General features: G+C 61.9%; 90 protein-coding genes, 1 tRNA gene, 3 pseudogenes and 1 other annotated feature (1 of these 95 running past the window's edge). Of the genes and pseudogenes, 43 read left to right on the forward strand and 51 right to left on the reverse strand.

Going from position 1 to position 97117, the window contains the following annotated elements:
• On the forward strand, positions 1-25 hold the 3' end of the coding sequence (locus Q1A91_RS04410; RefSeq protein ID WP_299873355.1) for an ACT domain-containing protein. 377 nt of this gene lie to the left of the window's left edge; only the last 25 of its 402 coding nucleotides appear in the window; its start codon lies off the left edge, out of view; the stop codon is at positions 23-25.
• A 55-nt stretch (positions 26-80) separates the two neighbouring features.
• Here the strand turns inward: Q1A91_RS04410 and clpB are convergent, their stop codons facing one another.
• Complete coding sequence (gene clpB / locus Q1A91_RS04415) at positions 81-2693, reverse strand: ATP-dependent chaperone ClpB (RefSeq protein WP_299873358.1); 2613 nt, start codon at positions 2691-2693, stop codon at positions 81-83.
• A 380-nt stretch (positions 2694-3073) separates the two neighbouring features.
• Here clpB and Q1A91_RS04420 point away from each other — a divergent pair, with 380 nt between their 5' ends.
• On the forward strand, positions 3074-3388 hold the full coding sequence (locus Q1A91_RS04420; RefSeq protein ID WP_299873361.1) for an orotidine 5-phosphate decarboxylase: 315 nt from the start codon (positions 3074-3076) through the stop codon (positions 3386-3388).
• Between the two features lie 455 nt (positions 3389-3843).
• Positions 3844-4539 (forward strand): orotidine-5'-phosphate decarboxylase, encoded by a 696-nt coding sequence (gene pyrF, locus Q1A91_RS04425; RefSeq protein WP_299873364.1) that lies wholly within the window; start codon positions 3844-3846, stop codon positions 4537-4539.
• A 217-nt stretch (positions 4540-4756) separates the two neighbouring features.
• On the opposite strand, the gene Q1A91_RS04430 is transcribed toward pyrF, so the two are convergent.
• On the reverse strand, positions 4757-5173 hold the full coding sequence (locus Q1A91_RS04430; RefSeq protein ID WP_299873367.1) for an NUDIX hydrolase: 417 nt from the start codon (positions 5171-5173) through the stop codon (positions 4757-4759).
• A 60-nt stretch (positions 5174-5233) separates the two neighbouring features.
• On the opposite strand from Q1A91_RS04430, the gene Q1A91_RS04435 reads away from it, so the two are divergent.
• Positions 5234-6487, forward strand: a complete 1254-nt coding sequence (locus tag Q1A91_RS04435; protein ID WP_299873370.1) for a DNA polymerase IV — start codon at positions 5234-5236, stop codon at positions 6485-6487.
• Here Q1A91_RS04435 and Q1A91_RS04440 read toward each other — a convergent pair.
• Positions 6484-7083, reverse strand: a complete 600-nt coding sequence (locus tag Q1A91_RS04440) for a TetR/AcrR family transcriptional regulator (RefSeq protein ID WP_299873373.1) — start codon at positions 7081-7083, stop codon at positions 6484-6486. The two genes, Q1A91_RS04435 and Q1A91_RS04440, sit on opposite strands and share 4 nt — an antisense overlap.
• A 93-nt stretch (positions 7084-7176) precedes the next feature.
• Here Q1A91_RS04440 and Q1A91_RS04445 point away from each other — a divergent pair, with 93 nt between their 5' ends.
• Positions 7177-7668, forward strand: coding sequence for a DUF1772 domain-containing protein (locus Q1A91_RS04445; protein WP_299873376.1), 492 nt, complete (start codon positions 7177-7179; stop codon positions 7666-7668).
• Position 7669: 1 nt separating this feature from the next.
• Here the strand turns inward: Q1A91_RS04445 and Q1A91_RS04450 are convergent, their stop codons facing one another.
• Positions 7670-8530: an N-formylglutamate amidohydrolase gene (locus Q1A91_RS04450; RefSeq protein WP_299873378.1), complete on the reverse strand. Its 861-nt coding sequence runs from the start codon at positions 8528-8530 to the stop codon at positions 7670-7672.
• A 146-nt stretch (positions 8531-8676) separates the two neighbouring features.
• Between Q1A91_RS04450 and Q1A91_RS04455 the strand changes: the two genes are divergently transcribed.
• Positions 8677-8751: transfer RNA gene (locus Q1A91_RS04455), tRNA-Val, on the forward strand.
• A 98-nt stretch (positions 8752-8849) separates the two neighbouring features.
• Positions 8850-8975 carry a type B 50S ribosomal protein L36 gene (gene ykgO, locus Q1A91_RS04460; protein WP_005850168.1) on the forward strand — a complete coding sequence of 42 codons (126 nt, stop codon included), beginning with the start codon at positions 8850-8852 and terminating at the stop codon, positions 8973-8975.
• A gap of 70 nt (positions 8976-9045) precedes the next feature.
• Here ykgO and Q1A91_RS04465 read toward each other — a convergent pair whose 3' ends face one another.
• Positions 9046-9780, reverse strand: coding sequence for a hypothetical protein (locus Q1A91_RS04465; RefSeq protein WP_299873381.1), 735 nt, complete (start codon positions 9778-9780; stop codon positions 9046-9048).
• Between the two features lie 168 nt (positions 9781-9948).
• Between Q1A91_RS04465 and yghU the strand changes: the two genes are divergently transcribed.
• Positions 9949-10812 carry a glutathione-dependent disulfide-bond oxidoreductase gene (gene yghU, locus Q1A91_RS04470; RefSeq protein WP_299873384.1) on the forward strand — a complete coding sequence of 288 codons (864 nt, stop codon included), beginning with the start codon at positions 9949-9951 and terminating at the stop codon, positions 10810-10812.
• 163 nt (positions 10813-10975) lie between these two features.
• Here the strand turns inward: yghU and Q1A91_RS04475 are convergent, their stop codons facing one another.
• Positions 10976-11440 carry a MarR family transcriptional regulator gene (locus Q1A91_RS04475; RefSeq protein ID WP_299873387.1) on the reverse strand — a complete coding sequence of 155 codons (465 nt, stop codon included), beginning with the start codon at positions 11438-11440 and terminating at the stop codon, positions 10976-10978.
• A 97-nt stretch (positions 11441-11537) separates the two neighbouring features.
• Between Q1A91_RS04475 and Q1A91_RS04480 the strand changes: the two genes are divergently transcribed.
• Positions 11538-11906: an antibiotic biosynthesis monooxygenase gene (locus Q1A91_RS04480; protein ID WP_299873389.1), complete on the forward strand. Its 369-nt coding sequence runs from the start codon at positions 11538-11540 to the stop codon at positions 11904-11906.
• A 19-nt stretch (positions 11907-11925) separates the two neighbouring features.
• Positions 11926-12369, forward strand: a complete 444-nt coding sequence (locus Q1A91_RS04485; protein WP_299873392.1) for a hypothetical protein — start codon at positions 11926-11928, stop codon at positions 12367-12369.
• A 114-nt stretch (positions 12370-12483) separates the two neighbouring features.
• On the opposite strand, the gene Q1A91_RS04490 is transcribed toward Q1A91_RS04485, so the two are convergent.
• From Q1A91_RS04490 to Q1A91_RS04525, 8 genes are all read right to left on the reverse strand, one after another.
• Positions 12484-14151, reverse strand: a complete 1668-nt coding sequence (locus Q1A91_RS04490; RefSeq protein ID WP_299873395.1) for an iron ABC transporter permease — start codon at positions 14149-14151, stop codon at positions 12484-12486.
• A 64-nt stretch (positions 14152-14215) separates the two neighbouring features.
• Positions 14216-15415, reverse strand: a complete 1200-nt coding sequence (locus tag Q1A91_RS04495; protein WP_299873398.1) for a phenylacetate--CoA ligase family protein — start codon at positions 15413-15415, stop codon at positions 14216-14218.
• A gap of 88 nt (positions 15416-15503) precedes the next feature.
• Positions 15504-16340: an ABC transporter ATP-binding protein gene (locus Q1A91_RS04500; protein WP_299873401.1), complete on the reverse strand. Its 837-nt coding sequence runs from the start codon at positions 16338-16340 to the stop codon at positions 15504-15506.
• 75 nt (positions 16341-16415) lie between these two features.
• Positions 16416-17699, reverse strand: a complete 1284-nt coding sequence (locus tag Q1A91_RS04505) for an ABC transporter substrate-binding protein (RefSeq protein WP_299873404.1) — start codon at positions 17697-17699, stop codon at positions 16416-16418.
• Between the two features lie 80 nt (positions 17700-17779).
• Positions 17780-18892 (reverse strand): branched-chain amino acid ABC transporter permease, encoded by a 1113-nt coding sequence (locus Q1A91_RS04510; RefSeq protein WP_299873423.1) that lies wholly within the window; start codon positions 18890-18892, stop codon positions 17780-17782.
• Positions 18893-18971: 79 nt separating this feature from the next.
• Complete coding sequence (locus Q1A91_RS04515; RefSeq protein ID WP_299873426.1) at positions 18972-19979, reverse strand: branched-chain amino acid ABC transporter permease; 1008 nt, start codon at positions 19977-19979, stop codon at positions 18972-18974.
• 96 nt (positions 19980-20075) lie between these two features.
• A complete protein-coding gene (locus tag Q1A91_RS04520) occupies positions 20076-20894 on the reverse strand; it encodes an ABC transporter ATP-binding protein (RefSeq protein ID WP_299873429.1) in 819 nt (272 codons plus the stop codon).
• Positions 20895-21126: 232 nt separating this feature from the next.
• The gene (locus tag Q1A91_RS04525) at positions 21127-23097 is read right to left on the reverse strand and encodes an AMP-binding protein (protein ID WP_299873431.1); all 1971 of its coding nucleotides are present in this window, start codon (positions 23095-23097) and stop codon (positions 21127-21129) included.
• A gap of 204 nt (positions 23098-23301) precedes the next feature.
• Here Q1A91_RS04525 and Q1A91_RS04530 point away from each other — a divergent pair, with 204 nt between their 5' ends.
• Both Q1A91_RS04530 and Q1A91_RS04535 read left to right on the forward strand, forming a co-directional pair.
• Entirely contained in the window at positions 23302-25212 is a 1911-nt protein-coding gene (locus Q1A91_RS04530) for a PAS-domain containing protein (RefSeq protein ID WP_299873433.1), read from the forward strand.
• Positions 25209-25910 (forward strand): response regulator transcription factor, encoded by a 702-nt coding sequence (locus tag Q1A91_RS04535; RefSeq protein ID WP_299873436.1) that lies wholly within the window; start codon positions 25209-25211, stop codon positions 25908-25910. Before Q1A91_RS04530 ends, Q1A91_RS04535 begins: the two co-directional genes overlap by 4 nt.
• Here Q1A91_RS04535 and Q1A91_RS04540 read toward each other — a convergent pair.
• Both Q1A91_RS04540 and fdhF read right to left on the reverse strand, forming a co-directional pair.
• Positions 25897-27084, reverse strand: a complete 1188-nt coding sequence (locus tag Q1A91_RS04540) for a hydantoinase/carbamoylase family amidase (RefSeq protein WP_299873439.1) — start codon at positions 27082-27084, stop codon at positions 25897-25899. The genes Q1A91_RS04535 and Q1A91_RS04540 overlap by 14 nt on opposite strands.
• Positions 27085-27214: 130 nt before the next feature.
• Positions 27215-29980 (reverse strand): formate dehydrogenase subunit alpha, encoded by a 2766-nt coding sequence (gene fdhF, locus Q1A91_RS04545; protein ID WP_299873442.1) that lies wholly within the window; start codon positions 29978-29980, stop codon positions 27215-27217.
• Between the two features lie 181 nt (positions 29981-30161).
• Here fdhF and Q1A91_RS04550 point away from each other — a divergent pair, with 181 nt between their 5' ends.
• The 3 genes from Q1A91_RS04550 (at position 30162) to Q1A91_RS04560 (ending at position 32702) form a co-directional block, all read left to right on the forward strand.
• A complete protein-coding gene (locus Q1A91_RS04550; protein WP_299873445.1) occupies positions 30162-30815 on the forward strand; it encodes a histidine phosphatase family protein in 654 nt (217 codons plus the stop codon).
• 10 nt (positions 30816-30825) lie between these two features.
• Positions 30826-31446, forward strand: a complete 621-nt coding sequence (locus Q1A91_RS04555; protein ID WP_299873450.1) for a glutathione S-transferase family protein — start codon at positions 30826-30828, stop codon at positions 31444-31446.
• A gap of 68 nt (positions 31447-31514) precedes the next feature.
• Positions 31515-32702: an adenylate/guanylate cyclase domain-containing protein gene (locus Q1A91_RS04560; protein ID WP_299873453.1), complete on the forward strand. Its 1188-nt coding sequence runs from the start codon at positions 31515-31517 to the stop codon at positions 32700-32702.
• Positions 32703-32780: 78 nt separating this feature from the next.
• On the opposite strand, the gene Q1A91_RS04565 is transcribed toward Q1A91_RS04560, so the two are convergent.
• From Q1A91_RS04565 to Q1A91_RS04585, 5 genes are read right to left on the reverse strand one after another with little or no spacing between them, the layout of a single operon-like run.
• Positions 32781-33512 (reverse strand): SDR family oxidoreductase, encoded by a 732-nt coding sequence (locus Q1A91_RS04565; RefSeq protein ID WP_299873708.1) that lies wholly within the window; start codon positions 33510-33512, stop codon positions 32781-32783.
• Positions 33512-34072, reverse strand: coding sequence for a DUF3833 family protein (locus Q1A91_RS04570; protein ID WP_299873455.1), 561 nt, complete (start codon positions 34070-34072; stop codon positions 33512-33514). The genes Q1A91_RS04565 and Q1A91_RS04570 overlap by 1 nt, the downstream gene beginning before the upstream one ends.
• Positions 34072-35310 (reverse strand): MFS transporter, encoded by a 1239-nt coding sequence (locus tag Q1A91_RS04575; protein ID WP_299873458.1) that lies wholly within the window; start codon positions 35308-35310, stop codon positions 34072-34074. The genes Q1A91_RS04570 and Q1A91_RS04575 overlap by 1 nt, the downstream gene beginning before the upstream one ends.
• Positions 35310-36068, reverse strand: coding sequence for a DUF1365 domain-containing protein (locus tag Q1A91_RS04580; protein ID WP_299873461.1), 759 nt, complete (start codon positions 36066-36068; stop codon positions 35310-35312). Before Q1A91_RS04580 ends, Q1A91_RS04575 begins: the two co-directional genes overlap by 1 nt.
• Positions 36065-37384, reverse strand: coding sequence for an FAD-dependent oxidoreductase (locus tag Q1A91_RS04585; RefSeq protein WP_299873464.1), 1320 nt, complete (start codon positions 37382-37384; stop codon positions 36065-36067). Before Q1A91_RS04585 ends, Q1A91_RS04580 begins: the two co-directional genes overlap by 4 nt.
• A 292-nt stretch (positions 37385-37676) precedes the next feature.
• Here Q1A91_RS04585 and Q1A91_RS04590 point away from each other — a divergent pair, with 292 nt between their 5' ends.
• Positions 37677-38186 carry a sigma-70 family RNA polymerase sigma factor gene (locus Q1A91_RS04590; RefSeq protein WP_299873711.1) on the forward strand — a complete coding sequence of 170 codons (510 nt, stop codon included), beginning with the start codon at positions 37677-37679 and terminating at the stop codon, positions 38184-38186.
• A 15-nt stretch (positions 38187-38201) separates the two neighbouring features.
• Positions 38202-38837, forward strand: a complete 636-nt coding sequence (locus Q1A91_RS04595) for a ChrR family anti-sigma-E factor (protein WP_299873467.1) — start codon at positions 38202-38204, stop codon at positions 38835-38837.
• A gap of 103 nt (positions 38838-38940) precedes the next feature.
• Here Q1A91_RS04595 and Q1A91_RS04600 read toward each other — a convergent pair whose 3' ends face one another.
• From Q1A91_RS04600 to Q1A91_RS04655, 12 genes are all read right to left on the reverse strand, one after another.
• The gene (locus Q1A91_RS04600; protein WP_299873470.1) at positions 38941-40182 is read right to left on the reverse strand and encodes a DNA recombination protein RmuC; all 1242 of its coding nucleotides are present in this window, start codon (positions 40180-40182) and stop codon (positions 38941-38943) included.
• The gene (mutL, locus tag Q1A91_RS04605) at positions 40179-42026 is read right to left on the reverse strand and encodes a DNA mismatch repair endonuclease MutL (protein ID WP_299873473.1); all 1848 of its coding nucleotides are present in this window, start codon (positions 42024-42026) and stop codon (positions 40179-40181) included. Before mutL ends, Q1A91_RS04600 begins: the two co-directional genes overlap by 4 nt.
• Before the next feature lie 408 nt (positions 42027-42434).
• On the reverse strand, positions 42435-43343 hold the full coding sequence (locus Q1A91_RS04610; RefSeq protein WP_299873476.1) for a HAMP domain-containing sensor histidine kinase: 909 nt from the start codon (positions 43341-43343) through the stop codon (positions 42435-42437).
• Between the two features lie 20 nt (positions 43344-43363).
• Positions 43364-44050: a response regulator transcription factor gene (locus tag Q1A91_RS04615; RefSeq protein ID WP_299873479.1), complete on the reverse strand. Its 687-nt coding sequence runs from the start codon at positions 44048-44050 to the stop codon at positions 43364-43366.
• The gene (locus Q1A91_RS04620; RefSeq protein ID WP_299873482.1) at positions 44050-45540 is read right to left on the reverse strand and encodes a DUF4173 domain-containing protein; all 1491 of its coding nucleotides are present in this window, start codon (positions 45538-45540) and stop codon (positions 44050-44052) included. The genes Q1A91_RS04615 and Q1A91_RS04620 overlap by 1 nt, the downstream gene beginning before the upstream one ends.
• Positions 45541-45684: 144 nt before the next feature.
• On the reverse strand, positions 45685-47001 hold the full coding sequence (locus Q1A91_RS04625) for a pitrilysin family protein (protein ID WP_299873485.1): 1317 nt from the start codon (positions 46999-47001) through the stop codon (positions 45685-45687).
• Positions 46998-48323 (reverse strand): pitrilysin family protein, encoded by a 1326-nt coding sequence (locus Q1A91_RS04630; RefSeq protein WP_299873714.1) that lies wholly within the window; start codon positions 48321-48323, stop codon positions 46998-47000. The genes Q1A91_RS04625 and Q1A91_RS04630 overlap by 4 nt, the downstream gene beginning before the upstream one ends.
• Positions 48324-48489: 166 nt before the next feature.
• Positions 48490-49008 (reverse strand): DUF3035 domain-containing protein, encoded by a 519-nt coding sequence (locus tag Q1A91_RS04635; RefSeq protein WP_299873488.1) that lies wholly within the window; start codon positions 49006-49008, stop codon positions 48490-48492.
• 50 nt (positions 49009-49058) lie between these two features.
• A complete protein-coding gene (gene lspA, locus Q1A91_RS04640; RefSeq protein ID WP_299873491.1) occupies positions 49059-49559 on the reverse strand; it encodes a signal peptidase II in 501 nt (166 codons plus the stop codon).
• Between the two features lies 1 nt (position 49560).
• Complete coding sequence (gene purH / locus Q1A91_RS04645) at positions 49561-51147, reverse strand: bifunctional phosphoribosylaminoimidazolecarboxamide formyltransferase/IMP cyclohydrolase (protein WP_299873494.1); 1587 nt, start codon at positions 51145-51147, stop codon at positions 49561-49563.
• A gap of 15 nt (positions 51148-51162) precedes the next feature.
• The gene (locus tag Q1A91_RS04650) at positions 51163-52911 is read right to left on the reverse strand and encodes a heparinase II/III family protein (protein WP_299873497.1); all 1749 of its coding nucleotides are present in this window, start codon (positions 52909-52911) and stop codon (positions 51163-51165) included.
• A gap of 103 nt (positions 52912-53014) precedes the next feature.
• Positions 53015-54283 (reverse strand): transcription antitermination factor NusB, encoded by a 1269-nt coding sequence (locus Q1A91_RS04655; protein ID WP_299873500.1) that lies wholly within the window; start codon positions 54281-54283, stop codon positions 53015-53017.
• Positions 54284-54356: 73 nt separating this feature from the next.
• On the opposite strand from Q1A91_RS04655, the gene Q1A91_RS04660 reads away from it, so the two are divergent.
• Complete coding sequence (locus Q1A91_RS04660; protein ID WP_299873503.1) at positions 54357-54548, forward strand: DUF1674 domain-containing protein; 192 nt, start codon at positions 54357-54359, stop codon at positions 54546-54548.
• 18 nt (positions 54549-54566) lie between these two features.
• On the opposite strand, the gene Q1A91_RS04665 is transcribed toward Q1A91_RS04660, so the two are convergent.
• Together Q1A91_RS04665 and dapB are read right to left on the reverse strand one after the other, a co-directional pair.
• Positions 54567-54920, reverse strand: coding sequence for a dihydrodipicolinate reductase (locus tag Q1A91_RS04665; RefSeq protein ID WP_299873506.1), 354 nt, complete (start codon positions 54918-54920; stop codon positions 54567-54569).
• Between the two features lie 100 nt (positions 54921-55020).
• A complete protein-coding gene (gene dapB, locus Q1A91_RS04670) occupies positions 55021-55839 on the reverse strand; it encodes a 4-hydroxy-tetrahydrodipicolinate reductase (protein ID WP_299873509.1) in 819 nt (272 codons plus the stop codon).
• 90 nt (positions 55840-55929) lie between these two features.
• On the opposite strand from dapB, the gene rbfA reads away from it, so the two are divergent.
• From rbfA to rpsO, 8 genes are all read left to right on the forward strand, one after another.
• Complete coding sequence (rbfA, locus tag Q1A91_RS04675) at positions 55930-56346, forward strand: 30S ribosome-binding factor RbfA (protein WP_299873512.1); 417 nt, start codon at positions 55930-55932, stop codon at positions 56344-56346.
• Complete coding sequence (locus Q1A91_RS04680) at positions 56343-57083, forward strand: phosphodiester glycosidase family protein (protein ID WP_299873515.1); 741 nt, start codon at positions 56343-56345, stop codon at positions 57081-57083. Before rbfA ends, Q1A91_RS04680 begins: the two co-directional genes overlap by 4 nt.
• A 199-nt stretch (positions 57084-57282) precedes the next feature.
• A complete protein-coding gene (locus tag Q1A91_RS04685; RefSeq protein ID WP_299873518.1) occupies positions 57283-58074 on the forward strand; it encodes a crotonase/enoyl-CoA hydratase family protein in 792 nt (263 codons plus the stop codon).
• 148 nt (positions 58075-58222) lie between these two features.
• Entirely contained in the window at positions 58223-59137 is a 915-nt protein-coding gene (gene truB, locus Q1A91_RS04690) for a tRNA pseudouridine(55) synthase TruB (protein WP_299873521.1), read from the forward strand.
• Positions 59138-59497: 360 nt separating this feature from the next.
• Positions 59498-59986: a hypothetical protein gene (locus Q1A91_RS04695; protein WP_299873523.1), complete on the forward strand. Its 489-nt coding sequence runs from the start codon at positions 59498-59500 to the stop codon at positions 59984-59986.
• Between the two features lie 86 nt (positions 59987-60072).
• Positions 60073-60591, forward strand: a complete 519-nt coding sequence (locus tag Q1A91_RS04700; RefSeq protein ID WP_299873525.1) for a DUF1643 domain-containing protein — start codon at positions 60073-60075, stop codon at positions 60589-60591.
• A 97-nt stretch (positions 60592-60688) separates the two neighbouring features.
• Positions 60689-61765 (forward strand): calcium-binding protein, encoded by a 1077-nt coding sequence (locus Q1A91_RS04705; RefSeq protein ID WP_299873528.1) that lies wholly within the window; start codon positions 60689-60691, stop codon positions 61763-61765.
• A 178-nt stretch (positions 61766-61943) separates the two neighbouring features.
• The gene (rpsO, locus tag Q1A91_RS04710) at positions 61944-62213 is read left to right on the forward strand and encodes a 30S ribosomal protein S15 (RefSeq protein ID WP_299873531.1); all 270 of its coding nucleotides are present in this window, start codon (positions 61944-61946) and stop codon (positions 62211-62213) included.
• A 359-nt stretch (positions 62214-62572) separates the two neighbouring features.
• On the opposite strand, the gene Q1A91_RS04715 is transcribed toward rpsO, so the two are convergent.
• The 3 genes from Q1A91_RS04715 to Q1A91_RS04725 all read right to left on the reverse strand — a co-directional run bounded on the left by Q1A91_RS04715 (position 62573) and on the right by Q1A91_RS04725 (position 64917).
• Positions 62573-63040, reverse strand: coding sequence for an SRPBCC family protein (locus Q1A91_RS04715; RefSeq protein ID WP_299873533.1), 468 nt, complete (start codon positions 63038-63040; stop codon positions 62573-62575).
• Positions 63037-63378 carry a helix-turn-helix transcriptional regulator gene (locus Q1A91_RS04720; protein ID WP_299873536.1) on the reverse strand — a complete coding sequence of 114 codons (342 nt, stop codon included), beginning with the start codon at positions 63376-63378 and terminating at the stop codon, positions 63037-63039. Before Q1A91_RS04720 ends, Q1A91_RS04715 begins: the two co-directional genes overlap by 4 nt.
• 144 nt (positions 63379-63522) lie before the next feature.
• The gene (locus Q1A91_RS04725) at positions 63523-64917 is read right to left on the reverse strand and encodes an amidase (protein WP_299873539.1); all 1395 of its coding nucleotides are present in this window, start codon (positions 64915-64917) and stop codon (positions 63523-63525) included.
• 109 nt (positions 64918-65026) lie between these two features.
• On the opposite strand from Q1A91_RS04725, the gene Q1A91_RS04730 reads away from it, so the two are divergent.
• Positions 65027-66142, forward strand: a complete 1116-nt coding sequence (locus Q1A91_RS04730) for a serine/threonine protein kinase (RefSeq protein WP_299873543.1) — start codon at positions 65027-65029, stop codon at positions 66140-66142.
• A gap of 64 nt (positions 66143-66206) precedes the next feature.
• Here Q1A91_RS04730 and Q1A91_RS04735 read toward each other — a convergent pair whose 3' ends face one another.
• On the reverse strand, positions 66207-66587 hold the full coding sequence (locus Q1A91_RS04735) for a DUF1304 domain-containing protein (protein ID WP_299873546.1): 381 nt from the start codon (positions 66585-66587) through the stop codon (positions 66207-66209).
• Between the two features lie 545 nt (positions 66588-67132).
• On the opposite strand from Q1A91_RS04735, the gene pnp reads away from it, so the two are divergent.
• The 7 genes from pnp (at position 67133) to Q1A91_RS04770 (ending at position 75681) form a co-directional block, all read left to right on the forward strand.
• Positions 67133-69268, forward strand: a complete 2136-nt coding sequence (gene pnp / locus Q1A91_RS04740) for a polyribonucleotide nucleotidyltransferase (protein WP_299873549.1) — start codon at positions 67133-67135, stop codon at positions 69266-69268.
• Between the two features lie 224 nt (positions 69269-69492).
• Positions 69493-69762 carry a hypothetical protein gene (locus tag Q1A91_RS04745; RefSeq protein WP_299873552.1) on the forward strand — a complete coding sequence of 90 codons (270 nt, stop codon included), beginning with the start codon at positions 69493-69495 and terminating at the stop codon, positions 69760-69762.
• Positions 69710-70381 (forward strand): SGNH/GDSL hydrolase family protein, encoded by a 672-nt coding sequence (locus tag Q1A91_RS04750; RefSeq protein ID WP_299873555.1) that lies wholly within the window; start codon positions 69710-69712, stop codon positions 70379-70381. The genes Q1A91_RS04745 and Q1A91_RS04750 overlap by 53 nt, the downstream gene beginning before the upstream one ends.
• A gap of 27 nt (positions 70382-70408) precedes the next feature.
• Complete coding sequence (locus tag Q1A91_RS04755) at positions 70409-70555, forward strand: PEP-CTERM sorting domain-containing protein (RefSeq protein ID WP_299873558.1); 147 nt, start codon at positions 70409-70411, stop codon at positions 70553-70555.
• A gap of 267 nt (positions 70556-70822) precedes the next feature.
• Complete coding sequence (locus Q1A91_RS04760; RefSeq protein WP_299873561.1) at positions 70823-72025, forward strand: M24 family metallopeptidase; 1203 nt, start codon at positions 70823-70825, stop codon at positions 72023-72025.
• 114 nt (positions 72026-72139) lie between these two features.
• Complete coding sequence (locus Q1A91_RS04765; RefSeq protein ID WP_299873564.1) at positions 72140-73108, forward strand: LysR family transcriptional regulator; 969 nt, start codon at positions 72140-72142, stop codon at positions 73106-73108.
• Between the two features lie 137 nt (positions 73109-73245).
• Positions 73246-75681, forward strand: coding sequence for an FAD-dependent oxidoreductase (locus Q1A91_RS04770; RefSeq protein WP_299873567.1), 2436 nt, complete (start codon positions 73246-73248; stop codon positions 75679-75681).
• A 6-nt stretch (positions 75682-75687) separates the two neighbouring features.
• Here Q1A91_RS04770 and Q1A91_RS04775 read toward each other — a convergent pair whose 3' ends face one another.
• From Q1A91_RS04775 to Q1A91_RS04810, 8 genes are all read right to left on the reverse strand, one after another.
• Positions 75688-77439 carry an AMP-binding protein gene (locus tag Q1A91_RS04775; protein ID WP_299873570.1) on the reverse strand — a complete coding sequence of 584 codons (1752 nt, stop codon included), beginning with the start codon at positions 77437-77439 and terminating at the stop codon, positions 75688-75690.
• A gap of 12 nt (positions 77440-77451) precedes the next feature.
• The gene (locus Q1A91_RS04780; protein WP_299873574.1) at positions 77452-79821 is read right to left on the reverse strand and encodes an amidase; all 2370 of its coding nucleotides are present in this window, start codon (positions 79819-79821) and stop codon (positions 77452-77454) included.
• Positions 79821-80537, reverse strand: coding sequence for an ABC transporter ATP-binding protein (locus Q1A91_RS04785; RefSeq protein WP_299873577.1), 717 nt, complete (start codon positions 80535-80537; stop codon positions 79821-79823). The genes Q1A91_RS04780 and Q1A91_RS04785 overlap by 1 nt, the downstream gene beginning before the upstream one ends.
• Positions 80530-81555 carry a branched-chain amino acid ABC transporter permease gene (locus Q1A91_RS04790; RefSeq protein ID WP_299873580.1) on the reverse strand — a complete coding sequence of 342 codons (1026 nt, stop codon included), beginning with the start codon at positions 81553-81555 and terminating at the stop codon, positions 80530-80532. Before Q1A91_RS04790 ends, Q1A91_RS04785 begins: the two co-directional genes overlap by 8 nt.
• Positions 81555-82421 (reverse strand): branched-chain amino acid ABC transporter permease, encoded by an 867-nt coding sequence (locus Q1A91_RS04795; RefSeq protein ID WP_299873583.1) that lies wholly within the window; start codon positions 82419-82421, stop codon positions 81555-81557. Before Q1A91_RS04795 ends, Q1A91_RS04790 begins: the two co-directional genes overlap by 1 nt.
• A 70-nt stretch (positions 82422-82491) precedes the next feature.
• Positions 82492-83712 carry an ABC transporter substrate-binding protein gene (locus tag Q1A91_RS04800; protein WP_299873586.1) on the reverse strand — a complete coding sequence of 407 codons (1221 nt, stop codon included), beginning with the start codon at positions 83710-83712 and terminating at the stop codon, positions 82492-82494.
• Between the two features lie 45 nt (positions 83713-83757).
• Complete coding sequence (locus tag Q1A91_RS04805; RefSeq protein WP_299873589.1) at positions 83758-85362, reverse strand: flotillin domain-containing protein; 1605 nt, start codon at positions 85360-85362, stop codon at positions 83758-83760.
• Positions 85363-85493: 131 nt separating this feature from the next.
• Positions 85494-86636 (reverse strand): substrate-binding domain-containing protein, encoded by a 1143-nt coding sequence (locus Q1A91_RS04810; protein ID WP_299873592.1) that lies wholly within the window; start codon positions 86634-86636, stop codon positions 85494-85496.
• 72 nt (positions 86637-86708) lie between these two features.
• Between Q1A91_RS04810 and Q1A91_RS04815 the strand changes: the two genes are divergently transcribed.
• From Q1A91_RS04815 to Q1A91_RS04825, 3 genes are all read left to right on the forward strand, one after another.
• Positions 86709-87128, forward strand: a complete 420-nt coding sequence (locus Q1A91_RS04815) for a MarR family transcriptional regulator (protein WP_299873594.1) — start codon at positions 86709-86711, stop codon at positions 87126-87128.
• A gap of 153 nt (positions 87129-87281) precedes the next feature.
• Positions 87282-87839: a L,D-transpeptidase gene (locus Q1A91_RS04820; protein WP_299873597.1), complete on the forward strand. Its 558-nt coding sequence runs from the start codon at positions 87282-87284 to the stop codon at positions 87837-87839.
• A 25-nt stretch (positions 87840-87864) separates the two neighbouring features.
• On the forward strand, positions 87865-88596 hold the full coding sequence (locus tag Q1A91_RS04825) for a glycosyltransferase family 25 protein (RefSeq protein ID WP_299873600.1): 732 nt from the start codon (positions 87865-87867) through the stop codon (positions 88594-88596).
• Here the strand turns inward: Q1A91_RS04825 and Q1A91_RS04830 are convergent.
• A complete protein-coding gene (locus Q1A91_RS04830; protein WP_299873603.1) occupies positions 88593-89246 on the reverse strand; it encodes a peroxiredoxin in 654 nt (217 codons plus the stop codon). The genes Q1A91_RS04825 and Q1A91_RS04830 overlap by 4 nt on opposite strands.
• A gap of 150 nt (positions 89247-89396) precedes the next feature.
• Between Q1A91_RS04830 and Q1A91_RS04835 the strand changes: the two genes are divergently transcribed.
• The gene (locus Q1A91_RS04835) at positions 89397-90824 is read left to right on the forward strand and encodes an aldehyde dehydrogenase family protein (protein WP_299873606.1); all 1428 of its coding nucleotides are present in this window, start codon (positions 89397-89399) and stop codon (positions 90822-90824) included.
• 280 nt (positions 90825-91104) lie between these two features.
• On the opposite strand, the gene Q1A91_RS04840 is transcribed toward Q1A91_RS04835, so the two are convergent.
• Positions 91105-91767 (reverse strand): FkbM family methyltransferase, encoded by a 663-nt coding sequence (locus Q1A91_RS04840; protein ID WP_299873609.1) that lies wholly within the window; start codon positions 91765-91767, stop codon positions 91105-91107.
• Between the two features lie 70 nt (positions 91768-91837).
• On the opposite strand from Q1A91_RS04840, the gene Q1A91_RS04845 reads away from it, so the two are divergent.
• Positions 91838-92692 (forward strand): alpha-1,2-fucosyltransferase, encoded by an 855-nt coding sequence (locus Q1A91_RS04845; protein ID WP_299873612.1) that lies wholly within the window; start codon positions 91838-91840, stop codon positions 92690-92692.
• Here Q1A91_RS04845 and Q1A91_RS04850 read toward each other — a convergent pair.
• Positions 92689-93336, reverse strand: a complete 648-nt coding sequence (locus Q1A91_RS04850) for an RluA family pseudouridine synthase (protein ID WP_299873615.1) — start codon at positions 93334-93336, stop codon at positions 92689-92691. The genes Q1A91_RS04845 and Q1A91_RS04850 overlap by 4 nt on opposite strands.
• Positions 93337-93411: 75 nt before the next feature.
• Between Q1A91_RS04850 and Q1A91_RS04855 the strand changes: the two genes are divergently transcribed.
• The gene (locus tag Q1A91_RS04855; RefSeq protein WP_299873618.1) at positions 93412-93822 is read left to right on the forward strand and encodes a nuclear transport factor 2 family protein; all 411 of its coding nucleotides are present in this window, start codon (positions 93412-93414) and stop codon (positions 93820-93822) included.
• A gap of 46 nt (positions 93823-93868) precedes the next feature.
• Here the strand turns inward: Q1A91_RS04855 and rarD are convergent, their stop codons facing one another.
• Complete coding sequence (gene rarD / locus Q1A91_RS04860; RefSeq protein ID WP_299873621.1) at positions 93869-94780, reverse strand: EamA family transporter RarD; 912 nt, start codon at positions 94778-94780, stop codon at positions 93869-93871.
• A 243-nt stretch (positions 94781-95023) separates the two neighbouring features.
• Here rarD and Q1A91_RS04865 point away from each other — a divergent pair.
• The 3 pseudogenes from Q1A91_RS04865 to Q1A91_RS04875 form a co-directional block, all read left to right on the forward strand.
• A pseudogene (locus Q1A91_RS04865) lies at positions 95024-95365 on the forward strand (helix-turn-helix domain-containing protein); the annotation flags it as partial.
• A 70-nt stretch (positions 95366-95435) separates the two neighbouring features.
• A pseudogene (locus tag Q1A91_RS04870) lies at positions 95436-96699 on the forward strand (IS3 family transposase).
• Positions 95748-95871, forward strand: a sequence feature (AL1L pseudoknot). Its footprint overlaps the pseudogene before it by 124 nt.
• Positions 96700-96742: 43 nt before the next feature.
• Positions 96743-97006, forward strand: a pseudogene (locus Q1A91_RS04875) (IS30 family transposase); the annotation flags it as partial.
• Between the last annotated feature and the right edge of the window lie 111 nt (positions 97007-97117).

Here is a 97117-nt window from a genome sequence, read left to right on the forward strand (position 1 = left end):
CGCGCTCGCCGCCGCGCCGCGCTAGCAGTCTACAATGCAATCGGGCGGCCAAAGCCGCCCGATACGTCTGATGTCACTCTTTAATGAACGGTTGCATCATCCGGCTTGGGCCGGTTGGTCCCGGCGATGCGGTCGCCGATGATCAACCCATCCGCCCCCGCATCCACCGTGACACTGCTGCCGTCCTTGACATCCCCGGCCAACAACATCTCTGCCAGCGGATCCTGCAAGGCCCGCTGTATCACCCGCTTCAAAGGCCGCGCGCCGAACACCGGGTCGTACCCTTCGTCGGCCAGCCAGACCTTCGCCGCATCTGACAGATCAAGCGTGATCTTCCGTCCCGCCAGCCGCTTCAAAAGCCGCGCAAGCTGGATATCCACGATCCCGGCCATGTCGTCCCGCGCCAGACGGTCAAAGATGATCGTCTCATCCAGACGGTTCAGGAACTCGGGCCGGAAATGCGCCCGTACCGCGTCCATCACATCCCGCCGCGCGCCTGCCATATCGCCACCATCGGGCAGTTGGCTCAGCGCCTGCGCACCCAGGTTGCTGGTCAGGATGATCAGCGTCTGTTTGAAATCGACCGTGCGGCCCTGGCCATCGGTCAGCACACCATCGTCCAGCACCTGCAACAGCACGTTGAACACATCCGGGTGCGCCTTCTCGACCTCGTCAAACAGCACCACCTGATAGGGACGCCTGCGCACCGCTTCGGTCAGCACACCCCCCTCGTCATAGCCAACATAGCCGGGAGGGGCGCCGATCAGACGCGCGACGGAATGCTTCTCCATGAACTCAGACATGTCGATCCGCACCATGGCGTTGTCATCATCAAACAGGAACTCCGCCACCGCTTTGGTCAACTCGGTCTTGCCAACGCCGGTTGGCCCCAGAAACAGGAACGACCCCAGTGGCCGGTTCTCATCATTCAGACCCGCACGCGCGCGGCGCACGGCATTGGCCACGGCGGTCACAGCAGCTTCCTGCCCGATCACCCGCGCATGCAACTGATCTTCCATGCGCAGCAGCTTGTCGCGCTCCCCTTCCAGCATCTTGCCAGCCGGAATGCCCGTCCACCGCTCCACCACGGAGGCAATCTGATCAGGGCGCACGGCCTCTTCGACCATCATCCCGTCTTCATGGCTTTCCGCAGCTTCCAGCGATTTCTCCAGTTCCGGGATCACGCCGTAAGACAGCTCCCCGGCCTTGGCCAGATTGCCTTCCCGCTTGGCGATCTCCAGATCGGCACGCGCCCGGTCCAGCTTTTCCTTGATGTCCCGCGCCCCCGCCAGCTTGTCGCGTTCGGCCTGCCAGGTCGCCGTCATCTCGGCGGAGCGTTCCTGAAGGTCTGCCAGATCCTTCTGCAACGTCTCCAGCCGATCCTTGGAGGCTGCATCATCTTCCAGCGTCAGCGCCTGTTCCTCGATCTGCAATTGCAGGATCTGCCGGTCCAGCGCATCCAACTCCTCAGGCTTGCTGTCCACTTCCATCCGCAACCGGCTGGCGGCTTCATCCACAAGGTCAATCGCCTTGTCCGGCAGGAATCGATCCGTGATGTAACGGTGCGACAGCGTCGCCGCCGCCACCAACGCGGAATCAGAGACACGCACACCATGGTGCAACTCATACTTCTCCTTGATGCCGCGCAGGATGCTGACGGTATCTTCCACCGTTGGCTCCTGCACCAACACAGGCTGGAACCGCCGCGCAAGCGCCGCGTCTTTCTCCACATACTTGCGGTATTCATCCAGCGTGGTGGCCCCAACGCAGTGCAACTCACCCCGTGCAAGCGCCGGTTTCAGCAGGTTGGACGCATCCATCGCCCCATCCGCCTTGCCCGCACCCACCAGCGTGTGCATCTCATCAATGAACAGAATGATCTCGCCTGCGGCCTCGGTCACTTCGGTCAGGACCGCTTTCAGCCGTTCCTCAAACTCCCCACGATACTTCGCGCCCGCAATCAACGCGCCCATGTCCAGTGACAACAGGCGTTTGTTGCGCAAACTCTCCGGTACGTCACCATCAATGATCCGCAAGGCAAGACCTTCGGCAATCGCCGTCTTACCCACGCCCGGTTCACCAATCAGCACCGGGTTGTTCTTTGTCCGGCGGCTCAGCACCTGCATCGTCCGGCGGATTTCCTCATCCCGGCCAATGATCGGGTCAATCCGGCCCTCTTCAGCGCGCGCCGTCAGGTCCGTGCTGTATTTCTTCAGCGCCTCGTATCCGTCCTCCGCACTCGCGGTGTCAGCGGTCCGGCCCTTGCGCACATCATTGATGGCTGAATTCAGCCCCTGCGCTGTCACATTTCCCGCTTCAAGCGCGGTCTTCGCACCCGACTTGACCATGCACAACGCCATCAACACGCGCTCCACAGGGACAAAACTGTCGCCTGCTTTCTTCGCAATGGCTTCCGCCTCACCCAGCACCTTGACGGTTGTGCTGTCCAGATACACCTGCGCGTCGCCGCTGACCTTGGGCTGCTTGCCCATCGCCAGATCAAGCGCATCGACCACTTTGGCCGTATCCCCGCCAGAAGCGTTGATCAGATTTGCCGCAAGGCCCTGATCATCGTCCAGCAATGCTTTCAAGATATGTTCGGGAACCATCCGCTGATGGTCTTCCCGTGTCGCGATGGTCTGGGCTGCCTGCACAAAGCCACGCGCGCGTTCCGTGAACTTGCTCAAGTCCATGGGTCTCTCCTTTTCTGTTAAGCGCTCTGGTCTGACCCCGCCCGCCCGGCGGCACAGGATCTGTTGAGCCTCACCGTCAATTTGGGAAACCACCCCATGCTGTTCAAGGGCCTGCACCAGATGAATTTCAAGCCGTTTACAACATCTTGTGACTGACGCTCACTTTCACACCAGAATTGCGACATCCCTTTGCAAACGCGCAGAAGAAACCCCACCTCTGAGAAAATGCAGAAAACTTATACAGAGTTAACCCTACCAACATCAGGCAGAAAGCAGCCTTATCCACAAACCCTGCGAAAAAATTGAAACCCTTTCGTAACATCAGGCGTTTCTAGTCCAAACAATATGAAGCCAATGCGCAAGACCAGAGGTAGAAACCGATGCAGACCTATCAGACACAAATCACGGATGTGATCTACAACGCCAGCACCCAGTGCTTTGAAGCCTTGGTAACACTGCATGACGCCGGCAAAGCACGCAAATATGCCTGTGCCATCAGCGCTCCGATCACCATGTCGTTTGAGGATGCCGCCAAGGGCCTGACCCAACAGGCAGAACGGCGCCACGCAACCCGGCTGGGCCTCAGCTCTCACTTCACCGCATCGCGCGCGCGGCCCCGTGCCGGACGTATGGGTTTCGACCCGGTCCATTGGCTTGAAAGCCTGATCAGCAAAGAAGACCGCAGCGCGGCCTGACCCAATCAGACGACCCCATGCTTGCGGATCCCCCCGCTGCGCGACTTCTGTCCCCGTGCAGCTTTCCGCAGGTGACAGAGACGCGATGCCTGCCTGCACTGTCTCTGTACACTGCCGGATATCGCACCCCAGCGATATCCGGCCTTTTTTTGCATCACGCCAGCGCTGCCAACCTGCGTTCACGCAAGCGTGCACAACTTGTGAACCCCGCGCAGGTGACAGGGCTCACGACCGCCCCCATATCAAGGTCATGGAAAGGGGCATCCCCCGGAACCGGACCTGTGCATGCACAAGACCCCCACCGGTTTCATATGCCCCCCGACAGGGCCTGATATCAGTGGCTCTGCCCAGCCCGGCCTGCACCCCCCCTCGCAGTGCCGGGCTTTTTCGTCTGTGGACTTGCCCCGGCCACCCGCGTAAAGACAGGCCGTTTGCCATTTTTGCAGGAGCCCCCCATGACAGATGACCGGTTGATCGTTGCACTTGATGTCCCCAACGCCGTTGCAGGCCTTAACCTGGCGGAGCGGATCGGCGCAGACGTCGGATTCTACAAAATCGGGCTGGGCATGTTGACAGGCGGCGGACTGGCCCTGGCCAATGAGCTCAAGCAAGAGCACGGCAAACGCATCTTTCTGGACATGAAGCTCTTTGACATCGGTGCCACGGTTGAAGCCGCGGTACGCGGGTTGGCGCAATTTGACCTGGATTTCCTGACCGTGCATGGCGATCCGCATGTGGTCCGGGCCGCCAAGGAAGGGGCCGCAGGCAGTGACATGAAAATCCTCGCCGTTACCATCCTGACCTCCCTCGACCGGGCGGATCTGGACGCCGCGCTGATCCAACCCGGCGATGTGCAGGACCTTGTCATCACCCGTGCAGGCCGCGCTTTTGAGGCAGGCGCCGATGGCGTCATCGCGTCCCCTCAAGAGGCCGCGGCGATCCGCGCCTTGCCCGAAGCCGCAGGCCGCCTGATCGTGACCCCCGGTGTGCGCCCCGCAGGCGCCGCCCTTGGCGACCAAAAACGGGTCGCGACACCCGCGCAGGCCATCAAGGACGGCGCAGACCATATCGTCGTCGGCCGCCCGATTTGGCAGGCCCCCGATCCCGCAGAGGCGGCGCAAAGTGTTTTACTAGAACTTTCAAGGGCGTAGCGCTCAGACGACAGAACACTGTGCCAAATAGACAACAAAACCGATTTTGACCCCATGGTCAGGAATCCCTTACTAGGTGGATTTGGGGCGCCATGCTAACTTTACGTAAGGTGATACTCCCCGACGAACTGGTTCTTCCTGATGTTCGTCAACTCCCCCCGCTACACGCAGCGGGGGGCTTTCTGTATGCAGACCCTTTTCCCTTGTATTCCAGCGCTCAGCCGCTGCGCTCCAGATAGTCGCGAAGCCTGTCCTGAAAGGCCGGAACGGCCTTGGCGTGGCTCAGAAACGCGGATGGCTGCATCAGGGACCACCGTTGTCCCTCATCCCCGAAAACCACGCGATCTGCGGCACTTGCAGGCAGGTGTGCCACGAAAAACCACTTGGTCAACGGCCCCTCCGCATAGGATTGTGACCACGCAACAGCACTCTGCGGAACATGCAATCCCAGCTCCTCGAAACACTCCCGCTGACCACACGCAAAGGGTGTCTCACTCCCCTCCCTTCCACCACCGGGTAGGTCCCAGTAGCCGGCAAAGGGAAGGCCCGCGATCTCATCCCTGAGAATCACTGCCAAGGCGTCCCCCAGAAAAAGCGCAATCTTGCTGCCGTCAAATGCCACGTTGCCGCCCATGTTCATTCCCTCAACGCTCCGCTAATCTATAGCTGCCTTTTCCTAATCAGGTCTCTACCGATGGCCGCCCTGTGCCGTGATTGCCTGTCAGATATTCCTCAGCAACGCCGCTGCCCTGCTTGCGGCTCTCCTCGCGTGCTGTCACACCCCGAACTGCACAGCCTGTCCATCGCGCATATGGATTGCGACGCCTTCTACGCCTCTGTTGAAAAACGCGACAACCCGGAACTTGAAGGCAAACCCGTCATCATCGGCGGCGGCCGCCGCGGCGTGGTCTCCACCGCCTGCTACGTCGCGCGCATTCGCGGCGTGCGCTCTGCCATGCCGATGTTTCAGGCGCTCAAACTCTGCCCCGAAGCCGTGATCATCAAACCACGGATGGAGGCGTATGTCGAAGCCTCCCGCGCCATTCGCAAGATGATGGAGGACCTCACCCCCGCAATTGAACCTTTGTCCCTTGATGAGGCTTTCCTCGACATGACCGGCACCGCCCGCCTCCATGGCGCACCGCCTGCGGTCATGCTGGCCAAACTTGTCCGGCGGATGAAAGATGAACTGGGGCTCACGGGCTCCATCGGCCTCAGCCACAACAAATTTCTCGCCAAGGTGGCCTCTGACCTCGATAAACCGCATGGGTTCTCCATCATCGGCGAAGCGGAAACCGCCGATTTCCTGCGCGACAAACCCATCAAGCTGATCTGGGGCGTCGGCGCAGTCACGCAAGCGGCATTGGACAAAGCCGGCATCCGCACTTTCAGTGACCTCCTGCGCTGGGAACAACAGGACCTCATCGCCCGCTTTGGCGGCATGGGCGACCGGTTGTGGCACCTCGCGCGCGGCCAGGACCGCCGCCGGGTGTCCGCCCATGAACCGGTCAAATCCATCTCCAAGGAAACCACCTTTGGTGAAGATACCGCCGATCCGGACATTCTGGACGGCCACATCTGGCGGCTTTCCGAACAGGTCGCCGACCGCGCCAAGGCCAAGGGGATGGCGGGCCGCGTGGTGACGCTCAAGCTCAAGCGGAGCGATTTCAAAACCCTGACCCGCCGGGTGTCCCTGCACGACCCCACCCAACTGGCCGACCGCATCTACCGCACCGCGCGGGGCCTGTTTGACCAGATTGACGATCCCGGCCCCTTCCGCCTGATCGGCTGCGGCATCTCCCACATCAGCACGCCGGAAGGGGCAGACAGCGAAGGCGACCTGCTCGATCCGGGTGCCGAAAAACGCAGCAAGGCGGAACGCGCAACCGACGCCATCCGCGACCGGTATGGCAGCAAAGCCATCGTGAAGGGCCGCGCCCTGCGTTAGGACGTGCACAACGCCTCAAGCTGATCCATCGCACAGGCCGCTTGCCGCGCAACCGTCTCAGCCGACGGTTCCGGCATCGTACCAATCACCCGCCGCACCTGCATGTCCCCCACCAGCAGATGCATGAACAATGTCCCGATCTCTCCGGCCTTGGGCGGCTGCAACTGCCCCTGCCGGATCGCCGCGCCGAACAGCTGCTGCAACAGCGGAAACACCTGCTCCCGCCCGCCTGCGGCCAGCGCCTGACCCAATTGCCCTGTCGGGTCTGACGCCGCCGCGCGGTTCAGCGCAATCGCCTTTTCCCCCAGCAACATCTCCAGCAGAACAGGCGCGCTCTGGCGCAAACCTTCAACCGGGTCTGTTCCCTCTGCCAAAACCGCCTCCATCCGCGCACGCACGTCGATCGTGTTGGCCTCCACCATGCTCAGGAACAGCCCCTTCTTGTCCCCGTACCACCGGTAAAGCGTTTCATTCGAAGCCTTCGCCGCCTTGGCCACCGCCAGCATCGACGTCCCTTCGAACCCCTGCTCTGCAATCAAACCGTAAGCCACCGCCTCGATCTCCCGCATCCGGGCCGCGCGTTTGTCCGCTTTCATCACCTGCACCCCAATCGCTTGACAAGTAATCGTACACCATTGTACGGATATGTAAAGACGTACACAGATGTACACTTACGCAAAGGAATCGCCATGAAACCCACCACAACCGTCCTCCCCCTGCTCTCTCTGCTTGAGGCAGGCGCCCTCTTTGGGTTCTTCTATGCCTGGGTTTGCTCAACGATGTGGGGATTGGATGCCGCCGACCCTCGGGTCGCGATCGAAGCGATGCAGGCCATGAACGCCTCTGTCCGCAACGCCGTCTTCGCCCCGGTCTTCTTTGGCACACCCGTCGTCACCGGCATCACGGCCTTCGTGCTCTACCGCGCGGATCAGAGCCCCGCCGCCCTGTGGTTCGCACTGGCAACAGCCGTCATCGCCCTGCTTGCGGTACTTCTGACGATGGGGATCAACGTCCCCATGAACGAAGCCCTCGCCCAAGTCGCGGTCCCAACTGACATCGATGCCGCGCGCGCGATCTGGCTGGCGTACTCCCCCGATTGGCAATTCTGGAATCAGCTCCGCACGGCCACCTCCGGCCTTGGCCTGCTGATGGTCGGCATCGGGATCATGCAGGTGAAGTAGGCTACTCCGCCGCCAATGGCACCCGGCCCTGGCCAATCTCGGCTAGTTCCGCCACCACGGCTTTCAACGCGGCGCGCACCGTCTCAAACTGCGCATTGGGTTTGACCGTCCGCTCATCCATATAAAGCGCGCGGTCAATCTCGACCTGAACCGCATGCTGACCCTGCGACGGCCGCCCATAGGTCTGCGTGACATAGGCCCCGGCAAAAGGCGTATTGCGCGTCACGGCGAACCCTTGCCCAACAAATGCCGCCTCAACCCGGTCCACCACATCCCCGCTGGCGGCGGCCCCGAACCGGTCACCCAGCACCACATCCGGGCGCGTCATGCCAGACCGCACCACCCCGTCAATCGCCTCATGCGGCATCGAATGACAATCAATCAGCACCGCCTGCCCATGCCGGTCGAACGCCCGGTCCAGCAACGCCTGTAACGTTGCGTGATAGGGCACCCAATAGGCCTCGATCCGCTGCTGCGCCTCTTCCATGGTGATTTTCCCACGGTAGATCGCACGGCCATTCGCCACGACCCGCGGAATCACCCCAAGCCCGGACGCCACACGCGGATTATGCGTCTGCCGCGCCGCCCCTTCGATCAATGCCGGGTCCAGCTCTCCACGGGCGCGATTGAGATCGACATAGGCGCGCGGCGCCAGCGCCTTGAGCAGCGGCGCACCATATTCAGGCGCAGATTCAAAGAGTTGATCAACAAACGCATCCTCAGACGACCGAATGGCATGGCGGTTCAACACCGACGTGCCGATGAACGACGCCCCATAATCCCGCCCCGAATGCGGGGACGCGAAGACCACACAGGATAAAGCCCCCGAAGGAGCGAGGATTTCATACGCTCGGTTTGACATGTCCTGCCTTTCACGCACCTACATAACGCATATTTCGCTTTTGCCAAAAGCCCTTGATCCTGTGCGCGACTCCTTTTATAGCACCCGGACCGGCGCGGCATTTCGCGCCCCATTTTGTTTGGGGCAGGGATTTTGTGCAGGTACGTGGGTGATTAGCTCAGCGGTAGAGCACTTCGTTGACATCGAAGGGGTCACTGGTTCGATCCCAGTATCGCCCACCACGCAATTCACTGGCCCTGAACCTTCAGGGTCGCCCGTAACCCGGCACAGGCCTTTCTTTTATTAGGAAAGTCAGGGCCATAGATGGAAGGATGAGGACATGAAAGTTCGCAATTCGCTCCGCTCGCTCAAGAACCGGCACCGTGATTGCCGCGTCGTGCGTCGCAAAGGCCGCGTTTACGTGATCAACAAGACCCAGCGCCGGTTCAAAGCCCGCCAGGGCTGAACAAGGCACGGAACGCCGCGCGTTTCGGTATGCAAAAGGCTGCTCCCACACCGGGGCGGCCTTTTTCGCGTTAGGGCAGAAAAGCAGGCGCGCAGGGGCGCTTCCGCACTTCAAATCGCAACCCGGCCGTGACACCGGACGGTGCGCCGTGGTCCACCACGACCTTTTCAGACAGCGTCACATGCGCCAACCACGCCAGCGTCTCGGCAATGCGCGGATCATCAGGCGGCCGATCCCGGAAACGCGGAACACCCGTGCGCAACGACCTTTCCACAACAGGACCGCGCCGCACAGTGTCAGGCAATTGGACAAGCCGCACGCCCTGGCACAGGAACAAGGCCTCCGGCACCGCCCTAGCCTCCTGCCCCGGTGAAATACCCCGCAGATCCACCAGATGCCCGCCCTTGGTATTATAGTTCCGCACCCCAAACGTCAGCGGGTCCGGCATGTCAAAGAAGCTGGTTTTGCCCTCCCGCCCAAACAACGCCTCTTCCCCCTGCCAGATGTTCCCATAGGCAAAGCGCACCTCGAAGGTTCCCGGCGGCACCAGCACCCGAAAGAACCGCCCGCCCTCAATATACGCCGCCAGAACGGTCTCATCGGTCTCGAAATCGGTCAGCGTAACGTAGTAATCCTGCGGCCCCAATGTCTTGACCTGCAACGGAAAGACCGCAGGCAACCCGCTGCGGTGCCACATCAGCCCGTGTTTGGCAGGCGGCACATCCTCGGCCTGCACCTGCACAGCACCCAGAAACAGCGCCGACAGGCACAGGCATAGCCGCACAAGATCAATCAGCACCCGCATTGAAAACGCCCTTTTCCGTGTATTCATATTCTAACGCCACAGGATGTCTGCGCAATCCGCGCAGGCTCCCTTGTGCGATGCTGCACACACAACTTCTTGATCGCACTGGTCCTGCCCCCTCCAAAAGGATTAGGTGAGACCAACATGAAAAAGCAAAAGAGGCATGACATGACCGAATATACCCCCCCGAAAGTCTGGACATGGGACAGCGCCTCCGGCGGCAGGTTCGCTTCCATCAACCGCCCCATCGCAGGTGCGACCCACGACCATGAATTGCCCGTGGGCAAACACCCGCTACAGCTCTATTCCCTCGCCACGCCAAACGGCGTGAAAGTCACCGTCCTGCTCGAAGAGCTGCTGGCCGCAGGCCACACAGGTGCGGAATACGACGCCTGGATCATCGACATCTCCGAAGGCGCGCAGTTCGGCTCCGGCTTTGTGGAGATCAACCCGAACTCCAAGATCCCCGCGCTGACGGACCGCTCCGGCGATACCCCCCAGCGCGTCTTCGAATCCGCCTCCATCATGATGCACCTGGCCGAGAAGTTTGACGCCTTCATCCCCAAAGCCCCCGCCGACCGTACAGAGATGTACAGCTGGCTCTTCTGGCAAATGGGCAGCGCGCCCTATCTGGGTGGCGGCTTTGGCCACTTCTACGCCTATGCGCCCGAGAAATGGGAATACCCCATCAACCGCTTCGCAATGGAAGCCAAGCGCCAGCTTGACGTCATGGACCGCCACCTGGCCGACAATGAATGGTTCGCGGGCGAATACTCCATCGCCGACATGGCGATCTGGGCATGGTATGGGCAATTGGTGCTGGGGCGCCTCTACTCGGCGGCCGAATTCCTCGACGTGGCCAGCTACAAGAACGTGCTGCGCTGGGCCGAAACCATCGACGCCCGTCCCGCCGTCACCCGTGGCCGCATGGTCAACCGCGCCTTCGGCGATGACCTGTCCATGCAACTGCACGAACGCCACGATGCGTCGGATTTCGAGACAAAGACGCAGGATAAGATCGCGAAGGAGTAACCGTAGGGTGCGCATTCACTGCGCACCACACGTCCCAACCACATGCAGCACACCAAACCTGCGCGCATGAAACACTGCACCAAGCCGGTCTTCTTCTCTGACCGAACGAAGATCGGCTTGGTGCCCATACCTCCAGAATACGGCGGTTCGAACGAACATCAGCTCAGGATTTAGGGGCGTCCAGCAGGCGCGCTTTCAGCACGTTGATCACCTGCTGCGCAATCGCGATTTCGTCGGGCAAGATGTCCTTTGACAGCTCGTTCACCCAAGGGATTTGTAACGCCATCGCCGCTTCATACAGGTCTTTTCCCCTGGGTGTCAGTGTGACCAGATGTGCGCGTTTGTGTTGGGGGTTCGGCAGAAACTCAACAATTCCTTCGTGTGCCAGCTCATTTATGATGCGTTGCACGCCTTGTCGGTGAACCCCCATGTTTCGCGCATGCCACGCAACAGGTTCCGGCTTTTCCGCCTGAGCGATCGCGCCAAGTATCTGCCAGCGCGCGCTTGTCAGTCCCAGCTCGGCGACAAGCCGATCACCCGTGAGCTGCAACCGGCCATTCAGCCGGAACACATCCAAAATCAGCGTCGTTAAAGCTTCCCCGGCTTCGGTCCATTGTTCTTCTACCATGTCGATTGCTTATTATGTTGACAACATATTGTCAAATCAACTAGAGATCAAAAATGACAACATGTCACCAATTTCACCCCGATGTGGAGCAATACTTATGGTCACATTCAAACCCCTCGATCCCGCCTGCCCGATTAATCAGCAACTTGGCGTCGACGCGGGCCCGGTGGTTCTGGTCAACCTGTTCACAGTCGATGCCGAAGATCAGGAAGCATTGGTTGCGGCGTGGAAAGTCGACGCGCTCTGGATGAAAAGACAGCCCGGTTACATCAGCACGCAGCTACACAAGGCTGTTGGCGAGAGCTGCATGTACCTCAACTACGCAATCTGGGACTCGGTCGCTGACTTCCGTGCGGCCTTCGCAAATCCGGAGTTTCAGAACGCGCTCAGCCACTATCCATCCAGTGCCGTCACCGCACCCCATCTCTTCGAGAAGATTGCCGTCGCGAACTGCTGCACGGCATGACCAAACCCGCGAGAAAGAAATGAAAAAGCGCATTCACGCAATTGCAGGTGGCATCGGCTTCCTGATGATTCTGACCTTCTGGGCCTCCACGGCGATCAGCGAGCTGTTCGGCAGCCATGAAACGATTGCAGCGGTCAAAGGCTGGATCCTCACCGGCATGTTTGTCCTTATCCCGGCAATGGCCATCGTTGGCGGATCGGGTATGGCCATGGGCCGCAGACGCAAGGATCCCCCTGCGAGAACCAAGAAAAAACGCATGTCCATCATCGCGATGAACGGTCTCCTGATCCTTTTGCCAGCCGCTTGGTTTTTGGCGGGCAAGGCAGCCGCAGCAGAATTCGACAGCACATTCTACATCATTCAAACTATTGAACTGATTGCCGGTGCGGCAAATCTCACCATGATGGGACTGAACATACGCGATGGTTTGAAAATGACGGGAAGGATCGGACGTTCCAGGTGAGGTTGTCGTCTGGCAACTGTATCTTCAAGTTGTCGGCACGGCCCAATTCTGGCGCAGCAGCAGCAAAGATCGGAAAAAATCCGCGCCGCCGGCTGCCTCACACCATGCCGCTCCTTACCGCCGCCGCCCCACCTGCCTGCAAATCAGAATGACCGGCAGCAACCCCATGGCCACAATCACCAGCGACGGCACCGCCGCGCCTTCCAGCCGCTCGTCACTCGCCAGCCGGTAGGCCTGCACTGCCAGCGTATCCATATTGAACGGCCGCATGATCAGCGTTGCAGGCAGTTCCTTCATCACATCCACAAAAACGATCAACAACGCCGTCATCAGCGATGGCGCGAGGATCGGCAAATGCACCCGCCTCAGCGTGCCCAACGGTCCCTGCCCCAAGGATCGCGAGGCGGCATCCATATTGGCATGCACCATCGCCTGCCCGCCCTCATAAGCGCCAAGTGCCGCCGCCAGAAACCGCACCATATAGGCCCCCACCAGCAGCCAGATCGACCCGGTGATCAGCAACCCCGTGCGGATGCCGAAGCTCTCCCGCATCCAGGCATCCAACGCATTGTCAAAAGCCGCGAAGGGCACCATCAGCCCCACGGCGATCACCCCGCCGGGCACCGCATATCCCAGCCGCGCGATATAGCCGGACACCTGCGCAGGCCGCCCCGGCTGCAACCGCTGGTAAAACCCCACCACAATCGCCGCCAATACCGTGACCACCGCCGCCACCCCGGCCAGCGTCACCGAATTGCGGATGAACCCCAAATAGCGCGGGCTGAGCAGGTTCTGCTCAGACCCCAGCCCCATGCTGAACAGCACAATCACCGGCACAACCGCGCCCAGCAGCACCGGCAAACCACACAGCACAACCGCACCCCATGCCTGCACGCCCCTCAGATCAACAGGCGGCATCGCCACCGCGCGTTTGCCATTGTCATGGTACTTCGCACCGCCCCGCTGATACCGCTCCAGCATCGCCAGCAGCAGCGCAAAACTCAGCAAACACAAGGCAAGCTGCGCCGCCCCGGCCCGGTCCGCCAGCGAGAACCAGCTGGTGTAGATCCCCGTCGCAAAGGTCTGCACGCCGAAATAGGCCACCGTGCCGAAATCCGCGATGGTCTCCATCACCGCAAGCAACACACCTCCCGCAATCGCGGGCCGCGCCAGCGGCAGGCTCACCTTGAAGAACGCCGCCCAAGCGCTGGAGCCCAAAGCGCGTGCAGCCAAAAAGGTCGTGCCGCTCTGTTGCAGGAACGCCGCCCGCGCCAGCAGATAGACATACGGATACAGCACCAGCACCAGCATCGCCGCCGCCCCGCCCAGCGATCGAATGTCGGGAAACCAATAGTCCCGTGGCCCCCAGCCAAACACAGCGCGTAGACTGGTCTGCACGATGCCGGGATGATCCAGAACATGGGTATAGGCATAGGCCAGCACATAGGCCGGAAAGGCCAGCGGCAGCACCAATGCAATCTCAAAGAACCGCACACCGGGAAAACGCGTCATCGTCACCAGCCATGCCGCACCCACACCCACCGCAAAGGTGCCCGTTGCCACCAGAACCACCAACGCCAGCGTGGTCAGGGTATAACGGCCCAGCACCGTCTCCACCAAATGCTGCAAAGTATCAGTGCCGCCAGTGAGTGCCGCCAGCAGCACCGCAAGCATCGGCAGTGCACAGAGCGCCGCAATCAGGATCGCCACCACGCCAAACCGCCGCCCGTCCCTCGACCGGGACCGGCGCGCGCGTTGGACATCCATGGTTTCCATGCTCATACGTCTATTTCGACGATTTCACTCAGGATTGCCAGAGCCGTTGCACCGGCGCGTGCACCCCGGGTCAATCGTACGTGCGCTGATCCTCGATCACCAAACCATCCTTGGGCAGGCTGCCGGGGGCATGCACTTCCACCGCGCCCTTCATCTTGAGCAGGCTCACAACCGACGCTGCATAGCGTTCCGCATCGCCCCCCGCGCTTTCGATCTGCACGGTCATCTGGTCCTGCTCACCCGTGCGGCTGGCAATCACCCGCGCCTTGGAGACCTCATCATGCTGCGCCACCAGCGCCGCCACCTGTTCAGGCCGCACGAACATGCCCTTGATCTTGGTGGTTTGATCCGCCCGGCCCATCCAGCCCTTGATGCGCTTGTTTGTCCGTCCACACGGGCTCTGCCCGTCCATGAACGCGCTCAAGTCTCCGGTGGCAAACCGCACCAGCGGATAATCCGGGTTCAGCGCCGTCACCACCACTTCGCCCACTTCACCGGGGGCCACAGGATCACCCGTGCCGGGGGTCACGATCTCAACAATGACCCCTTCATCCAGGATCATCCCCTCCATCGCGGGGCTCTCATAAGCGATGTTGCCCAGATCGGCGGTGGCATAACACTGCAAACAGGCAATCCCACGGTCGATGTACCACGCCCGCAGCGACGGGAACAAAGCCCCCCCGCCCACAGCAGCGCGTGTGATGCCCAAAGACACCCCCATCTCATCAGCTTTCTCCAGAATGACCTTCAGGTAATCCGGCGTACCTGCATAGGCCGTTGTGCCCACGTCTCGTGCGGCCTGCACCTGCAACTCCGTCTGGCCCGTGCCCGCAGGCAGGACCCGCGCGCCCACAGCAAGCGCACCGCTTTCAAACATGTGCCCCGCCGGCGTCAGATGATAGCCAAAGCAGTTCTGCACCACATCGCCGGTACCAATCCCCGCCGCATGCAGGAACCGCCCCATGCGAAACCAATCGCCGTCGATCCGTCCGGGTTCATAAATCGGGCCGGGCGACTGGAAGACATGGGACACTGCCCCCACCTCGATCCCCCCGAAAGGCGGTCTGGCCTTCTGCCACTCGCTCAGCTCGGATTTGCGCAGCACCGGCAATTTGACCAGATCAGCGGCAGTCTGCACCTCCGCCGCCGCCGCGCGCCAGGCGTCAGGGGCAACGGTGATGCCAGCCAGCCGCGCCCGCAACAACTCCGCCTGCGCGGCTTCGCGCGCATCGGCAGAACGGGTCTCAAGATCATCAAAACTCTGGGTCATTGGCTTGGCTCTCACCTTAGGGTGCGATGGGTGACATCACCCATCCTACGGGACGCTGTTTGACGGATGCTTGCACCCACCACCATCCTCACGACAACCAACGCTTCCGCCGCCGATACGACCGCACATCCCGGAACGACTTGCGCCCCTCATCCGACATGCCCAGATAGAATTCCTTCACATCCTGGTTTTCCCGCAAATCCTTTGCAGGCCCGTCCATCACAACGCGGCCCGATTCCAGAATGTAGCCATAATGCGCGAACCGCAGCGCCACGTTGGTGTTCTGCTCCGCCAGCAAAAAGGTCACGCCCTCCTGCTCATTGATCGACTTCACGATGTCGAAAATCTGCTCCACCAACTGCGGCGCCAGCCCCATCGAAGGCTCATCCAACAAGATCGTCTCGGGTTTGGACATCAACGCCCGGCCCACCGCACACATCTGCTGCTCCCCGCCCGAGGTATAGCCCGCCTGCGATTTCCGCCGTTCCTTGAGGCGCGGAAAGTAGTTGTAGACCAACTCCAGATCTGCTGCGATCGCCGCATTTCCATCTGTGCGCGTATAGGCACCGGTCATCAAATTCTCTTCAATGGTCAGGTGCTCAAAACAATGCCGGCCTTCCATGACCTGCACGACGCCCTGTTTCACCGTCTCCGCCGGGTCCGCGTGCTGAATATCCTGCCCGCGATACTTGATCGACCCCTTGGTGACCTCCCCCCGCTCTGACGCCAGCAGGCCTGAGATCGCCTTGAGCGTCGTGGTCTTGCCCGCGCCATTGCCGCCCAGCAAAGCGGTAATCCCGCCTTTGGGCACATTCAGGCTGACACCCTTCAACACAAGGATGACGTGGTTGTAGATCACCTCAATGTTGTTGACCTCCAGCACGTTATCAACCTGTGCGTCGGCCTGTTTTGCATCATCCAGCATGGGGTGCGCCCTTGTGTAAAATCTCAAAAAACCCCCGGCCGCGGACAGCACCGCAGCCGGGGAAAGCTGCAAGCCTTAGCCGCAGTTGCCTTCGATGTTGTTTTCCGCCGCATAGGCTGCGGAATCCTCAGCAATCAGTGGCCCGATCACATCCATGTCCGTGGGCGCAAAGTCCGCAATCTTGACGAACTGACCCGCAGAAGCATCCCACTGCGTTACGGCAACCATGCCTTCACCACCGTGGTTCGCGCAGGAGACGTCAAACGCCGGACCAAAGCTTGGCAGACCCAACTCGGCCATGCGCGCTTCGGTCACGCTGAGCGCTTCCATGCCATCGCGCATCATGCCGCTGGTGATGTCTGCAACGCCGTGGATTTCCTGCGCCTTCTCGACAGCCAGCTGTGCCAGCATCGCAGCATAGATGCCCCGGTTGTAGGGCACAGTACCGATCTGATCGCCCGCACCGGCCGCTTTGCCCGCATCCACGACATACTTCTGAATGTCGTCAAACAGCGGGAAGTCGTTGCCGACAGCCGTCAGCGCCAGCGCCTTGTAGCCATTCGCCGCATCCCCGGCAGAGGTCACGTCGATCTCCGCACCGGACCACCAGATGCCAATGAAGTTCTCCATCGGGAAGCGGATGTTCGCGGCTTCCTGAATAGCGACCTGGTTCATCACACCCCAGCCATACATGATCACATTGTCAGGACGTTCCCGACGGATCTGCAACCACTGGGACTTCTGTTCCTGACCGGGGTGATCGACCGCCAGTGTCACCAGTTCAAAGCCGTGCTTCTTGCTCAGCTCTTCCAGCGTCCGGATCGGTTCCTTGCCATAGGCAGAGTTGTGATAGACCAGCGCGATCTTCTTGCCGTTGATGTCGCCGCCATTCGTCTCAAGAATGTGGTTGATCGCGGCAGATGCACCGTTCCAGTAGTTCGCCGGGTAGTTGAACACATGGCTGAACACATCGCCGTTCGCCGCAGATGTCCGACCATAGCCCATGGAGTGGATCGGAATGTCATCCGCTGTTGCCTTGGGGATCAACTGATAGGTGATACCGGTGGACAGCGGCTGATACACCAACGCGCCTTCGCCCTTGGTGGCCTCATAGCATTCCACACCCTTTTCGGTGTTGTAAGCAGTCTCACATTCGAGAACGCGGGTCATCACACCGCCGATGCCGCCGTCACGCTCGTTCAGCAGTGTAAAGTAATCCGCATAGCCATCCGCAAACGGGATCCCACCCGCCGCGTAAGGACCGGTCCGGTAGCTCAGTGACGGGAACACAAGGTCCGCCATCACGGGGCTTGCTGCCATCAGGCCTGCAACGGCCATTGTACCTAGTTTATATTTCATCGGTGTTTCCTCCCTTGGATTTTATCCGACTTTTCTTCTTCCGTAGGATGGGTGATTTCACCCATCATGGACCGTCCCCATCAATGCGGGAACGGCCACAATCTCAACTTCTCCTTGGCCACGCGCCACAGCTGCGCCAACCCATGCGGTTCCAGTATCAGGAACATCACGATCAAACCGCCGACGATGACCAGCTGGAAATGCGCCACAATATCCGTGGGCCACCCCAGCATATCCACGCCGACGATCTTCAATACCACCGGCAGCAGCACCAGAAATGCAGCGCCGGCAAATGAGCCAAAGATGCTCCCCAGCCCTCCGATGATGATCATGAACAGAACAAGGAACGATTTCTGAATGCCAAAGGCCTCGCCCACTTCCACAGCCCCCAGATAGACCGAGAAAAACAACGCCCCCGAAATCCCAATGAAGAACGAAGACACCGCAAAAGCCGTCAGCTTGGCGCGGAGCGGGTTCACCCCGATGATCTCCGCCGCAATATCCATATCACGGATCGCCATCCACTTCCGCCCCGACGCCCCCCGCGTCATGTTGCGTGCAATCACTGCACAGACGATGGTGAAGAACAAACAGAACAGATAGGTGGCCCAGGGCTCCGTCTGCGGACCCGTAATCAGGATCCCCGCCAGATCCCTTTCCGGCGCGTTGATCTGCCCGGAAGCCGAATAGTTGTAAAACCACGACACCCGGTTGAAGAGCCAGACAAGGAAAAACTGCGCCGCCAGCGTCGCCACGGCCAGATAGAACCCCTTGATCCGCAGGCTGGGCAGTCCAAACAGCACGCCCACAAGCGCCGTCATCACCCCGCCCATGATCACGGAGAAAAAGATGTTGAACTGCGGCAACCGGAACAGCAGTTCCCCGCCCCACCAGATGTCCACCCCGGTCATGAACTTGTAACAGGCATAGGCCCCCACAGCCATGAACCCGCCCGTGCCCAGCGACACCTGCCCGCAATATCCCACCAGAATATTCAAACCGATGGCAGCAATCGCGTAGATCAGGAAGGGCAACAGAAACGAATTCGCCCAGTAGTCATTGATGATGAACGGGATCACAAAGATCGCGATGAACAGCACCACGTAATACCGATACCGGTCGAACTTGATCGGAAAGGTCTGGTTGTCTTGGGCGTAAGTCGTACTGAAATCGCCTGCTTCACGGTAGAACATTTAGACCTCCAATGTGGTGGGTTTTACCCACCCTACGGATTGCATTGTAGGGTGGGTGGAACCCACGCGCCGGACCACGCTAAACACGCTCAATGATCTTCTCCCCAAACAACCCCTGCGGGCGGAACACCAGGAACACCAGCGCCAGCATGTAGGCAAACCAATTCTCCGTCGCGCCCCCAAGGAACGGCGCCCCAATCAGGAATTCAAACAGCTTCTCGCCCACGCCAATGATCAACCCGCCAATGATCGCACCGGGGATCGACGTGAACCCGCCCAGCATCAGCACCGGCAAGGCCTTCAAGGCAATCAGCGACAGTGAGAACTGAACGCCAGATTTCGCCCCCCACATGATCCCCGCGACCAACGCCACGAAGCCCGCGAGCGACCACACCAGCACCCAGATGAAGTTCAGCGACACCCCGACGCTCAACGCCGCCTGATGGTCATCCGCCACCGCCCGCATCGCGCGCCCCTGCTTGGTGTACTGCGCAAAGATCACCAGCCCCGCCACCAGCACCGCCGCAACAATCGACGCCACGATATCGAGGTTATCAATAAAGAACCCATAGCCCAGCGCCTCATAGGTCGTGCCCTCAAGCCAGACGTTCATCCCCTGCGGCAGGCAATTCCCTTCCGAGGCGCAGACATTCAGCGCCTTCAGCTCCGACCCCCACATCAGGTCCGCAACCCCCTCCAGGAAATAGGCCAGACCAATGGTCGCCATGAACAGAATGATCGGCTCCTGCCCCACCAGATGTTTGAACACGAACTGCTGCACCATCCAGGCCAGCGCAATCATCACAATGACCGTCAGCAGGATCGCGGCAAAGCTGTGCACATGCCAGCCGAACTTGTGCACATCCGTCCCGAAAATAGCGTTGATCAGATGCGCAAAGGGCACCTGCCCGTTCTGGATGCCCACCAGCGTCATCGCCGCAAAAAGCGCCATCACCCCCTGCGCATAATTGAAGATCCCCGACGCCTTGTAGATCAGTACGAAGCCAAGGGCGACCAGCGCATAAAGCACCCCCGCCATCAGCCCGTTGAGGAAGACCTCAATGGTAAAAGCCAACTGCTCATTCATCAGATCTTCTCCAAATCATAACGCAACGCGCGTTGCCGGTGTACAGGTTGTGTACAGCCTGTGCACATGTGGTGTCCGGGTTGTGCGCCCCAAAAATCAGTCATGCGCCACCCCCAGATAGGCATCAATCACCTCCTGATTGTTGCGCACCTCATCAGGCGTCCCGTCTCCGATCTTCTTGCCGTAATCCATCACAACCACCCGGTCAGACAGATCCATCACCACCCCCATGTCATGTTCAATGAGCGCAATCGTGGTGCCAAATTCATCATTCACATCGAGGATAAAGCGGCTCATGTCCTCTTTTTCCTCGACGTTCATCCCCGCCATCGGCTCATCCAGAAGCAGGATCGTCGGCTCCGCCGCCAGCGCGCGGGCCAACTCCACACGTTTTTTCAACCCATAGGGCAACCGCGCGACAGGGGTCTTGCGAATGGCCTGAATTTCCAGAAAATCAATAATCTTTTCAGCGACTTCCCGGTTGGCGATCTCTTCAGCTTCGGCTTTGCCCTTCCACAGTGACTGGGCAAACAGCCCCGTCTCCATATGCGTCAGCCGCCCGGTCATGACGTTGTCCAGCACCGTCATCCCTTCAAAAAGCGCGATGTTCTGAAACGTCCGCGCAATCCCCTGACGGGCCACCTGAAACGGCTTCATCGCAGGCCTGCGGCTGCCCTTGTACCAGACCTCCCCCTCCTGCGGGACATAGAACCCCGAAATCACGTTCAGCATGGAGGATTTGCCTGCCCCGTTCGGCCCGATGATCGCGCGAATTTCCCCCTCACGGATGTCAAAGGAGATGTCCTTGATCGCCTCAACCCCCCCGAATCTCAGGGTAATATTCTTCATCTCCATGACCACAGGCCCAATCGTGCGCCCGTCTGCCGTCTGGTAACTGTCGGTTTGGTCTAGCATCCGGCCGCCCCTTCCAAATGGTTCAAAATACCACACCCCACTGCCCCGGCAGTCGCTGCCTGCAGCGATGAGAGGGGGAGGGCCGATCTGCCGCATACGAAACGCTGCGGCTCAACCACCACACGGGAGGGCGGGCGGGATGGTTTCGCATTGTCCGCATTGCGGCAATCGCTCCGGGGGAGCGATTGAATGCGGAACGCACGCGCATGCCGCACGGTCTCACAGCCCCCCATCACTGCGCGGCCATCTTCGCAGCCACCACAGAAACCGCCGCATCGCATATCGTCAGCGTTGCGGAAATCGATCCCTTGCGCCCATCCTCATAGGTCACCTCGGTGGTGGTCGAGACCTCATCCGACCCATCGTACAGCGCGTTAATGATATCTGAATACTTATCCTCGATGATCCGCCGTCTCACTTTCCGGGTCCGGGTCAACTCGCCATCATCCGCATCCAGCTCTTTGTGCAACACAACAAATCGATGAACCTGACAGCCTGACAACATCTCATCCTGCGCGACAGAGGCATTCACCTCCTCAACGTGAGACTTGACCGTCGCCAACACCTGCGGATGCTGCGCCAATTCCTGATAGGACGCATAGCCAATGTTATTGCGCTCCGCCCAGTTGCCCACCGCCGTTAAGTCAATGTTAATAAACGCCGTACACTGCTCGCGGCCCGATCCAAAGACCACCGCTTCCAGAATGTTGGGGAAGAACTTCAGCTTGTTCTCCACATACTTCGGCGCGAAGAGCGATCCATTCGCCATCTGGCCCACGTCCTTGGCCCGGTCAATGATCCGCAAATGCCCGGTGTCTTCCTCGATAAACCCGGCATCCCCCGTGGCGACCCAGCCTTCGGCATCCTTGGTATCAGCCGTGCTCTCGGGGTTCTTGTAGTATTCCACAAACACCCCAGGAGAGCGATAAAACACCTCACCATTGTCGGCGATCTTCAACTCCACACCGGGGCAGGTCACGCCCACCGTGTCTGACCGCACTTCGCCATCCGGCTGCGCGGTGATAAACACCGTGGCTTCCGTCTGGCCATAAAGCTGCTTCAGGTTGATCCCCAAAGACCGATAGAAATCAAAGATTTCCGGCCCGATCGCTTCCCCTGCGGTATAGCCCACCCGCACCCGGCTGAAGCCCAGCGTGTTCTTCAGCGGCCCGTAGACAAAGAACTCACCCAGGTTGTATTTGAACCGGTCCATCTGGCTGACATTCCGCCCATCCAGAATATCCGGCCCCACCTTGCGCGCATGGGCCATGAAGTGGTCAAACAGCCACTTCTTGAACCTTCCGGCGTCTTCCATCCGGATCATCACATTGGTCAGCTGTGTCTCGAACACCCGTGGCGGCGCAAAGTAATACGTGGGTCCGATCTCGCGCAGGTCCACGTGCATCGTATCCGCACTTTCGGGGCAATTGGTGCAGAACCCAGTCCACATCGCCTGCCCCACGGAGAAGATGAAATCCCCGACCCAGGCCATTGGCAGATACGCCAGAATATCATCTGTCTGCCGCAGCCCGTCAAAGGCTGACGAAGATTTCGCCGTCTCGATGATATTGCGGTTGGACAGCACCACACCCTTGGGTTTGCCCGTTGTGCCAGAGGTATAGAGCATCACACCCGTGCTGTCGTAATCCAGCTTGGCCTGCCGCGCTTCGAGCTCCTTGATGAACTCATCCCGCGCCGCGCGGCCCTGATCCTGCACGTGGGAATACTGGTGCAACGTGGTGTGATCGTACTTCCGCAGACCCCGTGGGTCCAGATAGATCAGATGCTCGAACTGGTGCAGATCCTCCTGAACCTCAATCACCTTGTCGACCTGCTCCTGATCGCCAACGATGACAAACCGCGCCCCGCAGTGATCCAGCACATAGGCCATCTCTTCGGCATTCGCGTCCTGATAGAGCGGCACCGGCACCGCGCCGACCATCTCTGCGGCCACCATCGCCCAGTACAGATACGGTCGGTTGCGCCCGATGATGGCGATGAAATCGCCCTCGTTCACACCAAGGTTCAGCAACCCCAGCGCCAGCGCCTCCACCTCGTCGCGGGTCTGCGACCAGGTCCAGCTTTGCCAGATCCCGAATTCCTTTTCACGGTACGCAGGTGCGTCCGCAAATTGCTCTGCATTACGGTGCAAGAGCGCCGGAACGGATGCGGGTCCGTCGGCGCGCGTCAGCGGCTTGGCCAAATCATGTCCTCCCTTGCCCGCCCTCCCGGCGGGTCAGATCGCTTGCTGCGATTCTGATCCTATTAGGAACTTAGACATAGGGTGAAGGTCAACTTTTTCCTGATGTTTTCGCAATTCTAACGAATTGTAACAGCGCTCAATTTACCCGGTTGGCCCTTGGCCCACCCGCCTTCCCTCTGATAGCCAAGGTGCGGAGGTTGAGGCATGCACATCACAGAAGCCCAGACCAAGGCAATGACCACGGCAGGTCTGAACCTGATCGCACAGGCGCTGACGATCTATGACAGCGACCTGCGGCTCGTCGTGTGCAATGCCCCGTTCCAGCAAATGTTCTCCCTGCCCGACGCGCTGGTCACCCCCGGCGCCACTTTTGAGGACACCATTCGGCACCTGGCGGAAACCGGCGAATATGGCGAGGTCGGCAATGTCGACAGCTTCATTCAGGAGCGGGAGGCCCAGGCCCGCACCTTCACCGCGCATTACATGGAACGCACCCGCGCCAACGGCCGCACCATCAGCGTCGAAGGCTCCCCGCTGCCGCAGGGCGGCTGGGTCACCGTCTATACCGACATCACGGCGGTCAAACAGCATGAAGCGCTGCTGCGCGCCCGCTCTGACGCGCTGAATGATCAGGTGCTGGCCCATACGGAGCAATTGGCACAGACCAACCGCGAACGCGCCGCGATGATCACCACGCTTGAGGAAACCAAACGTCAGTTGACCGAATCCGAAGCGCGCATGCGCTTGACGACCGAAATGATGCCGGCCCATATCGCCCACGTCGATGCGACAGGTCATTACACCTATTCCAACCGCCGCCTGTCCGGCGTCATCCCCGGACGGCCCAGCAACATCGTCGCCATGCACATCTCCGACGCGCTGGGTGACACCGCCTTTGCGCGCATCTCGCCCGCGCTGACCCAGGCCTACGCGGGCGAAGCCTCTGTTTTCGAATTCACCGATGACGCCAGCGCCCGCCGCATCCGCGTGGCTTTCACCCCCGATACACGCGGCGGGGTCTACATCCTGTCAATGGACGTGACCGAGGAAACCCAGACCCGCGTTGCCCTGCAACAGACCCGCAAACGCGAGTTGGCCACGCAGATGATCTCCGGCCTCGCCCATGATTTCTCAAACCTGCTCACGATCATCCTCGGCCTGCAATCGCGCCTGGGTCGCCTGCCAGACCTGCCCGCCGCCGCCCCTGAGCTGATCGAAAGCACCCTCGCCGCGGCCCGCCGGGGCGGCACCCTGCTCAGCGCGATTGCGGACGTGACGGGCCCCCGTGCCGTGCGCCCGGTGGCCACACGGCTCGACACCCTGCTGGCTGAGTTCGAAACCCTCGCCGCCCCTTCCTTGCCCAAAGGCGTGCAGATGCAGACCATCAATGAAGCGGGCGCCGCACAGGTGCTGATCGACCGGGGCAAGATCACCGACAGCCTGCTGAACCTGCTCCTCAACGCACGGGATGCCTGTGGCACAACAGGGCAGATCACCCTGACCCAGCGTCTTGTGCACGACACATGGGTCGAATGGGTCATGCGCGACACCGGCGCCGGCCTCTCCCCCCAGGCGCTGGAGCGCGGGTTCGATCCGTTCTTCACCACCAAGGGCAGCGAAGGCTCGGGCCTTGGCCTGTCGATGGTCTATGACATGTCCAAATCCGCCGGCGGCGATCTGCGCCTTGCCAACCATCCGCAGGGGGGCGCAGTGATCACCCTGCGCCTGCCCTACCGCCCGGCGCTGCCCGCCACCACGGGCCTTGTCCTGCTGGTCGAAGACGACGACCAGCTGCGCGAAACCCTGCGCGATCAACTCATGACGCTGGGCCATTCCGTGATCGAAGCCACCAGCGCAGATGAGGCAACCGCCCTGCTCGCCGACCTGCCCGACATCGCGCTGATCCTGTCGGACATCCAGCTCAAGGGCGAAGCCACCGGCGTCGATCTGGCAGCCCGTGTCGCAGGTCACACGCCCCTCGTCCTGATGACCGCCCTGCCCGCCGATCACCCGCTCCACATCGCGGCCAGCGGCCACGCTCCCGTCCTGCGCAAACCCTTCAGCACCGACGATCTGTCCCGGTTGCTGGCCACCCCCGACATGGCCGCCCAATGACCCGCCCGCTTGTCACAATCCTCGACGACGAGCCGGAAATCCGGCGCATGTTGTCCGACGCGCTGGAGGAATCCGGCTTCGACACGCTCAGCTTCTCCCGCGCCAGCGCGTTTGAAGCCGCACTCACCACCAAAACCCCCGACGTCTGCCTCGTCGACCTCAGCCTGCCGGACAGCGACGGGCTGACCCTTGTGCACCGTCTGGCACTGGAACAAGGCGCGATCGTCATCATCATCTCCGGCCGCGCCGAAGTGCAGGACCGGGTGACAGGCCTTGAACTGGGCGCGGATGACTACATCATCAAACCCTTCGACCCCGCAGAGGTCGTCGCCCGCATACGTGCCCGCCTGCGCAGCACCAAACAACAGGTTGAGACGGGCCATACCGCCCAGTTCAACGGCTGGACCGCGCATTTCGACACCTATCTGCTGGAAGACACCGAAGGGCTTGAGACCCCCTTCTCCCACGCCGAAGGCGAAGTGCTGCGCCTGTTCCTGAACAGCCCCAAACGCCTGATCACCCGCAACCAGATGATGGAAACCCTGGGCGGCGCTGCGGCAGAAAGTTTCGACCGTGCAATGGACGTGCGCATCTCACGCCTGCGCACCAAACTGCGCGAGGATCCAAAGAACCCGCAACTGATCAAGACGATCTACGGTGCCGGCTACATCTTTCTGGGCGATGTCAGCTGGCGCTGAGGGCCTCTACCGCGCGCGCCAACACCTCAAGCCCCGCCACCAGATCATCCTCATCCGTATCCTCTTCAAACGCATGGCTGATCCCGCCAATGGAGGGCACAAAGAGCATCGCGACCGGCATATGCCGCGCGACATTGGTGGCATCATGCAGGGCACCCGATGGCAACACCCGCCACCGCTCCGGCGCCACAGCCGCCGCCGCCGTTTCCAACGCCCCGCGCAACCGCCCATCCATCGCGACGGGCTCCAGCCCCAGCATCGGCCCGAAGGACACCTCAAGCCCCCGCTCTTGCGCCACCTCAGCGGCCAACGCCCGAATGATCTCCTCCATCCGATTGAGCCGCTGCACATCCGCGTCCCGCCACTGCATCGAAAACGTGGCCTTCCCCGGCACAATGGAGGAGGCATTGGGCGACAGGCTCACATGCCCGATTGTCCAGACCGTGCTCGGCGTCACCACATTGCGCAACCGATCATTCAGCGCTGCATTGAAGGCAGACAGCCCCTGAAACGCATCCCGCCGCACCGCCATCGCGGTGGTCCCCGCATGGTTCTGCTGCCCCTCAAAGGTGATCTTCATGTCGCGGATACCGACAATATCACGGACCACCCCGATCTGCTCTCCGGCCGTGTCCAGGGTCGCGCCTTGCTCAATATGCAACTCGATGAACCCGGAAAACCGGGCCGGATCAACCGCCCCCGTCACCATATCCGCCATCGCAGCCCTTGCCGCTCCCAGCGTCACCCCCTGCGCATCCCGCCTCGCATCCGCATCAGACAACGCCAGAAGCCCCGACCAGACCGCCGACCCGGTGGTCACCCCAAACCGCCCCTCTTCATCCTGAAACGAGACAACCGAAACTCCCGGTGTCACCCGCGCCACTTCCAGCGCCGCCATCACCCCCAGCGCCCCATCCAGCCACCCGCCTTCCGGCTGGCTGTCCGTATGCGACCCCAGCAGTATCGACCGCCCCTCCGCCAGGCCAAAAAGGTTGCCCATCGCATCGACCGCCACCCGCAGACCGGCCTCTTCAAACCGCGCGGCCAGCCACCGCCGTGCCGCCACATCCGGTGCCGAATACGCAGGCCGCACCACACCCTTGCCCACGCCCGAGGCCCCAAACCCCCTCAGCTCATGCAAATCCGCTAAAAACCGTTCAGGAACAACGCCCATTCGGTCCCCCCCTCTTTTCTCCAAAAATATCCCAGAGCGCGAGACAGCGTCTCGCAATCCATTTTCTGGAGGAAAATGAATGAAATCGAACGCGGCGCAGCCGCTCAATCAGATCAACGCCCGCAACAGATCACTCCGCCGCAATCGCCTCGCCCACCGCTTCCACCTTCACCGCCGAAAACTTGAACTCCGGGATCTTGCCATAGGGGTCCACCGCCGGATTGGTCAGGATATTCGCAGCCGCTTCCACATAGGCAAAGGGCAGGAACACCATGTCCGGTGACACCGCCCGGTCCACCCGCGCCATGATCTCTATCGACCCGCGCTTCGTGCTCAACCGCACCAGCCCACCGGGTTCCACCCCCAGCTTGCGCAGCGTGGAGGGATGCAGCGAACAATTCGCCTCCGGCTCCACCGCGTCCAGCACCGTGGCGCGGCGTGTCATCGACCCGGTGTGCCAATGCTCCAGCTGACGCCCCGTGGTCAGGATCATCGGGTATTCCGCATCCGGCACATCATCGGGCGCAATGATCGACGCAGGCGTAAACCGTGCGCGCCCGTCAGGACGGGGGAAGCCATCGGCAAAGACAATCGCCTGACCCGGATCCTCGGGCGACAGCGATGGATAGGTCACCGCGTTCTCGCGCTCCAGCCGCTCCCAGGTGATGTTATCAAGCGATTTCATGTTGAGCTTCATCTCGGCAAACACATCCGCCGGAGACTGATACGCCCAATCCAGACCCAGCCGCTTGGCCAGTTCCACTTCGATCCACCAGTCTTCCTTCGCCTCACCGGGCGGCGGCACAGCGGGCCGGCCCATCTGCACCTGACGGTTGGTATTCGTCACCGTGCCAGACTTTTCGGCAAAGGCGGACGCGGGCAGGATCACATCCGCATAATTCGCCGTTTCGGTGATGAAGATATCCTGCACCACCAGATGGTCGAGCTTGGCCAGCGCGTCGCGTGCATGCTCCACATCCGGATCTGACATCGCCGGGTTTTCGCCCAGCACATACATCGCCTTGATGTCACCCGCATGGACCGCATCCATGATCTCCGTCACGGTCAGACCCTTCTGGGCAGAGAAATCCTCCGACTGCCATACATCCGTAAAGGCCGACCGCACGCCATCATCCATCACCGACTGGTAATCCGGCAGGAACATGGGAATAAGCCCCGCATCCGACGCGCCCTGCACGTTGTTCTGCCCGCGCAGCGGATGCAGCCCCGCACCGGGGCGGCCGACCTGACCCGTCATCAGCGCCAATGAGATCAGAGACCGCGAGTTATCCGTCCCGTGGATGTGCTGGCTCACGCCCATCCCCCAGAAGATCATGCCCGCCTTGGCGCCCGCAAAGGTTCGCGCCACATCGCGCAGCGTCTCCGCATCAATCCCGCAAACCTCCGCCATCTTTTCGGGCGTGAAGTCCTTCAGGTGCTCTTTCTCGGCTTCCCAGTTCTCCGTGTAGGCCTCGATATACTGCTGGTCGTAGAGGCCTTCCTCGACGATCACATGCATGATCGCGTTCAGCATCGACACATCCGTGCCGGGCCGGAATTGCAGCATATGGCTTGAGAACCGCTTCAAAGCCTGCCCGCGCGGGTCCATCACAATCAGCTTGCCACCGCGCTTGGTGAACTGCTTGAAATAGGTCGCGGCCACCGGATGGTTCTCAATCGGGTTACACCCGATCGCAATCGCCACATCCGCGTTTTCGATCTCATTGAAGGTCGCGGTCACCGCGCCCGAACCGACATTCTCCATCAGCGCCGCCACAGAGGACGCATGACACAGCCGCGTGCAGTGATCGACATTGTTATGCCCAAACCCCTGCCGGATCATCTTCTGGAAGAGATACGCTTCCTCATTCGTGCACTTGGCCGAGCCAAAGCCCGCAACCTCACGCCCGCGCCCCTTCATGCCGTTGGCGGCAAAATCCAGCGCCTCGTCCCAGGTCGCCTCGCGGAAATGCGTCTGCCAATTGCCGGGGTCGACGTTCAGCCCCTTGGCAGGCGCGTCTTCACGGCGGATCAATGGCTTGGTCAAGCGGTGGTCATGGTGGATGTAATCAAAGCCAAACCGGCCCTTCACACACAACCGCCCCTCGTTCGCAGGCCCGTTGATCCCCTCAACATATTTGACCTTGCCATCCTTGACCTTGAGCGAGATCTGACACCCCACCCCGCAGAACGGGCAGATGCTCTCCACCTCTTCATCAAAGTCAGCAGAATCCCCAACCTGTGCGTCATCCAGCACGGTGGCGGGCATCAACGCGCCCGTCGGGCAGGCCTGCACACATTCGCCGCAGGCCACACAGGTGCTGTCGCCCATCGGATCGGCCATATCAAAGGTCGGATAGCTGTCATGCCCACGGCCCGACATGCCGATCACATCGTTGACCTGCACTTCACGGCAGGCCCGCACACAGAGCCCGCAGGAGATACAGGCATCCAGATTGACCCGCATCGCCACGTGGCTGTCATCGAGCAGCGGAATGCGCCCCTCTTCCAGCTTCGGAAAGCGGCTGGCGTCCACACCGTTTTCGGCCGCCATGTCCCACAGATGCGCTGACTTATCCCGCGCAACCTCCTGCTCCGGCTGGTCGGCCAGCAGCAGTTCCATCACCATCTTGCGCGCCGATTCTGCCCGCGCGGTATCGGTCTTGATCACCATCCCCTCGGCCACATCGCGGATACAGGAGGCCACCAGCGTGCGTTCACCTTCAACCTCAACCATACAGGCGCGGCAGTTGCCGTCAGGGCGATAGCCAGGTGCGGGCTTGTGACACAAATGCGGGATCTTCAGACCGCGACCATGGGACACCTCCCAGATCGTCTGACCGGCTTCAACGTCGATATCCTCACCATTCAAAGTGATACGGATCATGTCTGACATCAGTCCCTCCTGCGTCCTATCCCCCCACAGATAGCGGGATTCCCTCCCGATCAGGAGGGCCAATCCCGACACCCTGCCCGAATTTTGCGCCAGCCGTGTTTCCGATAGGCGTCACCCGGTGGGTGAAACGCCCTTTTCACCCTTCCCGGCCTCCCCTATCAACGCAGCCAAAGGAGCACCCATGTCGCACATTACACTCATCCGTCACGGTCAGGCCAATTCAGGCGCAAAAGACGAGGTCAGCTATGACAAACTCAGCCCGCTTGGCCATGAACAGGCCGCATGGCTGGGCGCGTACCTGCGCGAAACGGAGACGCACCACACCCGGCTCTATACCGGCACCCTTGTGCGGCATATCGAGACGGCCAATGGCATGGCAACGGGCCTTGAACCCACCCGCGACGCGCGCCTCAATGAGCTGGAATACTTCACCCTCGCCACGATGATGGAAGAGCAACACGGCATCCCCTTCCCGTCAGAACAAGGCGCTTTCACTACACACCTGCCAATGGTCTTCGAATACTGGCGCGACGGCAAAATCGAAAACCCGCCAGAGACGTGGGACCATTTCCACACCCGCGTCTCCGACGCCCTTACCGAAATCGCTGATGGATCAGGCCCGGCGCTGGTTGTGACCTCCGGCGGGCTGATCGCCATGGCCATGGCGCAGGCGATGGGTCTGAGCATTCCGGCACAGGCGCGGGTGGCTCTGGGCATCATCCACACCTCCATGCACCGTCTGTTTCCCATCGGCGGGCACTGGTCGCCGGTCCTTTACAATGCCGTGCCGCATCTGGACCGCCCCGAACGCCGTGTCGCGCAAACCCATATCTAAGGACATGCACATGCTGAAACTCTTCTACGCCAAAGGCACCATTTCAATCGCTGTCGCCATCGGGCTGGAGGAGGCAGGGCTGGCGTATGACACCGTCCGCATCGACTTTGGCACTGCCGAACAAACCAAACCCGACTACCTTGCGATCAACCCCAAAGGCCGCGTTCCGGCACTGGTCACCGACACAGGCACCGTACTGACCGAAACCGGCGCTCTGCTGGACTACATCGCCGCCTGTGCGCCTGACGCGAACCTGATCCCGACCGATGCCGAAGACGCCGCTCATATGCGCAGCGTCATGTACTACCTCGCCTCCACCATGCACGTGGCGCATGCCCACAAGATGCGCGGCAGCCGCTGGGCGGATGAACAATCCAGCTTTGACGACATGGCCGCCCGCGTGCCCGGCAACGTGACCGATTGCGCGCGCTACGTGCAGGAGAGCTGCCTGCGCGGGGACTTTGTCTGCGGGGGCGCGATCAGCATCGCCGATGCCTACCTGTTCACAGTGTGCAACTGGCTTGAAGGGGACGGGGTCACCCTGTCGGATTTTCCTGCGATCGCAGCCTATCTCGCCCGGATGGAAGCCCGCCCCAGCGTCCGGAAGATGCGCGCGCGGGATATGCTGTAGCCGGAGATGACGGGCTTGGGGCGCACAAGCATCTATGCGCGCCCCGCCCAAGACATTAGGCTGCCGCAATGAACGCCATAGACAACCTCAACACCTGGATGATCACTGAAGGTCGCCGCTCTGGCGATCCGGTGCACGTCGTTTCCCACTTCTGTGCTTCCCTCGTGGCGGCCGGTGTGCCGCTCTGGCGGGCCAATATCGGCCAGCGTTTCGCCAACCCTCTGCTGATCGCATGGGGCGTCGTCTGGAAGCCGGACGAAACGCAGGTCTACGACGTCACCCATGAACGCATGCTGACCGATGGTTACGTCGGCAGTTCGTTTGAATACATCCTGAAACACCGCAAGCCCCTGCACAAAAGCCTGCGCAATCTGGACCCGGAGACAGATCACCTCTCCTACCTTGAATTTGCGGAGCTTGGCGGCACGGATTACTACGCAACGCTGCTCTACTACGGCGACGGCTCGCTGCACGGGTGCACCTTCGTGACCCAAGCCCCGAAGGGTTTCGCCCCAGAACACCTGGAGATGATTGAGGCGACCTTACCTGCCCTCTCCTGCGCACTCGAACCCATGACCATGCGCAAATCCTCCAAGAGCCTTCTGCGCACCTACTTGGGAGACGGACCGTCAGAAGCCGTCTGGAACGGCACGATCAAACGCGGGGAGCGGACCACACTTGATGCGGTCGTGATGTTTTCCGACCTGCGCGGCTTCACCGCCCTGTCTGACACCGGCACGGAGGAAGAAGTGTTCGACGCGCTCAACAGCTACTTTGACCTCGTTGTTCAGTCAGTGGAGGAAAACGGCGGTGACGTCCTCAAATTCATGGGCGATGGCATCCTGTCGATTTTCCCGATCCCCACGCAGGCAGATCATGCGGACCGATGCCGAAAAGCCGCGCAGGCCGCACAAGGCGTTCTTTCCGGGCTTGTGACGCTCAACCAATCCCGGACCGCCGCTGACCAACCTGCTCTGGACCTCGGCATCGGGATCAACGCAGGCCAGGTGAGTTATGGCAACATCGGCAGCCCGGCTCGGCTCGATTTCACGGTGCTGGGCAGCGCGGTCAATGTCGCAAGCCGGGTTGAGGGGCTCACCAAGTCTCTGGGCCACCGGGTCTTGGCGACAGATACCATCGCGGACGCCGCCCCTGATCTGTTTGCCGCATCCGGATTGCATGAGGTGCGTGGCATTGCCCACCCGATCGCGCTGTTCGCGCTCATTGCGCCGCCTGAGACGCCGCAGGGGAGTTGAGCGGTTTCGCAAGCAACGGCTGATCTGCTGCGCAGCGCCTAGAACAGCCAACCCATCAACGCCGGACAGCATACCTCATCAGGAAAACACCCGGAAATACAGCCAATCCGGCAAAAACTGGCTCAGCCGGAACACCATGGAAAACGCCCAGGGGAAGCTCTTTTTGAACTTCTGGGAGCCCATATGCTCAAACATCTCCCGGGCGGCGTCCTCAGGCGACATGATGAACGGCATGCTGAAGTCGTTCTTCTGGGTCAGTTGGGTCTTGATGAAACCGGGATTGACCACCTGCACATCCACACCCGTCTTGCGCAGATCACCATACATGCACTCCGCCAGCGACATGGTCGCGGCCTTGGATGCGGTGTAGCCAATGGATCCCGGCAGCCCCCTGAAACCGGTCAGGCTGGAGGTGATCACGATATGACCCTCATCGCGGGCCACCATGGCGGGCACCACCTGCCCCATCACCCGCACCAAACCGGTGAAGTTGATATCCGCCATCGCCGTGGCCTGTGCCGCATCCCAGTCCTGCGCGCCGAAGGGCCAGTAGACCCCTGCAAGAAACACCACACCGTCCACCTCTCCCACCGCTTCGGCAGCGGCAGCGACGCTGGCGTCGTCCGACACGTCAATGGTCTGCGCGGAGGCCTTGCCCGGCAGTTCCGCGACCAGTGCTTCCAGCTTGTCCGCTGACCGGGCGGACACAATCACCTCCGCCCCCGCGCGGTTCATCTTGTGGGCCAGTGCCGCACCCAGACCGTCGCTGGCACCAACCAGCCAATACCGTTTTCCCTGCCACGCGCGCATCATGAGCCCTTTGGTCTGATCGTTGCCACAAGCTCAGCCACCTTGATGCCGAACTTACGGAACTGGCTGCGGTTCACGATCACGCCGCTGGGCGTCAGATACATCCAGTCCACGGTGTTCAGCGTATGCCCGCCTGCCTCTTCCGGCAGTTGGATGGCATACCGCATCAGCGCCGCAGATCCTGCCAATGTGCCTTGCCCGCCTTTGACAACATCCGCTGCAATCGTTTCAAATCGGTTATTCTCACCCAGTTTGATCGTCCACTGCCGCTGCTGGGTTGACCCGTCGTTGTAGCGAAAATGTTCATCCATCACGGCAACGTCACCGTCCCAGGTGATCCGAAAGTCCGCCACGAAAGTGCTGGTCACACGGCCCAGCGGGCCGAAGATTACCCCGTCGCACACCATATCCCCGTTCAGGTGGCGGCGCAGATCGAACGAGGGATATCCCTCCTCGTAATCCTCCGGGGTCTGGCCATAAAATGCCGCGTACCGACGGCGCAGAAACACGCACATCAGCGTCAGCACGACACCCAGCAGAACAAACACCAGCGCTTCCATCACAATTCCTCAACCGTCGGGACACGTGCGAGCAAGGCAATCGCACAGAGTTTCAAGACACAGGGCACACCCGCATAGAGCACAACCAGCAACCGGATCGCTTCCGGCGGGCTTTCTGCCCCATCCGTCTGCAATCCTGCATTCTCAAGTAGGGGAAGTAGGACGACCGCCGCCAAAGCCAACGTGAACTTTGAAACGAAGGACCAAAGACCAAACCCTTCGGCCGCAGACGGGCTGATTTTCGCCATCCGTGTGGCAAACATCGCAGGCAGCAGGGTCAGATCCGCCCCCAGCACCGCGCCGGACGCCACGCAGACCAGCGCAAACAGCCACACATCACCCGGCCCCAGAAACAGCGCACCGCCAAAGGCCACAATGCCCAGCACCATCGCCAGCAACAGCACCCGTTTGCCGCCAAACCGTTCTGCCATCATGCTCCAAAACGGGGCCGCCACCGCCGCCGACAGGAAGAACAGCAGCAACAGCGGTCCTTCCCATCCCGGCGCTTCCAGCGCGCGCTCCACATAGAACAGGAAAAGGGTGGAACTGACGGCAACAGGGGCAGCATTCAGCAGCGCAATCAGCAAAAGCTGCCGCGCGAGGCTGTCTTTCAGAACCGCTCCAAAACCGGTTGAAGGCGGCAGGTCCACCGCGCGCCATTCGCCCTGCATGGCCAGCACAGCAAGGACCGCAAGTCCCACGAACCCCACCGCGAAACCGGCAAAGGGTGCGCCCATCCAGACGCCCAGCACCACAGGCGCAACAGAAGCCGCACAAACCCCCAACAGCGCGCCGGTCTCACGCCACCGCGCCAGCAACAGATGCCCGCCCCGCGCCATCGCATCTGCCTTGGCCACGCCCTGCGCGTAAAAGCATATCGTCAGAAAGCTGAACCCGGAAAACACCAGCGTCAGCATCATCGCAAACCACAGCACCGGCGCAACCGGTGGCGCAACCGCAAACAGCCCGACCATCGCCACAGCCATCACCGCCGCCCCAATGCCAACGGCAACCCCGCGCTGATGCCGCAACCGTTCCGACAGCCGCCCCAGCAGCGGGTCCTGCACCACGTCAAGCAAGCGCAAGCCAAACAGAACCGTGCCCAACGCGGCCAATGACACCCCGTATTCGTCCACATAGAACTTCGGCGCATGAATGTAGATCGGCAACCCCGCCGCCGACAGCAACGCCGCGAACAAAGCATAAGAGGGCAAACGCTGCGCGCGGGCAGTGCGCATCAACGGCTCACGTCTTGGGTGGGGGGTTCCGGCCGGGACCGGAACGGTGCGCGTTTGACCCACAGCTTGACCGCCTGCCAGTGGATCAGGAACAGCACACGCCGCGCCCCAAAGGGCCGCCGCCACATCGCGCGCAGAATGCTGCGATTGCTCAGCGGCGCACGCGGCCCTTCCAGCGTGGCAATCAAACCACCATTACCCGCACTATAGTCGATCCGGATCCCGATCTTGTCGGGCCGGATGTCGAAGCGGAACGTATATCCTCCTTCGACCGGCTGAAACGGCGAGACATGAAAGATCTTCGCCGCCTGCAAGTGGTCACTGGGCAGAATGGGCCGCAGATCATCGTGATGGCACAGATAGCAGTGGCGATCCCCGAAAGTGTTGCTGACCTCGGCAATCACACAGATCAACGCCTCTTCTGCATCCCGGCAGAGCCAGAAACTGACCGGGTTGAACACATGGCCCAGAACCCGCGGCTGGGTCAGCAATTCAAGCCGCGCCACACCGGTGATCTGATGTGTCGCCAACACCTCCCGCGCCCAGACAGCACCTGACCCGGCCTTCGGCGGCCCACCGTGATCCCTGTCCTGAACCGATGTCAGCCCCGCCCTGTTGCGCCCGAACAGGCACGGCGTCTGCAACGGGGCTTCTGCATCAAACAACACATAGTCGATCGAATACCGAAAGGCATTGTCCACAGCCCCTTTGCGGCCATGGAACGTATGCCCCGCGATATGATCAACCCTCTGCATCACTCGGCTGCCATCGGCACAGCGGGTGTCGCGCGCAGCGCCTCCACCACGTTCACCGCTGACCGCAATCCATCTTCATGGAACCCATGCCCCATCCAGGCGCCGCAGAACCACGTGTTGCGATTGCCGTTGAAACCCGCAATCTGCTCCTGCGCGGCCAAAGCGTCCAGATCATACACCGGATGGCGCAGCGTGACCTGATCATAGATCAGCTCTTCGCGAATGCTGCGTTTGGTGTTGAGCGTCACAAAATGCGGATCATCCATCGGGATCGGCTGAAGCGAATTCATCCAGTAGGTCAGATCAATCCGGTCGCTCTGCGCCGTGCGGTCCTCGGTATAGACCCAGGACGCCCAGGTCGACCGGCGCCTGGGCATGATGCTGGCATCCGCATGCAGCACAATGTCGTTGGGCTGATACTTGATCGCCCCAAGCGTGGCCACCTCCCGCGGGTCGGCATCGCTCAGCATGGCAAGCGTGTCATCGGAATGGGTGGCAAAAACAACTTCGTCAAAGGCTTTCCAATCGCCGCCCCTCGCCTGCACTTCCACCCCAAAGCCCGTGCGCCTGACACCCGCAATCGGCGCGTTCAGCCGCACCTCAACCCCTTGCCCGCGCATCGCCGCTTCCAGCCGCGACACATAGGACTGCGAACCGCCCTGCACCGTGTACCACTGATGCTGGCCCGAATAGGCCAGCAGCGCATGGTTCTCGAAAAACGAAATCATCGCATGGGCGGGGAAATCCATGATCTTCTCCGTCGGCGTTGACCAGATCGCCCCCGACAGCGGCGTCAGATAGTACTTGCGGAAATACGTCCCCATTCCCAGCAGATCCAGAAACTCCCCAATGGTGAGGGTCTTGTTCCCCGACAGGCTGAGCGCCTGTTTGTTGAATTTCACGATGTCCCGGATCATCCGCAGAAAGCGTGGGTTCATCAGGTTCCGCTTCTGGGCAAAAATCGAATTGATGCTGTTGAGCGCATATTCCATCCGCCCGCCATCGATCGACGCCCCGAAGCTCATGTTGGACGTCACCACGGGCACGTCCAGTTTTTCAAACAACGCCGCAAGATGCGGATAATTGGCATAGTTGAACACGATAAACCCGGTATCCACCGGCTGATCCCCGTTCTTGCCCGCAACCACCGTCCGCGCATGCCCGCCCAGCCGCGCGCCCGCTTCAAACAAGGTGACGTGATCGCGATCCGCCAGCATATGGGCCGCACCCATGCCGGAAATACCGGCACCGATCACGGCAATCTTACGAGGCGGCTGCGCGGTCAGGCGCGTCCCGAGTGTGGGGTCTTCAAAAGGCATAGAGGGTGACTTCCTGTGGTGGTGAAACGGTAAATAGGGTTACGCAGAGAACACGGGTCCGGATGTAAAAGAGTTGCAAAGTTTTTTCTCACTCACCTTTGATCCACTTGGGCACTTGCCGCGTACCCCTCTTATGCTAGCTCAAGTTACACCTTTGGAAACCCAAACACCCGCCGCAGCCATCATTGGACGCTCGGCCCAGGGGCTGTACGGGGTGGAAATGGCAGGAAAAATGGGTGTGGCAAACGAAAAGCTCGGCTTTGATGCGGGCCAGCAGACAGACTGGGTGCAGATGATGGTACTGGTGCGGGATCATCAGGACCGATCTGCCTTCGCGGCACTTTTCAATCACTTTGCCCCCCGCATCAAGGGCTTCCTGATCAAATCCGGCGCAGATGCCGCCATGGCGGAGGAATGCGCGCAGGACGTCCTGACAACGCTCTGGAACAAGGCCGGGCAGTTTGACCCGACCCGCGCTTCTGTGGCCACATGGATCTTCACCATCGCCCGGAACCGCCGCATCGACATGCTGCGCCGTCAGCGGCGCCCCGAACCCGAAGAATTGACATGGGGCCCCGAACCGGAACCCGATCAGGCCGATGTCATCGCCCTGCAACAAGACAGCGAAAACCTCAGCGCCGCCCTCGCCAAGCTGCCTGACGCCCAGCGCGATCTGATTGAGAAGGCCTACTTCGCCGATCTCAGCCAATCCGAAATCGCGCGCATCACCGGTCTGCCACTTGGCACGATCAAATCCAGAATCCGGCTCGCACTCGACCGTCTGCGCCACGCCATGCAATGAGTTTGAACAGGGACAATGACGATCAAACATCACCCCCAGGAAGCCACACTGCTGGCCTATGCCACCGGCAATCTGCCCGAAGCCTTCAACCTGATCATCGCGGCCCATGTGTCGCTTTGTGACGACTGCCGCGCGGTGGTCGAAAGCTGCGATGCGGTGGGCGGCAGCCTGCTCGAAAGCGCCGCCGATGTGGCCATGTGCGCCGAAAGCCTTGAACGCACGATGGCCGCCCTCGACACACCGCAGGCCCCGCGCCCCCCCCGCACGCCCGGCATCCTGCCTGCGCCGCTGCACCCCTATGTCGGGGGCGACCTTGACGCGGTCAAATGGCGTCCTGTCGGGATGGGCGTGAAACAAGCCATCCTGCCCACTTCCTCCGAGGCCAGCGCGCGTCTGCTGCGCATCCCCGCCGGTGTCGCGATCCCCGATCACAGCCACGAAGGCAACGAACTCACACTGGTGCTGCAAGGGGCCTTCGCCGATGAGGGGGATCACTTCGCCCGTGGCGACCTCGAAGTGGCCGATAGCGATGTGACCCACACACCCGTCGCAGCCCCCGGCGCGGACTGCATCTGCCTTGCCGTCACCGACGCGCCTCTGACATTCAAAGGCTGGCTCCCCCGCGTCGTCCAGCGCTTCGTCGGCATCTGAGCGGCAGGGCCTCTCCTAGGCCCTCCCTCTTTTTGGCCATAAATATCTCAGAGAGTGTGAGAGACAGCGTCTCTCATAGACCGGCGTGCCGGTCTTCGTGGCTCTACCCTTTCGGCCGCTCCAACGGCACAACGGAGGACGCAGGCCTTTCCTCCGCCAACTCTTCAAAATCGAAGTTGTGCAACCGGCCCGCACGTTTCGCGGATTTCTCAGCCGAGATCAGAATATCATCCACATCCTTGCGCGCCTGATTGAAATGCGTGTCCAGCTTGCCCACCCGCGTGACCAGCCTTTCCACATCCGCGTGCAGCATCCCCAACTCGCGGCGAATGGCCCCCGCCTGCTCCTGCATCCGCGCATCTTTCAGGATCGCCCGCATGGTGTTCAACGTCGCCATGCAGGTGGTCGGTGATACGATCCAGACGCGCTTCTCAAACCCGTAGCGCGTCAACTCCCCGAAATTCGCATGCAACTCCGCATAGACCGCTTCCGACGGCAGGAACATCAACGCCCCGTCCGCCGTCTCCCCTTCGATGATGTAGCGCTCGGAGATGTCATCAATATGCTTGCGCACCGCGACTTTCATCGCGCGCACAGCGTCTTTCAGTGCATGGTCACTCTCCGCCGCCCGCAGCGCCTCATAGGCCTCCAATGGGAACTTGCTGTCGATCACAATCGGCCCCGGAGGGTTCGGCAGATGCACCAGACAATCAGGCCGCCGGCCGTTGCTCAGCGTGGCCTGCGAGGCATAGCTGTTTGCAGGCAGTGCCTTGCTGACGATGTCATGCAGCTGGATTTCGCCAAAACTGCCGCGCGTCTGCTTGTTGCTCAGGATATCCTGCAAGCTCAGCACATCGCCGCTCAACTTGGTGATGTTGTCCTGCGCCTTGTCAATCGCTGCCAACCGCTCCTGCAACTGCGTCAGACTGGTCGTGGTCTGCTTGGCCGAGCCATGCAGCGTCTGATTCATCCGCTCCTGCATCTCTGCCAAGGCCCGCTGGGACCGCGCGGCATTCTCCGCCAGCCGCTCCTGCATCTGCAATTGCACCGTGTTCAGCCGGGTCTCCATCGTCTGAATGACCTGCGCCTGCGCATTGGTCTGCGTGTCCGATACCGTCTGCAATCCGCCCTGCAACCGCTCTTGTGAGGCCCCCAACTGCTGCACATGCCCGCCCAGCACCTGCAACTGCTGGCCCAGCGGTGCCGCCATACGCGCCGACCGCCCCGACGCACGCACTGCGACAATCAGCAACACCAGCATCAGCAGCACCACCGCCCCGGCGATGAGGGCGGCAATCACGCGGGGGTCATCCCACTGGTAGAAAACACCTGAAATTTCCATCACGTCCGCCCGAAGAGCCGCTCAATATCGGCAAGTTTCAATTCCACATAAGTCGGCCGCCCATGGTTGCACTGCCCCGAATGAGGCGTTGCCTCCATCTCTCTGAGCAGCGCGTTCATCTCTTCGCCCCGCATCCAGCGGCCCGACCGGATGGAGCCATGACAGGCCACCCGGCTCAGGATCGCCTCGATCCGGGCCTGCAACAGCGTGCTGTCATTCTGATCAGCCAACTCGTCAAGAATATCGAGCAGCATCGCCCGCGCATCCACCTGCCCCAGAAGCGCCGGTGTCTCCCGGACCGCAATGGCACCGCCGCCAAAAGCTTCGATGCCAAGGCCGAACTGCGCAAAGGCCGCCTGCATCTCCAACAGCCGCGCACAATCCCCCGGCGACAGTTCCACGATCTCCGGGATCAGCAGGGCCTGCGCGGCCACGCCATTCTCTGCCATCTGGCGTTTCAGCTTCTCATAGACCAGCCGTTCATGTGCGGCATGCTGGTCGACAATCACCATACCTGTCGCGGTCTGGGCGATGATGTAATTCTCATGCACCTGCCCGCGCGCGGTGCCCAGCGGATAATCCTGCGGCGCGTCATCGACCGGCGCGGCCGTCTCTTCAGCCGGGCTCTCCACCCGGCCCCAGACGCCGCGCGTTTCGGCAAACGCCGGGGCCTGCGCCTGCGAGGCCGCCATGCGCGCGCCAAGCGAGGGACGGTCCATCTGATACACCCGTGCCCCGCCCACCGGCTCCGCCTGCATGGCGCCCAGCGTGGCATCCGCCACCGTGGTGGAGGCCCGATGGCCCGCCTCTGCCAGCGCATGGCGCAGGGCCGACACGATCAGCCCCCGCGCCAGCCCCGGATCGCGGAACCGCACCTCGGACTTTGCCGGATGCACGTTCACATCCACCAGCGTCGGATCACAATCAATGAACAGCGCCGCCGCCGGATGGCGGTCCCGGCTCAGGAAATCAAAATATGCCCCCCGCAAGGCCCCGGTCAGCAGCTTGTCCTTCACAGGCCGCCCGTTCACAAACAGGAACTGCGCCACCGCCGCCCCCCGCGAATAGGTGGGCAATGCTGCAAACCCGGTCAGATGCAGCCCCTCCCGCTGGGCATCAATGGCCAGCGCATTGTCGGCAAATTCCCGCCCCATGACATCCGAAAGCCGCCCCCGCAGCGCCTCGAACAGATCGCCCTGCGCGGCACCAACCCGAAACACCTCACGCCCCGCGCCATCGCCGGACACATCGCGCAGCGTGAACTGCACAAACGGCTCCGCCATCGCCAGACGCTTGACCACATCCGCAATTGCCTGCGCTTCGGCGCGGTCGGTGCGCATGAACTTCAGCCGCGCCGGCGTGGCAAAAAACAGATCGCGCAGCGTCACCACCGTCCCGCTGTTCAAGGCCGCAGGCCGTACCGCACCCATCTTGCCACCGCTCACACGGATCTCCGCCGCGTCATGCCCTGCCGCGCGGCTCACGATACTCAACCGCCCCACCGCCCCAAGCGACGGCAGCGCCTCACCGCGAAAGCCAAACGTGTGGATGTTCAACAGGTCCGAGCCGTCAATTTTTGACGTCGCATGCCGCGACAGCGCCAGCGCCAGATCATCCGGCGCAATCCCGCAGCCATCATCCGTCACCCGGATCAGCGTCTTGCCCCCGTCGGCATATTCCACCGTGATCCGGCGCGCCCCTGCGTCGATTGCGTTTTCAACCAGTTCCTTGACCGCAGAGGCCGGACGTTCAACCACTTCGCCTGCCGCAATGCGGTTGATCGCTGCGTCGTCCAGCTGCCTGATCTGGGGCCGGTCTGTGGATATGTTGGGGTTAGGATGCGCCATGCCGCAAGACCTAGCATGATTGCACGCGATTCTGCCAGTGCCAGCGGCGTATCAGGCAAACGAAAACGGGTCGCCCCCGAGGGAGGGACGACCCGATATGACTGACTGCTGCACCGCCGGTTTTTGTATTTTTTGTCGGACAAAGGTCAGTCGCTGGGGAAATCCGGCGCTGCCTGTCATGTCAGGCATGTGGCCGACCGTGAACGCGCCCCACTATCCCCCAGGGCGCATCCTCTGCTCGACAGGTTGGGCAATGTGCCGTCCTGGCCGTTATCTGTTGAACCCGTATACACAGGGGATGATTCGCAGGTCAAAGGGAAAACGAATCGGTTGGGTGAAAAAGTGCGAATCGGGTGATTCTCTGGTGGATTGGGAGGCGATTTCCATCCTTCGGTCCATCCGCGCGGATCAGAACCGTATCTCGAATCGCGCGCCTGCCGGTTCCGGCACAAAGCGCACCTGCCCGCCGTGCGCACCCGCCAGCGCCTGCACAATGCTCAACCCCATTCCAGTGCCGCCTTCATCCCGTGTTGTGGTAAAAAACGGATCAAACAGCCGCGCCTGATCGCCCGCCGCCACACCGCGCCCGTTGTCGATCACCGCCAACACATCCCGCTGCCAGACCAGCCTCAGCACATCCGCCCCATGGGTCACCGCGTTCTGCGCAAACTGGCGCAAAACGGCGCATAGATCGTCATGGGGCATCGGCACTTCGCCATCCGCCTCAACCTCAATCCGCAAACCGTCCAACGCGGCCGCCGCCTCCGACAGCCGCGCCACCCCGCCCGAGCGCGCCATGCCCGCCGCGGAATGCGCACGCAGATCATCCAGCAGATGCTCCATCCGGGCGGCGGCCTCAGCAATGGTCCGCGCAAGATCCACCCGGTCCTGCGCGCTGCCCGCGTCCTGCAACAACTCTGCCGCTCCGGCGATGGCTGTCAGCGGGGATTTCAACTCATGGGTGACATGGCCCGCATAGGCGCGCAGACTGTCGGCGCGGTTGTGCAAGGTGGTGCCCATGTCAATCACGCTCTGCCCCAGTTCGGAGAACTCCGGCGTGCCGAAATGCGCAGGCAGCGGCGCATCCATCCGCCCCGCCTTGACCGCCCGCGCATGGGCGGTCAGCGCATAGACCGGCCTGAGCACAAGCCGCCACAACAAAAACCCAAGGATCGCCGTCGCCACCACCGCGGTCCAGCCAATCAGCCACGACGTCTCCGCCCAGCCCAGCACATTGCCCGCCACCCGGAAATACGCGATGCCCACCAGCGGCACGCCCAGCACACCGGCCAGCGTCCCGCCCACGACCAACGCCAAGGGCGGGCGCCATTTGCGCCTCACGCGGGGCTGCATGGCCCCATCCGGATGCCCACGCCATGCACCGTCTCAATGGCCTGCGCGCATCCCGCCTCTGCCAGCTTGGCGCGCAGGTTGCGCAGATGGCTGTCCAGCGTCCGGTCCGACACATCCATGCCCACGCCGTAAACCGCATCCACCAGCGCAGGCCGCGCGATCACCTGATCGGGCCGCGCCATCAGCTGCGCCAGTATCCCCATCTCCCGCGCGGTCAGCGGCACGGAGGTCTCCGCCACCAGACAGGCATGCCTTGCCGCATCAAGACGCAGCACCCCGCGCGTCTGCACGCCCAAAGCCGCCTGCGGCATCCCGCGTTTCAGGATCGCCTTGATCCGTGCCACCAATTCGCGGGGGGAGAACGGCTTGGTCACATAATCATCGCCGCCCAGTTCAAACCCCAGCACCCGGTCAATCTCATCATCGCGGGCGGTCAGAAACAGCACCGGCGTCTGGTCACTGGCCCTGAGCGCCCGGCACACCTCCAGCCCGTCCCGCGCAGGCAGGCCAATGTCCAGAATGACCAGATCGAACCGGCCAGAGCGGGCCTTGCTCAACCCCTCCTCGCCGTCACCCGCTTCTTCCACGTCCATCCCCGCCTGCCGCAAGGCGATGCGCAGCACCGACCGGATCTGCGGGTCGTCATCAACAATCAGAATATGCGGCACCATCAGAAGTTCCCGGTCTGGATGGCGTTCAGGCTATTTCGCGCGCGCCAATTGCGAAAGCCCCATTCGCGCCAGTCCTGCGGCAGATCGGCGGCGGCAGGCCATCGGCACAGCGTCGTCTCCCGCTGGGCATCATAGGCCGCAATCACCGGCTGCGCGCCGTCGCCCAGACGGCACAGGTAAAACGTATCGCGTTTCACATCATGGCTCAGGTTGTATTGCGCAATCGCCGCATCAAAGCTCACCCACGCACAAAGGTACAGCACCCCGGCCCCCAGCGCGCTGAGCCGCACCAGCAGCCAACGGTTGCCAAACCCTGCGCAGACCTGCCACAGGATCATCACCAGCCCCACGGCCACAAGCCCCATCCAGATCGCCGCCGCCAACCGCAGCCGCGTCAGCCCGTAGACCTCCACATAGAGCGACAGCCGCACCTCGGAACTGATCACCAGTGCCACATTCTGCGCGACCCAAAGCACCAGCAGCGCTTTCAGTACCGCACTGCCGGCGATCCAGCGCTGACACATCAGGGCAAATCCCCCCGCCAGCAGCGCTGTGATCACCAGCGGATAGGCCCCCCGGTGGGCGTATTCGGCATAGGTGATCCCCGCAGGCAGGCCCACACCGCCATAGAGATAGACCATGTCCATCAGCGTCTGCACCGCGAAGACCGCGTTGAACAGAACCAGCGCCCGCGCCGTCGACAGGGAATTGATCAACCCGATCTGAGCGGGTCCCTGTTTGACAGACCGTGCCGCAGCCTCAGCGCGCAACTGCTCTCGCATCCTTGGTGCAGACAGCGCGGCCCAGACCACGGGGATCAGCAACAGCCAGAACACCATCCGGTCGCCATCCGGCAGGTCGGGATCAACCTGTGAAAGCCGCGCAACCCAGGCACCCGCCACCGGGTTCGCCGCCATCAGAAGCAGCACGAAAAACCCACCAAGCCCCAATGGAACGGCCCACCCGCGCAACAGGCCCATAACGTCCGGCTCCAGATCACCGACGTTGCAACGCCCAACGACGCCGCGCAGATCCCGCGCGCCTTGCCGCATCCCCAAGGGCCAAACCCACAGGGCCGCCGCACCCAATGCGCGGGCGCGCACCCCGGCAATGGTGGCCAGCACCAGCGAAATCCCGACAAAGGCAATCAACAGAGACAGGGGCTGCACCAGCTCAACCAGCGGCATCACCGCCAGAAACGTGCCTCCCAGCACCCGCGCGCCCTGCCGCCGGCTCAACCCGCCGGGCTTCAGCGCCACCGCCCCCAGCACCAAGGCTGCACAAAACACCGCCAGCGACACCCCCGGCATTACCTGCCAGACCAGCACATCCCCCAGCACCATCAGCATCACCAGCAACAGCAGTTGCGGCGGCATCTTTCGGGCCTCTGACGGCTGTCTCGGGCGCCCGCCGGTCGCGGCCTCCCCGCTCAACCACCAGCCGTCCTGTTGCACGGACGGGGGAACCCCCCGGATCAATGTCGTCTTCATGCCTGCACCTTCCTGCGTTTGATTGCCCCCTGTCTGACAGGCCCGCGTGCAGGCCCGCCGGGGCAGATGTGCAGAAATCGTGCAGAAACAAAAAAGGGGAGCAACGCAGGCGCCACTCCCCTCAAAACGCAACGTCCAACCGGATCAGTTTGCGGCGGTGCTTTCCACCCCTTCGGGCTGACCGACGACGACGAAATGCAACCCATCGGGGTCAAGCAACTCTCCGGCCACCCGCGCAATATCCTCGGGCGTCACCGCCTCCACCCGCGCATTGCGTGTGGCGATATAGTCAATCGGCAGATCAATCATCTGCATGCCCACCAGAATATTCGCAATCGGCCCATTGCCATCAAAGCGCAGCGGATAGGCACCGGTGATATAGGTCTTCGCCGCCTCGATCTCTGCATCGCTCAACCCCTCTGTCGCGGCTTTGCGCCATTCGTCCTTGATCACCGAAATCGCCTCCGCAATCCGGTCGTTGGAAGAACTGACCGAGCCCTGATAGGTCTCCGCCAGATCACGTGGGGCAAGGTAGGAGTACACGCCATAGGTCAGCCCGCGCTTCTCCCGCACCTCCTGCATCAGGCGGCTTTCGAACGATCCGCCGCCCAGAACATGGTTCAGGATCACAGCGGCAAAATAGTCGGGATCATCCTGCTTGATGCCGCCCTGCCCGAAAATCGCAACCGACTGCGGTGTGGCGAAATCAACGACGGTGATGCCGCCGGGAATGTCGACGTCAATGCGGTCTGGCATCTCCGCCCCGGTGGCAGGCAGATCGCCCAGCAGTTCATCCATCAGTGCGCCCAGCTCTTCCGGCGTGATGTCACCCACTGCGCCGATATAAACCCGGTCGCGGGCCAGCACCGCCTTGTGTGCGGCCACCAGATCATCGCGGGTCAAGGCTTCCACGCTTGCCTGCGTGCCGTTCAGGGACGAACCATAGGGATGATCCCCGAACGCAATCTGGCGAAACGCTTCGCGGGCAATGTCATTGGGGTCCTTCAGATCTGACCGGATCCCCGACAGGACCTGCCCGCGCACCCGCTCAATGGCCTCAGGATCAAAGACCGGCTGGGTCAGCGCCGCTTTCAGCAACGCGATGGAGGCATCGCGGTTCTCAGTCAGGAACCGCGCAGACACGGACACCTCATCCACCGAAGCATCAAAAGACAGTGTCGTCGCCAACTCTTCCTGCGCGCGGATGAAATCCCGCGCGTCCATATCCGCAGCACCTTCTTCCAAAAGCGCCGTCATCAGGTTTATCGCCCCGCGTTTGCCCGGTGCATCCAGGGACGCCCCGCCGCGAAAACGGATTTCCACGGCGGCAAAGGGGATCGAGGGTTCCTCGACCAGCCATGCCGTCAACCCGCCGGGGCTGGTCACTTCCTGAATATCCACATCCGCCCGGGCAGGCAGCGCCAGCATGACCGTCAGGACAAACGCAACAATCGCTCTCATTGGGGGGGCTCCTCTTTCATCAACCAACCGGTCACGGATGTCTCCGGGTTGAACACCTTGCGCGCGGCGGCCATGATATCTTCTGCGGTCACCGCATCCAGAATGGCAGGCCAGGCCTGCACGTCTTCCACGCTCAGCCCGATCGACAGCGCGCGACCGTAGCGGTTGGCCACCCGCTCCGCATCGTCGCGGGCATAGATCTGCTCGGCCCGGATCTGGAGCTTGATGCGGTCCAGCTGCGCCGGGTCCACCCCTTCTTCAAGGAACGCCGCAATGGCCGCATCCATGGCGGCCTCGCCCTCTTCAAGGCTGACCCCGGCAGAAGGCACCATCACCACGTTGAACGTGGTGTCATCCAAGGTGCCGCCCCGGTAAAACGCCCCGGTGTAGGTCGCCAACTGCTCTTCAAACTGGAGCTTGTCCACCAGATAAGACGTCTGCCCGCCCCCCAGCACCTGTGCCAGAAGGGTCAGCGCCGCCGCCTCTTCCTGCGCACCGGGGTCGCGTTCGGGTGCAAGATAGGACCGGCTCACATAGGGCTGTGCGACCCGTGGGTCCCGAAACACCAACCGGCGCTCCGCCGTCTGCGGCGGCTCTTGCGAGCGCACGCGTTCGGGCAGTTCCGGATTGGCCGGGATCACGCCGTAATACGTCTCCGCCAGCCGCTTCACCTCTTCGGGTTCCACATCTCCCGATACGATCAGAATGGCGTTGTTGGGCGAATAATAGGTCTCGTAAAACGACAGCGCATCGTCGAGGTCGAGCTGCTCCATCTCGTGGCGCCAGCCGATGATCGGCACGCCGTAGCGGTGGTTGAGGTATTGTGCCGCGTTCATCTGTTCGTTGAACAACGCGCCGGGGGAATTATCCGTGCGCTGGTTGCGCTCTTCCAGAATGACATCGCGTTCGGTGCGGATGTTGTCCGGCGTCAGACGGATGTTCTTCATCCGGTCGGATTCCATCTGCATCATCAACTCAAGCCGGTCCGCCGCGACGCGCTGAAAATAAGCGGTGTAATCATAGCTGGTGAACGCATTGTCCCGCCCGCCATTGGCGGCCACGGTGGCGGAAAACTCCCCCGCTTCCATCTTGTCGGTGGCCTTGAACAGCAAATGCTCCAGAAAATGCGCCACACCGGAGGAGCCGATTGGCTCATCCGCTGATCCCGCGCGGTACCAGACCATCTGTTGCACGGCAGGCGCACGGTGATCTTCGACCACCACAACCTCCATGCCGTTCTCAAGGGTAAACGCGGTCACCGCTTCATTCCCGGTGGCGGTTTCAGCCGCCTGCGCGGCAAACGCAGGCAAAGCAAACGCCATCACGGTGGCGATCAAAGGCAGTTTCTGTCTCAGACGGATCATCAGGGTCCTCACGTGCTGCGGGTTGCGCAATACGTACGTGGGACGCCCCCACAATCAAGACGCCCCGCGCAAAAGTGAGCGATCATGCCGCAGCGGCGGGCGGTCACCCGCTGCCCCATGCGGATCAGAAGATGGGACGGCGCGGCTGAGGCGGCGCGGAAGGTGTGCGGGCACCTGCACCGCGCCAACGCAGCGCCTCTGCCTCAGCATCCAGCGCCTGACGGCGGTAGGCCTGATCGTAGCGGTCCACCGGCACCAGCCGGATCTGGGTAAAGCGCTGCTTGCGCTTGCGGAACTGCGCGTCCGCCTCTGCAAGGTCTGCGCGGATATTGGGGTTCACACCACTGCGGCTGACATGCTGCACCAAGGCGCCATCGCTGGCGGGAATCCCCGCATCCGGATTGTCCAGCCGCCCGCCAAAGGCCGCAGCCCCCTCTGCCAATGCCGACCGGTCGGTGATGCTGGCCTCACCGGGTGTCGGCGTGGGCAGTTCGGAATAGCTCGCCGGCGCTTCCAGCGCCTTCACGGGCTGGATCATGAATTCGTCAGGTCCGCTGGAATTCGTGCGCAGATCGCGCAGGCCGTTGTTCGCACAGGCTGAAACAGCCAGCGGGATCAGGATCAGAATGACGAGTGCGCGCATTGCGGTCTCCTTTGGTCTGCCCCTTCAATATCGCAGGCGGGCAGGCAATGTCACTGGCGTTTTTTGTCTTGCCCCTCAGACACGGCAGCCTTGCCATCCTCGGCAAAGAAAACCAACCCGATCGCGCCTGCAAAAATGAAGATATCGGCAATGTTGAAGACAAAGGGATTGTTGATCCCGCAGCAGGACATATTCAGGAAATCAAGCACATAGCCATAAAGCAGCCGGTCAAACACATTGGCCAGCGCACCGCCCACCAACAACCCCGCACAGATCAGCGCCAGCCGCGGCTGGGTTGAACGCCTGATCCAGATCACCACGCCGACGCAGATCACCACCGCCAGCCCGATGAGGAACCAGCGGCTCGCCTCCGACCCATCGCCGAACAGGCCAAAGTTGATGCCCCGGTTTTCGCCGTAGCGAAAGTTCAGGATCGGCGGAAGCACGTCAATCGACCGGATGCGCGCCAACTCCCACATGTGGATGACGACATATTTGCTGACCTGATCGATCAGAAATGCCGCAAGGGCCGCAAGGGTCAGCGCGCGCATATCAGTGCCGGAAGTGGCGCATGTTGGTGAACACCATCGCCAGCCCCAACTCATCCGCGGCGGCAATCACCTCATCGTCCCGCATCGACCCGCCGGGCTGGATGAGCGCGGTCGCCCCCGCTTCCGCCGCCGTGATCAACCCATCCGCAAAGGGGAAAAACGCATCTGATGCCACAACCGACCCTTGGGTCAGCGGCGCGGACAGCCCCATCACGTCGGCCATATCCTGCGCCTTGCGCGCCGCGATCCGCGTGCTGTCCACCCGGCTCATCTGGCCCGCGCCCACACCCACGGTCGCGCCATCCTTCACATAGATGATCGCATTCGACTTCACATGTTTCGCCACCGTCCAGGCGAACTGCATATCCGCCATCTCCTGCGCCGAGGGCTGGCGTTTGGTCACAACCTTCAGATCACCTGTGGCCACACGCCCCACATCCCGGTCCTGCACCAGCCAACCGCCCGACACCTGCCGCACCGCCAGCCCTGCCGCCGTCGGATCGGCCAGCCCATCCGTGGTCAACAACCGCAACCGCTCTTTAAGCGCAAACACCGCACGCGCATCCGCGTCCGCACCGGGTGCAATCACCACTTCCGTGAAAATCCCCGAAATCGCCTCTGCCGTGGGTCCATCCAGCGGCTGGTTTACCGCGATGATCCCGCCAAAGGCTGACGTCCGGTCACAATCAAACGCCCGCTCATAGGCCGCCGCCAGACTGTCCGCCCGCGCCACCCCACAAGGGTTCGCGTGTTTGATGATCGCACAAGCCGGGCCATCCTCTGGCCGGAACTCACTCACCAAAGCAAAGGCCGCATCCGTGTCGTTGATGTTGTTGTAGGACAACTCCTTGCCCTGATGCTGCGTGGCCGTGGCCAGCCCCGGCGCGCCAGAACCATCACTATAAAACGACGCCGCCTGATGCGGGTTCTCCCCGTACCGCAGGCTCTGCACCAGCGCACCACCAAACGTCCGCCGCCGGGGGGTGCCCTCAACCGCGCCCGCCATCCAGGTGCTCACTGCCATGTCATAGGCGCTGGTCCGGGCATAGGCCGTCTGCGCGAGCCTTTGCCGCAGCGCATAGCCCGTCTGCCCACCATGCGCATCCATCTCCGCAATGAACGGCGCGTAATCCTCCGTATCGACGATGACACTCACAAACCCGTGGTTCTTCGCCGCTGACCGGATCATCGCTGGCCCGCCAATGTCGATATTCTCGATCACTTCGGCATAGGCCGCCCCCTTCGCCACCGTCTCTTCAAACGGGTAGAGGTTCACCACCACCAGATCGATGCCCGCAATCCCGTGCGCGTCCATCGCCGCCACGTGATCGTCATTGTCGCGCAGCGCCAGCAACCCGCCATGCACCGCCGGATGCAGCGTCTTCACGCGCCCGTCCATCATCTCAGGGAAACCCGTGATATCCGCCACATCCGCCACCTCAAGCCCCGCGTCCCGCAGCGCCTTCGCCGTGCCACCCGTAGACAACAACTCAACCCCATGCCGGGCTAGCGCCTGCCCCAGCTCAATCAAGCCGGTCTTGTCGGAAACAGAAAGAAGCGCGCGTTTGACGGGGGAAAGATCGGGCATGTCACATCCTTGTGGTCAGTCAGGGTCGGTATAGGGATCATCCTGATGGAGATCACGCAGGCCAATCGCAGTTTCCTGCGCCTTGGACAAGGACCACCTGACACGTGTGGCATAGTTGAACGTCGTGCCGGACAACACGATCTGCTGTGCCGCGCGGGGCTTCAGACGGTTGTTCTCCAGATAAACCCCCGGCTCCAAACGCAAATCATGCGCACCATCGTGGCGGAACACCCAAATCTCTCCACTGCGCAGCGCCATCGACACCGCCGCACCGCCCAGATCAATGGTCGCATCCACATCCGGGTGCAGATGAAACCGGATGTCAAATCCCAGCCCCTGCAACTTCCCATCGTCCAGCGCGCGGTCAAACCGGCGCTTGTCGGGCTCTTCCATGGCCAGCAGCATGTCTTCCCCCGCCAGCCCCCGCCCGTCCTGCGTCAACTCCAGCCGCCGCGCGTGGGTGATCCCGTGGGAGGCCAGATACCCGTCATGCCCCCCCTGAAAACAAATCCCGTCAGATACGGGCGCGATTTCAACCGGCACATGCACCGGCCCCTCGATCAGGGCTTCTTCGCCGGTGTAGCGATCCGGGTCTGCCAGCCGCGCGCTTGACCGGTTCCCCAGACAGAGTGTCGAATGCGACGGCGTCGCGCGCCCTGCCCGCCGCCAGTCCAGCCCAAAAGCCGCCCCCGATCCGCAGTTCACAATCAACGGCCGCCGCCCCGAGGTCAGCTCAAACGCCAGAGTGGAGGCATGGGCATTGGACGATCCCGCACCCTTGGGTGGCGGATCGGCATCAATAATCACCGACGTGCGCCCCGCCGACAGCCGCGCAAACCCCATCGCCAGCCCATCTGGCTGCAACGTCTTCACCTTGGAAGCTGCCAAAGCGTGATCCAGCCAGCCTTCAACCCCGCGCCCGCCGCCGTGAAACCGCGCAAGCCCGCCGTCTGCGTGACGCAAGCTGCGCAGCGTCGGGGCAATCCGCTGAATGGCGTCCAGATGCGGCTTGGGCGTGCCCCTGCCCGCATCACTCAACGCCGCCGCCGCCCAAGTGAGAAGCGTGAACACCGCCAGCAACTCCTCCGGATTGCGCGTCGGCACGCCACCCTGCGCATCAATCTGCGTGGCACATTCCTTCGCCAGCGCCTGAATCGCCGGTTCGGCCAAAGCCTCCTGCCCCTCCAGCGCCAATCCCGCATAGATCAGCCCGGTCAACGCCTCAAACCGGGGCAACCCCGGCGCCGCCGCTTTCCAGCGCCGCGACAGAAACACCGTCTGCTGCTCAAGCGAGCGGTAGAACGCCCTGCTGTCTTCTGATTCGACCCCGCGCAGCGCAAAAATCGCATGGTTGATCCACCGGATCAGCCGCCGCCCCGTCAGGTTCGGCGTCCACCCCGGCCCGCTGCCCTGACCAAACGCGTCAATCCAGCCCCAGACCCAGGCCTGTGCCGCCTCCCGCGCTGCCGTGTCCCCCACCGCCGCCAGATCATCCATCCAGGCAAAGCCGTGCAGTTCCGCAGCATAGGCCGCATTGGGCACATCCACCTCCCACAGGGTCTTGCCCGGTGCATTGATCAGCGTGCCCGCAAACAGGTAATTCCCGGCAATCAACTGCCGCCCCCGCGCAAACGATCCAATCGTGCGCGGTTCTGGTGAGGACACGAACCCTTTGACATGCGCCCGCGTGCGGACCGCAGCACGGGCGTGCCACAGATCAAGAAGCCGCGCGCTGCGCGTTTTCAGTCTGGCCATAGATGTCATTCGTCGCTGCCCTTGACGCTCTGCCGGCGTTTCCCGGTCAGTCTACCCCGCCTGCGCCAGCGAGTCACCGTCTTTCATCACACCGCCAATTGGCACCGCAAAATCACCCCGCCTTGCGCAGCACCGCGATATAGAATCCATCCATACCGCCCCGGTCCGCCCAATAGTCAGGCCGCAGGCGCAAACCGCCCTCTTCGCTGCGCCATGCCGGGTCCACACCGGGCAGATCCACCGCCTCCACCGTCATATCGCTGTGCCGCACCAAGGCTTCATCCACCTGCACTTCACCTTCATCGGGCAACAGGCTGCACGTGCAAAACACCATCCGCCCACCGGGCTTCAGCAAGGTCCAGGCATGATCCAGCAGCTCCGTCTGCAACCCGATCAACGCGCCGAACTCATCCCCGTTCTTGGCAAAAGGCAAATCGGGATGCCGCCGGATCGTGCCCGTCGCCGAACAGGGCGCGTCCAGCAGGATCGCGTCATAGAGCCCGTCAACCGCCCGCGCATCCGTCACCTTCAGATCCGCCTTGAGCCCGGTGCGCTTCAAATTCTCACGCACCCGCGCCATCCGCCCCTCGGACGTATCGACCGCCGTGACCTCCGCACCCGCCGCCGCCATCTGCAAGGTCTTGCCGCCCGGCGCGGCACACAGGTCCAGCACCTTCTCGCCCTTCATCGGGGCCAGCATCCGCACCGGCAAAGCCGCCGCCGCATCCTGCACCCACCAGTCACCGGCATCATACCCCGGCAAGGCCGACACCTGCCCCGCCTGCTCCAACCTGACCGACCCCGTCGGCAGCAAAACACCGCCCACAGCCTCCGCCAGTGCCGCCGCATCCCCCTTCGCCGTCAGATCCAGCGGCGCGCCCGCAAAATGCGCCTGCTCCATCGCGACCATCGCCTCCGGCCCCCAGGCCGCCACCAGCGGCCCGCGCAGCCATTTGGGCAGCCTCGGGGCGCGCAGCACCTCCCAGGCCTCCGGCCCCTGGGCGGCTATCTTGCGCAACACCGCATTCACCAGACCCTTGAGGTGTCCCAGCTTGCGGTGCTGGGACACCAGTGTGACCATCGCATTGACCACCCCATGGGCCGCGCCACCCTGACACAATTCCACCGTGCCCAGCCGCAGCACATTGCGCACCGTCAGCGGTGGGTATTTCTTGAGATGCTTCTGCAACAGGCGATCCGCCCGCTCCATCCCGCGCAGCGTCTCCATCGCCAGCCTCTGCGCCCTTGCCCGATCCTCCGGGGGCAGCTTGTCCAGCGCACCCCCCGCCAGCAACTCCGACATCAGACGCGGCGCATCGCCAGTGATCTGATCCAGCAACCAAACGGCGGATTTACGAGCCTGTACGCCGGTATCGGCCATGGGGAAGTCCTTTGGGTTGTTTCGCAACCTATCCGGCGTATATCAAAGCCATCACCCGCTCAAGAGGACAGATATGACCGACGACGCCACGCCAGACGCCCCCCGTGACCTGCCCCCCGCAGCACAACGCGCCCTGGCCGAAGCGGCAGAGCGACGCAAAAAGGCGGCAGAGCTGACCCTGCCCCCTGAAAAAGGCGGGCGCGACGGGCCTGAGCCTGTCCGCTACGGCGATTGGGAAAAGAAAGGGATCGCGGTCGACTTCTGACCGCTGGCCGCACCGCGCTCAGCGGAGCCGGAAATCCGCCGATTGACCTGCACCGCGATCCGATGTGATGCGCACCCGGCCGCCGTTGGCTTTCACTTCCTGACAGTTATACCCCAGATCATCGCCGCCCCACTCCAGGCTGCGGCACAGATAGCCGTCTTTCCACTGCCACTTGCCACTGACCGACCAGGCCGCGCCCTTGCCCGAAATCTCGCCATTGGGGCTGACCTGCAATCTCACGAGAGGCCGCGTCAGGGTCTTGCCACTCACCAGCGCCACGAAATCCTCCCGGCTTTCGACCTTCTGAAAATCCGCAAACGCAGGGGCGGCGCAGACAACTGCGGCACAAATCGTCGTGATCATTGCTTTCATGGCGCACCTTTTTCGTCGCAGTGATGAGAGACATACGCGCAATGACAGGAATTGGTTTCATCTCAGTGTAAAAAATTCACACGAATGGATGAAAAACCACTCAATCCCCGGCCAGCCCGAGCACATCCAGCATGTCATACTGCCCCGGCGCACGCCCCTGCCCCCAAAGTGCGGCCTTCAACGCGCCGCGCGCGAATACGGTCCGGTCAGATGCGATATGGCGCAGAACGATCCGCTCCCCTGCGGCTGCGAACATCACGTCATGCTCTCCGATGATGTCCCCGCCGCGAATGGCCGTGAACCCGATGTCGCCCCGCTTGCGTGCCCCGGTGATCCCGTCGCGCCCCCGGTCGGACACATCGCTCAACCGTACACCGCGCCCCTCCGCCGCAGCCTCGCCCAGCATCAGGGCGGTGCCCGATGGCGCATCCACCTTCTGGTTGTGATGTCCTTCGATGATCTCGATGTCGTAATCGTCATCCAGTGCCGCCGCCACACGCCTGGTCAATTGCGTCAACAGGTTCACGCCAAGGCTCATGTTGCCCGCCCGCACGATCACCGTCTCCCGCGCCGGTCCCGCCAGCGTGCCGATATCGGCTTGCGTCATGCCGGTGGTGCCGATCACATGCACGGCACCTGCCTGCGCGGCAATCGGCGCAAAGGCGCAGGTCGCGGCAGGCGCGGTGAAATCTATCACAGCCTGTGCGCCGGCAATTGCGGCCTGCGCGTCATCGCGCACCACCACACCCAGCGCCGCACCCCCCATCGCCTCACCCGCATCCCGGCCCACCCAGTCATGGCCCCTGCGCTCCAGCACGCCATGCAGATGCAGCCGCTCCGACGCGATCACCTGCGCGATCAGCATCTGACCCATCCGGCCCGATCCGCCTGTAATGGTAACGCCCACTGTCTGTGCCATGTCCTGCTCCTCGTCCGGCCTGCGTTGCGCGCAGGTGTAGCCCGCGCAGCCCCCATTGGCAAAGCCGTTGCGATTGCCTAAATGGACGGCATGGCAAAGAACAAGTTTCATGACGGCCCCGGCCCCTCCCAGCGACAGCTGCGCGTGGGCGAAACCATCCGCCGGGCCCTGTCCGAGGTGCTCGCGCGCGGCGATGTGCACGACCCTGACCTGAACCGCATGTCCATCACCGTGGGCGAAGTGCGCGCCTCCCCCGATCTCAAGATCGCCACCGCCTATGTGCTGCCCCTGGGCGGCGAGGGCCAGGACGAAGTGCTGCAACTGCTCGCCCGCAACAAAGGCGAACTCCGGCGGATGCTGTCCAAGAAACTCACCCTGAAATTCGCGCCCGACCTGCGCTTCCGTCTGGATGAAACCTTCGACCAGATGGACGACACCCGCCGCATGCTGTCCGAAGAACGGGTGCAGCGCGACGCGCAAGCCCGCGATGAGGTGCCCGAGGAATGAAACCGCTCGCCGCCCTCCCGGTGGCGATGGTCTTTGCCACATCCACCATGGCCGCCGACTGCCGCGTCGACACGTTCGAGGGCAATCCCTACACCATCTGCGAGGTCGACATGACCCGCGACCGCCTCTCGCTCTTTCTCAACAATGACGCGGGAGAAACCTACGGCTACTTCAGCACCATCGACAACGCACTGGCGGCGCAGGGCCAGCGCCTCGGCTTTGCCATGAACGCCGGCATGTACCACGAAGACCGCACGCCTGTGGGCCTCTACATCGAAAACGGCGTGGAAGTGCAGCGCCTGATCACCTCCGAAGGCCCCGGCAACTTCGGCCTGCTGCCCAACGGTGTGCTCTGCCTGCGCACAGGCCGTGCGGATGTGATCGAAACCAGCCGCTACGCCGCCGAACAACCTGCCTGCACCTCCGCCACCCAATCGGGTCCAATGCTCGTCATTGGCGGTGCCCTGCACCCCCGCTTCCTGCCCGACAGCACCTCGCGTTTCATCCGCAACGGCGTCGGCACCAGCGCGGATGGCACCCGCGCGACCTTTGTCATCTCCAACACAACCGTGAACTTCGACAGCTTCGGACGGCTCTTTCGCGACCACCTTGGCATCGACAACGCGCTCTACTTCGACGGCAAGGTCTCCCGCATCCGCGCGCCCGATCTGGGCCGCGACGATGCGGGCTGGACCCGCCTTGGCCCGATCATCGGCGTGGTGGAACCGGCGCAGTAAGGCGGCCTTGGTGGGGTCGAACCAAAAAGCAAGCGACTTGCCTGCCTGCTGCCGAAAACCCTATGGTGGGGCGGCTGATGGGGACGTAATGCACCCGCACAATCCATCTGCCAAACTCTGCTTTGACGGCCCCTGACAACGCGCAGAAAGTCGTTTTTTGGCAGAGGTTCCTCGACCACTGCAACAGGGAGAGCCTGACATGAACACGCGCATTGAAAAGGACGGGCCGGTCTGGACCGTGATCCACGCCCGCCCCGAGGCGCGAAATGCCATGACCCCCGAAAATGCCGCAGCGTTCTATGAGGCGTTCCAAGCCTTTGACGCAGATGACACCGCCCGCGTTGCTGTGTTCTGGGGCGAAGGCGGCGCCTTTTGCGCCGGGTGGGACCTGAAACATGCGGCTTCCCTTGCGGGGGCAGAGGCGCTCGAACCCTATGACTTTCCGCCCGACGCAGCCCCGCCGATGGCGCCCATGGGCCCCAGTCGGCTGGAAGTCTCCAAGCCGGTGATTGCAGCCGTTTCGGGACCTGCCGTGGCGGGCGGCATGGAACTGGCGTTGTGGTGCGATATCCGGGTGATGGAAGAGACCGCCTTCATGGGGATCTATTGCCGCCGCTGGGGCGTGCCGCTGATCGACGGCGGCACGGTGCGGTTGCCCCGCCTTGTCGGGGAAGGCCGTGCGATGGACCTGATCCTGACCGGCCGCCGTGTGGATGCGGAGGAAGCCCTGCGGATCGGCCTGTGCGAATACGTGGTGCCCGCAGGCAACGCACGCGCCCGGGCCGAAGCGCTGGCCCATGACATTGCGCGCTTCCCCCAGAACTGCATGCGGGCGGACCGACGGTCCGTGCAGGCCCAGCACGGGTTGCCGCTGCGCGATGCCTTGCGACAGGAGTGGCAAGGCAGCAAGGGCGAAGTCGCTCGCGGTATCGAAGGCGCCAGCCGCTTTGCCGGTGGCAAGGGCCGTGGCGGTGATTTCAGCGACATCTGATCTGGATCGCGGGCCGGTCCGGCGGCTGCCTTGGGCAAATCAACCGCAAAGCGCCAAAGCCATTGCACACCCGCTCATCTTTGATAGGACCGCGCGGAACCGCGCGGGATACATTCGTAACCGCGCGCCAGCGCATGAGGGCACATCCATGGGACGTAAACGCAAGGGCCGCGACATTTCCGGCTGGCTGGTGGTCGACAAACCCGCCGGGCTGACCTCCACCGCCGTGGTCAACAAGGTCCGTTGGGCCTTTGATGCCAGAAAAGCCGGCCATGCGGGCACGCTTGATCCCGATGCCACCGGCGTGCTCGCCATCGCGCTGGGGGAAGCGACCAAGACCGTGCCTTTCATCACCGACGCGATGAAAGCCTATACCTTTATTATCCGTCTGGGGCAGGCCACCAACACCGATGATGCCGAAGGCGAAATCATCGCCACCTCCGACGCGCGCCCTGACGATGAAGCGATCAAGGACGCGCTGGCGGCGTTCATCGGTGACATCGAACAGGTGCCGCCGCAGTTTTCCGCCGTGAAGATCGACGGCGAACGCGCCTACAAGAAAGCCCGCGAGGGGGAGGAAATGACCCTCGCCGCGCGCCCGCTCTTTGTAGAGAGCCTTCTGCTCACCGACCGGCCCGACGCCGATCACGTGGCGCTTGAGATGGTCTGCGGCAAAGGCGGCTACGTGCGCTCCATCGCCCGCGATCTGGGGGCGGCGCTCGGCTGTCACGCCCATGTCCGCCACCTGCGCCGCATCTGGTCCGGGCCCTTTGACGCGGAGGAGGGTCTGACCCTCGAACAGATCGACGCGCTGGCCAGAACGCCCGACCTTGATGCCCATCTGCGCCCGCTGGAAGAGGGCCTTGCCGATCTGCCCCAGGTCACCGCCACCGCAGAAGGCGCCAGCCGCCTGCGCAACGGCAACCCCGGCATGGTGATCGCCAGTGACCTGGACTACGGCGATGAATGCTGGGCGTCTTTTGAAGGACAGGCCGTGGCCGTGGGCCGCTTCAAGGCCGGAGAGCTGCATCCCAGCCGGGTGTTTGTGCGCGCCGACCCCTAAAACCCCCAGCGTCGCGCGGGTGGAGAGGCACCGCCGCCTCGGGGGGCGGCGGGATGAGGGTCCTCGGACCCTCATACTCCCGAGGTTTTTTGAACCATTTGGAAGCATGAGAATCGCGATGGACCCGCAATTAGGGATCATTTGGTCTATAATTTGTTTCAATGCACCACCCCTGCCCGCCGGGAATGTTACAAAATGACATCTGCCTCACGCGGGTGGCATTGATCCGGGTCGATTGTTTCAGGAATGACGCCTTGGCGCGCGGGCGCGCTCATCCCTGCGTGAGCCCTCTGTTGCGGGGCGGAAATCCCTCCCATCTTGGATGCAGCAGACACGCACCCTCAACAGGAGACACACCAGATGACACGCACTCTCATGACCCTTCTCAGCGCCGGCGCGCTTGCAACAGTGGCCTTTGACGCCTTTGGTCAGGGCCTCAGCCCGCTGCTGGGATATGCAAAACTCGCCCCCGTGGGGCTGGCCAGCGCCACGTTGAAGCAGGTCTTTGGCGCAGCACCTTCCGGGGCCGGCTATCTTGTGCACACGCTCACCGGTCTGATCGCCTATACGCTGGGGTACTTCCTGATCGCCCGCCCGGTCCAGCGCGCCCTTCTGCCAAATCTGCACTGGTCAATCACCGCTGCGGTCTATGGCATCGCCCTCTGGGTCTTTGCGCTGTTCGTCATGGCGCATCTGGTGGCGGGCATGCCTGCCTTCCTCGGCTTCACCGGCATCACCTGGGTGGCCCTTGTGGGGCACGTGATCTTTGCCCTGGTCGCGGCAGCCGTGATCGAAAGCCAGAAACTGGTGTTTGATCTGCCCCGCCGCCGCGCGATTGCACTGGGCTGACCCCACCGCACCCCGAACCGCCGCCTTTCCCCCCGAAGGCGGCGGTTTTCGTTTGCATGCGCCGCGCCACGATGCCACCAGAACGCATGATCACCCGGCACCATACCGCAGGGCAGACCGCCTCTGCCGCGCTTTACTCAGACTGCGAGGCCTATCGCTACAGCCTGACCCGCACCTGGGATGCGGCTGGTCCGCTGATCAACTTTGTCATGCTCAACCCCTCCACTGCCACGGAGGAACGCAATGACCCGACCATTGAGCGATGTGAGCGCCGCGCCCGTGCGCTTGAGGCTGGCGGGTTCGAGATCACCAACCTTTTTGCCTTTCGCGCCACCGATCCCCGCGACCTGCGGCGCGCGGCAGCCCCCACCGGGCCGGACAACGACGCGGTGCTGACCGCAGCCGCCGCCCGCGCCACCCGGATCATCGCCGCCTGGGGCGTGCACGGCGCGCATCTGAACCGCGCCGCAGAAGTGACCGCGCTGCTGGCCCAAAGCCCCACGCCGCTCTACCATCTGGGCCTGACCAAACACGGCCACCCGCGCCACCCGCTCTACCTGCCCTACAGCCAGCACCCTCTGCCCTGGCGGGTTAACCAAGCTTAACCAGTTTACCCAAATCCCTTTGCGCACACGGCGGCCCTGTGCCCAAATACCGAAGGCAGAGTGCGCGCGGCACTCCCTTTCGCAAAGGTGTCGGAACATGTTTCTTCTTGCAGGATTGATGGGACTGATGGCCGCCAGCGCCGTGGCCTATATGGAGATCACCGCTGACGAAGAACCCGATGACGACAACGACGAGGTCCGCCAGCAGCTGGAAGAGGAAAACAGCGACGCCCCCGTGATCGACCTGATCACCGGCACCGACCTCAGCGATACGCTGGCGGGGGATGCAGGCATGGACCGGATCGATGGCGGCGGTGGCGACGATGTGATCACAGCAGGCGACGGCGATGATGAGGCGCGCGGTGGTCTGGGCGATGACCTGCTCTTTGGCGGCGACGGGGCAGACAGCCTGCATGGCGAAGACGGCACCGACAGCCTGTTTGGCGGCGACGCCGATGACCTGCTTGCCGGGCACAACGAAGACGACACCCTGTGGGGGGGTGCCGGCGACGACAGCCTGCAAGGGTCCGCCGGGGAAGATCTGCTCCTTGGGGGCGCGGGCGATGACGCCCTGCAGGGCGGGCTTGATGATGACACGCTCTCCGGCGATCTGGGGGAGGATACGCTCTTTGGCGGCTGGGGCGATGATGTGATCAACGGCCTGTTTGTCGAAACCCCCGAGGCGGCAGCGCCAGATGCCGCAGAACCGGGTGATGCCGAACCGGATGCACCGCCACGCGATGCGCAACCGGATACCGAACAGATCGCACAGGCCCCCACCGCCGCGCCCATCGTCGATCAGGACGCAGGCGATTACCTCAATGGCGGCGGGGGCGATGACACCATCCTGACCGGCAACGACGACACCGTGACCGGTGGCGCAGGCGCGGATGAGATCGTGCTGGGGGATTGGCTCCAGTCCGGCCAGCAGGCCCAGATCCTCGACTATGAACCGCAGGAGGATTCGCTGCTCTTCGTCTGGGACGACAGCGCAGCGGGCGCGGTTGAACCCGACGTGCGCATTGCCCCGGACCCGGACAATGAAGGCCAGTTGCAGGTCTGGATGGGCGATCAGTTGGTGGCGCAGGTCGCAGGCAACGACCCGCTTGAGGATGCCAACATCGCGCTGATCCCGCTCAGCGCCATGGAAGGGCTGAACCTGAACGCCGCGTAACAGGCAGGTCGCAGCGCGTATTGCGCGCGGCAGGACGAATAACCCTTTGCCAAGCCCCGCAGATTTTCCTATACGCCCCCATCGCGGTTGATTCTGTCAGCCCCGATGCCTCCACGGGCCTGTGCTGGACGACATCCCGGCCTGCGCCATCCCTTTAACCTTTGTACAGGAGACCCCGATGTCGATTACGCCCGAAGAAAAAGCACGGATCATGAAAGAATTTGGCACCAAGGAAGGCGACACCGGTTCGCCCGAAGTTCAGGTTGCCGTTCTCAGCTCGCGCATCGCGACGCTGACCGAACACTTCAAGACCCACAAGAAAGACAACCACGGCCGCCGTGGCCTGCTGAAGATGGTCGCGACGCGCCGCAAGCTGCTGGATTACACCAAAGCCAAGGACGAAGCGCGTTATCAGGACCTGATCAAACGTCTGGGCCTGCGCCGCTAAGCGTTTTTCCGGTTTTGGAAGAGTTTGAACCGCGTCCCTCTGGGGCGCGGTTTTTTATTGTTGGAGCGTAGCAAACGACCCCACCAAAGACGAAGCGGTTGTGAGTGGTTGAGACGATAGCCGTGCATCGCCGGCCCGTCAAAACAGAGTCTTGCCGAGAAAGATGGCGCACCTTTGATGCAACGGGGCGGTCTGCGATGCACGGCGGCCTTTGATTCCGTGTGGCGGGTCAAATTGGGGGCCGTCTGGATTCCAGAATGGAAGGCTTGCGGAGATGGCTTGGCTTAAGTGCGCCAGCAAGCAGGTCTAAAACCGGTTTGCGGGACGAAGCCGACTTCGGCGCAATGTCCGCTTTCAGATTATTTGAGTGATTGCGCATATTCCTCAAGCTGAGTAGCGACGGTGCCCCAACCATCATAGAACCCCATCTCTTCATGGCTTTGACGGGCTTCGGGCGAACGATGTCTGGCAGTCGCGGTGTACATCGTGCCACCGTTTCCATCATCGGCAAACTCGATGATCGCCGTCATGAATGGATCAGCGGCAGGTTTCCATCCTTCGCTGTAAGTGTCGGTGAACACCAGTCTTTCGCCATCCACGACTTCGAGGTACACACCTTCGTTCTCCATGAGGTTACCTTCAACGTTCATCACTGTGTTGAACTTGCCGCCGACCCGAAGGTCGATTTCGCAGGCGTTGATGCCATGGGGTTTGGGCACAAAGAAATGCTTGACGTGTTCCGGCGTGGTCCAGCATTCCCAGAGCAGGGCGCGCGGAGCATTGATCGTGCGGGTGAAAGTCAGGTCGGTTTCAGGGTCGAGGTTCATTTGCTACGCTCCTGCATGAGGTTCTTGATGTAATCGTCAAAGCGGTCGAGCCGTCCTTCCCAAATCGCGCTCTGCTCTCTCAACCAGTCTTTTGCGGGCGTAAAGGCATCCGGAGCCAACTCGCATATCCGCGTCCGCCCTTCCTTCTTCGATGTGACGAGGTTGGCAGCTTCAAGTTTCTTCAGATGCTCCATGAACGACGGCAGCGCCATGTCATGGTGCTGGGCCAATTCGCTCACGGTCGCCTCGCCACGAGCAAGACGTTGAAGGATCATACGCCGTGTCGGATCACCAAGTGCTGAAAAGCAGAGATCGAGGTTCAGGTCATACTTAGACATATCCCTAAGTAACGGAAGTGGCAGGCCCGATCAAGACACTAAGGAAAACCCCTAAGTTACTGGTAAGCGGTCGTTCGCTGCACCCTGACGAACGAGCAGGTTGGACTCCCTCCTGCCATTCGCCAAATGGCACATCTCAAACCCTCACCCCGGCGTCACCACCCCAATCCGCGCCCCCCGCGCTTCAATCGCCGCCGCCGCGTCCAGCAGCACATCCTCCCGATACCGACCCGCAATCAACTGAGCACCCAAGGGCACGCGGCCCACGTCGCCCTCACCAAACCCGGTAAACACCGACATTCCCGGCAGCCCCATCAGCGGCAGGCCCACCTGCGTCAGCTGCGCCTCCATGCAGCGGGGGAAATCCTCCAGATCCAGCAAATCCGGGAACGGCGGCTCGCCCGACACCGGGCAGATCAGCACCGGGTAGCGCGCCAGAAACCGCTCCCACTCCCGCGCAAAGCCCAGCCGCGCCTGCAACGCATCCAGCAGCCCATCGCGATCAGGGGGCGCTGTGAGCTTGTACATCTCCGCCAGCACATAGGTCGCATCCGGGTCCGCCTCCGCCGCGACCGCCGCCTTCGCGCCGCGCTCCATCTCCGCCATCCACAGCTGCGCCTGCAACCGGGCAGGGGCGCGGAACGGCGGGCTGTCCACCTCATCCACCTGCCAGCCTGCATCCATCAACCGCGCCGCCGCATCGCGCAAAGCGGCCTCCACCAGCGGATGGGTCTCCAGCCCCTCGGGCCGGACACAGAGCGCTGCGCGTTTCTCATAGGCAGGTCCGCGCAGGGGCACCGGCATATGCCAGGGATCCTCCACCGAAGGGGCCGCCATCACCTCCAGCGTCATTGCCACATCCGCCACCGACCGCGCGTGCGGGCCTGAAACCGCCATCAACTGCGGCCCGACATGCCGGTCCGGCCCGCTGGCATTGCGTGCCGCCACCCGCCCCAGCGTGGGCCTGAGCCCCTGCAACCCGCAGGCATAGGCCGGATAGCGGATCGACCCGCCAATATCCGTGCCATGCCCCATCGCGCCAATCCCCGCCGCCGTCGCCGCCCCGGCACCACCCGAGGATCCCCCCGGCGTCACACGTGGGTTATGCGGGTTCAGCGTATGCCCGCGTAATGAGTTGCGTGTGAACCAGCGCAGCGAAAACGCAGGTGTATTGGTCCGACCCACAATAACCGCACCGGCGGCCTTCAGGCTCGCCACCACCGGGTTGTCCACCTCCGCCACCTGATCCTTCTGCACCTGCAGACCGTTGGTCGTGGCAAACCCCGCCTGATCCACGTTCTCCTTCGTGGTCACCGGCACACCGGCCATCGCGCCCAGCGGCTCCCCCGCCGCCCGCGCGTGATCCACCGCATCCGCCGCCGCCAACGCCGCTTCATCATCCCGCGCCACAACCGCGTTGATCGCCCCGTTCACCGCATCCAGCCGCTTGAGCGCGTCCTCGCAAACCTCCCGCGCGGTCACTTCCCCCTTGCGGACCATCGCCGCAATCTCTGTCCCTGTCCGTTCAAACAATGCCATCTCGCGCTCTCCCTGTTCCGGCCCAAGCTGCCACGAAGAACGCCGCTTGCGAAGGGGCGCATTTCGACTTAGGGGATTTGGTCGAACAACCACGCGGGAGGGTGCCACCATGGCCAACACAATCGTCAACAGCTGGAATGAGTGGGACCCGCTCAAACATGTCATCGTCGGCCGCGCCGATGATTGCCACATCCCGCCCGAAGAACCCGCGCTGGATGCCAAAGTGCCCGAGGACAGCGACATGCGTGGCCAATGGGGCCGCCGCCCGCAGGAAACCATCGACCGCGCCAACGAACTGCTCGACAATTTTGCAGCACAACTGCAAGCCCGTGGCATCCGCGTCGACCGCCCGACTTCCATCGACCATTCAAAACCCGCCACCACGCCGGACTTTCACACCGAAAGCCAATTCGGCTGCATGCCGCCGCGCGATGTGCTCCTGACCGTGGGCAGTGAGATGCTCGAAGCCACCATGTCCTACCGCTGCCGCTGGTTCGAATACCTCAACTACCGGCCCCTGATGCAGCAATACTTCAACGAGGACCCCAACTTCCGCCACGAATCCGCACCCAAGCCGCGCCTGACGGACGCCGATTACCACCCCGACTACCTCTCTGACAAAATCGGCGATGCCAAACGCCTCGAATGGGCCGCAAAGAAGTTCTTCGTCACGACTGAGGAAGAACCCCTCTTCGATGCCGCCGATGTCCTGCGCTTTGGCCGCGACCTCGTGGTGCAACACGGCTTCACCACGAACCTCAAAGGCATCGAATGGCTCCGCCGCCATTTCCCCGATCACCGCGTGCACACCGTCAACTTCCCCGGTGACCCCTACCCGATCCACATCGACGCGACCTTTACGCCCCTGCGCCCCGGTCTGATCCTCAACAACCCGCAACGCCGCCTGCCGGACGATCAACGTGCGATGTTCAACGACAACGGTTGGGAAATCGTCGACGCCGCCCAGCCCGCGCACAACACGCCGCCACCGCTGTGCTATTCCTCCACATGGCTGTCGATGAACGTGCTGGTGCTCGACCCCAAAACCGTCTGTGTTGAGAAATCCGAGGTCTACCAGGCCGAACAGATGGACAAACTCGGGCTAGAAGTGGTCGAGGTCGAACTGCGCGACGCCTATGCTTTCGGCGGCGGGTTGCACTGCTGCACCGCAGACGTCTACCGCGAAGGGACGTGCGAAGATTACTTCCCCAGCCTCTCCACGTAGGCTGCGCATTCACGGCGCACCACATACCCCGGATGGCAGCCCCTTACCCTGTCATCCGGAACCGCTACGCCCCGCTTCTGCCCCGTGAGGCAATCAAAAGCGCCAGCGCAACACATGCCGGAACCAGCTGCGGCAGCCCGGTCCCCAATTCAACCGTGATCGACGCCACAACGCCCGCAACCGCAACAAACCCCAGAAAACACAGCGCAATATTGAACTGCCATTTCTGGTCTTTGATAAACAGCGACCACGCAAGACCAACCGCCAGGAAAGCGTTGTAGATGCCCTGATTGGCCGCCAGTTGGATGGTTGGCTCAAAGAGCTCCGGCGGGAAAGTGTCGAACACTTTCGGCCCACGTGTCGTCCAGGCGAACATCTCGAACCACGCGATGTAAAAGTGCAGTGCCGATATGAGTGCGACAAGTATCAAGGCAAGGCGTTTCATCTTCTTCTCCTCAGTTCAGCGCGGTTCATAGTGTCTGTGAAGCTGCTGCATGGCGCGCATGAAACTGCTTACATCAATTCTAAAGCGAATTCACGCCCACACGCCAACCTCGTAGGGTGCGCATTCACTGCGCACCACCCCCGCGCACCACCCCACGCCCACAACCCACGCACAACGTCCCACCAGACCCCAAAATTAACCCTCCCTTAACAAACCCCACCGCACGCACCGTTAACCCCGCTTGCCGCCCCATTCGGTGCACAAACGGTGTACAGGTTGTGTACACCCCGTGTACGGGCTGTGCCCCCTCCAAACGCCACAAAACAAAGGTGTTAACGCGCCACCCGCCCCGATTCGCGCCACACCTCTCCTCAGGTGTTGCGCTGCACCCGCACAACCCTTCCCATCGCGCCAATTCTGCGCTACACGCCCTCCATCTGAATGCCGGCGCCCGGACCGCAGCGCCGCCCAAACGAAGATACCGCGGTCAGGGGTAATACGGCCCCTATGCAAATGGCCCAACCGGGCCAACACAGGAAACTTAGATGTTCAATGTAACAACAAAATCGATCGAGTGGGGCGAGGAAACGCTGACACTCGAAACCGGCAAGGTTGCCCGACAGGCAGACGGTTCCGTCATTGCCACGCTGGGCGAAACCAGCGTCATGGCCAACGTCACTTTTGCACGCAAGCAAAAGCCCGGTCAGGACTTCTTTCCCCTGACTGTCCACTACCAGGAAAAATACTACGCCGCGGGTAAAGTCCCCGGTGGTTTCTTCAAACGTGAGGCCCGCCCCACCGAGAAAGAAACCCTCACAGCCCGCCTGATCGACCGTCCGATCCGCCCGCTGTTCGTGCCCGGATTCAAGAACGAAGTCCTTGTTATGTGTACGGTTTTATCCCACGATCTGGTCAACGACCCCGACATGGTCGCCATGATCGCGGCCTCTGCCGCCCTGACCATTTCCGGCGCGCCCTTCATGGGCCCCATCGCCTGCTGCCGCGTCGGTTTTGAGGATGGCGAATACATCCTCAACCCCACCGTCGACGACATGCAGGACCTGCGCCTGAACCCCGATCAGCGCTTGGATCTGGTTGTCGCCGGCACCAAAGACGCCGTGATGATGGTTGAATCCGAAGCCTATGAGCTGACCGAAGAAGAGATGCTCGGTGCGGTGAAATTCGCCCACGAGAGCTTCCAGCCTGTGATCGACCTGATCATTGATCTGGCCGAAGATGCCGCCAAAGAACCCTTTGATTTCCAGCCTGTAGACTATTCCGACCTGTCCGCAGCCGTGGCAAAAGCCGGTGAAAAAGAGATGCGTGCCGCCTTCGCCATCGCGGACAAGCAGGAACGCACATCTGCCGTTTCCGCCGCCCGCGACACGATCAAGGCCGCCCTCACCGAAGAGCAGCTTGAAGATCCGAACCTCGGCTCCGCCATGAAAGGTCTTGAGGCCTCCATCCTGCGCGGTGACGTGGTCAAAACCGGCAAGCGCATCGACGGTCGTAAAACGGATGAGATCCGCGACATCGTCTCCGAAACAGGCATCCTGCCCCGGACCCACGGCTCCGCGCTTTTCACCCGTGGTGAGACGCAGGGTCTGGTGGTCACAACCCTCGGCACCGGCGATGATGAGCAGTTCATCGACGCCCTGCACGGCAACTTCAAATCCAACTTCCTGCTGCACTACAACTTCCCGCCCTACTCGGTTGGTGAAGTGGGTCGCGTGGGCCCTCCCGGCCGCCGCGAAGTGGGTCACGGCAAGCTCGCATGGCGCGCCCTTCAGGCCGTTCTGCCTGCCGCGACGGATTTCCCCTACACCGTGCGTGTTGTCTCGGAAATCACTGAATCCAATGGATCTTCTTCCATGGCCTCCGTCTGTGGCGGCTCCCTTTCCATGATGGACGCGGGCGTGCCGCTCAAGTCCGCCGTGGCCGGTGTGGCGATGGGTCTGATCCTCGAAGACGACGGTTCCTACGCGATCCTGTCGGACATTCTGGGCGACGAAGACCACCTTGGCGACATGGACTTCAAAGTGGCCGGTACCGAGAACGGCATCACCTCTCTGCAGATGGACATCAAGGTTGCGGGCATCACGCCCGAGATCATGGAGAAGGCGCTGGCACAGGCCAAAGATGGCCGGATGCACATCCTGGGTGAAATGGCCAAAGCCATCACCGGTGCCGCCGAATTCTCAGAGCACGCACCACGCATCGAAACCATGCAGGTGCCCACCGACAAGATCCGCGAAGTCATTGGCTCCGGTGGTAAAGTCATCCGCGAGATCGTGGAAGTCTCCGGCGCCAAAGTGGACATCAACGACGAAGGCATCATCAAGATCGCATCGCCCAACGGCGACAGCATCAAGAAAGCCTACGACATGATCCACGCCATCGTGGCCGAACCTGAAGAGGGCGCGATCTACACCGGTACGGTTGTCAAAATCGTCGACTTCGGTGCTTTCGTGAACTTCTTCGGCAAGCGCGACGGTCTGGTGCATGTGTCCCAAATCGAAAACCGCCGTCTGAACCACCCTTCCGACGTCCTCAAAGAGGGCCAGGAAGTGAAGGTCAAACTGCTGGGCTTTGACGACCGCGGCAAGGTCCGCCTGTCGATGAAAGTCGTCGATCAGGAGACCGGCGAAGAGATGAAGAAAGAGGAAAAAGCGGAGGACTGATTTCAGTCCCACCGCTGATCTGATCAAAGCCCCGGTGGAAACGCCGGGGCTTTTTTGGTGGGCAACGGCTCTATGCCGAAGCTGCTCTCGTCTGGGCAATCGGCCCTGACCACAGCAAACCGCGGAAATCCGCCACATTTCCGCCACATTTACCCTAGGTTACGTTAGGTGACTTGCGCGTAAGGCGCTAAGGTTCCTTCCAAATATCCTTTGGGAGGGGAATCATGTACAAACATCTGGCAGCCGCCGGACTGGTCGCCGTTATGGCACTACCAGCCAGCGCCACATCCATCACCGATCGCTACTCCAGCTTCTACGTCTTTGGCGACAGCCTCAGCGATGACGGCAAGTTCGGGCAGTTGCCCGCCACACCGCCCAGCGAAGGCGGGCGGTTCTCCAACGGGCCGGTCTGGGCGGAGCACATCGCGCAGGACTTCACCGATGCAGGCAAAGACAGCGGCAACCTCGCCGTGGGGGGGGGCCACCGCAAATGACACCGCGACGCTGACACCGCTGTCCACTTTCAACGGCCAGATCAACGCGTTCTTCAACGCGCTTGTCACCGACACTGGGCTGCCGCAGAACTTCACAACGCCTCCCACCCCCGAAGGCACAGGCCCCACGCCCGGTGACAACCCGCTGGTCGCCGTCTGGTTCGGCGGCAATGACCTCTTCGCCAGCTTCGAACCTGCGGACATCGCCGCAGCAGCGAAATCCGTGGCTGATGGCATCACCCGTCTGGCAACCTCCCCGCTGGGCATGTTTGACGACTTCCTTGTCGCCAACCTGCCGGATCTGGGTGACACGCCGGCCTACTCCAGTCTGCTCACGCTTGGAGCAACAACCCCGGAAGAACTTGCAGCCGCACAGCAGGTCGCTGCCGCCGCCTCCGCTGCGGCCTCCGCCGCGACCCAACAGTTCAACCTCGAACTCAAATCCAATCTTGATCTGATCGAAGAAGACCTCGGCATTCGCATCATCGACTATGATGCCTTTGCCGTCTCAAAGGATGTGTTTGCGAACCCCGGTGACTATCCTTTCGCCAGCCTGACGCAGCCTTGCACGGTCAGCCTGAATTCGACGGACAACCCCTTCACCTGCACCCCAGAATAGGAAGACCTGCTGTTCTTCACCGATGCGGTGCACCCCAATCAGGTCGCGCAGAAGATCACGGCGAACAACATCCGTACCGTGGTTGCCGCAGTTCCGCTGCCCGCAACCTTCTGGCTTGCGCTGTTTGCAGTGGGTGGTCTTGCCGCCGCAGGCCGCCGCCGGATGGCTGCCTGAGCCACAGCGAAACACAACTGAACGGCAGGGCGGTGCCACCCCGGTGCCGCCCTTGTTGTATCTGACCCTCCCAACAGGGCGCAAAATCCTTGCCGTGCGCCCTATCATCGGTATATCCCGGAAACAGGGTCGGCGATGGCGTCGCCAGCACGGATGTGCACACCCTGTTTCACCTTCCTGAACGCCGGGACTTTTCTTTGCCGCCACTGCGGTTGAGGGAGACCGGCTTCCTCATTCCGCGGCGGCACTCAAGTGAGGAGCCGTTGGATGGACCGTCCAGACCACTACCGTTTTCATCAGGGGGAGAAGACCCTCCCCTTCAGCCCAGACGAATATGAGGCCCGCCTGTCAGTGCTGCGCAGCGCCATGGCGGAACGCGGCGTGCAGGCCTGCGTTTTCACCTCCATGCACTGCATCGCCTACTACAGCGGGTTTCTCTACTGCGCCTTCGGGCGGCCCTATGCGCTTGTGGTGACGGCCACCGACAGTGTCACCATCAGTGCAGGCATCGACGCCGCCCAGCCCTGGCGGCGTTCGCACGGCGACAACATCACCTACACCGACTGGCAGCGGCACAACTACTGGCGCGCGATCCGGTCGGTCACGGGCACCGGCACCTCCATCGGGTATGAGGCCGACCACCTGACATGTGCGCAACAGGCGCTGCTGGAGGAGTTCCTCCAACCCCGCAGCACCACCGACATGGCCGCCGTTTCGATGAAACAGCGTATGCACAAATCCCCCGCCGAGATTGCGCTGATCAAACAGGGTGCACAGGTGGCCGACGTTGGCGGCTACGCCATCCGCGATGCCATCAAACCCGGCACGCGGGAGATCGACGTTGCCATGGCAGGGCGCGACGCAATGGAACTGGAGATTGCCAGACGTTTCCCCGATGCCGAATACCGCGACACCTGGGTCTGGTTCCAATCCGGCATCAACACCGACGGGGCGCATAACCCGGTGACCGGCCGGCACCTCAGCCCCGGTGACATCCTCAGCCTCAACACCTTCCCGATGATCAACGGCTATTACACCGCGCTGGAACGCACGCTGTTTGTCGAAACGGTCGATCCGGCCAGCCTTGATATCTGGAACGCCAATGTCGCCGCTCATGAATACGGGCTGAGCCTGCTCAAACCCGGTGCCAGCTGCGCGGACGTGACAGAGCAGATCAACAGCTTCTTTGCGGACCGCGACCTGCTTCAGTATCGCACCTTCGGCTATGGCCATTCCTTTGGTGTCCTGTCCCACTACTATGGCCGGGAAGCGGGGCTGGAGCTGCGTGAAGACGTGGACACCGTGCTGCAGCCGGGCATGGTCATCTCGATGGAGCCGATGCTGACCATCCCCGACGGCCAGCCCGGTGCAGGCGGATACCGGGAACACGATATTCTGGTGATCACCGAAGACGGCAACGAGAACATCACCGGCTACCCGTATGGGCCGGAGACCAACGTGATCGCCTGACCCATGGCACCAGCAAAGGGCCACGCGCACCGTGGCCCTTTGCAACGCCGCACATGGTCGTTTCTCTCCAAGGCATCTATGCTCACCACGATCCATCCATCATCTGAGGACCCGATGCCTGACCCCCGCCTCCCCCTGAACCTCAAAGGCCTGGAGCTGTTCCAGATCTTCGCCCTGAAAGGCTCGCTTCAGGCCACGGCAGAGGCGACGGGTCTGTCAATCAGCACCGTGTCACACCGGCTGCGGGGGCTGGAAGAAGAACTGGGCGTGGCCCTTTTCGACCACACGCGCAAACCACTGGTCCTGACGGACCGGGGCCTGAAATTTCTGCGCAGCATCGAAGATCCTTTGCTGAAAATCCGCATGGCGAAGGCTGAAGTCGCCGCTGTGGACGCCGATGCAGCCGGGTTTCTCAGGATCGGCACCATCGCGGATTTTGAGGTCGACATCACCCCCGACCTTGCCGTGCATCTGTCCGAACAGATGCCGAAATGCGATTTCCTCTATCAGATCGCCACCAGCCGCGACCTGCTGACCCACCTGCAAAACCGCGCGCTTGATCTGGCCATCACCACATGTCTGGAGGCGGCCGACAAAGGCCTGCGCGACCTGCCCCTGTTGCGCGATCCCTTTGTCATTGTCCTGCCCGCACATGCCACCGCCACCCTGACAGAGGTTATCGAAGGCCGCGCGAAACTGCCGTTTCTTCAGTTCTCCCGCCATCTGATCATCGCCCGGCAGATCGAAGCGCAGCTGAGCCGTCTGGGCATGTCCCTGCCCCACAAGTTTGAATGCGACAGCAACCACACCCTGATGGCAATGATCGCAGGCGGGGCCGGCTGGACGATCACCACGCCGCTTTTGCTGTCCCGCGCCAGACGGTTTCAACCCGCGCTCAGCGTGCATCCCTTTCCGGGCAAGAAGTTCTCCCGCACCCTGTCGATTGTTGCCACGCCGGATTGCGCCAGCGGTGTGGTGGACCGGGTGAATGCCCGCGTCCGGCAGGTTCTGACAGATCAGGTGATCACCCCCATGTGCGCGCAGATCCCCTGGCTGGAGGGTGCATTCACGCTGATCGACTGACCCTTCCCTATCAACGGCATCAATTCCGAAAAACCCGGAATACATTTCCCAATAGGTAGGATTTACCAACCCCAGTATTGATGTTCCGGCACGAAGCCTGCCTACCTCCACAAACGCAGCACCGCAGGAGAGAGCCCATGAAATCGCGCACCAAAGTAGCCGTCATCGGCGGTGGGATCGCCGGGTGTTCAACGCTCTACCACCTGACGCAGGAAGGCTGGTCCGATGTCGTGCTCATCGAACGGGATGAACTGACCTCCGGCACCACATGGCATTCGGCGGCACAGGTCACCAACTTCGGCATGAACCAGACGATGGTCGGCCTCAAATCCCACTCCATCGCGCTCTACAAGAAACTGCGGGACGATCCCGACTATCCCGTGGGCTATCACCACGGTGACGGCGGCATCCGGCTGGCCAACACCGAAGGGCACATGCAGGGCTACCGCCATTTCGCCTCCATGGCGCGGGGCATGGGCGTGGAATACGAGGTGATCGACGCCGCAGAATGCGCCCGCCGCCATCCGCTGATCTCCACCGACAATCTGATCGGCGGGCTGTGGGACGGCGAAGACGGTGACATCGACCCCGCGCAGCTCTGTCAGGCCCTGGCCTTTCACGCCCGCAAGGCAGGCGCGGAGGTCTACCGGCACACCAGCGTCATCGGCCTGACCCAGCACCGCGATGACACATGGACCGTTGAGACGGACAAGGGCAGCATCGACGCCGACATCGTGGTGAACGCCTGCGGCTACCGGGTCAACGAAGTGGGCGGCATGATGGGTGTACACCACCCCGTCGCCTCGATGGAGCATCAGTATTTCGTCACCGAAGACATCCCCGCCATCGCGGAGACAGGCCACCGCATGCCGCTCCTGCGCTGTCCGATCTCCGATTATTACTCCCGGCAGGAAAAGGGCGGTCTGCTGGTGGGCTTCTACGAACAGGACTGCAAGACATGGGGCATGGACGGGATTGACCCGGCCTTCACCAATGACCTCTGCCCCGACGATCTGGACCGGGTGATGGACGTGCTGGAAGGCGCGTTTGAACGCATGCCCGTGCTGGCCGAAGTTGGCATCAAACGGGTCGTCAACGGCCCGATCACCTATACCATCGACGGCGCGCCACTGGTGGGTCCGATCCCCGGCAAACGCAACGCCTTCTGTATCATCGGGCTGCGCGCAGGACTTGGCGAAGGCGGCGGGCACGGCTGGCTGCTGGCCCAGCAGATCGTCCATGGCGAAGCGCAATACGACACATGGTGCCTCGACCCGCGCCGCTTCACCGGGCACGCCAATGTCGAAGTCACTGCCCTGAAAGCCATCGAAGACTACCAGAACGAATTCCGCTTCCACTTCCCACACGAACACCGCCCCGCCGCCCGCAACGCCAAGACCACACCGCTGACCCCCGTTCTGGCCGCCGAAGGCGCCGAATTCACCGTCGTGAACGGTTGGGAGCGGGTGGACTACATCAAGCCTGCGCCGGATTTCCATCCCTCCCTGACTTTCGATTTCGACGAAACCTTCGACGTGGTCGCCGCCGAAGTGGCAAACGTGCAGCAGAACGCGGGCCTGTGCGAAGTCAACGGTTTCAACCGGTTTGAGATCACCGGCACCGACCGCCACAGCTTCCTCGACCGGATGTTCTGCGGCACCGTGACCAAGCGCGACGGCCGTGTGGGGCTGGGCTACTTGCTCAACCACCACGGCATGATCAAAGGCGAAGCCACCATCGCCAACATCCCCACCTCTGACCGCGGCCCGGCGCGCGTCTGGTACGGATCAGCAGCGGCGGCGGAGTATCATGACATGGACTGGTTGCAGGCACACCTGCGGCCAGACGAAGACGTGCAGATCCACAGCCTCACGAACGACCAGACAATCCTCGTCCTTGCAGGCCCCAAAGCGCGCAACGTCCTGACCGCCTGCGCGCGCGGCGACTGGTCAAAGGACGCCTTCCCTTGGCTGTCCGTCCGCGAAGCCTTCATCGGATACGCCCCCGCCACCGTGCTCGGCGTCAGTTTCTCCGGTGAGTTGGCCTATGAAATCCACATCCCCAACGCATCGCTCTACGCCGCCTACACGGCCTTGCGCGCAGCGGGGGAGGCGCATGGGCTCAAGCTCTTTGGTGCCCGCGCGGTCGAGTCGATGCGGATGGAGAAAGGCTTCCTGCACTGGAAAGCCGACCTGCTGACCGAATTCGACCCCTTTGAAACCGGGCTCGACCGCTTTGTGAAGCTCGATAAAGGTGACTTCATCGGTCGCGACGCCCTGTTGGAGCGGCAGAAGACCGGCAAGACCAAAGCCCTCATCACCCTCGACATCGACACGACCAAAGCCCCTGCGCACGGTGGTGCATCCGTCATGGTGGGCGACCGGGTGGTGGGCACCATCACATCCGGCGACTGGGGCCACCGCACGGGCAAAAACCTCGCCTACGCCTTTGTCGACACCGACCAAAGCGCCATCGGCACCGCCTTGCACGTGGACATCTGCGGACAGATCCTGCGCGCAAAGGTCATCACCCCGTCACCCTATGATCCCAGCTACAGCCTGATGCGCGGATAGGGGCGGCTAAAGCCCCAACTCCTCAATCATCCGGTCGCGCATGACAAACTTCTGCGGCTTGCCGGTGATCGTCATCGGCAGTTCATCGACCTGCCGGAAATGCCGTGGCACTTTGAAATGCGCGATCTGCCCCTGACAGAACGCGCGCATGGCGTCGGGATCAACCGATCTGCCCGCCTTGGGCACAATCCACGCACAGACCTCTTCGCCCAGCCGCGCGTCGGGAATGCCAAAGACCTGCACCTCGCTCACATCCGGATGGCCAAACAGAAACTCCTCGATCTCACGGGGATAGATGTTCTCTCCGCCCCGGATGATCATGTCCTTCACCCGGCCCGTGATCGTGCAAAAACCGTCGGCATCCAGCACCGCCAGATCACCCGTGTGCATCCACCCGTCCCGGATCGCCTCCTGCGAGCGCGCGCTGTCTTCCCAATAGCCCTTCATCACCGAATACCCCCGTGTGCACAGCTCTCCCTGCACACCAACCGGCACAACGGCTCCCGCTTCATCAATGATCTTCACCTCCAGATGCGGATGCACCCGGCCCACTGTGGCGCAGCGTTGCTCTGTCGTGTCATCCACAAAGCTCTGGAAGGATACCGGCGCTGTTTCGGTCATCCCGTAACAGATCGTCACCTCGCGCATGTTCATCCTGTCGTTGACCTGCTTCATCACGTCCACCGGACAGGGCGCGCCGGCCATCACCCCGGTGCGCAAGGCAGACAGATCGCGCGGGGTGGCATCCAGCTCCTGCAACATTGCCACGAACATCGTCGGCACACCATAAAGCGCGGTGCAGCGTTCCCTGGCCAGCGCATCCAGCGTCTGCACCGGATCAAAGGCTTCGCCCGGAAAGACCATCGCCGCCCCTTTGCTGACCGCGCCCAGCACCCCCATCACCATGCCAAAACAGTGATACAGCGGCACCGGAATCGCCAGACGGTCATTCTCCGTCAGCTTGATCCGGTCCGTCACAAACCGTGCGTTGTTGACGATGTTGTAATGCGACAGGGTCGCGCCCTTGGGCTGACCCGTGGTGCCGGAGGTAAACTGGATGTTGATCGCATCGTCCGGCTGCAACGTCCCGTCGATCTTCGGCAACCGCAGTTGCTGGGCCGGACCACCCAGCGATGACACCTCATCAAAGCGCCAGCAGCCTGCGTCGTCCTCCGCTTCGCCCATGACAATCACATGGCGCAGCTGCGGCAGCCGGGCCGCCTGCAAGCGCCCCTTCTCTGCCCCATCCAGCTCCGGCGCCAGCGTGCGCACCATCTTGAGGTATTCCGATGACTTGAATGACCGCGCCATAACCAGCGCCTTGCACCCCACTTTGTTGAGCGCGTATTCAAGCTCCGACAACCGATACGCCGGGTTGATGTTGACCAGCACAACCCCGATCCGCGCCGTCGCGAACTGCGTCAGCACCCACTCCAGCCGGTTGGGCGACCAGATGCCAACACGGTCGCCGGTTTCCAGCCCAAGCGCCAGAAACCCGGTGGCCAGCGCATCCACGGCCCGGTCCAGATCATAATAGCTCAACCGCGCGTCCGGAAAGATCACCGCATCCCGTGGGCCGTATCGCGACACCGCATCGCGCAACAACTGCGGGATCGTGGCAAAAGCAAGCTCTGGGTGCTTTGCCCCCTGCACATAGGATTTGCCATCACGCGGGGCGAGGTTCGTCTGCGCCCCCTCCCCCTGATCCAGCCCGAAGTTCTGTATGCGGTTTGCAATGCTCTCATTTAGGATCGTCACAGTGATGTCTCCTTACATGTCGCGCCAATCGCCCGATTGCTCAAATGCGTGTGCGGCCTGATAGATCTTCATCTCTCCATAGTGTGGCCCAACCAACTGCATGCCAATAGGCAAACCTTCGCTAAACCCGCAGGGAATGCTCATCGCGGGCAGGCCACCGTTGAAAGGCGCGGTGTTGGGCACCATCTCAAACGCCCGCTGGACATAGAGGCTGAGCGAGCAATCCGCAGGCGGATGTTCCTGCGGCTTGATCGGCAGCGTGGGCATCAGCAGCAGATCATATTGCTTGAGCGCGGCAAGATAGCGTTCATTGCACCGCCGCATGATGTTCTGCGCCTTGCCATAGAACCGGCCCCGATATTGCCGCTGAAAATGCTCGCCCACGAACATGCAGGCCTTGAGCGAATGGCTCAATTCATCCGCCCGCCCCTTCCATTGCGCCATATGGTCCGTCATCGACGGCAGGAACAGCCCGCGATAGTTTGTGCCTGTCGAATTGCCCCACATCATCCCGTCTTGCAGACCCTCCAGCGTGATCGCCGTCCAGGCGTCCATCGCGGTGTGATGCTCCGGCACCGACACATCCTCCACCCGCGCCCCCAGTTCGCGAAAACGCGCGGCGGCCTGCATCACCTTGGCATCCACATCCGGTTCCGAATTCGGATGCCCAAAGCCCTCCTGCAAGACCCCGATCCGCAATCCATGCGCCCCGCGCCCCAGCGCTTCGGTATAGCTGTAGACCTTGGGCTTGTACTGCCGGGGGTCCAGCCCGTCTTCGCCCGCCAGCACTTCCAGCAGCAAGGCGTTGTCGGCCACCGTGTTGGTCACCGGCCCCAGATGGTCAATCGTCTGCTCAATCGGCATCGCACCGGTGTAGGGCACCAGCCCATGCGTGGGCTTCATGCCATAGCACCCGCAGTTCGACGACGGAATCCGGATGGAGCCGCCCTGATCCCCCGCAATCGCCATATCCACCTCTCCCGCCGCCACCAGGGCCGCCGACCCGGCAGAGGACCCGCCGGCCATATAACCGCGTTTGTAGGGGTTGTGGATCGGCCCCTTGGCATTGGTGTGCGAGCCGCCCGACAGGCAGAAGTTCTCACAATGCGCCTTCCCCGCGATCACCGCACCGGCGTCCAGCATCCGCGTCACAATCGTTGCGTCAATCTCCGGCGTGTAGCCTTCCATGATCGACGATCCGTTCATCAACGGCACCCCGGCCAGACAGATCGTATCCTTCAAGGCAATCCGCTTGCCGCGCAGCTTGCCATCAGGTGCGCCGCGCACTTCCGTCTTCACATACCAAGCGTTGAGCGGGTTCTCCGTCGGGTCGGGGAAATAGCCGGGGCTGCGCGGGTAGCGCACTTCAGGCAGGTTGTCGGGCATCGCATCCAGCCGGTCATAGGCCTGCATGTAAGGCTCAATGATCTCCGTATATTCGGTCAGATCGGCGTCCGACAGGCTCATCCCGAACCGGTCCGCCATGGACCGCATCTGGGCAAGGGTGGGGCGTTTGATCGTCATGGCAGTCACCGTTGAGACTTGAGGTTGCGGGCGTGGTGGGGCGGCAGGGGCGGACGGCGGCCCGGCAAGGCTCTCCGCCCGGTTCGGCGGCGCGGCAGAGGCGCGAGCCGTGGCCTGCCGCGTGCCTCTGGCCGCCCCAAACCCCAGAAACTGATCCACTTTGGATTGATCCGACAGATCCGCGCGCGACAAGGTCCCGGTGATCCGCCCCCGCTCCAGCACCAACACCCGGTCAGACAGGTCCGCGATGAAATCAAAGTTCTGCTCCACCAGCAGGATCGACAGCCCGCGCTTGGCGCGCAGGGCCAGCAGCGTCTCTGACATCTCTTCAATGATTGACGGCTGAATGCCTTCGGTGGGTTCATCCAGCAGCAGGAAATCCGGGTCCGTCATCAGACACCGCGCAAGCGACAGCAATTGCTGCTCCCCGCCTGACAGCGCGCCACCTTCGCGGTCCAGCAACCGCGTCAGGCGCGGGAAGTCGGCCAAGACCGCTTCCATCACCTCGGCCTCGGCCCCGCCACCATGGTCCTGCCAGGCAAACCGCAAATTATCCCGCACCGTCAGCTGCGGAAAGATCCCCCGCCCCTGCGGCACATATCCCAGACCCATCTGGCTGCGCGCATTGGGAGGCAGGCGGGTGATGTCGCTCTGATCATACCGGATCTGGCCGGAAGTCGCGGGCAGAAACCCCATCAGCGTCTTCAGCAGCGTCGTCTTGCCCATGCCGTTGTGGCCCAGAACTCCGACCACTTCGTTCTCTGCCACGTCCAGATCAATGCCATGCAGGATCGGCACCCGGCCATAGCCGCCCGACAGCCCCTTGGTGCTCAGCAGGATATCGCGCTCATTGTCCATCACGCGTTCTTTCCCAGATAGACGGCGCGCACATGGGGGTCTGACATCACGCGGTCCACGTGATCCTCCATCAACACGGCCCCTTGATGAAACACCGTCACCGTCTCCGCGATGGAGCGGATGAACTGCATGTCATGCTCCACAATCACCACCGCCGCACTGTGGGTGAGCGTGTGGATGATGTCGGTCATCCGGTCCACGTCCTGCGCGCTCATCCCCGCCGCAGGCTCATCCAGCAGCACCAGCCACGGATCAGCAACGGCCACAATCCCCAGTTCCACCCGCTGGCGTTCGCCATGCGCCAACTGCCCCAGCGGCGTGCGCGCAATCGCGCCCAGCGCCAGCCGGTCGATGATGTCATCGGCCCGCCCGCGCGCTTCCGCCACGGCATGAAACCGCCGTGCGGCCAGCCAGATGTTCTCATGCACGCTCAGCGCATCCATCACATTGGGCGTCTGCGTCTTGATCCCCACGCCGAGCGAGGCGATCTGATGCGGCTGCCATCCCGTCACATCCTGCCCGCGCATGAACACATGCCCCTCCGTCGGGGTCAGCAAGCCCGTCACGCATTTGAAGAACGTCGATTTCCCCGCCCCGTTCGGCCCGATCAGACACCGCAACTCCCGCGCCTTGAGCTTGAAGTTCACGTTGTCACTGGCCGTCACGCCACCAAAGCGCATCGTCAGGGCGTGGGTTTCCAGCACCGTCTCAGCCATGCCGCGCCCTCCGCATCCGGCGCGCGGCAGGTCTGCGCCGTGCCCGCCCAAAGGTGGCTTCAAACAGCCCGCTGATCGCTGGCACCAGCCCGCGCGGCAGGAACAGCACGAACAGCACAAGGATCAGACCGATGATCAGCGTGTTATCAATCATGCTCTGCTGGCCCAGCATGAACTTGAGATAAGCCAGCCCCGCAGCCCCGACAATCGGCCCCAGCCGGGTGCCCAGACCGCCAACAATGCACCAGATGATGATCTCCGCCGATTGCCCGAGGGAAAAGAGGTTCGGCGTGACAATCTCCCCCCAATTGGCAAAAAGCGCGCCCGCCAGCCCCGCAATCGCCGCGCCAATCGCAAACAGCACCGTCTTGCGCGCGGCCACGTCATAGCCCATCAGCCCCATCCGGGTTTCATTCTCCCGAATGCCCACAGCAATGCGCCCGAAGGATGACCGCAGCAACCACGTCACCAGCAGAAACACGATCACCAGCGCAACCGCGCAGACGTAGTAATAGGGAACACCCCAGATATAGGCATTTGGATCACCCGGCACGTTCAGCGTCTGAAATCCCGGTATCCCGTTGAACCCGCCAATCCGCGCGTTGCCGATCACATATTGCGGCCCGGCGGTGGAATTGACGAATTTGAACAGGATCAGCGTCACCACCAGCGTGATCACCCCCAGATAGACATCTGTCAGCCGCCCGTAGAACATCATCGCCCCCAGCAGCGCCGCGAACACCGCAGGCACCAGCACCGCCAGGATCATCGGCACCGTGCTTTCGCCGATGTTGATGGCGGCAATGGCATAGGTATAGGCGCCCAGCCCAAAGAACGCCGCCTGCCCGAAACACAGGATGCCCCCGAACCCCCAGATCAGCCCAAGGCTCAGCCCCAGCATCCCGTAGATGATCAGCACCGTCAGCGTGTAGGTGGTGATCAGCATCGGCATGATCCAGATCAACAGGGCCGACACCACCAGCGTGATCAGCACATCCTGCGTCGCAGACCGCTCCATCACATCTTATCCTTGAAAAAGCGTCCGGTGATGCCCTGCGGCATGGCACGCAGCAGCACGACAGCGGCGACCAGCAAGGCAACCTCTCCAATCACCGGGGAGATGGCGAAGGTGAAGATCTGGTTCACCAAACCAAAGGCCGTGGCCGAACTGACCAGCCCTGCGATCAATGACGGCCCCCCTGCGATCACGGTGATAAACGCCTCCGCGATATAGGCCCCGCCCGATGTCGGGACGAGGCCCACCAATGGCGCCAGCACCGCCCCCGCCAGACCAGACAGCGCAGAGCCGCAAAAGAACGTCGCCATATAGATGCGGTCCGGGCTGTAGCCCAATGCGGCGGCCATATCCGACCGCTGCATCGTGCCGCGCGCGATCAGCCCGGCGCGCGTGCCGCGCAGGATGGCGTACATCGCAATCACCAGCACAATCGACACCACGATAATGAAAAAGTTGTACCCGTTGATCTGATACCCCCCCACGGCAAAACCGGGGATCGGGGTTGAGATGCCGGTGGTCGTATTGCCAAAGATCATCGTGGCCAGCCCAATGAACACAAGGCTCAACCCCCATGTCGCCAGCATTGTATCGACCAGCCGCCCGTAGAGGTGCCGGATCACCAGCCGCTCCACGATCAGCCCGATCAGCCCCACCACCAGCGGCGCAATCACCAGCATCGCGACAAAGACATTCACGCCCAGCCCGACAGCTGTGATGGTCGCATAACCGCCCATCATCATGAACTCACCATGGGCCAGATTGATGACTTTCATCATGCCGAAAACAATCGCCAGCCCCGCACTGATCAAAACCAGTGACGCCACCGCATAGAGCATTTCAACAAGGATGACGAAGCTAAGATCCATGGTGCCTGCCGTCTGAAAAAGGAAGATGTCAGGGCAACCCAGGCCGCCCCGACAGGATGCGCATCAAAGATCAGATTTCGATCTCATACTGTGTGTTGTCATCCGGATTGGCTTGCAGATCACACACCGCCTGCGTGTCGATAGGCGCACGCTGCGGCAGCGTCTCGACCACTGTCATGCCCTGCCCTTCGAACTCCATGATATGCACATCCAGCGTGGCGTGGTGCGTCTGCGGATCAATCGTCACCTTGCCCGCAGGCCCTTCGATTGAAATGCCCGTCTCCAGCGCGTCAATCACCGCGTCGCGGTCGACACTGCCCGCTTTGCGCACGCCTTCGGCCCACAGCATGATCCCCTGATAGGTGGACACCGCAAGCTCGTGGATGGCAGTGGTATCGCCGTATTCCGCCTCCCACTTCTCCTTGAAGGCCACGTTGGATGGGGTCTCCAACTCCTGACTGTAATTGTAGGCAACCATGATGCCGTTGCCTTCCTCAGGCGTCAGTACCTTGTGCTCATTGCCCACTCCCATCGTGGTGGACGCTAGCGGGATCTTGTCCTTCATGCCCGCCGCAGCCCACTGCCGGAAGAACGACAGATGCGCACCCCCCACAAGCGGGGCAAAAACCAGATCAGGCGCGGTCTGCTGGATCTTGGTGATGGTGGAGCCGAAGTCGGAGACATCCAGCGGGAAGAAATCCGTCGCCACGACCTCACCACCGTTGTCTTCGACAAACTTCTGGATCCAGCGCGCGGTGATTTGGCCGTAGTTATAATCCGCCGCCAGAATATGCACCTTCGGGCCCGATTTACCCATCGCATAGGGCACCAAGACCTCAACCTGCTGGGCAGGTGTCACGCCGGTGACAAAGATGTTGCGGTCACACACGCCGCCTTCGTACTGCACGTTGTAGAAATACAGCGTCTTGGTCTTGCGCATCGTCTGGCGGATCGCCTCACGGGAGGCCGACAGAATACCCCCATGCACCACATCCACCTGATCCTGCCGGGTCAGCTGCTGGGCGTATTGTGAATAGAGCGCCATGTCCGACTGCGTGTCATAGGCCGCAACCTCGACCTGCTTGCCCAACAGGCCGCCCGCGTCGTTGATCTCTTTCACCGCCAGCCGCATCGCCTGATCCATCGGCTTGCCGTAGGCGTCAAAGATCCCGGATGTATCCAGGATCGATCCCAGCTGGATCGTATCCGCCGCCAGCGTGACGGTCGGCAGCAGTCCCGCTGCGGTCAGGGTGGCGGCACCGCCAAGCAATTCTCTTCTGTTCAGAGACATCTCTATGTCCTCCGTTGGTTCGTTTCAGGTCAGGGTGAATTCAGGTCACTCTTTGGGTTTCGGGTCGTCTTTCGCTTTGATCCGGTTGGCGTAATCCGCCGTGCGGCCTGCGGTGGGCACATCGAAATCCATGCCGATCTCCTCGCCCATCTGCTTCATGGCAGGCAGCCGCACGGCCATGCCAAGGATCTGATCCATCGCGGCACCAAAGGCACTATCCACGCCTTCGCCACCCGAGGACACACCGCCGCCCGATCCGCCAATCTGGTTGATCCGGATGGAATCGATCTTTTCCACCGGCTTCATCATCTGGGTCATGATCTCCGGCATCTTCTCCAGCTTGCGCTCTTCCAGCCGCATGCGGATCACCGCGTCGCTCAGGGTGTTCTCTGCGGTGTTGAGCGCGGCATGCCCCGCCGCCTGCGCTTCCATCGCAGATTTCTCCGCCTCGGCTGTGGCGGTCCGTGCGGTGGCTTCTGCCTGTGCGCGGGCCAGCAACGTGCTCACGTCGCTCTTGACCTGCGCATCCTCCAACTCGATGTCGCGCTCCTGCTTGAGCTTGGCGATCTCACGCTCGCGCTGGGTCACGGCGCGTTCTTTCTGGGCCTGCACATTCTCGGCGGCCAGAATGACCTGCGCACGCGCTTCTTCCTCATCCGCCTTGGCCTTGGCCTGCTTGGCGCGGGCCTGTGCCAGTTTGATGTCATTGGCGATCTGGGCTTCCTCCAACTCCAGCAGCGCCCGCATCTCCGCCTTGCGCAGCGTCTCGTCATTGGCCACCTGCGCGGCTTTTGTCTCCTGCTCCTGCTGGATGCGCATGGTCTCCGACGCCCGCAGCGCTTCGGCTTTCGCCTGCGCCGACCGGCTTTCCGCTTCCGCTTCCAGCCTGGACAGATGCTCCCGCTGGGCGATCTCCGCTTCCCGCTCCGCTTGCTGTAGCTCAATCTGGCGCTGGTGCTGGGACAACCGATGCTCCCGCACGGCCACTTCCGTGCTGGTCTCAACCGCGATGCGCGCCTTGCGCTCTTCGGCGACCATCTCTGCCAAACGCCGCATGCCACGGGCCGCGAAGGTGTTGTTCTCATCCCTTTGGGCAAAATCGCTCTGATCCACGGAAATCAGCGCGACCGATACCAGATCAAGCCCCAGCCGTGCCGCGTGGGCCGTGACCATCTCCGACACCTCTTGCGTGAAGGCCCCACGGTTCATGTGAATGTCATTCAATTCCCGCGCCGCAGCCGCCGTCTGGACCGCATTGGCCAGCGGTCCGGCCAGCACATCCTCAAACGCCTCTCCCCCCCGCGCGATGCGGTGGCCAAAAGCCTGCGCGGCCGTCGCGATGCTCTGGTCATCGGCCGCCACGCGCAGGTCAAACTCCATCACGACATCCGCGCGTAACGGGTCCGCCGTCAGCACCGCGTCGCGCCCCGTGCGGGTCACCGAAACGGAGGCGGTCTGCATCGACACACGCTGCACCTGATGGACAATCGGCAGCGACACACAGCCCCCGTCCGTCAGCACGCGGCGCCCGCCCATACCGGTACGCACCAGCGCGCTTTCCAGCGTCGCCTTGGCGTAGAAGCGTTGCAGGAACCAGACCCCGATCAACAGGGCGATCACCAGAATGACAAGTGCCAGAAGCCAGTACACCAAATGCTCTCCCGTCGTATCACGCCACCCGGAATGGGTCGCGCAGTCCCTGACGGGTACGGTGATCAATATTACTTTCCGTTTCAAGTGTTTTATTTGAACAGGAAAGTAATTCTTCTTTTAGGTATGAATTACAGCACCTTAAAGTCGCAAAACTGCATGCCATCCGCCCGCGCAAGATAGACAGCAGGGCGTTTGCGGCTGACTTTCCGGGCAAAGCTGCGGCCGGTTTCGTGAATCACCGGCAGGCTGTCGCGGGTGGAACGCTGCTGCCAGACGTCATCGAAATCGCGCAGCAGCGCTTCAAGGTAATGCAGCCCTTCATAGGTCGATTGCCCCAGCGCATTCAGCGTCGGGGCCATGTCCCCGTGCAGCGCGTAATAGCGTTCCTTGAAGCAGGCATTCGCCTCGGTCGAGATTGCGCCGAAGTAGGAGGAGACCGAGAACAACCGTTCCAGATTGCCCTCCCCACAAGCCATCAAGCCGTTCTCTTCCAGCGCGCAGGACAGCCGGACGATGGATTTATGCAAGCCCCGCCGCCCGAACTCCCGATTGAAATTCACCGCATCCTGCCCCACCAGCGACACCAGCACCGCATCCGCGCCAGAGGCTTCCAGCCGGTTCACCAGCTCCGTCATGGTGGGCAGGCCAAATGGCACATAGCACTCCATGGCCAGTTCCGCGTCCATCTGGCGAAGACAGGTCTTGGCATAGGAATGCGAACTGCGCGGCCAGACGTAGTCATTGCCAATCAACGCCCATCTGCGCAGCCGGAAGGCCTGCTGCAACATCGCCATGGCGGGTCCAAGCTGCTCCTGCGGGGTCTCCCCGATGGCGAACAGCCCCGGCGTGGTCTCTCCCCCTTCATAAAGCGGCGTGTAGATGTAGGGGATACGCTGGCGCACGACCTTGGACAATCGCTGCCGCACCGCACTCAGGTGCATGCCGACAATCGCATCAATCGCCCCAAGCTCAATCAGCTCGTTCATGATCTCTTCGATGGGTTCCCCGGCTTCCACCGCGGCATCGATCATGATGAGTTGAACACGCCGCCCCTGAATGCCCTTGTTGCGGTTCAGTTCTTCCACCGCGACCTGCGCGCAGGAAATACACGAGGGTGCCCAGATCCCCGCAGGCCCGCACATCGGGATCAGCAGCGCAACGCGAAAGGCGCCGGACGCATAATGATCCCCGCCCGTGCGGAAATCTGCCAGTTCAATCGGCGCCGCAATGCTCCCGGATTTACGTCCCAGATCCACGTCCCCCTTGGACAACCCGCACATTCCAATTGAAATTGCTTTCCAAGTCAATTAATTTCAACCGATAACAAGCAGAGGCGTGCAAAGATGACTGGCACAGGGCAATTTGACAAAAATCTATCCTATGCGCTGGCCGCCGCGCATCGGAACGTGAACCAACTGCTGAACGCACGGCTGAAGAAACACGGCATCCAGATTGAAGCCTGGCGGGTGATGGAATGCCTCGATGCCGGTGAAAAGCTCACCATGGGGGAGCTGGCCAGACGCGCGCTGATCAACCCGCCGACCTTGAGCAAACTGGTGGACCGCATGGTGTCCAACGGTCTGGTGCACCGCCAGATCTCGGACGCGGATCAGCGCCAGATCAATCTGCTGCTGACCAGCCTTGGCCAGACCCGCATGCTACAGGTCCGCGCCGATGTGGAGGATCAGGACAACGCCCTGACCGCCCTGTTTGAGGCGCAGGATGGTACCTTGTTGAAAGAGCTTTTGTTCAAACTCGCCTGATACGCGCCGTGTCAGGGAGGCACCAAAAGAGATTTCAGGCCTCTGGCAGGGTTTTTGAACCATTTGGAAGAGGGGAAGGGCCGGTGCAACTTTACGCCGCAACGCGCGTTACGCTACCAATAGAGGATCGCCAACCAAGGACCAGTACACCCCATGTTCAACCGCCGTTCCTTCCTGCTGACAGGCGCTGCCACGCTTGCCGCCGGTCCCGCTTTTGCCACCGCTGAACCCTACAAGATCCCCGAGCGTCATCAGGCCCGCATCGTGCGCATCCGCCGCAGCTTTGCCCCCGGAGAGATCCACGTCGATCCCGGTCAGTTCGCGCTTTACTGGACAATGGAAGGCGGCAAGGCGGTGCGCTATCCCGTCGGCATTGGCCGGGCGGGGCTTTATGAAAGCGGCACGTTCACGGTGGGGCGCAAGGCCGAATGGCCGCGCTGGACGCCGACCAAGGCGATGATCAAGCGTGAGCCACACCTCTATGCCAAACACGCAGAGGGCATGCCGGGCGGGCCGAACAATCCGCTGGGGGCGCGTGCGCTCTACCTCTACAACGCCGCCGGGCGCGATACGCTGCTGCGCATCCACGGCACGCCGCGCCCTGATACGGTGGAGACCCGCCGGTCCAACGGCTGTGTGCGGATGATCAACGCCCATGCCATCGATCTCTATGACCGTGTGCCCAGCGGCACCCGCGTTGTGCTGCATTGATCTCCCGCGTGCGCCCTGTTTCGCCATGGGTCAGGCTGCACCTGACCGGGATCGCGCGATGCAATCGCTGATCATCCATCTGACCGGCACCGACGCGCGCCGCGAAAACGTCGCCACCCTGCGCGAGACGCTGCCAGACGCCCGCATTGTGCCCGCCGTCGTTGGCCGCACCGAAGCGCTGGATTTCCCCACCGCCCCCGGCACGCTGCATGCACCATCCTACCCTTTCCCGCTCAGCGCGGGTGAGCGGGGGTGTTTTCTCAGCCACCGCCGCTGTTGGGAGGCCATCGCGGACGGTCCCGACCCCTTTGCCCTCATTGTGGAGGATGACCTGCACCTCGACCCGATCCTCTGGCCCGACACGCTGGTCCTGATTGCGCGCAACGCGGATGAGACGTGTTTCATCCGTCTGCCCGCAAAAGAGCGGGAGCAGGTCACATCTGTTACCGACAGTGAAGGCGCGGCCAAGCTGTTCACGCCGCGCACAATCGGGCTGCAAACCGTGGCGCAGGTGGTGGGCAGGCAGGCCGCTCAGCGCCTGCTGGCGGCGACCCGCACCATCGACCGCCCCGTCGACACGACCCTGCAAATGCACTGGGTCACCGGCCAGCGGGTCCAGACCATTCTGCACAGCGGCGTGTCCGAACACCCCGGCCCCTCCACCATCCAGAAAAAATCCCGCACCAGCGGCAAGCTGATGCGGGAGATACGGCGCGCGATCTACCGCGCGCGGGTGCGGCGCAGGCCGCAGGTCTAGTCGGGCGCCTTCGTCGTGCGCAGATAGGGCAGCACGGTGGTGAACGCGCCGAACTTCGCCTTTGCATCCTCATTGGACACGGTGGGCGGGATGATCACATCATCGCCCACGTTCCAGTTCGCCGGTGTCGCCACACCTTTGCCTGTCGAGGTCTGCAACCCATCGAGCGCGCGCAGCACCTCAGCAAAGTTGCGGCCCACGGTCATCGGATAGGTCATCGACAGCTTCAACTGCTTGTCCGGCCCGATGATGAACACCGAGCGCACGGTTGCTGAATCAGCAGGGGTGCGGCCATCAGGCAGATAGGCCTCCGCAGGCAGCATGTCGAAGGCCTTGGACACTTCCAGACCGCTGTCTGCGATGATCGGGAAGGTGGCTTCTGTGCCGGCAACCTGCTCGATATCGCTTTTCCACTTCTTGTGGTCCTCAACCCCGTCGACGCTGACGCCGATCACCTTGGTGCCGCGCTTGGCCCATTCGTCTTTCAACTGCGCCACGGCCCCGAATTCGGTCGTGCACACGGGCGTGAAATCCTTGGGGTGAGAAAACAGAATGGCCCAGCTGTCACCGATCCAGTCATGCAGCGAAAGGCTGCCATGGTCGGTTTCAACCGTCAGATCAGGGATGGTGTCGTTGATGCGCAAACCCATGAGGTGTCTCCTTGCATTTATGGTCTCGACCGCAACCTAATCCTTCTTTCCCCCGCTTGCATCCCCCCACTTGCGGACGCATATGCGAAGGGTCATGGTGCCGCCGTCACACCCCCTTGCGGTGCCTCGAATCAAACTGGGAGTTTTGCCATGCTGGAAAAGCGTGATTTCTACATCAACGGCGCATGGGTCGCCCCTGCTGCGGCCAATGACTTTGCCGTCATCGACCCTTCGACCGAAGAACAATGCGCGGTGATTTCACTGGGCGATCAGGCCGATACCGATGCCGCCGTGGGGGCCGCCCGTGCGGCCTTTGATGGCTGGTCCCAGACCCCGCGTGCGGAACGTGTGGCGCTGATCGAAAAGCTTGCCAAGATCTACGACGCGCGCCAGGAAGAAATGGCGCAGGCCATGTCCATGGAAATGGGCGCGCCCATCGACCTCAGCCGCGTGCAGCAGGTTGGTGCCGGCACCTGGCACATCGGCGGCTTCCTCAAGGCGTTTGAGAATTTCTCCTTTGAGGAGGATTTCACCGCGACCGAAAAGACGCTGAAGGAACCCATCGGCGTCTGTGCCCTGATCACGCCCTGGAACTGGCCCATGAACCAGATCATCCTCAAGGCGATCCCGGCACTGGCCACAGGTTGCACCGTGGTGCTGAAACCGTCCGAGATTGCACCGCTGTCCGGCCACCTCTTTGCAGAATTCGTGCACGAGGCAGGCTTCCCGGCAGGCGTGTTCAACCTGGTGAATGGCGACGGCCCCGGCGTGGGCTCGCAGCTTTCTGCGCACCCGGAAGTTGACATGGTCAGCTTCACCGGCTCCACCCGCGCAGGCATCGCGATCTCCAAAGCCGCCGCTGACAGCCTCAAGCGCGTGTCGCTGGAGCTGGGTGGCAAGGGGGCCAACATCATTTTTGAGGACGCCCATCCAAAGGCCGCCAAATCCGGCGCCATCCGCTGCTTCCGCAACTCCGGCCAGTCGTGCAACGCGCCAACCCGGATGTTGGTACACAAGTCGCGCTATGACGAAGCGGTGGAGATGGCCGCAGACGTGGCCAACAACACCCACGTCGGCCCCGCGTCCGAGGAAGGCCAGCACATCGGCCCGGTGGTCTCTGAGGTGCAGTTCGACAAGATCCAGAAGCTGATCGAAGTCGGTATGGGCGAAGCACGTCTGGTCGCCGGTGGTCTGGGCCGCCCCGATGGTCTGAACCGCGGCTATTACGTCAAACCCACGGTGTTTGCCGATGTGAACAACGACATGACCATCGCCCGCGAGGAAATCTTTGGCCCCGTGCTGTCGATCATCCCCTTCGAGACCGAAGAGGAAGCCGTGGCCATCGCCAATGACACGCCCTACGGCCTGACCAACTACGTGCAGACAACGGACGACGACAAACGCCGCCGCGTGGCGCGCCGTCTGCGCTCCGGCATGGTGGAAACCAACGGTCAGGGCTTTGCGCAAGGCTCGCCTTTCGGGGGCTACAAGCAATCCGGCAATGGCCGCGAAGGTGGTGTGTTTGGTCTTGAGGAGTTCCTTGAGATCAAGGCGGTCTCCGGTTGGGCGGCTGAGTAAGCACTGCCCTGTCTGCGGCTGCGCAGGCGGAAAGGGCGGGATTGAGTTTATGGGCCAAATGAAGCCCGGACCGTCCCGCCTTAACACTGTGTTAACCGCTCTTGGATAGCGTCGAAATGCGCGGACAGCTGGAGAGCGACCCCGCGTGCCAGATGAAGCTCTGCCCCATCGTTCAGGCGATCGGGGCAGAGTGGATGCGCGACGCTCCAGGCTTCATTTGGCCCATAAACTCAATCCTGCCGCAACCACGCACGCTGCCGGTTGAGAAACAGGGCCGGCACTATGGTTTGCGCGCCCATTCTTCCCAGATGAACGGGTATTCCCAAACGCAGGCATGTGTCCTGGACAACCCGTCCCGAATAGCCTCCCGCGCCTCGATCTGGCCTGCACCGTAATTGTGAAACTGTACCGTCAGGCGATCAACGCGGCCCATCAGGCCCGCCTCAATCATCGCGGGCAGCAGATCATATTCGCCCCCCTCGATGTTCATCTTCACAACCTTGATCTCCGCCAGATCCAGCTCTTCAAAGACATCCGCCACCGGCAGGATCGCCCCCGTCACCTGCGGGCCAGCGGCCACCAACGCGGACGACGCGTTCTCATCATCCGACAGCGCCAGCGTGCCTGCCTCTGCCCCCATGGCAAAATCATGCACGTGCACATCCGCGCGCCCTTCAAAGCGGTCCGTCATCATCTGCGCAAACCGCGGATGCGGCTCAAACGCATGGACGGTCACACCGTAGAGCGCGGTCATCCGGTCGGCCCAGTCACCGTGATAGCCGCCTACATCCAGAACCACATCACCGGGCGATAGCCCCTCATATCGCTCCGGCGTGCCGCGCCCGTGGGCGGCGCGAAACGCCTTCACCTGCCGCTTCATCGCGCGGAATTCAGGGTCACTGGCCAGTTTCCACATCTTGTTCAGCTCGCTCGACACCGACATCGCAATTCCTTTTCAACTGGCGCAGCCTGCGCGGGTTACCCTAGAAAGGAAAACAACGGAACAAAAGGCGATGCAGGCAATGATCATCACGCGGCTTCATGGCGGGCTGGGCAATCAGATGTTCCAATACGCAGCAGGGGCGGCGCTGGCGTCGCGGTTGGATGTGCCACTGGCCCTTGATCCGCGCCCTGCGGCGGCCAAGGATCAGGGCGATCTGCGCGCGATTTTCGATCTGCCCTTGGTGGAGCCGGACCACCTGCCCCCTGACCGCGATGCGCGGCCCGTTGCCTATGCGCTGTGGCGGAAGCTCGGACGAACGCCGGTCCTGAGGCGCGAGGACGGGCTGGGGTATAATACCGCATTTGAGACATGGGGCGACGGCAGCTACCTGCACGGCTACTGGCAAAGCGACCGGTATTTTACCCCGATCATCGACCGTTTGCGCGATGACTTCACCATGACCCCGCCGATGTCGCCTGCAAACGCTGAAATGACTGCGCGTATTGCCCAAGGCACCACCATCGCCCTGCACGTCCGGCGTGGCGATTACGTGGCGCTTGGGGCCTCCGCCGTCTGCGATCAGGCGTATTATGATGCGGCCCTTGCGACCATCACCAAAGACCTGCCCGACACCCCCCGTGTGTTTGTCTTCTCCGACGACCCCGGCTGGGCGCGCGACAATCTGTCGGTGCCCTTTGAGAAAACCGTGGTGGACCTCAACGGCCGCGACACCGCACATGAGGACATGCGGCTGATGTCGCTCTGCACCCATAACGTGATTGCCAATTCCACCTTCAGCTGGTGGTCCGCCTGGCTGAACCCCAACCCTGCCAAACGAGTCGCGGCCCCTGCCAGATGGTTCGGCAACGACCACCAGCACAATCCCGACATCCTGCCCCAAAACTGGCTGAAGATCGCACCCTAGAACGGCGCCTTCGCGCGCACCTTCACAGACCGCCCGCCCTGCGGGTGATTGAACCGCAATTCCTCCGAATGCAGCATCAGGCGGGGGTATGCCAAAGCCTCCCCGGTCGCATAAAACGGATCCCCCAGAATGGGATGGCCGATGGCCAGCATATGCACCCGCAGCTGATGGCTGCGCCCGGTCTTGGGAAAGAGCTTCACCCGCGCCGTCTTCCCGTCGCTCTTGATCACTTTCCAATCGGTCTGCGCGGGTTTGCCTGTCTCGTGACAGACCATCTGGCGCGGGCGGTTCGGCCAATCCACGATCAGCGGCAGATCAACGGTGCCGGATTTCTCCTCCGGCACGCCCCAGACGCGCGCCACATAGGTCTTGCGGGTCATGCGTTTTTCGAACTGCAACCCCAGATGCCGCTGCGCGTAAGGCGTCAGCGCAAAGATCATCACGCCGGAGGTATCCCGGTCCAGCCGGTGCACCAGCAGCGCATCGGGAAAGGCCGCCTGCACGCGGGTAATCAGGCAATCGGCCAGATCGGGCCCCTTGCCGGGCACACTCAGCAAACCGGAGGGTTTGTCGACCAGCAGCACTTCCGCATCTTCATGCAGGATGACAAGCGGGGTGTCTGGCGGGGAATACGTTGCGTCCATAGCTGCCGCAGATGTCAAAAACCGCTGGGCCGCGCAAGGGCTGCGTGGCACGTTAGGCACAACAGGAGACCCACCATGCACCCCACGATCCAGCGCTTTCACGACCTTGTCCTGGCCAAATCACACGACGGCATCCCCGCCCTGATGGCCGAGGACATCACCTTCATGCCGCCGACCTATTGGGCCACATGGACCGGGCGGGATGCGGTCTCGGCCGTGTTGGGGCACGTGAATGAGGTGTTCACCGATTTCGAATACCGCCGGGTGTTTGGCGAAGGCGTGGATTGGGCGCTGGAGTTTCAGTGCAAGGTGGATGGGCTGGATGCCGTGGGCGTGGATCTAATCACGTTGAATGAGGCCGGGCTGATGCAGCACTTCGAAGTGGTGATGCGCCCGCACAAGACGATTGGCGCCCTGCGCGCCGCAATGAACGAACGGGTGATGCAGGACCCCGCGTTTCTAAAACACAAGGCGGCCCTCTCGTAGGGTGGGTGAAACCCACCCCCAAAAACCAAACACCCCGCCGCGTGCCCTACCCCCGCCGCATCTGCCCCAGCATCGACCCTGAATAAATCACCAGTGCCGCCCAGATCATCGGGAATGCAATGCCCCGTGCGGTGCCGAAGGGTTCTTCGAACACATACACCGCCACCAGAAAAATCATCGTCGGCGCGATGTATTGCAACACCCCGATCGTCGACAGCCTCAGCCGTTTGGCCGCATTGGCGTAGATCATCAACGGGACCGCCGTGACCAACCCGCAGCCCATCAGCAGCCACATGTCGCGCCCGCCATCAAAGTGGAAATGCGCCCCACCCGATTGCGTCAGCCACGCCAGATAGCCAAGGCACGGCAAAGTCAGCAGCAGCACTTCCAGCGCAAACCCCTGATTGGGCCCAATCGGCAACTGCTTCTTGGCCAGCGCATAAAACCCCCAGGACAGCGTCAATCCAACCGCTACCCACGGCACGCCACCCGCGTCCACCGCCAGCACACCCACCGCAGCACTGGCCAGCGCGATGGCAACCCACTGCGCGCGGCTCAGTTTCTCTCCCAGCAAGACGAAGGCCAGAAAAACACTGAACAACGGGTTGATGTAATACCCCAGCGCCGCATCCAGCGTCTTGTCCACCGAAATCGCCCAGACATAGATCCCCCAGTTGATCGAAATCAACGCCGCCGTCACCGCCCCCATCGCCAGCATGCGCGGGTTCCGCAACGCCTGCCTGAGCGCATCTGTCCGCCGCAGCACCAACAGCACCACCATTGAGATCGGCAAAGACCACAACACCCGATGCGCCACCACCTCAGCTGCGGGCATATGCTCCAGCAGCTTCATGTAGAGCGGCAGGAACCCCCAAAGCCCATAGGCCGTCAGCGCAAAGGCCAGCCCCTGCGGCGTGTCTTCGTTGGTCTTGGGCGGCGCAACCTCGGGTGTTGTCATGGCGGGTGTCCTCTTCCCCACAGGGGTAGGACAGGAGGGCGCGGTTTGGAAAGGAGGACTTTGTACCGGGTACATTTTTGGGTGTTCAGGGTCAGAATCTGCGCCCCCCGCATACGGCAAACGATAGGTTAGGAGACAGTGGGTTCGAAGCGGCTGCGGTCTTGGGTGAGTGGCAGGTTTGCGGGGCGGTTTCAACGGGTGGTCGCAACACTTTACTCTTTTTGGAAAGATGGAGTGTGAGAGATGAAGTATCGAACGCGAACGTTTTACACGGACAAACAGAAATCCGAGATGTGGGATCGCTGGCAGCGCGGCGAGTCGATGAGTTCGATAGGACGGCACTTTGATCGTGCGTCATCTTCGATCTTCCCGCATTTGGCGCAGTTTGGCGGGATCCGGCCACCTGCCCGTAAGAGATCGCGTTTTGCTTTGAGCTTGCCAGAGCGAGAGGAGATATCGCGCGGCTTGGTCGCAAATCAGTCCCTGCGTTTGATCGCCAGAAGCCTGAACCGCGCGCCTTCGACAATCAGCCGGGAGGTCCGCAGAAATGGCGGGCGTCAGGCCTATCGCGCGGCGTGCTCAGATCAGCGCGCATGGGACTTTGAACCGCACCGGGTTTGCCGGAGGCTTCAACTCTTGAGTAGGATGGAGCATCATGACAAAGACAACGAACAAGTATTCACCAGAAGTGCGCGAGCGCGCGGTGCGAATGGTATTGGATGGCGTAGGGCAGCATGAGAGCCGTTGGGCAGCGATCGTGTCGATTGCTTCGAAGATCGGTTGCGCGCCGCAAACGCTGAACGAATGGGTCAAGAAGGTTGAGGTTGATACCGGCCAGCGCGGCGGCATCACGATCGAGCAGGCCGAGAAGATGAAGGCGCTTGAGCGCGAGGTGCGCGAGCTGAAACAGGCCAATGAGATCCTGCGCAAAGCGTCTGCATATTTTGCCCCCACTCTCACACATGCACGCATGTGTTGCCGTGCAGCGGGACGGAGCTCGACCGCCCACTGAAACGATGATCCAGTTCATAGAAGATCACCGGGGTGATCATGGGGTCGAGCCAATCTGCCGCGTCCTGCCGATTGCCCCAGCCACGTTCTATGATCATTTGGCCAAGCGCGCTGACCCTTCACGCCTTTCGGATCGCGCAAAGCGTGCCGAAGAACTGAAGCCCGAGATTGAGCGTGTCTTTGAGGAAAACCTCAGCGTCTATGGCGTTCGAAAGGTCTGGCATCAAATGCGTCGAGAAGGCTTTGATATTGCGCGCTGCACCGTCGCACGCTTGATGAAGGATTTGGGCCTTGAGGGCGTCGTGCGCGGCAAGAAGCCGAAGACAACGATCCCGGACAAGGCGCTGCCGTGCCCATTGGACAAGGTAAACCGCCAATTCCATGCGTCCGCGCCAAACGCACTCTGGGTGAGCGACTTTACCTATGTCGCGACGTGGCAGGGGTTCGTCTACGTGGCCTTCGTCATTGACGTCTTTGCCCGCCGCATTGTCGGGTGGCGCGTCAGTCGCACGGCTTCTGCCGGATTTGTCTTGGATGCCCTAGAACAGGCTATTCATCAACGCAGGCCAGCACAGGACAAGCTGGTACACCACTCGGATCGCGGTTCTCAATATTTGTCGATCAAGTATACCGAGCGCTTGGCGGAGGCGAAGATCGCCCCGTCGGTCGGCAGCATCGGCGACAGTTACGACAACGCTCTGGCCGAAACGATCAATGGGCTGTTCAAGGCAGAAGTCATTCACCGACGAGGTCCATGGCGCAGCTTCGATGCCGTGGAATATGCCACCCTCGAATGGGTCGATTGGTTCAACAACCGCCGCCTGCTGGAGCCCATCGGGAATGTCCCGCCAGCAGAGGCCGAAGCAAACTTCTACGCAGCTCTGGAAAGATCAGAAATGGCCGCGTAACTAAGACAAATCAGCCTCCGGCAAACCCGGTGCGGTTCACTGCGCGACGCGGCCCAAATCATGTAAACTCTCTTTCAACGACCCGTTATGCCAACTGATTGCACGCAAGTTGCGGCGGAAATGGTCACCGCAGCAGATCGCTGGTTGGCTTAAGCGCAAGCATCCGGACGAGGAGCAGTACCGCGTGAGCCACGAAACGATCTACCGCAGCCTTTATGTACAGACCCGTGGGGTGTTGAAGAAGGAACTGCAGGAGTGTTTGCGCAGCCCACGTGCCATCAGGCGGTCACGGCACGCAACCCAGAAAGGGTTGAAGCTGCGCAAGATCAAGGATGCGATCCTGGCCTGCTGCCGGTTTCGTGGACACCGAGATAAGGTGTTTATGAAACTGGAGAATCTAAATGACGAGAAGAATGTT

The sequence above is a fragment of the uncultured Sulfitobacter sp. genome, from assembly GCF_947500075.1.
Classification (GTDB): domain Bacteria; phylum Pseudomonadota; class Alphaproteobacteria; order Rhodobacterales; family Rhodobacteraceae; genus Sulfitobacter.

What these genes read in the sequence shown, in the direction of transcription:
- fdhF (WP_299873442.1), bottom strand. Translation starts at nt 29,980, where the DNA reads ATGTCAGACATGATCCGTATCACTTTGAATGGTGAGGATATCGACGTT.
- Q1A91_RS04820 (WP_299873597.1), top strand. Translation starts at nt 87,282, where the DNA reads ATGTTCAACCGCCGTTCCTTCCTGCTGACAGGCGCTGCCACGCTTGCC.
- Q1A91_RS04515 (WP_299873426.1), bottom strand. Translation starts at nt 19,979, where the DNA reads ATGAATGAGCAGTTGGCTTTTACCATTGAGGTCTTCCTCAACGGGCTG.
- Q1A91_RS04660 (WP_299873503.1), top strand. Translation starts at nt 54,357, where the DNA reads ATGACCGACGACGCCACGCCAGACGCCCCCCGTGACCTGCCCCCCGCA.
- Q1A91_RS04685 (WP_299873518.1), top strand. Translation starts at nt 57,283, where the DNA reads ATGAACACGCGCATTGAAAAGGACGGGCCGGTCTGGACCGTGATCCAC.
- Q1A91_RS04590 (WP_299873711.1), top strand. Translation starts at nt 37,677, where the DNA reads ATGATGGTACTGGTGCGGGATCATCAGGACCGATCTGCCTTCGCGGCA.
- Q1A91_RS04505 (WP_299873404.1), bottom strand. Translation starts at nt 17,699, where the DNA reads ATGAAATATAAACTAGGTACAATGGCCGTTGCAGGCCTGATGGCAGCA.
- rbfA (WP_299873512.1), top strand. Translation starts at nt 55,930, where the DNA reads ATGGCAAAGAACAAGTTTCATGACGGCCCCGGCCCCTCCCAGCGACAG.
- Q1A91_RS04475 (WP_299873387.1), bottom strand. Translation starts at nt 11,440, where the DNA reads ATGGTAGAAGAACAATGGACCGAAGCCGGGGAAGCTTTAACGACGCTG.
- Q1A91_RS04625 (WP_299873485.1), bottom strand. Translation starts at nt 47,001, where the DNA reads ATGAGAGCGATTGTTGCGTTTGTCCTGACGGTCATGCTGGCGCTGCCT.
- Q1A91_RS04725 (WP_299873539.1), bottom strand. Translation starts at nt 64,917, where the DNA reads ATGGCATTGTTTGAACGGACAGGGACAGAGATTGCGGCGATGGTCCGC.
- Q1A91_RS04790 (WP_299873580.1), bottom strand. Translation starts at nt 81,555, where the DNA reads ATGGAGCGGTCTGCGACGCAGGATGTGCTGATCACGCTGGTGGTGTCG.
- Q1A91_RS04780 (WP_299873574.1), bottom strand. Translation starts at nt 79,821, where the DNA reads ATGGACAATGAGCGCGATATCCTGCTGAGCACCAAGGGGCTGTCGGGC.
- truB (WP_299873521.1), top strand. Translation starts at nt 58,223, where the DNA reads ATGGGACGTAAACGCAAGGGCCGCGACATTTCCGGCTGGCTGGTGGTC.
- Q1A91_RS04730 (WP_299873543.1), top strand. Translation starts at nt 65,027, where the DNA reads ATGGCCAACACAATCGTCAACAGCTGGAATGAGTGGGACCCGCTCAAA.
- pnp (WP_299873549.1), top strand. Translation starts at nt 67,133, where the DNA reads ATGTTCAATGTAACAACAAAATCGATCGAGTGGGGCGAGGAAACGCTG.
- Q1A91_RS04665 (WP_299873506.1), bottom strand. Translation starts at nt 54,920, where the DNA reads ATGAAAGCAATGATCACGACGATTTGTGCCGCAGTTGTCTGCGCCGCC.
- Q1A91_RS04550 (WP_299873445.1), top strand. Translation starts at nt 30,162, where the DNA reads ATGTCGCACATTACACTCATCCGTCACGGTCAGGCCAATTCAGGCGCA.
- Q1A91_RS04630 (WP_299873714.1), bottom strand. Translation starts at nt 48,323, where the DNA reads ATGGCGTTTGCTTTGCCTGCGTTTGCCGCGCAGGCGGCTGAAACCGCC.
- Q1A91_RS04495 (WP_299873398.1), bottom strand. Translation starts at nt 15,415, where the DNA reads ATGACCCAGAGTTTTGATGATCTTGAGACCCGTTCTGCCGATGCGCGC.
- Q1A91_RS04570 (WP_299873455.1), bottom strand. Translation starts at nt 34,072, where the DNA reads ATGGAAGCGCTGGTGTTTGTTCTGCTGGGTGTCGTGCTGACGCTGATG.
- Q1A91_RS04615 (WP_299873479.1), bottom strand. Translation starts at nt 44,050, where the DNA reads ATGGTGCCGCATATTCTGATTGTTGATGACGACCCGCAGATCCGGTCG.
- Q1A91_RS04465 (WP_299873381.1), bottom strand. Translation starts at nt 9,780, where the DNA reads ATGCGGGTGCTGATTGATCTTGTGCGGCTATGCCTGTGCCTGTCGGCG.
- Q1A91_RS04750 (WP_299873555.1), top strand. Translation starts at nt 69,710, where the DNA reads ATGCAGGCAAAGACAGCGGCAACCTCGCCGTGGGGGGGGGCCACCGCA.
- Q1A91_RS04650 (WP_299873497.1), bottom strand. Translation starts at nt 52,911, where the DNA reads ATGACATCTATGGCCAGACTGAAAACGCGCAGCGCGCGGCTTCTTGAT.
- Q1A91_RS04705 (WP_299873528.1), top strand. Translation starts at nt 60,689, where the DNA reads ATGTTTCTTCTTGCAGGATTGATGGGACTGATGGCCGCCAGCGCCGTG.
- Q1A91_RS04760 (WP_299873561.1), top strand. Translation starts at nt 70,823, where the DNA reads ATGGACCGTCCAGACCACTACCGTTTTCATCAGGGGGAGAAGACCCTC.
- Q1A91_RS04720 (WP_299873536.1), bottom strand. Translation starts at nt 63,378, where the DNA reads ATGTCTAAGTATGACCTGAACCTCGATCTCTGCTTTTCAGCACTTGGT.
- Q1A91_RS04595 (WP_299873467.1), top strand. Translation starts at nt 38,202, where the DNA reads ATGACGATCAAACATCACCCCCAGGAAGCCACACTGCTGGCCTATGCC.
- Q1A91_RS04555 (WP_299873450.1), top strand. Translation starts at nt 30,826, where the DNA reads ATGCTGAAACTCTTCTACGCCAAAGGCACCATTTCAATCGCTGTCGCC.
- Q1A91_RS04635 (WP_299873488.1), bottom strand. Translation starts at nt 49,008, where the DNA reads ATGCGCGCACTCGTCATTCTGATCCTGATCCCGCTGGCTGTTTCAGCC.
- Q1A91_RS04535 (WP_299873436.1), top strand. Translation starts at nt 25,209, where the DNA reads ATGACCCGCCCGCTTGTCACAATCCTCGACGACGAGCCGGAAATCCGG.
- rpsO (WP_299873531.1), top strand. Translation starts at nt 61,944, where the DNA reads ATGTCGATTACGCCCGAAGAAAAAGCACGGATCATGAAAGAATTTGGC.
- Q1A91_RS04850 (WP_299873615.1), bottom strand. Translation starts at nt 93,336, where the DNA reads ATGGACGCAACGTATTCCCCGCCAGACACCCCGCTTGTCATCCTGCAT.
- Q1A91_RS04845 (WP_299873612.1), top strand. Translation starts at nt 91,838, where the DNA reads ATGCAGGCAATGATCATCACGCGGCTTCATGGCGGGCTGGGCAATCAG.
- Q1A91_RS04830 (WP_299873603.1), bottom strand. Translation starts at nt 89,246, where the DNA reads ATGGGTTTGCGCATCAACGACACCATCCCTGATCTGACGGTTGAAACC.
- Q1A91_RS04770 (WP_299873567.1), top strand. Translation starts at nt 73,246, where the DNA reads ATGAAATCGCGCACCAAAGTAGCCGTCATCGGCGGTGGGATCGCCGGG.
- Q1A91_RS04445 (WP_299873376.1), top strand. Translation starts at nt 7,177, where the DNA reads ATGAAACCCACCACAACCGTCCTCCCCCTGCTCTCTCTGCTTGAGGCA.
- Q1A91_RS04435 (WP_299873370.1), top strand. Translation starts at nt 5,234, where the DNA reads ATGGCCGCCCTGTGCCGTGATTGCCTGTCAGATATTCCTCAGCAACGC.
- purH (WP_299873494.1), bottom strand. Translation starts at nt 51,147, where the DNA reads ATGCCCGATCTTTCCCCCGTCAAACGCGCGCTTCTTTCTGTTTCCGAC.
- Q1A91_RS04680 (WP_299873515.1), top strand. Translation starts at nt 56,343, where the DNA reads ATGAAACCGCTCGCCGCCCTCCCGGTGGCGATGGTCTTTGCCACATCC.
- Q1A91_RS04520 (WP_299873429.1), bottom strand. Translation starts at nt 20,894, where the DNA reads ATGCTAGACCAAACCGACAGTTACCAGACGGCAGACGGGCGCACGATT.
- Q1A91_RS04715 (WP_299873533.1), bottom strand. Translation starts at nt 63,040, where the DNA reads ATGAACCTCGACCCTGAAACCGACCTGACTTTCACCCGCACGATCAAT.
- Q1A91_RS04585 (WP_299873464.1), bottom strand. Translation starts at nt 37,384, where the DNA reads ATGCCTTTTGAAGACCCCACACTCGGGACGCGCCTGACCGCGCAGCCG.
- Q1A91_RS04700 (WP_299873525.1), top strand. Translation starts at nt 60,073, where the DNA reads ATGATCACCCGGCACCATACCGCAGGGCAGACCGCCTCTGCCGCGCTT.
- Q1A91_RS04825 (WP_299873600.1), top strand. Translation starts at nt 87,865, where the DNA reads ATGGGTCAGGCTGCACCTGACCGGGATCGCGCGATGCAATCGCTGATC.
- Q1A91_RS04480 (WP_299873389.1), top strand. Translation starts at nt 11,538, where the DNA reads ATGGTCACATTCAAACCCCTCGATCCCGCCTGCCCGATTAATCAGCAA.
- Q1A91_RS04795 (WP_299873583.1), bottom strand. Translation starts at nt 82,421, where the DNA reads ATGGATCTTAGCTTCGTCATCCTTGTTGAAATGCTCTATGCGGTGGCG.
- Q1A91_RS04440 (WP_299873373.1), bottom strand. Translation starts at nt 7,083, where the DNA reads ATGAAAGCGGACAAACGCGCGGCCCGGATGCGGGAGATCGAGGCGGTG.
- Q1A91_RS04800 (WP_299873586.1), bottom strand. Translation starts at nt 83,712, where the DNA reads ATGTCTCTGAACAGAAGAGAATTGCTTGGCGGTGCCGCCACCCTGACC.
- Q1A91_RS04835 (WP_299873606.1), top strand. Translation starts at nt 89,397, where the DNA reads ATGCTGGAAAAGCGTGATTTCTACATCAACGGCGCATGGGTCGCCCCT.
- Q1A91_RS04815 (WP_299873594.1), top strand. Translation starts at nt 86,709, where the DNA reads ATGACTGGCACAGGGCAATTTGACAAAAATCTATCCTATGCGCTGGCC.
- mutL (WP_299873473.1), bottom strand. Translation starts at nt 42,026, where the DNA reads ATGGCGCATCCTAACCCCAACATATCCACAGACCGGCCCCAGATCAGG.
- Q1A91_RS04655 (WP_299873500.1), bottom strand. Translation starts at nt 54,283, where the DNA reads ATGGCCGATACCGGCGTACAGGCTCGTAAATCCGCCGTTTGGTTGCTG.
- ykgO (WP_005850168.1), top strand. Translation starts at nt 8,850, where the DNA reads ATGAAAGTTCGCAATTCGCTCCGCTCGCTCAAGAACCGGCACCGTGAT.
- Q1A91_RS04560 (WP_299873453.1), top strand. Translation starts at nt 31,515, where the DNA reads ATGAACGCCATAGACAACCTCAACACCTGGATGATCACTGAAGGTCGC.
- Q1A91_RS04575 (WP_299873458.1), bottom strand. Translation starts at nt 35,310, where the DNA reads ATGCGCACTGCCCGCGCGCAGCGTTTGCCCTCTTATGCTTTGTTCGCG.
- Q1A91_RS04855 (WP_299873618.1), top strand. Translation starts at nt 93,412, where the DNA reads ATGCACCCCACGATCCAGCGCTTTCACGACCTTGTCCTGGCCAAATCA.
- clpB (WP_299873358.1), bottom strand. Translation starts at nt 2,693, where the DNA reads ATGGACTTGAGCAAGTTCACGGAACGCGCGCGTGGCTTTGTGCAGGCA.
- lspA (WP_299873491.1), bottom strand. Translation starts at nt 49,559, where the DNA reads ATGCGCGCGCTGACCCTTGCGGCCCTTGCGGCATTTCTGATCGATCAG.
- Q1A91_RS04450 (WP_299873378.1), bottom strand. Translation starts at nt 8,530, where the DNA reads ATGTCAAACCGAGCGTATGAAATCCTCGCTCCTTCGGGGGCTTTATCC.
- Q1A91_RS04490 (WP_299873395.1), bottom strand. Translation starts at nt 14,151, where the DNA reads ATGAGCATGGAAACCATGGATGTCCAACGCGCGCGCCGGTCCCGGTCG.
- Q1A91_RS04420 (WP_299873361.1), top strand. Translation starts at nt 3,074, where the DNA reads ATGCAGACCTATCAGACACAAATCACGGATGTGATCTACAACGCCAGC.
- Q1A91_RS04510 (WP_299873423.1), bottom strand. Translation starts at nt 18,892, where the DNA reads ATGTTCTACCGTGAAGCAGGCGATTTCAGTACGACTTACGCCCAAGAC.
- Q1A91_RS04695 (WP_299873523.1), top strand. Translation starts at nt 59,498, where the DNA reads ATGACACGCACTCTCATGACCCTTCTCAGCGCCGGCGCGCTTGCAACA.
- rarD (WP_299873621.1), bottom strand. Translation starts at nt 94,780, where the DNA reads ATGACAACACCCGAGGTTGCGCCGCCCAAGACCAACGAAGACACGCCG.
- yghU (WP_299873384.1), top strand. Translation starts at nt 9,949, where the DNA reads ATGACCGAATATACCCCCCCGAAAGTCTGGACATGGGACAGCGCCTCC.
- Q1A91_RS04540 (WP_299873439.1), bottom strand. Translation starts at nt 27,084, where the DNA reads ATGGGCGTTGTTCCTGAACGGTTTTTAGCGGATTTGCATGAGCTGAGG.
- Q1A91_RS04620 (WP_299873482.1), bottom strand. Translation starts at nt 45,540, where the DNA reads ATGAAGACGACATTGATCCGGGGGGTTCCCCCGTCCGTGCAACAGGAC.
- Q1A91_RS04840 (WP_299873609.1), bottom strand. Translation starts at nt 91,767, where the DNA reads ATGTCGGTGTCGAGCGAGCTGAACAAGATGTGGAAACTGGCCAGTGAC.
- Q1A91_RS04735 (WP_299873546.1), bottom strand. Translation starts at nt 66,587, where the DNA reads ATGAAACGCCTTGCCTTGATACTTGTCGCACTCATATCGGCACTGCAC.
- Q1A91_RS04485 (WP_299873392.1), top strand. Translation starts at nt 11,926, where the DNA reads ATGAAAAAGCGCATTCACGCAATTGCAGGTGGCATCGGCTTCCTGATG.
- pyrF (WP_299873364.1), top strand. Translation starts at nt 3,844, where the DNA reads ATGACAGATGACCGGTTGATCGTTGCACTTGATGTCCCCAACGCCGTT.
- Q1A91_RS04745 (WP_299873552.1), top strand. Translation starts at nt 69,493, where the DNA reads ATGTACAAACATCTGGCAGCCGCCGGACTGGTCGCCGTTATGGCACTA.
- Q1A91_RS04500 (WP_299873401.1), bottom strand. Translation starts at nt 16,340, where the DNA reads ATGCTGGATGATGCAAAACAGGCCGACGCACAGGTTGATAACGTGCTG.
- Q1A91_RS04785 (WP_299873577.1), bottom strand. Translation starts at nt 80,537, where the DNA reads ATGGCTGAGACGGTGCTGGAAACCCACGCCCTGACGATGCGCTTTGGT.
- Q1A91_RS04530 (WP_299873433.1), top strand. Translation starts at nt 23,302, where the DNA reads ATGCACATCACAGAAGCCCAGACCAAGGCAATGACCACGGCAGGTCTG.
- dapB (WP_299873509.1), bottom strand. Translation starts at nt 55,839, where the DNA reads ATGGCACAGACAGTGGGCGTTACCATTACAGGCGGATCGGGCCGGATG.
- Q1A91_RS04565 (WP_299873708.1), bottom strand. Translation starts at nt 33,512, where the DNA reads ATGCGCGCGTGGCAGGGAAAACGGTATTGGCTGGTTGGTGCCAGCGAC.
- Q1A91_RS04430 (WP_299873367.1), bottom strand. Translation starts at nt 5,173, where the DNA reads ATGGGCGGCAACGTGGCATTTGACGGCAGCAAGATTGCGCTTTTTCTG.
- Q1A91_RS04765 (WP_299873564.1), top strand. Translation starts at nt 72,140, where the DNA reads ATGCCTGACCCCCGCCTCCCCCTGAACCTCAAAGGCCTGGAGCTGTTC.